This is a genomic window from Trichococcus paludicola (genome assembly GCF_003052295.1).
Lineage (GTDB): Bacteria > Bacillota > Bacilli > Lactobacillales > Aerococcaceae > Trichococcus > Trichococcus paludicola.
The window spans coordinates 288,358-403,700 of sequence record NZ_QBLC01000002.1 but is presented as its reverse complement, the minus strand read 5'-3'; the positions used below and the strand labels follow the sequence as shown (position 1 = coordinate 403,700).

The following is a 115,343-nucleotide window of genomic DNA, read 5'->3' as shown; positions in this document are numbered from 1 at the left end:
TCCGTCAGTGTCGCCCAGATGCTGCCTGAATTGCCGAAAATCGTATTGTTGCCCTTATGCATTTTGGCGGGTGTTGCGGCCGGAGCTCTGTGGGCGGGTATCGCTGGAGTCTTACGTGCCTATTTCAATACAAGTGAAGTGATTGTCACCATTATGTTGAATCACACAGCCTTATACATCAACAACCACATCGTCAGGAATGTTTTGACGGATTCCGGGGACTCTACGGCCAGAATCACAGAAAATGCCAGTTTAAGGGTGCCCTTTTTATCGGAAGTGACACGCAATTCGACACTGCATGCCGGTATCTTCATTTCCCTCATCATGATTGCGGTAGTGTGGGTGCTGATGAAAAAAACAACATACGGTTTTGAATTCCGTTCTGTGGGATTGAATCCTGACGCAGCGGATTACGCAGGGATGAACGCCAAAAAGAACATCATTTTGGCCATGTTGATCAGCGGTGGGTTGGCCGGTTTGGGAGGTGCAATGGAAGGCTTGGGGAATTTCCAAAATATGTTTGTTCAAGGTGCGATGCCTGCAGTCGGATTCGATGGCATGGCAGTAGCCTTGTTGGGCATTGGGAGTCCTATAGGCATCCTGTTTGCTGCACTTCTGTTCAGTACGCTGAAAATTGGCGGAACGAGTATGCCGCTTATGTCAGGCGTACCGGTCGAAATCGTCGATATCGTGATTGCATCAATCATCTTCTTCGTTGGCGCGAGCTATATTATCCGACTTTTAATCAATAAACTGTCCAAAGTCAATAAAAAGGAGGTGGCGTGAGATGGACATGCTAGCGATTCTATCGATTATCGTATCCTCGGCTTTGATTTATTCTGCGCCGTTGATCTTCACAGGCCTTGGCGGAACATTCTCGGAACGGAGCGGTATCGTCAACGTGGGCTTGGAAGGAACAATGGTCATGGGAGCCTTCTCAGCAATAGTCTTTAATCTGAACTATGCCGACAATCTGGGCAAAATGACTCCTTGGGTGGCGTTGTTGGTGGCTGGGGCAGTCGGCATCTTCTTCTCGACTATCCATGCCGTTGCCACCATCAATCTAAGGGCGAACCATATCGTTTCCGGAACGGTCATCAATATGCTTGCCCCTGCGCTTGCGGTATTTTTGACTAAGGTTCTTTATGAAGGGAAAGGCCAGACCGCCTTCATCATCCAGAACTTCGGGAAAACCAGTTTCCCTATCTTGAAGGATATCCCGATCATCGGTGAGATATTTTTCACGAATACATCAGCTCCAGCCTATGCAGCAATCGCAACAGCGCTTGTCTGCTACTTCATCATCTTCAAGACGACTTTCGGTTTGCGACTGCGTTCAGTCGGGGAGCACCCGCAAGCGGCAGATACGTTGGGGATCAACGTCTACGTGATGCGGTACGCGGGCGTTTTGATTTCCGGCTTTTTAGGCGGTGTAGGCGGTGCTATCGTCTCTCAGTCGATCAGCTTGAATTTTTCCGGATCAACGATTGCCGGTCAAGGATTCATCGCCATGGCTGCCATGATTTTCGGTAAGTGGAATCCGATCGGAGTGATGGGCGCGGCAATTTTCTTCGGTTTCGCCCAGAGTTTGGGGGTCATCGGCAGCTATATTCCGGTCATCCAGAATATCCCTTCCGTCTACCTTCAAATTGCACCATACGTCATTACGATCATTGTGCTTGTAGGCTTTATCGGTAAATCGAGAGGCCCAGCCGCCAACGGTACAACTTACATCAAATCAAAGTAATCTCTGACAGTGAGAAGGGTTGGCTCAACACGAGTCAGCCTTTTCTTTTTGCGCTAGGCAGGGGAGCGGAGTGGACAAGGAATGGCTTAATTGAAAAAAAGCCGGAACTAGAGTATAGTTTTCCCTATCGACAAATAAAATAGCTTACAGGACGTGAAATGGATGGAATATAAATTAAAGCAAGGCGTTACGGCCTATATCGAGCCTTCCGACAAATACAAAACCGTATTGATCCAGTACAAATTCAGGACGAGTTTCGGCGGCAAAACTGCAACGGAACGTTCTTTAGTGAAGAACATGCTTGAAACGAACAGCAAACAGTATCCCAGCCAAAACGAGATGGATCTGAAAATGGCCAGCCTCTACGGTGCGACGCTGCATACGCAATCCCAACGTTTCGGCAAGCAGCATGTCGTGACGATGAGTCTATCCGTCGTCAATGATAAATTCATCGGAGGCGACGATACACTTCTTGAGGAGGCGTTCGCTTTTCTGGAAGAAATCATCTTCAGGCCCAATGCCGAAGACGGCAAGTTCCACGAGAAGACGTTTCTGAGGGAAAAGGAAAATCTGAACAATTATTTCGAATCTCTGATCGAAGACAAATCAGCCTATGCGCGCACGCGCTTGAACCAAGTACTGTTCGAGGGGACGGATCAAGCCTATCAAGGCATCGGTGATGCCGGTTTCCTCGAGGATATCACCTCAGGCAACCTGTTTGAATGCTATGAAGAGATGATCGGGTCGAATCAGCTTGATATACTCGTTTCAGGTGATGTAGCGCCGGAACGGATATTGAATATATTGGCTGCCCAGAAGCTTTCGGACAGGAAAGAAACCGAAAAGGAAGTATTCTATTTCCGCGCAAAGAACACGGAACCCGTCACTTCAAGCGAAGCCCAGGACATCAATCAAGGCAAGCTGTTTTTCGGTTTTTCTTCACCCGTCTATTACATGAATGACCATTATTTTGCCGGCTTGGTTTTTGATGGACTCTTTGGGGGCTTCCCTCATTCGAAACTCTTCCAGAATGTCCGTGAAAAAGAGAGTTTGGCTTACTCGGCTTCGAGCGGGTTGGACTTTCTGCGCGGAGTCATGACTGTCGGCACCGGCATCGAATTCGATAAGCGCGAGCAAGTCGAGAAGATCGTTTTGGAACAACTGCAGGATATGCAAGCGGGTGATTTCTCGGATGACTTGATCGCTCAAACAAAAAGTATGTTGATCAACCACTATAAACAAAATGATGATTATCAAGGCAGAAGCTTGGCGAAACAGTACCAGGATATCCTGATCATAGAAAACCCTCTTTCGCAGGAACAATGGATCGCCGGCTTGAATGCGGTGACGAAGGAACAGATCGTTGCAGTTGCGGAAAAAATGACTTTGCAGGCGATATTTTTCTTGAAAGGCGAGGCTACAGATGAATAAAGTACACTATGAGGCACTTAACGAAACAGTCTATACGGAAGTACTGGACAACGGATTGCAAGTAGTATTGATTCCAAAATATAAGTATTCAAAAACCTATGGCATCTTCACCACCGATTTCGGCTCGATCGACAACCAGTTTGTTCCGATAAACGGAGACAAGGAAATCAAAATTCCAGACGGCATCGCACATTTCCTTGAACATAAATTATTTGAAGGCGAAGACCATGATGCTTTTGAAGACTTTGCGAAATACGGTGCTTCAGCGAATGCTTTCACTTCCTTCACGCGGACAAGCTATCTCTTTTCAGCAACGGACAGCATCTCGGAAAACACGAACAGCCTGCTTGACTTCGTTCAAGACCCGCATTTCACGGCAGAAGGCACTGAAAAGGAAAAAGGGATCATCGCGCAAGAAATCCGCATGTATGAAGATAACCCGGGATGGCAACTCTTTTACGGGTTGCTGCGTAACCTTTATCCCGAACATCCGCTTTCCGTCGATATAGCCGGAACGGTGGACAGCATCCAAGCAATCTCGCCGGAATTGCTGCAAATCTGTTATGACACATTCTACCATCCGTCCAACATGAACTTATTGATGATCGGCAATTTCGTTCCCGAAGAAATGATGGAAACTATCAAACAAAACCAAGAAGACAAGACGTTTCTTCCGGCCAAACCGATCCAGCGCACTTTGCCGCCGGCCTCGATTCAGGACATCATTCCATACAAAGAAATCGAAATGGATGTGCAGCGCCCGAAAGTGATGATTGGTGTGAAAGGTTTGGATGCGGACGTGACCGGAAACCAAGCCGAAAAATACAAAATCTATGGATCGCTGTTGCTGGAATTGCTTTTCGGCCGGAGCTCCACGCATTTCATCGATCTCTATGACATTGGTTTGATCGATGACAGCTTTGGCTACTCCTTCAATCTGGATCGTTCCTTCCATTTTATGGCTATCGAATCGGATACGGAAGAACCGAAACTGCTGGAAGAAAAGCTGAAACAGATTCTGTTAGATTGGGAAACGGATGCAAATCTGACGAATGAGAAATTTGATTTGCTGAAGAAGAGCATGATCGGAGAACAATTGCAGGCTTTCAATTCCCTGGAATACATCGCAAATCACTACAGCACTTTGCTGTTTTCTGGTGCCGAACTTTTTGAAGTCGTTCCGTTGATCGAAGAAACCAGTCTGGAGGACATCCGTAAATTTGCCGAGGGGTATCTCAAAGAACAAAGCATGAGCACCTATGTGATCCTCCAGAAGGGAGCAAAACAGCAATGAAAGCTGCTTTGGTGACGGGGGCCTCCGGTGACATCGGGACCGCCATCGCAAGGGATTTAGCCCGCTCTGGCTGGTCGCTTTACCTGCATTACCATTCCAATCAAGAAAAAATCAATCTGCTGCTGGCAGAACTGCAATCGGCCTATCCCGAACAGGAATTTTATCCGATTTGTCTGGATTTTACCGATGAAGCGGGTGTTGCGACACTTGCTGACCATATTTTCTCACTCCAAGCGATTGTTTTTGCGCACGGCAAGACCGAATATGGCTTACTTCAGGATATGACGCCCTTGCAAATGGATGCCTTGTGGGAAATGCACGTCAAAATGCCTATCCTGATCATCCAAGCGCTACAGGACAAAATCGCCCGCTCACGCGAGGGCCGCATCATCTTCATCAGCTCTGTCTATGGGGAAGTCGGCAGCGGGCTCGAAGTGCTCTACAGTACCGTCAAAGGGGCGCAGATTGCCTTCGTGAAAGCCTACAGCAAGGAAGTAGCTTCACTGGGAGTAACAGTCAATGCCATTTGCCCAGGAGCAATCGATACGCAAATGAACGCTCATCTGGATAATGATGAAAAAGAGGCTCTTCTTGAGGAAATCCCTTTAGGGAGAATGGGGAAACCGGATGAAATCAGTTTCTGGGTATCCCAACTTCTGAAGGAAGACAGTCGCTATATGACGGGACAAGCTATTTATGTATCCGGTGGATGGCTCAGGTAAAACAGTATTGGAACTCCTGATGAAAGAATTTTATGGTATAATATCCATGGTAACTTCGGGATTTGCAAGTGAAGGCAGGTGAATAAATGGTTCAAATTGGGGAAATACTAAAAAGTGCCAGACTTTCCAAAGGATACACATTGGATGATCTGCAACAGATGACTAAAATACAGAAGCGGTATTTGATTGCGATAGAAGAAGGCGATTTTGAGATTATGCCGGGCAATTTCTATGTGCGTGCCTTCATCAAGCAGTATGCGGATATTGTGGGCTTGGATGGCGATCGCTTGTTGGGGGATCATGCAAGTGTGATCCCGGAAATACATGGGAGCAATCAAGTGGAAGAATCCGGTTCTTTTTCTCCCAGTCGCTCCGAGTCCAAAAGAGCTTCAAAAAAGACGAATTTTAATTATGGCGGCTCCGTCCAGAGTCAGTTGCCTACTTTTCTGTTGGCTGTGTCGGTAATTGCCATCGTACTTGTGGTCTGGAAGGCCACATTGAACGATGACGATGAGCAGGTTCAGATCGAAGTGGCATCGAACATCAGCCAAACAACTATGGCATCGCAAGCGACAGTTACCAGTGGCACAGATCAGATAGACAGTGCCGTTGTCGCAGAACAAACAGCGCAAGTGACCTTGGTCTCGTCTGCCGATGGTTATGCGGAATATGACGTCACCAGTTTGTCGTTACCATCAGAGTTGAAAATCTCGGCGGTGGCAGGAGGCAGTTCTTGGATCAGCGTAAGCGTGAACGGGATTGTCCAAGAACCTTCCGGGATCGTAGGTAGCGAAAATCCGTTGACGGTCACTCTGCCGTTGAACACAAGTGAAATCGAAGTGATAGTCGGCGTCATGCCGGCAACGATCATCGAACTGGATGGGACAGTTGTTGCGATGCCAGCCGATCATCAAGAGATTCAGACCCAAACCTTATCCTTTACCGTCAAAGGTGTGGAATAAGGCAGGGTACATTAAAGGAGTTGCAGAAGTTGAATTTACCTAATAAATTGACAGCGTTGCGGATTATGATGATTCCCTTGTTCATGATTATCACCTTGGTTCCTTTCGATTGGGGAACGCTTGAGGTTGCCCAATCAGAGATTGCCGTCAATCAACTGGTCGGAGCCATCATTTTTGCCATCGCCAGTTTTACGGATTGGTTGGATGGTTACATCGCCAGAAGGGACGGGTTGGTCACCAACTTCGGGAAATTTGCTGATCCCTTGGCGGACAAGATGCTTGTTGCCACCGCCTTGATCGTACTGGTCGGCCAAGGTCTGGCTCCGTCGTGGGTCGTCAGCATCATCATCAGCCGGGAGTTGGCAGTCACAGGCTTGCGCCTGTTGCTTGTGAAAGAAGGCGAAGTCATGGCAGCGGCGTGGCCAGGGAAAATCAAAACGGCGACGCAAATGGTAGCCATCATTTTGTTGTTCGTGGATAATTTTCCTTTTCAGGCAACCGGTATTCCGGTTGCGGACATCATGTTGTATCTTTGCTTAGTTTTCACCATCTACTCAGGGGTGGATTATTTCGTCAAGAATAAACATGTTTTTGTCGGATCCATGTAGTTTTTATAAATAAGAAGGGCTGGGTTGCATCAGGTTGCAACTCGAACAAAAGGAAACGCGATTCTTTTGTGCCCTTCTTTTTCTTTATCTTTTTTATGCAATTGGAGTTTTTGTTTTATTTGAGCGAATACTATGGATGTGAGGGATTAAATATGAATGCAGAAATCATTTCAGTCGGCACGGAATTGTTGATGGGGCAAATAGTGAATTCGGATGCGGCATTCATCGCCAAGGAACTGACAGGTTTGGGCATAGACTCGTATTTCCAGACGGTTGTCGGCGATAATCCGGGGAAAATAAAAGAAGTGATCAAAATAGCTGAATCACGAAGCGACCTGTTGATTTTCACAGGAGGGCTCGGACCCACCCGGGATGATTTGACCAAACAGACCGTGGCGGAGCACCTTGAGGAAGAGCTCGTCATGGATGAAGCAGGATTGACGCATATCCGGCAATGGTTTGAACGTTCGGGAAGGAACATGACGGGAAACAATGAGCTTCAAGCTTTAGTGTTCAGGAGCGGTATTGTTTTCCCGAACCCGATCGGACAAGCGCTCGGCACCTATACCGAAAAGGATGGGAAAGGTTATTTGCTGCTGCCGGGCCCGCCAAGAGAACTTGAGCAGATGTTTCTGCAATTTGTGAAGCCGTTCCTTTCCAGCAAGTATGAAGATCAGCAAGTCATCTCATCGAAGACGCTCCGCTTTTTCGGAATCGGCGAATCTACCTTGACCACGGTGTTGGATGAACTGATCCGCAATCAGACCAATCCAACGATCGCCCCATATGCCGGAAAATACGAAGTGACCTTGAGACTCACCGCAAACGCTGCAACAGAAGCGATCTGCGGTGAGCTATTGGATGAAAAAAGAGCGGAAATATTGGCGCTTGTCGGGGAATATCATTACGGTGACGGCGACGAGTCCAGCCTTGCCGAAGTTGTAGGCAAGAAATTGTTGATGGACAAAAAATCGATCTGTGCAGCTGAAAGCTTGACTGGAGGGCTTTTTCAAGCTGAGATTGTCAAGGTTCCCGGCATCAGCGAGGTGTTCGCGGGGGGCATCGTTTCTTACCAAGAAAGGGCTAAACAACAGGTACTCGGCGTTCCGGAAAACATTCTTGAGACATACGGAATGGTCAGCCCGGAGTGCGCGGTTGCGATGGCTGAGCGTGCGCGCAAACTGTTTGATACTGAGTTGGCTATTTCTTTCACAGGCGTTGCCGGGCCTGATCAACTGGAGAACAAGCCGGCCGGGACGGTATGGATTGCCTTAAGCCAAAAAAATGGACCGACAGCCGTCCAAGGCTTCCGATTCTCCCGTGATCGCCTCGGAAACAGGGAACAGGCAGTGATGCAGGGATTTGATATGATTCGGCGGAATTTGTCGGATTCTGGTTTTGAATAATTAAAAAACGAACATCTGTTCACTTTATTCTTGCTTTTTTGTCCGGAACAGGATAGTATTACGTTGTGGTGTTAATGCATGCAAATGAAAGCTTGGAGGAAATAATAGATGGCTAATTTAAATGAAAATAGACAAAAAGCCTTGGATGAGGCTCTGAAAAAGATAGAAAGAAATTTTGGTAAAGGTTCCGTTATGAAGCTTGGCGAAAAAGTGGACACACAAATATCCACTGTACCGAGTGGTTCGTTGGCTCTGGATGTTGCGTTGGGCGTAGGCGGCTATCCGAGAGGACGTATCATCGAAGTGTACGGTCCTGAATCTTCAGGTAAAACAACCGTTGCGCTCCATGCGATTGCTGAAGTGCAAAAGAAAGGCGGCGTTGCTGCCTTCATCGATGCTGAGCATGCTTTGGATCCAAAATATGCTGCAGCTTTGGGTGTGGATATCGATGAATTGTTGCTTTCCCAACCGGATACAGGCGAGCAAGGGCTGGAAATCGCTGACGCTTTGGTTTCATCCGGTGCCGTCGATATTGTGGTCATCGACTCGGTTGCTGCCTTGGTTCCGCGTGCTGAAATAGAAGGCGAAATGGGAGACTCTCACATGGGTCTGCAAGCGCGTCTGATGTCTCAAGCTTTACGGAAACTGTCCGGATCGATCAACAAAACAAAAACGATCGCAATCTTCATCAACCAAGTCCGTGAGAAAATCGGTATCATGTTCGGAAATCCGGAAACGACGCCAGGAGGAAGAGCGCTTAAATTTTACGCTACTATCCGTCTGGAAGTCAGAAGAGCTGAACAGATCAAGAGCGGAACAGAGATTATGGGTAACCGCACAAAAATCAAAGTGGTCAAAAATAAAGTTGCACCCCCATTCAGGACAGCTGAAGTGGACATCATGTACGGGGAAGGCATTTCCCAAGTCGGCGAAATCATCGATATGGCTTCAGAGAAGGATATCGTCAACAAGAGTGGCGCTTGGTATGCCTACAAAGGGGAACGCATCGGCCAAGGCCGCGAAAATGCAAAAAAATTCCTGACTGAGCATCCAGAGATGAGAGCTGAAATCGAGAAGCTTGTCCGTGATGAATATGGCATAGGCGATAAAAAAGTGGTAGAGGCAAAAACAAAAAGTAAAGACGAGCCGGTTGAATCGGTCGATCTGTTGGACGAGTAAACAATTTTTTTCAAGAGGCCGGGACCAAAATCCGGGCCTCTTTCTTTTTTCAAAATCGGAAAAAAGGGCAATATCGAAACAGGTTTAAATGTATTTTGGTTATGTTACCGTTTTATCGTTGACATGTCAGTATTCTACGTTTAGAATGAATTTATGTGTATCTCTTCATTCTGCACATTGTAAAACTAATTTTTATTCATTTTTTTTGACAACAAAATTAAATAGATACGGAGGTGAAACTATGGATATATGGACTTTAGCCTTCGCTATCATAGCTTTAATTTTTGGTGTCGTTGTCGGATATTTATATCGAAAATCGAATCACGAAAAAGAAATAGCTGGTGCCAAAAATACCGCTTCCCTAATTCTTGAAGATGCTCGTAAAGAAGCAGAAACAACAAAAAGAGAAGCTATGTTAGAGGCGAAGGATGAGAACCACAAATACCGCTCGGAAATAGAAGATGAATTGCGCGAACGACGCGGTGAGGTTCAAAAACAAGAAAATCGATTGATCCAAAGAGAAGAAAATTTGGATAGAAAAGATACCAGTCTTTCGAAACGTGAGCAATCTATCGAGTCAAAAGAGGATAATCTTGTCAAAAGACAAAACGCTTTAGTTTCTGAGGAAAATCGCATTCAAGCATTGGTGGAAGAGCAACAACATGAACTGGAAAGAATCGCTACCTTATCCCGTGAAGATGCAAGAAACATCATCATGAAGGAAACGGAAAATCAACTTTCGCATGAAATTGCGGTCATGATCAGAGAATCCGACCAAAAAGCGAAAGATGAAGCAGATCGTAATGCGAAAAACATTATCCTGCAGGCGATTCAAAGAAGTGCAGCCGATCTGGTTTCGGAAGCAACCGTTTCAGTTGTTACATTGCCTAACGATGACATGAAAGGCCGTATCATTGGCCGCGAAGGAAGAAACATTCGGACTTTGGAGACATTGACAGGTATTGACCTGATCATCGATGATACGCCAGAAGCTGTCGTGTTAAGTGGATTTGATCCTATCCGAAGAGAAATTGCGAAAATGGCTTTGGAGAAATTAATTCAAGATGGACGTATCCATCCTGCAAGAATTGAGGAAGCAGTTGAGAAAGCCCGTAAGGATATGGATGAACGCATAAGAGAAATCGGCGAACAAGCAACTTTTGAAGTTGGCATCCATTCTTTGCATCCTGATCTGATTAAAATTTTGGGACGTCTGCATTTCCGCACTAGTTATGGACAAAATGTCCTGAACCACAGCATCGAAGTCGCAAAACTTTGCGGCGTAATGGCTGGGGAACTAGGCGAAGACATCAATCTGGCCAAACGTGCAGGTCTGCTGCATGACATCGGAAAAGCTCTCGATCATGAAATAGAGGGTTCACACGTTGAAATCGGCGCAGAAATCGCCCAGAAATACAAAGAAAATCCGGTTGTCATCAATGCAATTGCTTCACATCATGGTGATGTTGAAGCAAACTCAATCATATCAGTATTGGTCGCATCTGCTGACGCTTTATCTGCTGCTCGTCCGGGCGCAAGAAGTGAATCTCTGGAAAACTACATTCGTCGTTTGGAGAAACTGGAAGGAATTGCGAACAGTTTTGAAGGCGTAGCAAGCAGTTTTGCTATCCAAGCAGGAAGAGAGATCCGCGTCATGGTCAAGCCAGACCAACTTGACGATTCTCAAGCTATTCGTGTAGCTCGTGAGATTAGAAAGAAAATCGAAGAAGAACTAGATTATCCGGGACACATCAAGGTTACGGTTATACGCGAAACAAGAGTAATTGAATATGCCAAATAATGAAATACCAAACGGGACATGCTTTTGTCCCGTTTTTTGCTTTTTATGGATATCCCAGTTGATGGGCAAGGGTGCAACGGCTTATCTAAACAGATAAAATATGTTACTATAAAAAGACTAGAATTTAGAGAAGAGGCTGAAGATGAAAGTATTATTTATTGGGGATGTCGTAGGTTCAATCGGCAGACAGATGCTGCAGGATACACTCCCACAACTGAAGAAACATTACCGTCCGCAAGTGACTATCGTGAACGGGGAGAATGCGGCTGGCGGCAGAGGCATAACGGAAAAAATTTACAAAGAATTTTTGCAGACCGGTGTTGATGTCATCACCATGGGGAACCATACGTGGGATAACCGTGACATATTCGAATTCATCGGAACAGCCAATAAAATGATCCGTCCGGCTAATTTCCCGGAAGGGACTCCCGGCATCGGCTTTACGATCATAAAAGTGAACCAACTGAAATTGGCTGTGGTGAACCTGCACGGACGTGTCTTCATGAACAGTCTGGATGACCCTTTCCGCAAAGCGGATGAAATCCTGGAGCAGGTACGGAAAGAAACGAATTGCATCTTTGTCGATTTCCATGCCGAAACGACCAGCGAAAAACAAGCGATGGGCTGGTATTTGGATGGGCGCGTTTCTGCTGTGGTCGGTACGCATACGCATGTGCAGACAAATGATGCGCGTATCTTGCCGGACGGGACAGGCTATTTGACGGATGCCGGAATGACCGGGGCTTACGACAGCATTTTAGGCGTCGAAAAAGAAATCATCATCCAAAAATTTCTGACGCAAATGCCGATTCGGCATGAAGTGCCCGAAAAAGGCAGGAAATTGCTTTCCGGGTGCTATATTGAAATCAATGATCAGACCGGTAAGTGCGTAAAAATCGAGAACATCGTGATTAATGAAGATCGCCCATTTGGAGGGGAATTCTATTGACCCAAGAACTGCCTATCGAAGGCCCGGCAGAAGCAGAATTGAACAGCCTGATCGAAATTTTGAAAAAAAATGAAGTGATCGTCCACTATCAAGAGGCCGAAGAAAACACAAAAGACAATCGGGCGCTGGAACAATTGGTTGAAACCATCAAAAGCAAGCAGAAAGAAGCCGCGGCTTTTGAACATTATGCTAAGCCGGCAGCGGCAGAAAAAACAGCCACTGAATTAGCGGAGCTGAACAAGCAATTGAAGGACAGCATAGCTGTCCAACAATACCGCGAAGCTTTATGGGATGCCAACGAACTATTGGAAAATGTCATCAGCATCATCCAACGCGGCGTCGATGACGCTATCGAAAAAGATAAAGCATGAGGATTGAAGAGATATATTAATTGAGGTGAAAGAATGCCACAGAAGACTAAAAACACGCCCATGATGGAGCAATACTTATCCATAAAAGAACAGTATCCGGATGCGTTTTTGTTCTACCGCTTGGGCGATTTCTATGAATTGTTCCATGATGATGCCATGAAGGCCGCAAAATTACTGGAAATCACGCTGACAAGCCGCAATAAAAATGCCGATGAACCGATTCCCATGTGCGGGGTTCCTTATCATGCGGCGGCGGAATACATCCGCAGACTCGTGGAAATGGGGCACAAAGTCGCCGTTTGCGAACAGATGGAAGATGCCAAACTGACAAAAGGCATGGTACGGCGGGAAGTCGTGCGGGTCATTACGCCCGGGACATTCCTGAATGAGAACGGCAGCGAAAGCAAGACGAATAATTACTTAGCCAGCGTCATCAAAAACGAAGCAGGCGGTTATGGGCTGGGATATGTCGATATCGGAACGGGGGAACTGAAAGTCACCCTTCTGACCAATGAAGACGCCGTATTCAATGAGCTCCAGACATTGCCGTTCAAAGAGATCGTCCTGGACACAAAAACAGCCGAAGAGCTTGAAGAGAAGTTGGAAAAACACTTCGGTATCCTGGTTTCCATCCAGGCGAAGCTGATTCCGGAAACGGACTTCCACGATCTGGTTGCGGAATTGCCGCAACAGTCGGAAAAAGATGTGCTTGTCCTGTTATTGAGCTATCTTTCGGATACCCAAAAGCGCAGCCTGTCCCACCTCCAAAAAGCCGTCGCCTATCAAACGGACGCTTTCCTGAAGATGGATACCTATGCGCGGCGCAACCTCGAGCTGGCCGCATCCATCCGGACGCAGCAGAAGAAAGGCAGCCTGTTGTGGACGCTGGATGAAACCAAAACGGCTATGGGCGGACGAATGCTAAAACAATGGCTGGAAAAGCCGTTGATCAACCTGAGCGACATACTCAAAAGACAACGGAAAGTAGAGTCGCTAGTCAATCACTACTTTGAACGAATGGACATCAATGACGCCTTGACATCGGTGTATGATCTGGAACGTTTGGTCGCCCGAGTGTCATTGGGCAATATCAACGGCCGAGATCTGATCCAGCTGAAAACCTCGTTGCAGCAGATTCCAGGATTGGTCCAAGCCATCGCTGCAATCGATGAACCGGATGTTTGGCAGGCTGTCATCGACAAATTGGAAGCTTACCCAGAAGTCATCGAACTGATTGAGCGGGCGATTACGGATAATCCGCCAATCCAGATCACGGAAGGCAATATTATCCGCGACGGCTACCATGAACAATTGGATCGCTACCGCGATGCGATGAACAACGGGAAACTTTGGATAGCGATGCTGCAAAAAGAGGAAAGAGAAAAAACCGGCATCAAAACGCTGAAAATCGGCTACAACCGTATTTTTGGCTATTACATAGAGGTGACGAAGGCGAACCTTGCGGCGCTGCCTGAAGGCACGTATGAGCGCAAACAGACGCTCGCCAATGCAGAACGTTTCGTCACGCCTGCATTGAAGGAGAAAGAAACGCTTATTTTGGAGGCGGAAGAAAAGTCTGTCGAATTGGAGCATGAGCTGTTCGTAGCACTGCGGGAAGAGATAAAAGGATACAGCCGACAGTTGCAGGCACTGGCCAAACTGGTCGCAGAAATCGATGTACTTCAATCGTTCGCCCACGTCAGCGAAGCCTATCATTTTTCCAAGCCGGAATTGAGCAACAGCGACCGGAACCTGTCCATCAAAGAAGGCCGGCATCCGGTTGTGGAACGTGTCATCGGCAAAGATAAATTTGTGCCCAACAGTATTTCCATGGATAAGGACAATCATATCTTGCTCATTACCGGACCGAATATGTCAGGTAAGAGCACCTACATGCGTCAGGTTGCGCTGATTGTCATCCTGGCCCAAATGGGTTGTTTTGTGCCGGCCGAAAAGGCCCATTTACCTATCTTTGACCAAATATTTACCCGCATAGGTGCGGCGGATGACCTCTATTCCGGGCAGAGCACATTCATGGTCGAAATGGTCGAAACGAACCAAGCGCTTCGATTCGCGACCGATAAGAGTCTGATTTTATTCGACGAAATCGGCAGAGGGACTGCCACGTATGACGGCATGGCCTTGGCGGAAGCGATTCTGCGTTACATCGATCGCACCATCAAAGGCAAAACGCTATTTTCGACGCATTACCATGAATTGACCCAACTTGAAGCCGATTTGGCGGGGACAAAGAATGTTCATGTCGGGGCAATTGAAAAAGACGGAGAATTGGTGTTTCTGCATAAACTGATGCAGGGACCAGCAGACAAAAGTTATGGCCTACATGTAGCCAAGCTGGCTGGTATGCCGAATGATTTGATTTCAGAGGCGCAAGTCATCCTCAATTCATTGAATGAACAGCACATGCTGCATTCAGGATCGGACGTGCCTGTTCCGGATGATACGATCGAACAATTGGCGCTGTTCCAAGAGAGCGCGATGCATCCGAACGAGAAGCACATTCTCGATGAATTGTCGGAATTGGCTCTGGAGGATTGCACACCGATGCAAGCCATGCTGATGATAGACAGTTGGAAAAAATTGCTGAAATCGCAAAAAAAGTAGGTGAGAACGATGGCCAAAATCAGGGAGCTTTCCCAAATATTGACAAACCAAATCGCTGCCGGGGAAGTGATCGAACGCCCGGCGTCGGTCGTTAAGGAATTGGTGGAGAATGCGATCGATGCCAACAGTACGCAGATCGATGTTTTCATCGAAGAGGCAGGATTAAAAAAGGTGCAGGTCACCGACAATGGCGACGGCATCGCGGCGGACGAGGTGAAACTTGCCTTTACGCGGCACGCGACCAGCAAAATCTATACGCAGGATGATCTTTTCCGCATCCACTCGCTGGGATTTCGGGGTGAAGCTTTGCCCAGTATCGCTTCGGTTGCCAAAGTTTCGATCGAAACGGCTGTCGCCGATCAAAGCGGCACTTACTTGTCCATAAGGGGCGGTGTCATCGGAGAGGAAAGGCCCAACAAATCGCGTAAAGGAACCACGATCATCGTTGAAGACCTGTTTTACAACACACCAGCCCGTTTGAAATACATCCGGTCCCTCCAGGCTGAGTTGTCGAACATCACAGACATCATGAACCGGATCGCCTTGAGTCATCCGGAAATCGCTTTCCGTTTGCATCATGAGGGGAACCAACTCTTGCATACGGCAGGCAATGGCGATCTGCGCCAGACCATCGCGGGCGTCTATGGGACTATGACGGCCAAGAAGATGAAATTGATCGAGGGCGAAAATCTGGACTTCAAAGTGAAGGGCTACATCAGCTTGCCGGACACGACGCGGGCAAGCCGCAACTATATAACCTTGATACTGAACGGGCGTTTCATAAAAAATTACGCTTTGAATAAAGCCATCATCGATGGCTATGGTTCCAAGTTGATGGTCGGAAGGTATCCGCTCGCTGTCATTGTGATGGATGCGGATTCCCTGCTGTTGGATGTGAACGTCCACCCTTCAAAAAAAGAAGTCAGGATCAGCAAAGAAAAAGAGCTCGGGGAATTGATCCAAAACGCAATCGCTGCTGTTTTGCGGACCGAAGAACGCATCCCGAGCGGCATCGAAAATCTGAAATTCAAACGTCAGAGTCCTGTTGAATCGGTCCGGACCGAGCAATTGAGCGTCTCTTTCCGGTCATTCGACCAAGAGTTCGTGCAAGAAACGGAAACGAAGCTGCCGGCGACAAGTGAAAATGAGGATTTCCGCTCTTTGGAGACATCATGGGACAACGCGCCGCTTCAAAAGGAAAATGACGAATCCATAAAGTCCTTTACAGATTCTGCAGAAGCTGAAACTCGTGAAGAACAGCCACTTTCAAGTGAAGAACAAGAAACTTACGTTGTGCCGTTCAGTGACCAGCCAAAGCTGGACCGCACCGAACCGAGCGCACCTTATCTATTTTCCGAGCCAAAAAATCCGGCTGCCCATGAAGAACCAATCATGAAAACCGTTCAGAAAGTCGAAGCCGAGACGGAGAAGGGACCGGTGAGCAAGCGGCCGTTCCCAGATTTGCACTTTTTTGGCCAGATGCACGGCACTTACCTGTTCGCGCAGAACGAAAATGGCCTTTATATCATCGATCAGCACGCTGCCCAAGAACGCATCAAATATGAATATTACCGCGAGGAGATAGGCAAGGTTTCTACCGACCTCCAAGGTTTGTTGATACCGATCATGTTGGATTATCCGGTGAATGAATTTCATCTGATCCAGGAAAGCCGCGAGGTATTGGAAGAAATGGGCCTGTTCCTGGAACCGTTCGGCCAAAACAGTTTTATCGTCGAAAAACATCCTGCCTGGTTTACACCGGGTGAGGAGGAAGAAATTTTGAAGGAACTGGTGGAGATGTTTTTGACTGAAGGAGATATCTCCATCAAGAAACTTCGCGAAGCCACTGCCATCATGATGAGCTGCAAGCGCTCGATCAAGGCGAATCATTTCATCAGCGACAATGAAGCACGACAATTATTGATTGATCTTGCAAAAACGGATAACCCATACAATTGTCCGCACGGCCGGCCGGTGCTGATCCAATTCTCCAATCAGGATATGGAGAAGATGTTCAAACGGATTCAGGACCCGCACTAAAAGCGTATCATTTCTTATTTCTGCTTATTTATTGTAAAATCAGGATAGTTAAATAAGAGATAGGAGTGGAAAAAATGGTGCAAATCAATGATATTTCCGAAATGATGGGGGAACTGAACAAAGAAAGTTCGATCCAGGCTCTGGGCAGCAAAACGGGCGTTGATGCAAGCATTTTGCCGAAATTGGCTGTTGTGGCAATTCCCTTGATCCTTCGGGCATTAAGCAAAAACGCAGAGTCAAAATCCGGAAAAGATTCCTTATCAAATGCATTGGAAAAACACAAAGGTCAGACGAAAGACGTATCCTCTATCGAAGATGTTGTCAAGAAAGCCGATACGGATGATGGCGATAAAATATTGGATCATGCCTTTGGGGATAAGGATAAAGTCGTGGATCAGATTGCTGCCCAAACAGGCATCAGCAAATCCGAAGTTTCCAAGGTTTTGGCTTCCATGGCGCCGATGATCCTGGGCATGCTGGCTGACAAAAAGGATGCTGATGGATTGGATTCCGACGGTGTTGCTAAACAGACCGACATCTTCTCCAAACAAGCTGAGGAAGCAGCCACGAAAAATTTCGACATCACCGATCTCTTCCCTAAACAATCCGGAACAACAACGCCAGCTGCAACCGGCGGATTGGGAGGCATTCTGGGAAGCATTTTGGGGAATCTATTCTAATCCAAACCTGTTGAAGTACGTGCGAAGCAGAACAAGACTTTTTTGTTCTGCTTTTTTGTATTTTTTGATATACTGGAGCAATGAAAAGAAAGGGGTCTGATATGACGATGGACAATAAAGAGGAACAATTGAAGCGCTTGACGCCTTTACAATATGAAGTGACCCAGAACGAAGCTACGGAAAGACCTTTTTCCGGCGAATATGATGATTTTTATGAAAAAGGGATCTATGTGGATGTCGTGAGCGGCGAGCCTTTATTCAGTTCTGCCGACAAGTATGATGCCGGCTGCGGTTGGCCTTCTTTTGCAAAACCGATTTCTACTCTGAAGGAGCTGGAAGACCGAAAATTGATGCGCAAACGTACAGAAGTCCGCAGCGCTCAAGCTGATTCCCACCTGGGGCATGTTTTTGAGGATGGCCCTGCAGAATTGGGCGGACTGCGCTATTGCATCAATTCAGCAGCGATGCGCTTTGTTCCTTATAATCAATTGGATGCAGAAGGGTACTCTGAATATAAACAATTATTCGAATAGGCAGCAAAGACACGTCCCATGGCTACCGGTCCTGGGACTTTTTTTAGCTCATACAGACCAAACGAATGTTCCCGCATATAAGATGGCCGAGTGGCTGTCATTTCCGTTCCGTTTTATGTTATGATAGAAAATGAATGACAATCAGGAAATGAAGAGTAGGAGTCAGATGATGTACGAATACATAAAAGGTAAATTAGTCTATGTGGGGCCGCTTTATGTGGTTCTGGAGAACGGTGGCATCGGCTACCAATTGCAGGTGGCGAATCCTTTCCGGTTCTCCGGAAGCCTGAACCAAGAGATAACGTTTTACATCTATCAGGCAGTCCGCGAGGATGCAATCACACTTTTTGGTTTCAAGGATTATACGGAAAAGCAGTTGTACTTGAAACTGATCAGCGTCTCCGGAATCGGACCGAAGAGTGGCTTGTCCATATTGGCGAGCGATGATCATCTGGGGCTGATTCAAGCGATCGAAACGGATAATGTGGGTTATTTGGTGAAATTCCCGGGTGTAGGCAAAAAGACAGCCTCGCAGATCATCTTGGACTTGAAAGGCAAACTCGGCGAATTGCTCCCCGATACGTATTGGATGGAAGAGCATCCGGTCCATGAAACTGCTGGCGCACAGTCGGCTGTGTTGACGGAAGCTTTGGAGGCTTTGGCCGGTTTAGGATATTCGGACCGTGAAGTGAAGAAAATACTGCCGCTGTTGGAAAAAGAAAACTATTCCAGCGCCGAAGAAGTGCTTCGTACGGCATTCAAGCTACTTTTAAAAGGGTGATATAGATGACAGCTGAAAACAGAATCGTTTCCGGGAATACGGAAGACCTAACAGAAGATTTGATCGAAAAAACATTGCGGCCGCAAATGATGGCGCAATACATCGGCCAAGACAAAGTGAAAAATGAACTGAAAGTGTACATCCAGGCCGCGAAAGCGCGTAGTGAAGCCTTGGATCATGTGTTGTTGTACGGGCCGCCCGGGTTGGGTAAAACGACACTGGCGATGGTCATCGCCAACGAATTGGATGTCCGCATCCACAGCACGAGCGGGCCCGCAATCGAACGGCCGGGCGACCTGATGGTATTGCTCAATGAGCTGGAAGCGGGGGATGTCCTCTTCATCGATGAAATCCATCGCTTGCCGCGGATCGTGGAGGAAGTGCTGTACTCTGCCATGGAGGATTATTATGTGGACATCATCATCGGGCAAGGGCCGACAGCCCATCCGGTCCACTTTACCTTGCCGCCGTTCACGCTGGTTGGTGCCACGACCAAAGCCGGCAGTCTTTCGGCTCCCTTGCGTGACCGGTTCGGGATCGTTTCGCGGATGGAATATTACAGCCTCGAGGATCTCCGACAGATCGTCCATCGCTCTTCGGATGTTTTGTCAACGAAAATCGATGAGTCAGGCGCTGTCGAAATCGCCTTGAGATCCAGAGGCACCCCGCGTGTTGCCAACAGGCTGCTCCGCCGTGTGCGCGATTTCGCCCAAGTCTATCGCGACGGCCTGATCACGAAGGAAATCGCCGACAAGGCTTTGTCCATTTTGAGCGTGGACAACAAAGGCCTTGATGACTTGGATCGGCAAATATTGACGACGATGATCCGGTTCTATAACGGCGGCCCCGTCGGTCTTTCGACGATAGCCGCCAACATCGGCGAAGAAATGGAAACGATAGAGGACATGTACGAACCCTATCTGCTCCAATTGGGCTTCCTGCAGCGCACCCCGCGCGGCAGGGTAGCGACCCCTATGGCCTATGACCATTTGGGGATCACGTATGATACAGAAAAATAAGTGAGGTATTTTATCAATGAGGACAAGTGATTTTGATTTTAATTTACCGGAAGAGTTGATTGCGCAGACACCGCTGCTGGATCGTTCGTCATCCCGGCTTCTTGCCCTGGACTCCAAGACTGGAGAAATCACGGACAAACATTTCACCGACATGGTGGAGGAACTTCAAGAAGGCGATGCGCTGGTGCTGAACAATACACGTGTGCTGCCTGCACGACTGCATGGCGTCAAACCGGACACGGGCGGGCATATCGAAGTCCTGCTTTTGAACAATATCCAAGGGGATGAGTGGGAGACCCTCGTCAAACCAGGCAAACGGGTCAAAGTCGGGACAGTCATCTCTTTCGGGGATGGACGCTTGACGGCCGAAGTGACCCAATCGTTGGATCACGGTGGCCGCATTTTGGATTTCAAATATGACGGCGTATTTTTGGAAATACTGGAATCGCTGGGCGAAATGCCGTTGCCGCCATACATCAAGGAGACGCTGGACGATCAGGAACGTTATCAGACGGTTTACGCCAAAGAAGTCGGCTCCGCAGCGGCACCGACAGCAGGGCTCCATTTCACGTCCGAACTGCTTGAGGAAGTAGCCAATAAAGGCGTCAAGATCGTCTATCTGACATTGCATGTGGGCTTGGGGACTTTCCGCCCGGTATCGGTCGATGACATCGCCAGCCACGAAATGCATTCGGAATTCTACCAACTGACGGACGAGGCAGCGCAAACGCTGAATGAGGTCCGTTCCAACGGAGGCAAAATAGTGGCTGTGGGCACGACTTCCGTGCGGACACTGGAAACGATCGGCACGAAATTTGATGGGGAAATCAAGGCGGATAGCGGATGGACCAAAATTTTCATTTCGCCCGGCTATTCATTCAAGGTTGTCCAAGGCATCATCACCAATTTCCATCTGCCGAAATCGACCTTGGTCATGCTGGTCAGTGCTTTTGCCGGCAGAGACAACGTCTTGTCTGCTTACGAGCACGCAGTCAAAGAAAAGTACCGATTCTTCAGTTTCGGCGATGCTATGTTCATCAAATAAATGGAAAAAACCTTCAGGAAATTTATCCCTGAAGGTTTTTTCGTTTTCTCTGCCGTGTCTAAAGCGAACTATCGGTTATTTATGGGAGGCCGTCTTCGGCATCAACGCAGAAACAAGAACTACGATCAGCGCGGTAAAGATACCCGTCATGGTTGCGATCATAAAGTCATAGCTGCCGCCGGATAAGGCGCTGCCCAGATAAACAGATACTTGCCCTAAGATAAATCCCCAAAAAATGATTGCAATATATTTCATGTCGTTTACACCTCTTCTCGAAATTCATTTTATCACTTTTTTTGGAGATGACAAGCATTACTTGCCCAACGACTTTTTCGCTTCTTGGATTAGGACGGGTACGCTATAATGATAGTATTGATTAGAAAAAGGAGGTCTCAGACATGTCTTTTGTGCATTTGCAGGTCATCAGTGCCTATTCTCTTTTGCAGACGACTAGCCGAATAGACGATTTGGTGCGCAGCGCCAAGGCAAAAGGCTATCAGGCCATCGCATTGACGGACCAAAATGTCCTTTATGGTCAAGTCGACTTCTTCAAACTTTGCAAAAAATATGCTATCCAACCCATTCTGGGAATCCAACTGGATTTGCCCGGAATCATCAGTAAAGATCGCACCTTTCCTTTGGTCCTATTGGCAAAGGATTTTGAAGGCTACAAAAAGTTGATGGCTTTGTCGACGGTCAGGAATCAGGATGTTCCGGATAAGGAATTACTTTCCCTTTTGGAGGATGATTCAAGCCGCATCATCGCGATCACGCCCGGAGAAAAGGGTGAAATCGAAAGTTTTTTGAACGGAAATGATCAGGAAAACGCCAAAGCAGCCAGTTTGGCATGGAAAAAAATCTTCACCCACGGCAATTTTTATTTAGGTGTTCAGCTCCACGAGAAAATGAAACCGATCATTCCGCAATTGAAGCGTTTATCGCAGGCAACAAATATTCCGACTACAGCTATGCATGATGTCAGATACTTGGAACCGAGCGACAATTTTAGTTGTCGTGTCCTGAAGGCGATTGAAGCGAATGAGAAAGTGGATCTGCAATCGGAAGCTTTGGATGGCACGTATTACTTGCCGTCCTGCGAAGAAATCGAAAGGAAGTTTCGGGAAGCTGGCTTGCTGGAATCGGCTGAAACAACCCAGAAAATTGCGGACGAAATTGAAATCGATTTGCCGTTGCATCAGTCGCTGTTGCCGCGTTATCCGCTGCCTGCCGGGACGACACCGCAGGCATACCTCAGAAGGCTGTGTGAAGAAGGGCTGCGTCAGCGGGTCACCACTCCTGAAGCAGAGTATGAAAAACGCTTGGCGTACGAATTGGAAGTCATCCACGAAATGGGCTTTGATGATTACTTCCTTATCGTTTGGGATGTGATGGCGTATGCCCGAAAAGCGAAGATCATGCCGGGAGCCGGTCGGGGATCTGCCGCCGGTTCACTCGTGTCATACGTCCTACGCATCACCCATGTCGATCCCATCAAATACAATCTTTTGTTTGAGCGTTTTTTGAACAAGGAACGCTACAACCTGCCGGATATTGATTTGGATTTCCCGGACAACCGAAGGGACGACATTCTGCATTATGTCAGGGACAAATACGGTTCGGACCATGTCGCCCAGATAGCCACATTTGGGACGCTGGCCGCCAAAATGTCTTTGCGGGATACTGCCAGAGTATTCGGCCTTACTGTAGCGGAGGCGCAAGCCTGGTCGAATGCGATTCCGAATCAATTAGGCATCAGTCTGGCAGAGGCAAAGCAGAAATCAAAAGAATTGCAGAAACTGATCAGTACGAACGATGTGAATCGTCTTTTGTATGAGACTGCCGAAAAAATCGAAGGCGTTCCCCGGCATGTTTCCACTCATGCGGCGGGCGTCGTCATCAGCGACAATCCGTTAAGGGACATTGTGCCGTTGCAGAAGAAAAACAGCGATCTGTATCTGACGCAGTACACGATGGGGAACATCGAAGAAATCGGCCTGCTCAAAATGGACTTCCTGGGGCTGAAAAATCTGACGATACTGAACGATGCGGTGCAGTTGGCCAGCGATGACCACAAAGAGAGCATCAACATTTGGGAAATACCGATGGATGATGATCGGACGCTCGATATATTCCGAAGAGCGGACACGAATGGGGTGTTCCAGTTTGAATCCCCTGGTATAAAAAATGTATTGCGCAAGCTCGGTCCGGAATCGATCGAAGATATTGCCGCCGTCAACGCGCTTTACCGACCGGGTCCGATGGAACAGATAGACCTCTTCATTTCGCGGAAAAAAGGGTTGGCCGAAATCGATTATCTCCATCCCGATCTGAAATCGATCCTTGAGGTAACCTACGGGGTAATGGTCTATCAGGAACAGGTCATGCAGGTGGCTTCCCGGATGGCTGGCTTCAGCCTGGGGGAAGCGGATATCCTCAGAAGAGCGATAGGCAAAAAACAAAAATCCGCCATCGATGAAGAAAGAAAACACTTTATTGAAGGCTCGCTGCAACAAGGCTATTCCAATCAGACGGCCGAGCAAGTCTATGACTATATCGAGCGCTTCGCCAATTACGGTTTCAACCGTTCGCATTCGGTAGCCTATTCTTTCATAGCCTACCAACTTGCCTACATGAAGGCGCACTTTCCAGAAGCATTTTTCGCCGCGTTGCTGAATTCCGTCAACCAGCACTCGGATAAAATGAGGGAGTATTTCATCGAACTGAAAAGGCGCAACATCAGCATTTCCTATCCGGACATCAACACAAGCAACTGGAGGTTTGCGCTGCAACAGCAGACGATCCAATTCGGCTTGGGCGGGATCAAAGGCCTCAGACGCGATTTCATCCAGGAGATCATCAAAGAACGCCAAGGTCACGGGCACTACAAGGATTTCGTTCAATTTTTGAGAAGGATCCATCCGAAGTGGCTGAAGAACGAAAACATCGCACCGCTCATCTATAGCGGAGCGTTCGACAGTTTCGGGCATTCGCGCGCGACGCTGTTGGAGTCGCTGCCGGGTATGCTGAACAGCATCGATTACAGCGGAAACAACGTCGATCTCTTTTCGATACTGGAACCGAAATATGTCGAAACGGAAGAACTTCCCTTGTTGGAACTGCTGGATTTGGAGGAAGCGGCACTGGGCCATTCTTTGAAAGGGCATCCGATCGACCAATTCGGCAAATTGTACAATAATGGTGCAGTTGTGTACGTCACCGAGCTTGTCTACGACAAAAAAATGCGCACGATGGGATTGATCAAAGATATCCGAAGAATCCAGACAAAGAAGGGTGACCCAATGGCATTCGCAAACATGACAGACAGTACCGGCGAAATCAGTGTCACGATTTTCCCCGAGTACTATATCCGGTTCATGAAACTGCTGAAGGCAAACCAGTTGCTTGTTGTTGAAGGCAAGCTGGAGCGATCAAAACAAGCCGAAAAAACGAATTTTTTGGTCACGCACATCTGGGATGCCGAAGCCTATCAGGAAATGATGGGTCAAAAAAAGGAGAATGTCTTCATCCGTTTGACGGCGGAAAACAACACGCCTGAATTGTTCGCGCAAATGTATCGGATACTGAACAATCAAGCGGGGGACCATCCTGTGATCCTTTACAACGAAGCCACAAAACAAACGATGCGCTTAACAGCTGAAAACTGGGTGGCGATTTCTCCAGATCTGCTGGAAGCACTGCAGGCTATTTTTGGAAATGGAAACATTGCCGTCAAATGAAAGCTAAAAGTTGATATCCGGATACTGTTTTCATAAAAGCAAAAGCTTCCTAGACTTGTTCTGCCGTTTGGTTTGAGCTTCCCCGGAACAATTCCCCCAGAGCGAGGCAGTAGTAATAACAATTTGTCCGAATGTGGCGATATTCCGGACAAGAAGCCATTATTTTTCATTGTTTCCTTTTTAACAATCAAAAAAACGTGAAATTAAAAGACATTTTCATAAAAAGATGATAAGATAGTGAAGGACAAATTCAAAAAATATTTAACACATGATTTTTTTTGGAAATTGAGAGTTTTTAACTTTATTGATGAGGTGAAGTCTAATGAAACGTATTGCAGTATTAACTAGTGGTGGAGATGCACCAGGAATGAATGCAGCCATTCGCGCCGTTGTGCGCAAAGGCATTTATGACGGTTTGGAAGTATATGGTATTAATTATGGTTATGCAGGTATGGTAGCCGGAGATTTCCGTCGTCTGACGATTGATGACGTTGGAGACACAATCAGCCGTGGGGGCACAATTTTATATTCTGCCCGCTATCCGGAGTTCGCAAAAGTCGAAGGACAGCTTAAAGGGATCGAGCAGTTGAAAAAATTCGGCATCGATGGCCTGATCGTAATCGGGGGAGATGGATCCTACCGTGGAGGAGCTGCGCTTACTAAATTAGGCTTCCCGACAATCGGTATCCCAGGAACAATCGATAACGATATTCCAGGAACTGATTACACGCTTGGTTTTGATACTGCGATCAATACAGTATTGGAATCTGTGGACAAAATCAGAGATACGGCAACAAGCCATATCCGTACATTCGTTGTTGAAGTAATGGGCAGAAATGCCGGCGACATCGCTTTATGGACTGGTATCGGCAGTGGCGCGGAATCCATCGTCATTCCCGAAAAAGAATTTACAATGGAAGAAGTAGTTGCTGAAATTCAAGAAGGCAGAGCGCGCGGCAAAAAACATACGATCATCATGTTGGCTGAAGGCGTAATGTCAGGGAATGAATTCGCAGAGAAACTTTCCAAATTCGAAGAATTCCACACACGTGTCACTGTTCTGGGCCACGTGCAACGCGGCGGATCTCCGTCAGCGAAGGACCGCGTATTGGGAAGCATCTTCGGTTACAATGCCGTTAAAATGTTGGAAGAAGGCAAAGGCGGAATCTGTGTAGGCGTCAAGGGCGATGAAGTTGTTTTCAACGACATCATCGACACACTTGAAAACCAAAAACACTTGCCGTTATTGTCGCTTTACCAAATCAACAAAGAAATTTCTTTCTAACGAAAAGTTGACTTACGTTTTACAAAATATAAAATGAGGTGCTTATTTTCTATGAAAAAGACAAAAATTGTATGTACGATCGGGCCTGCAAGTGAATCTGTAGAAACACTTGTTAAATTGATGAATGCCGGTATGAACGTTGCCCGCTTGAACTTCTCACACGGAGACTTTGAAGAGCATGGCGCTCGTATCGTCAACATCCGCGAAGCATCAAAAATCACAGGCAAAATGTGCGCCATCTTATTGGATACAAAAGGTCCGGAAATCCGTACTAACAACATGAGAGACGGCATCGTGTCGTTGATCACCGGCGAAACAGTAAGAATCTCTATGACAGAAGTTGAAGGCACGAAGGATAAATTCTCTATCACTTATCCAGAATTGATCAACGATGTTGTTGTCGGAAACCACATCCTATTGGATGACGGCTTGATTGACCTTGAAGTGACTGAACTTGACAAAGAGAACAATGAAATTGTAACTTTGATCAAAAACTCAGGCATCTTGAAAAACAAAAAAGGCGTTAATCTACCTGGTATCAAAACAAACTTCCCTGGTCTTACACAGAAAGATGCTGACGATATCATCTTCGGTATCGAAAATGACGTCGATTTCATCGCAGCAAGCTTCGTGCGTCGCGCAAGTGATGTATTGGCTATCACGGAAATTTTGGAAAAACATAACGCAACCCACATCCAAATCATCCCTAAAATCGAGAACCAAGAAGGTCTTGATAACATCGATGAAATCTTGAAAGTTTCTCAAGGTTTGATGGTTGCCCGTGGTGACTTAGGAGTAGAAATCCCTACTGAAGAAGTTCCTATCGCACAAAAAATGTTGATCAAAAAATGTAACGCTTTAGGCAAACCAGTCATTACAGCAACTCAAATGCTGGATTCTATGCAACGCAACCCACGTCCTACACGTGCTGAAGCAGGAGACGTTGCCAACGCTATCTTCGACGGAACGGATGCAGTTATGCTATCCGGAGAAACAGCTGCTGGTGATTACCCGGTTGAAGCAGTTACGACAATGGCTACAATCGCTATCCGCACGGAAGAAGCGATCGTTGGACAAGATGCATTTGCTTTGAAAGCATACAGCAACACGGATATGGCTGAAGCAATCGGTCAATCAGTTGGGCATACTGCACGCAACCTTAACATTCAAACTATCGTTGCCGCTACCGAGTCTGGACATACAGCGCGCATGATCTCTAAATACCGTCCGAAATCACACATCGTTGCAATCACTTTCTCGGAACGTCAAAGACGTGGATTGGCCCTTTCATGGGGTGTGTATCCGTTCGTTACCGAAAAACCGGATTCAACTGATGAAATGATGGAATTGGCTGCAAAAGTTGCCAAAGAAGAAAACTTCGCTAAAGAAGGCGACTTGATCATCATCACTGCCGGCGTACCAGTAGGCGAACGTGGTACTACCAACTTGATGAAGATTCAATTGATCGGAACAAAATTGACTTCCGGCCAAGGTATCGGCGACAAATCTGTCATCGGTAAAGCTGTTGTGGCTCTTTCAGCTGAAGAAGCAATCGCTAAAGTGACACAGGACTGCATCTTAGTGTTGAAGAACTCTGATAAAGACTACACGCCTGCATTTGAGAAAGCTGCAGCAGTAATCGTTGAAGCTGGCGGCTTGACTAGTCATGCTGCTGTTGTCGGAATCGCAAGCGGCATTCCAGTAATCGTAGGAGCAGAAAATGCGACTACATTAGTGCAAGACAACGAATTGATCACAATCGATTCACGTCGCGGCATCATCTACCGTGGTGCAACAACTACCATCTAAGCTTAACTAAATTAGAAAGCATCTGTGGGTCTGGGACGAGAGTCTCGGACCCATTTGCTTTGCTTAATAACAGAAATATCACAAATATAACAAGCGCATAACAACGACGCTTTGGAAATCATTTTGTGATATGATAAAATGGAAGAAATACAGCGACGGAAAGACCGTCTGGAGGAAAAATATGAGTAAAGTACTGGGTACAATCATTACAGGTGTGATCGTGGACGAGAACGAGAAAAGTGTCTTCGTTCAGAAAGACGGCATCACCTACAGATTGGATAAAGAAGAGTCAGAAACGGCATTGCAATTAGGTGACACTGTCAAAGGATTTGTCTACGAAGGAATGAACAAGCAACTACGCATGACCTTAAAGGAACCGGCTAGCCAAGTAGGACAGTATGGTTGGGGAACAGTTGTAGCTGTCCGGAAAGATTTGGGCGTATTTGTGGACATTGGTCTAGATGACAAAGAAATTGTAGTTTCTTTGGATAATTTGCCCGATATCAAATCGCTATGGCCGAAAAAGGGAGACCGACTTCTGATCGCCCTTGAACAGGACAGCAAAGATCGTCTGTGGGGCATCATCGCCGACGAACCGGTATTCCGTTCCATTTCCCGTACTCCGGGGGAAGAATTGAAAAACAAAGACATTACCGGAACCGTCTTCCGTTTGAAATTAGTGGGAACGTTTATTTTAACGGATGATGATTATATCGGATTCATTCACCCATCCGAGCGGGAGATTGAACCGCGCTTGGGCGAAGTCGTCAGCGGGCGAGTCGTCGGCATCAGTCAACACGGCATGCTGAATCTATCCCTGAAACCGCGTGCGCATGAAGCTATCAGTGAAGATGCAGCCATGATTTTGGTATTGTTGGAGCAGAGTCCCACGCACAGTTTGCCTTATTGGGACAAGAGTGATCCTGAAGCAATCAAAGAATACTTTGGCATCAGCAAAGCGCAGTTCAAAAGAGCGTTGGGCCATTTGTTGAAAGCCAGATTGATCATCCAAGAAGATGGACACACAAAATTAATCAAAAAGGATTAGGTATTCAGCCTGTCCTCAAAGGAGCCGACAGCAGTGACGGAATTGTCATTAAACACCATCAAAAAACAATTGCAAGAGGCAGGATTCAAGCTCACTCCACAACGGGAAGCGACTGTCGGCGTGCTGCTGGAAAAGGAAAAAGAGCATCTCAGTGCGGAGGAAATTTTCCTGCTGTTGCGGCTTAAACATCCTGATATCGGCCTTGCGACGGTCTATCGTACATTGGAAATCTTGACCGAATTGAACATCACGTACAAAGTAGTCTTTGAAGATGGGTTATCTCGATACGATTTAAGAAGAACCAGCAATGAGCATTTCCATCATCATCTTTTGTGCATCGAATGCGGCAACATTGAGGAAATACACGAAGATTTGTTAGGTGAGGTCGAAAAAGATGTCGAATCCCGCTATCAATTCGTGGTAAAAGACCATCGCTTGACTTTTCATGGCATCTGCCGCGAATGCCAACAAAAACTGAGGAATAAATAGCCTCAAAAGGATGAAATGGGTTACCGACATGGAAGAAGAAATCAATGAATATGGGCGTTATTTGAGGATCGAGCGAGGGTTGTCCGATAACACAATCATCAGTTATCTGCGAGACCTCAGAAAATACAGTCAATTTCTGGAAAAGAATGCTATTCATGCATTCGGGGATGCGACCAAACCGGACGTGCTTTTGTATCTTCAATTTTTGAATGAAGAAAAATTAGCGACAGCCTCAATCGGAAGGATGATCACCAGTCTCCGGAGATTCCATCAATACTTAAAGCAAGAAGGATTGATCGAAAATGATCCGATGGTCACCATTCAGCTGCCAAAAAAACAACAAAAGTTGCCGAAAGTGCTTTCGATGGCTGAAATTGAACGCTTGATGGCTGCACCGGATGTCAAAACTGTCCTGGGACTAAGGGATCGCGCCATATTAGAATTGTTGTATGCCACCGGTCTTCGCGTCAGTGAACTCATCCACATCACGATGAGTGAAATCCATCTGGATATCGGGTTCATCCAAACAATCGGTAAAGGCGATAAAGAAAGAATCGTGCCTTTGGGGGAGGAAGCCGCCTTCTGGATTTCGGAATACTTGTCGGACAGTCGGCCAGCTTTGGCGCATGGGAGGAAAGAAACGGCCTTCCTGTTCCTGAATTTCCATGGCAATGGGTTCACCCGCCAAGGGATCTGGAAAAATCTGAAGCAAACTGTGCGGGATGCCGGCATTCAAAAAAATGTATCGCCGCATATGTTGCGCCATTCCTTTGCAACGCATATTCTTGAAAACGGAGCGGATCTGCGGATTGTGCAGGAACTGTTGGGGCATGCTGATATTTCAACAACTCAGATTTATACGCACATCACAACAGAAAGAATGGCAGAAATCTATCAAAAGTATCATCCGCGCGCTTGAAGCGCAACAGCTCAAGTCCGCTGAGGATAAGGGAGGAATAGAATCATGAAATTTAATCGCATCCATTTGATCGTGATGGATTCAGTCGGCATTGGCGAAGCAGCTGATGCAGACAAATTCGGAGATGTCGGCTCGGATACGCTTGGGCATATCGCTGAAGTCGCCGGGCTGAACATTCCTAATCTGGAAAAGTTGGGTTTGGGCAATATCCGCGAATTGAGCGGCGTCAAGCCGGACAGCGCATCCATCGGCTACTACACGAAACTCGAGGAGCAGTCCGTCGGGAAAGATACGATGACAGGCCATTGGGAAATCATGGGGCTGAACATCCAATCGCCATTCCGCGTTTTTCCTGAAGGTTTCCCGCAGGATTTGATTGAAAAAATCGAAAATCATACAGGCCGCAAAATTATCGGAAACAAGCCGGCAAGCGGGACTGAAATCCTGGATGAGTTCGGTGAGCACCAAATGAAGACCGGTGATCTGATCGTCTACACATCGGCGGATCCGGTGCTGCAGATTGCTGCGCACGAAGAGATCATTCCGCTTGAAGAATTGTACGCGATCTGCGAATATGTCAGGGAAATCACTTTGGAGGACCCCTATATGATTGGGCGGATCATCGCCAGACCGTATCTCGGGACTCCGGGCCATTTTACCCGCACAAGCAATCGGCACGATTACGCCTTGGACCCATTCGGGCAAACAACGTTGGATCATCTGAAGGAAGGCGGCTACGCTGTCATCGCAATCGGCAAAATCAATGACATCTATAATGGCCAGGGCATAACGGAATATGTGCGCACTAAGAGCAATATGGACGGTGTCGACCAGTTGTTGACTATCATGGAAAAAGATTTTCGGGGTTTAAGCTTCTTGAACTTGGTCGATTTCGATGCGCTGTTCGGACACCGCCGGGATGTGAAAGGGTATGCTGAGGCAATCGAAGACTTTGATGCGCGCATCCCTGAAATATTGGCTGCTCTAGCGGATGATGATTTGTTGTTGATCACTGCAGATCACGGGAATGATCCAACTTTCCCGGGGACAGATCATACGCGTGAATATGTTCCATTATTGGCCTATTCGAAAAAAATGGCGGGCCGCGGTAAGATGGATCAGGGCAAGTTTGCGGATATCGGCGCAACTGTATCCGATAATTTTCGAGTGGCCGCTACTCAAAACGGCCGCAGCTTTTTGGATGAATTGGACTAGCGAGGTGTGGGAATATGACAAATGATCAAAATAATGTGCGGATAGCTGCCAAATATTTGGAAGAAAAAGGTTTATTGGAACCTGAATTTGGATTGATTTTGGGTTCAGGCTTGGGCGAATTGGCTGATGAGATAACGGACGCGATTGCGATCCCATATGAGGAAATCCCTTACTTCCCTGTATCGACGGTTGAAGGTCACAAAGGCCAACTCGTATACGGGAACCTGAGTGGGAAAAAAGTCATCGCCATGCAAGGCCGCTTTCATTTCTATGAGGGCTACGGGCTCGAAGCGGTTACTTTTCCGATCAGGGTAATGAAGTATCTGGGTATCCATTCCTTGGCGCTGACAAATGCGGCCGGAGGCATCAGTTATGCATTTACACCGGGGGATTTGATGCTGATTACGGATCACATCAATCTGACGGGTCAAAATCCATTGATCGGTCCGAACGATCCTGAGCAGGGGCCACGCTTTACGGATATGAGCCAAGCCTACGATGGCGAATACCAAGAGAAAATAAAACAAGTCGCTTCCGAGATGGGATTGGATCTGAAGGAAGGTGTATATCTTGGACTGACAGGTCCCACTTATGAAACGCCAGCAGAAATCCGTATGTGCCGGGTGCTGGGTGCTGACGCTGTCGGCATGTCCACAGTGCCGGAAGCCATAGTAGCGCGTCATGCGGGTTTGCGCATTTTCGGTGTTTCCTGTATAACTAATTTAGCTTCAGGAATGCAAGCGACCCTAAATCATGAAGAAGTCGTTGAAACGACAACTCGAGTCAAGGAAACATTCAAAGCCTTATTGAAGAATGTATTGGCTACCCTGTAACAAACAGGTCATGAAAACAACTCTCTCGTACAACGTTGCTGCGCAGAGCTGCAGCCGTTCAGAATGGTGCATCCCAGAACGGCTGTCAGGGTAAATACAAAGTGAGAAGGAGATCGAAGTGTTCATTTCTTATAATCAATCATATGAAAAAATAGCTATGGGTCTGCTTTCTTATGTGACAGATCTAAAAAATGTAGCGAGGCTGAAGCCGGAAATGGAAAGCTACATTGATAATGTCGATAGGAAACTATTCTTGTGGAAAGATGAAGAGACAGAGAATATCGTTGCTTTGATAGGTGTGCAAATACATGAAGCAATGGTGTTGGTTCGTCATATCGCTGTCTCACCTTCGTTTCGGAAGGAAGGCATCGTGCATCGGTTGTTGGATGGCTTGCAGCAACACTATCCAACAAGCGCGATCAACGGGACTCTGGAAACCGCGCCGTTCATCGCCAAATGGAACCAGAAACAGCCGAACCGAAGCGATGAGGAAACGAGTGGATCATTGTGAGCGAACAAAATGAACTCACCCTCATATTGCCGGATTTTGAGGGACCATTGGATCTTCTCCTGCACTTGATCAAAGAGTTGAAAGTCGATATTTTCGATATTCCGATTGCAGAAGTGACTTTTCAATATCTGCGTTACTTGGACACGATGCAGGAGATGAAATTGGATATCGCCGGCGATTATCTGCTGATGGCTGCGACGTTGTTGGAGATAAAAAGCCGCATGTTGCTTCCGAAAAAAGAAGTGACCTTCGAAGAGGATTTTTATGAAGACGGCGAGGATCCGAGGGAGAGCTTGATTCAACAATTGGTGGAATACAAGCAATTCCAGGAAGCAGCCAAGGCATTGAAAACCATGGAACAAGAACGCGGCTTGTATTTCACGAAGCCGGCAACGGATTTTGAGGACCTCCAACAAGCGGTCCCTCTTGCTCCAGGCGAAGTTTCTGCGGCGGATCTGATTGCCGCGCTTCAGAAAATGTATCAAAAACTGCAGAAAAAGAAGCCACTTCAGGCCAGAATGGAACAGGATCAATATACGGTGGATCAGACGATGACTTGGATCATGGAGAAGTTGGAAAACCTGCCTTATGATTCTGACCCAAGGCTTCCCTTTACGGCCTTCTTTGAAGTGCAAACCAAATCGCAGATTGTGAATACATTTTTGGCAATGCTGGAATTGGTAAAAGAAAGAAAAATCAATTTTTCACAAGAGAACACATTCGGAGATATTTATATACTACGCAATATGGGAGTTTTAATAAATGAATAAAAAAGGGGCACTGGAGAGTCTGCTGTTTGTGGCAGGCGATGATGGCTTGAGTATGGATGAAATCACCTCTTTATTGGAGACCACACCACTGGAAGCACAAAATTTGTTGACCGAAATGCGTGCGAGTCATAACGACAATATCCACTCCGGTTTGACGCTTCTCGAAACCCGCAAAAGATACCAACTAGCCACAAAGAGAGAGTATGCAGAACTAATTAAAATGTACGCTGTGTCGCCATTCGCGACCCATTTATCACAAGCTGCCCTGGAAACACTGGCGATCATCGCATACAAGCAGCCCTTGACGCGGATGGAAATCGATCAGATCCGCGGCGTCCAGTCAGCAGGCTTGGTCCAAAGATTGTTGCTGAGAGGGTTGGTAAAGGAAATCGGCCGTTCGGAAACACCAGGAAGACCGATCATTTACGGCACAACCGATTATTTCATGAATTATTTCGGATTGACCACAATAGAGGATCTGCCGAATGTGGACGAATTATTCCAGATGCAGGATAATGAATCCTTCGATCTTTTTGATTTTCCCGCGGACGAAGATACAGATAACCAACTTGCTTTTTTTAAGAATGATTCCATCATATCGGAACAAGAATGACAGACAAAAACAAATAAGAATAATAGGTGAATAAATGGAAAGATTACAGAAAGTCATTGCACATGCAGGAATAGCTTCACGGAGGAAAGCCGAAGAACTGATCACTTCTGGTGCAGTCAGCGTTAACGGAAACAAGGTAACGGAATTAGGAGTCAAAGTTTCAAAAAATGATAGAGTGGAAGTGAACGGCTTACCGATTTATCGCGAACAGCCGGTTTACTATTTGTTCTACAAACCAAAGAATACCCTCTCATCTGTGAAAGATGATAAAGATCGGACTGTCGTCACTGATTTCTTCAATGTAAAAGAGCGGATTTATCCGATCGGCAGATTGGACTATGATACGACCGGGTTGCTCCTTTTGACCAATGATGGTGAATTTGCGAATCTGTTGACCCACCCGAAATACCACATCGATAAAACCTATGTTGCTAAGGTTGGTTGTATCCCTACGCGCTCCGATCTGAACAAATTGGAAAACGGAATCGTGATTGACGGCAAAAAAACTGCGAAAGCGCGAGCTAAGTTGATTTCTGCCAATTCCCAAAAAAATACAGCGATCATTGAGTTGACCATCCATGAAGGTTGGAACCATCAAGTCAAAAAAATGTTCGAAAAAATTGATTGTCCCGTCGAAAAACTGAAAAGAGAATCGTTTGGGTTCCTTACGCTCGGTGATCTGAAGCCAGGGCAACACCGAGAGCTGAAGGCGTTTGAAATCGATAAGCTGAAAAACATGGCTCTTGCGAACGAAAAAACATCAAAAAGGTAGTTTTCTTATCTAATCGGAGAGGATGATCACGATGACAAATTCCAGCGGGAAAATATTGATTGTGGATGACGAGGAGCGTATCCGAAGATTATTGAAACTCTATCTGGAAAAGGATGGTTATGAAACAGCCGAAGCAGAGGATGGAACAACAGCGGTGGAAATGATTTTGAACAACCATTACGATTTGGTGTTGTTGGATATCATGCTTCCTGGAATGACTGGCATTGAAGTAGCCAAAATTGTCCGCAAGGAAAAAGAAATACCGATCATGATGATCACTGCCCGCGGCGAAGAGAACAATCGCGTAGAGGGATTCTTGTCAGGAGCGGACGACTACATCGTGAAGCCTTTCAGTCCAAGAGAAGTCATGTTGCGGGTCGCAGCCATCCTGAAGCGGACAAAGCCATCAGAAACGGAATCGAGCACAATCGAATATCCGCTGCTGAAGATTTTTCCGGATGCAAGGAAAGTGCTGGTTGACGAGGTGGCGATCAATTTGACGCCTAAAGAATTTGAATTGCTTCTTTATCTTTCGAAGTCCCCGGAGAAAATCTTTACGAGGGAAGTTCTTTTGAAAGAAGTCTGGAAATACGAATTTTTCGGAGACTTGCGCACAGTCGACACGCACGTCAAGCGGTTGCGAGAAAAATTGTTGAAGCAATCGAAACCAGTTTCAAAAATGATAGTGACCGTTTGGGGGATGGGTTATAAATTTTCCCCGAATGATGACCAAGCAGCAGACGACAAACAATGAAAAGGACGAGCATATTCCTCAAATCATGGGTTCTATTGACTTTTTTGACTGTAGCCATCATGACTTTGATGTATATCGGCCACGCAATCATCAGTGTGAACTCGATCGAAGATACTTATAATAAACTGCTGCAGGAGAAAATCACTGCGTATAAGGATACGATTATGACCGATCCCGAAGATTATCTCGCCCAAACAGGGGTTGTGCAATCGCTGGATCCTGAATTATCCTATTACATCAAAATAGCGGATCAGAGCCGTTTCGTCGTACAAAAACCGGATCTTCAAGAGCAGTCTGAACTGCTTCTTGAGAACATTCTGGCGAATGATGAAATTCTGGATGCAATCGATGGTAAAGTAGATGATTTCAGCCGGATCACCATAGAGGACGAGGAAAATAATCCCTTGCTTTTGATGGTTTTTGTTCATACTTTTGAATTGCAGGGACAAGCCGGAATGCTCGTCATTAGTTATGAGCTGGACGAATTTCAGGCTTATGAACTGAACGCAAAAAGCATTACTTTGTTGTTGTTGACAGTCTATCTAATGGGGACGATCATCTATTATCAGTACCTGATAAGGAATGTTGCCGAACCGTTGGAGGTTATGAAGGATATCGCCTTCAAATACTCCCGGAATGATTTTTCCAAGCGGATTACGTTCGAATCCTATGATGAAATATCCGGATTGGGCACCGCCATGAATAAGCTGGGAAAGACTCTCCAAGCCACGACGCTGATGAACAGGGAAGAGCGGGAACTGTTGAATCATCTGTTTGATTCTTTGCCGGCAGGAATCCTTTACTTTGACCAAAATTTTCATTTGAAATTAGTGAATGGACCTGGCCAAGAATTTTTGGATTTTTGGCGAAGGGTGGATCCGAATGCAGAAGCTAAAGCAATACCGCACCAGTTCAAGGAAATGGTCCAACATGCCTTCAACACAACATCCGGATCGGAAGTGGAGCTCAGTTGGTCCCAGCGGCATTATAACGTTAAAGTGACGCCGGTCATCCAAACAGATCTGCAAAAAACTGCCGGGGTTCTGATTGTGTTGCAGGATGTGACGAACGAAAGGCAATTGGATATTATCCGCGGTGATTTCATCACGAATGTATCCCATGACTTGCGGACGCCGTTGCAGATGATAAAAGGGTACAGCGAAGCCATTATCGATAACATCGCTGAAAGCAATGACGAGAAAATCGAAATGGCCCAAATCATTTTGGATGAAACGTCCGAGATGAACAAAATGGTGAACAACCTTCTGGATTTGTCGCGAATGCAAGCGGGTTACATAGAATTGAACCGGCAAAATGTCGATCTCGATGCCTTCTTCAAACATTTGGCGGGCAGGTTCGAAAACAGTTTTAAAGAAGCGGCCATCCAATTTTCTTATGAACTGGCGGATGGCATCAAAGTCTATTCTTTTGACGAAGAGAAAATGAATCAGGTGTTTTACAATCTGATCGACAATGCGGTACGTTATTCAGCCGAAATCGGTACGCGGAGACAAAAATTCATCCATATCACGGTCCGGTTGGATGATATGTTGGATAAAGTTGTCTTTGAAATCAGCGATAACGGCATCGGTATCCAGGCTGAAAGTTTACCGTTCATTTTCGAGCGTTTTTATAAAAATGATAAATCGCGGACATACTCGAAACAAAAGGGAACCGGCATCGGGCTTTCGATTGTGAAGACAATCGTGGAAGCGCATGACGGGGAAATAGAAGTCCATAGCGAACCGGGTGTCGGGACGACTTTCTTGGTCCGTTTTCCATTTCACGCAAGTTGAGAAAAGCGATCGGAAAATAGTCTGAAAATATTTATCTCGAAACTGTGATATTATCCTTGACAATCGTGTGTGCATCGCTTATAGTTTGTGTATAACAAAATATAAATAAGATTCGTCTTCAGGGCAGGGTGAAATTCCCGACCGGTGGTAAAAGTCCACGACCTCGCAATGGTTCATTGCGGGCTGAACTGGTGTAATTCCAGTACCGACAGTACAGTCTGGATGGGAGAAGATGGGGTTTCTTTGAATTGCAATTTCAAAGGCTCTATTTTTATGTGTCCATTTGAGGATGATAAGAATAGGGTCTTTTTGGATTTGGAGAAACCCATCTCTGAGACAGTCAACAGGGAGGATTCATTAACATGCAACAAAACAAAACAAAAAGATTGGTCGGTATTTCACTATTTGGGGCATTGGCATTTGTGCTGATGTTCATCGCTTTCCCGGTAATTCCAGCATTTTCTTATCTGAAGATCGACTTCAGTGATTTACCGATTCTGCTTTCATTTTTCCTTTACGGTCCAGCCGGCGGAATCATCTCTGCTGTCATCCGCTCCATTTTGCACTACCTTCAGACGGGCGGGGATATGGGCTATCCGATCGGGGACTTCGCAAGTCTCTTGGCGACGCTCTCTTACACGTTGCCTGTCTACTACCTATTGAAAAAAGCAAAAACAAAAACAGCCGTTATCTTGGCGCTGTTGACGGGTACTTTGGTTTTGACGGTTGTCTTATCCGTAGCCAATTGGTTCATCATCACCCCGTTGTACATGTATCTTTTGAATTTTGAAATGGGTTCTGTCAAAGAATTGGTATTGGCTGGCATAGTGCCTTTCAATATCATCAAAGGACTTGTCGTCAGTGCGGTCATCCTCTTGGTGATGCCGAAGCTGAAACCTTGGCTGGCGCATAACAAAGTTCCTTTTGCCCAGTAATCATTAGGGACTGATATTTTAATTGTTTCAAGAACAAGAGGCTGCACCCGAATCAGTGATGATTCAGAGTGCAGCCTCTTTTGCGTTGTCCCCTCCGTATGGAAGTCTCGGAATCACTGTTCCACAGGAGGAAACGGAGATTCTGAGCGCAAGATGGCGCCAGTGGGGCATTTTCGGTAGGCATCCAGAAACGCATCAAAATGTTCGGTGGGTATCGGTGCTTTGCCCGTATTCGAATCCATTATGGAGAAAGCAATCCCTTCGGAAGTATAGTCGAAGAGAGCCGGTGAAATTATTTGGCAAAGTCCACAAGCGATGCAGTTATCTTGATTTACTTTGGTATAATACATAGAGTAACCTTCTTTACAAAAATTTGGTGGTGATAACATGAAAAGTTTGACATACATAGAGTATCTTTTTTTGGATTGCATTTCAACCGAACGCCCCATCAAGGAAGCGACTCTTTTTTATAACCTGATTGGCAAACGGACTGTGTCCACCATGCTCCAGTGCCGTCAATATGATCTGGAAGCCTATTTCACTGTCATGCCGGGCATGAAACCGATCGTGTTGAAAAAAGGCCTCGAGCGATTGCTTTCGGATGGTCTGATCAGCGGCAACGATGGCGAGGGCTATCTTCTGACCAAAGCGGGAAGCGAGATACAAGCTGATTTTTTCAGCAGTCACGCGCATTTTTCTTTGCCAAACCAAATGGGATTTGCCCTCGTTCAGAGTGTTTTGCGCCGGCGGATGCTTTTTCTGATCCAAATCCTTTCCGAAATGCTGCATAAAAATAAGCATTACTATCCCATTGAGAGGGAAGCGAAAGAGCAGCTTTGGATGAAGCGCTTGTTGACGCAGCATGCCGGAGATAAAGCCACTTTTGCGCGCGCCTGTGGAGAAGAATGGCATACTTACCTGTCACGGCTGCCTGAAAGGGATGCAGGGCTTTTTGCACTGCAATTTGAAGGCACGGACCACCTGAGGAAAACAACCGGTCAGATGGCCGGCCTGTTCTCGTTGGATGAAGCCGAAGTGAAAATACTGCTTCACCAAAATTGGCTGAGTTTGTATGCTGCATTGGAAAAAGAACCAGAAAAGTTCCCTGTCCTTGCTTCGGTCATGCTTATGACGATAAAGGAAAACGGCTTGGCTTCCGCCAGTGCTGAAACGACTATGCGTTATTTCATGAACGGGCATAGCATAAATGAAATCATCTCGATGCGTGGATTGAAACAGAGCACAATCCAAGATCATTTTGCTGAAATTGCCTTGATCTATCGGGAATTCCCAACGCAAGAATTTTTGGATAAGGAAAAATTGCACTATCTGAAACAACTCGTGGAACGAAAAGAACGTGTCGATTATCGGGAAATCCAAAAAGTATTTTCCGAAATCAACTTTTTCGAGTCCCGGTTGATACAAATAAGAAGTGAGGTTGCGGCTAAATATGGATGAAGCACAATTGAAATCAGAACTTCAGAAATACTTCGGCTACACGGCATTCAAGGACGGGCAATTGGAGCCCATCCAATCCGTTTTGGCGGGCAAGCACACGCTGGCAACTTTACCCACGGGAACCGGGAAATCCTTGATATATCAGTTGAGCGGATACCTTTTGGAGGGGATTGTCGTTATCGTTTCGCCTCTTTTATCTTTGATGGAAGATCAAGTGGCCCAACTGAAATTCATGGGTGAAAAAAAGACGGCCTCATTGAACAGCATGCTGCAGTTCGAAGAAAGGCAAAGATTATTAAGCAACCTGAATCAAATCAAGTTTTTGTTCCTTTCTCCCGAGATGCTGCAGAACCAAGTTGTGTTGAACAAACTCAAGCAGATCCCGCTCGCTTTGTTTGTGGTCGATGAAGCGCATTGCATTTCCCAGTGGGGCTTGGATTTCCGTTCCGATTATCTATTTTTGGGCGCTGCAAGGAAAGAATTGGGCAACCCTTTGACGTTGGCGCTCACTGCGACAGCGACGCCTACCGTGATGGAGGATATCATCGGTTCCCTGCATATTGATGGAAGTGAATTGAACGTATTTGAGGGCCCGGTTGACCGTGCCAATATTTATTACAAAGTCGTTGCAGTGCCTCCAGTGGGAAAGCAGGAGTACCTCCTGGAGCTTCTGGAGAAATATCCATCTCCGGGCATCATTTACTTCTCCAGCAAGGCACAAGCTGATGCGGTCGCATTCATGATCCGGAAAAAAACAAATTTGCGCGCAGAAGCCTATCATGCCGACCGGACAAATGAAGATAGGATCACTATCCAGCATCAATTTCTTCAGGATGAGTTGGACGTCATTTGTGCCACCAGTGCTTTCGGAATGGGGATCAATAAGCCGAACATTCGCTATGTGATCCATTACCACATGCCGAATTCCCTTGAGGAATATGTGCAGGAGATAGGGAGAGCGGGGCGTGACGGGCAACAGAGCACGGCGGTCCTATTGTATTCAGAACCGGACTTCAACTTTAAAGTGAAGATGCTGCAAAGTGATTTTCCGAACGATCATGCAATTGAAAGTGTCATCAAAAATAAGACGATCAATCCAGAGCATGGGAGTTCGACTGAGCAAACCTTGTTGTCGCATATCTTGCGCCAGCGATTCACAAAAGAGGAAGCGAAGCATTTTATCGCAGCCCGCCACGATCTGAAGAAAAACTTACTGAAGGGCATGAAGGGATTTGCCGAAACAGACACATGCAAACGAGACTTTATTTCCGCCTATTTCGGGAAAAGCAGTCTCGTCAAACCTGAATACTGCTGTGATAGCTGCGGGACCGAAGACCCGCCTTTAGTGGGGGAATTCAGGACCAGGAATACGGTCCCAATGACAGAAACACCGCATTGGGAAAAAATCCTGTCAGACCTTTTTCTTTTATAAAATTTAACCCAAAAATTACGAAAATGTGCTACAATTAGCATGAATCACTTATAGGAGGAACCCGAATGGATAAAAAGAATCGCAATCGCAATAATGGAGAGCCTTGGTCACGTAAATTCGGCGAAGATGAAAATCTGAAGAGCCGGCAGTATTCACGTTCGGCCAGAAATACAAAAAACAAAGAAGTAGCACCTCTATTAAAAGTATTGCTGTTTCTCTTTTTGGCTATTCTGATTATTCCATTTGCAACCATCTATTTTAACAAACAGAATCAAAATACTCCCGCACCTAAGAGTGCTGAACAAGTGATGATCAACAAGCGAGTGGCCAGTTCCAGTGTCGAAAGCAGTGAGAAAACGTCTTCCGAAGAGGCTTCCGAAGAGGTTTCCAGCGAAGTGGTCGAGAGCGCAGAGGAGCCCAAAGCTTCGATTGCGGAAACGCCAAGTTCGAGTGCCGCGCCTGCAGTGGTCGAAACACCTGTTGAAACAGTTAAAGAACCGGAAACGACTACTGGGGTATACAGTAATTCATACACCATCCAAGCGGGTGACAATCTTTACCGGATTGCTATTAACCACGGGATGACATTGGATGAATTGATGCAGGCCAACGGGTTGAGCAGCACAGAAGCACAAATCGGTATGGCATTGAAAGTTAAATAGTGAAAGCCGTCTGTCAAGGCGGCTTTTTCAATGAAATCGAACAGAATGAAGTCGGAGGTTTATTGTGAAAAAAATGAATATTGCCATCGATGGTCCAGCATCAGCAGGGAAAAGCACCATCGCGAAAAAAGTTGCGGAAAAGTTGGGATACATCTATTTGGACACAGGCGCGATGTACCGAACGTTGACTTATGCAGCTTTATCCAACGGAAGTGATCTGCATGATGAAGACGTCTTGCATACATTGCTGCAAGGAATCAGGATAACCTTTTCGACTGCCGAAAACGAAATGCAGCGTGTTTTTCTGAATGAGGAGGACGTGACCGAATCGATCAGGTCGGAGCAAGTGACCCAAAACGTCTCCCTGGTTTCGTCGTTCGCGAAAGTGCGTGAAGAGATGGTTGCCCGCCAGAAAAGCATCGCACGGTCCGGCGGCGTCGTTATGGACGGCAGGGACATCGGTACGGTCGTGTTACCTGATGCTGAGGTCAAGATATTCATGACAGCCACAGCCGAAGAAAGAGCGCTGCGCCGCTACAAAGAAAACATGGCGAAGGGTATGACCACTTCCTTGGAAGAGCTGACGGAAGACATGAAGCGCCGCGACCATTTGGACAGCACCCGGACGATATCCCCGTTGAAAAAAGCCGATGATGCCATCGTTTTGGACTCAACGCATCTGGAGATCGACGAAGTGGTGAAGCGGATTCTTGGCATTATCGAAGCGAACCTAAAACCCTTACAAACATTGGATTAACAATACTAGACGATTTTAAGCAAAGATGTTAGAATGATTGTATGCAGTATTACGCTTTCAAAAATATAGAGTCAAGGATTAATTTCTTAGCCGAAAGGCGGGGGGTTAAGGGAACTAGCCAATCGGTTGCCGCAGACTTTTAGGAGGAATAGTTACATGTCAGATTACATTGAAAACCCAGAGTTAAATGAAGAAGAGTCCAATAAAGTTGAGCAAACTATGCAAGATGTGTTGGATGAAGCATTATCCATTGAGGTGGGCGATACTGTCAAGGGGGAAGTTTTAAGTATCCAAGATAGACAAGCCATCGTAGGAATCATTGGGGGCGGGGTAGAAGGGGTTATTCCTTACAACGAATTATCTGCAAAACCATTCGATGAAGTTACAGAAATCCTAAACGTAGGTGACGTTGTGGATTTGGTTGTCATAAAACAAATCAAAGATAAAGAAAATGGAAGCTTCTTACTTTCGAAGCGTCGCGTTGATGCTAAAATCGTTTGGAAAGATATCCAAGATAAATTCGAAAACAACGAAATCATCGAAGCGCCCGTCAAAGACGTCGTTAAAGGCGGATTGGTCGTTGATGTCGGCGTGAGAGGTTTTGTTCCGGCTTCAATGGTAGAAGACCATTTTGTGGAAGATTTCAGTTCTTATAAAGGCAAAGTGATGACCTTCAAGATTGTTGAACTTGAACCTAGCGAAAACCGTCTGATTTTATCGCATAAAGCGGTTGTGGAAACAGAAAAAGAAGCCAATAAAGGCAAATTGATGGACGAATTGGTAGCCGGAGACGTTGTCGAAGGAACGGTTGCTCGTCTGACCAACTTCGGTGCATTCGTTGATTTGGGCGGCGTGGATGGTTTGGTCCACATTTCACAAATTGCCCACGAGCACGTGAAAAATCCGGGTGATGTTTTGGCGATCGGGCAATCCGTCAAAGTCAAAATTTTATCCATCGACAAAGAAAATGGCCGTGTTTCCTTAAGCATCAAAGACACATTGGCTGGTCCTTGGAATGCGATCGCTGAAAAAGCACCAATCGGAGCTGTATTGACTGGTGTTGTCAAACGTTTGACAAGCTTCGGCGCATTTGTGGAAGTTTTCCCTGGGGTTGAAGGTTTGGTTCACATTTCCCAAATTTCCCATCAACACATCGCGACTCCGCATGAAGTGCTACAAGAAGGCCAAGAAATTCAAGTCAAAGTGTTGGATGCCAAAGAAGATGAGCAACGCCTATCTCTAAGCATCAAGGCTTTGGAAGAAAAAGCTGTGACTGAAGCACCCGCAGCTGATGAGAAAAGAGAGAAAAAAGAGAAAAAAACCGAAGAATATGTTGCTGACGATTCAGACGGAAACTTCACATTAGCAGATTTATTAGGCGACAAACTTTCAGGTTTGAAAGACGATTCTGAAGCCTAATCAGCAAGGAAAATGAACATGTGAGGGCATGGAATTCCATCCATGCCCTTTTTTTGTTGTTATTATTGACGGATGTGTGTTATAACTGACATGGACGAAAACATTGAGAAAACCATACACAGTGAGCAAATACCCAAAAAGATTTGTGTTGTAGAGGAAAAGAAAGGCGGAGGTTAGATGCCAAATCCAGTAGTAGCCATAGTAGGCAGACCAAACGTAGGAAAATCAACAATATTCAATAGACTGGCAGGAGAGAGAATTTCCATAGTCGATGACGTCTCAGGTGTCACACGTGACAGAATTTATGCAAAAGGAGAATGGTTGGGCAAAACATTCAATATCATCGATACAGGTGGGATCGATATCACGGATGAGCCTTTTATGAGCCAAATCAAATTGCAGGCGCAAGTGGCGATCGAGGAAGCCGACGTCATCATCTTTTTGACATGCGTCAGAGAAGGTGTGACGGATGCAGATGAAAACGTCGCAAGAATCCTGTACCAATCCGATAAACCTGTCATATTGGCGGTAAACAAAGTGGATAACCCGGAAATGCGCGCCGAAATATTCGATTTTTACAGTCTGGGATTAGGCGAACCCTATCCTGTTTCAGGAAGCCACGGCTTAGGTCTTGGAGATCTGCTTGATGCGGTTGTAGCGAATTTCCCAACAGAAGAAGAGAATGCGGAAGAAGAAGGCATCATCAACTTCAGCTTTATCGGCCGTCCGAACGTAGGCAAATCTTCCTTGGTGAATGCCATTTTGGGAGAAGAACGCGTAATCGTATCGGATATTGCAGGCACAACCCGTGACGCTATCGATACGATGTTCGTTGATGATGAGGGTGCCAAATTCCGGATGATCGATACAGCCGGAATACGGAAAAAAGGCAAAGTCTACGAATCAACGGAAAAATACAGCGTCATGCGTGCCATCCGTGCCATCGAGCGTTCGGATATCGTTATGGTCGTGCTGAATGCGGAAGAGGGCATCCAGGAGCAGGATAAAAAGGTTGCCGGATATGCGCATGAAGCAGGCAAAGGGATCATCATTCTCGTGAACAAATGGGACACCTTGGAAAAAGACAATCATACAATGAAGGAATTCGAGGACAAAATCCGCAAAGAATTCCAGTATCTTTCTTATGCGCCAATCATGTATGTTTCAGCGGTAACGAAACAGCGATTGTCCAATATTCCTGCTAAAATCAAGGAGATTAGCGAAAATCAAAATCGCCGTATCTCTTCATCCTTGTTGAATGATGTCCTGATGGATGCTGTCGCGCACAATCCGACGCCGTCCGACAAAGGACGTCGTCTGAAGATTTACTACATGACGCAAGTGGCCGTAAAACCGCCGACATTTGTTGTTTTTGTCAACGACCCAGAATTGCTGCATTTCTCTTATGAGCGTTTCCTTGAAAACAGAATTCGAGATTCGTTTGATTTCGAAGGGACACCATTCCATTTGATTGCCCGTCAAAAAAAATAAATTACCTTCCCGAAGGCATTAAATCCACTATAATCGTTGCAGTAGCACGGTTTGTGTGATATTCTTTATTAGAAATATCTTTTCAACTTGACTGCGGTATTTCATAACTGTTTTTGGACCACTCAAAAATAGTTTTTCCATGTTTTGTTGTGTTATCAAAGAAAGCATGTATTCTTCTTCTTTAAAGGAGGTGAAAGGACAACATGGCAAACAAAGCTGAATTAATCGAAAGAGTTGCTGGAAAAACAAACTTGACTAAAAAGGATGTTACAGCAAGCGTTGATGCATTATTTGAAGTGATTCAAGAAGCATTAAAAGACGGTGAAAAAGTTCAAGTCATCGGTTTTGGTAATTTTGAAGTTCGTGATCGTGCAGCTCGTAAAGGACGCAATCCTCAAACTGGGGAAGAAATCCAAATCGAAGCAAGCAAAATCCCTGCATTCAAACCAGGTAAAGCATTGAAAGATGCAGTTAAATAATTAATGAAAATGAAGTTGGGGCCTTACGGGGCTTCGGCTTTATTTTTTTTGCCAAAATTCTGAGGAAGCCTCTAAAGGGGATTCAATGTGTTTTTGACGGAGAAAAGCCTGAGGAACAAATAGATACAGATGCTGAACTTTATGATAAAATATAAAGGAAGAGCACCAGCAAGCAGAGTGTATTTGAAGGAGCAGTAGACGAATGAATAATGAAGCACATGCAATGATAGAAGCCATTCAAAAGAATGATTTGGATGCGGCTGTTCAACTGTTCAAACAATCAGTTGAGCAATCCGTCCTGGAGAACAACAACGCTGATTTGGCCGAATTGGCAGAAACGATGCATGCCTTGGGCTTCTTGAGCGAAGCAAAAGAGGCATATGGAGCATTGAACTACCTGTCCCCGCATATACAGGAGTGGAATATCGCTTTGGCAGAAATCGCCATCGACGAAGACGATTACGATCAAGCTTTGGATATCCTCCTAACAATCGATAAAGAAAGTGACGTTTACCCGCAGGCTTTGTTGACGATGGCTGATGCTTATCAAGTTCAAGGCTTGTACGAAGTCAGCGAAAAGAAAATTTTTGAAGCAATGACGCTGTTGCCGGATGAACCTATATTGGATTATGCGTTGGCGCAGCTTTACCATTCGATCGGGGAGTACAAGAAGGCCATCCCGATCTACGAGGAACTTTCATACGGAAACGGCGAAATCGCATCCGCAACGCAACTGAATTTTTTCCTGGGCGACTGCCACAATGCTATCGGTGCGTTCGAGACAGCCCTGCAGTATCTGGAAAAAATCCCGGCTGACGAACATTTCCCGGACAGTTATTTCCAACTCGGCTTCACCTATTTCCAACTTAAGGAATATGCGCGCGCCATCACCATTTTTAATAAATTGCTCGAAGTGGACAATGCTTACCTGAGCGCATATTTGTATTTGGCGAATGCGCTTGAGGCTGAACTGGAGTTGGAAGAAGCGCTTGCCGTGATGGAACAGGCCATCCTGCGGAATCCTTATCAGCATGAATTTTACACGACAGCGGCCAAACTGCAATTGAAGTTGAACAGGGAGCAGGATGCGGAACAAAATTTGCGTGAAGCGGCAGCGCTTGAACCGGACCTTTCCAGTATCCATTTAGCCCTGGGCAACTTGTTGCTGAAGCAAGAAAGATTCGAGGAATTGGTCACTTATATCGCAGACCGCGCAGAGCAGGAAGACAACGATCCGCAATACAATTGGTTGCTCGCATCCAGCCATAATGCCTTGGAGGACTACGATTCGGCAAACAAAGAATACACGGCGGCTTATCCGCATTTTGCCGACAACGAGGCATTTTTACTGGAGTATGCAGCATTCTTGAGAGAAGAAGGCAATCGCGAAAAGTTGAGTGAGGTCATTCACCAAGGCTTGGCTCTTTATCCGGCCAACACTGAATTGCTTCAACTCCATGATGATCTGCACGATTCAGATCAATAAGTCATCATCCCATCGGATAGGAGGTTTTAAAATGATGAATCCTACTTTGGAGGAGAAAAAAAATTTTATTTCTTGGTTTATTCAGAATTATCAATTGAAGCGCAGAGAGTCCCTTTGGATACTCAATTATCTGCTCAATCATGAGATTTTGTTGAAGAATATCCATCTGATTGAGGAAGTTCATACAACGAACAGAGGAATGGGGTTTGCCGTAGTCGGAAATCCGAAAGATGCCTTCATGTACTACAAAGATGGGAAGACATTTGAAGATCCCGAGCAGGCATTCCATGATCTGCGCTTGAATTGGAAAGAGGATTTTTATCTGGAGTTGTTCTTTGATCAATCCTACCAAGTCCTTTCATTTTTTGGTGTTCTGGAGGACAATCCGTACCTCCAAGACTCTGAAATTTTCGATAAAGATCTGGAAGAAATTGTAGAAAAATCATTGGAAAAGTTGGCGGTGAAGGATCGCATCCATTATCTGAAAAAACAGATTGACATTGCGCTAATCCAATACGATGAAACAAGCTTCAGGAAGTTCACGAAAGAATTAAAAGAGTTGGAAGAAAAAAATATGATCTGATAAAACGCGGATATGGTGCGGAACATGTGTGCCAACAGCGTTAAACGGAAGGGAACGTGTGGAATGAAAATAGTAGTTTCTGGATTTAAAGGCAAAATGGGAACCGCCTGCACAAATATGGTCTTGCGTCAGGAAGACTTTACTTTGGCGGCTGTATACGATCCTTTCGCAAAAGAGAAGCAGCTCGATGAATTGCCGCAATATGCCGGCAATCCTGTGAGAGTGTACAGTGATAAAGCGGCCCTCGTCAAGGAAGTTGACGCTGATGTTTGGATTGATTTTTCAAGACCGGATGCGGCCTATGACAATACACGTTTCGCCCTTGAAAACGGTATGCGTCCTGTAATCGGCACTACCGGATTTTCCAGCGAACAACTTGAAGAATTGACCAACTACTCAAAAGAGTTGGGTCTGGGAGGCTTGATTGCGCCTAATTTTGCGATTGGTGCCGTGTTGATGATGGAATTCGCCGCAAAAGCAGCAAAATATTTCCCGAACGTGGAAATCATGGAATTGCATCATGACAACAAGTTGGATGCGCCAAGCGGTACTGCCATAAAAACAGCCGAATTGATTTATGAAGTGAGAGGCGACCATCCACAAGGGCATCCGGAAGAGAAAGAATTGATCGAAGGCGCAAGAGGGGCTGATTACCATGGTATGAAAATCCATAGTGTCCGCTTACCAGGCCTAGTTGCGCATCAGCAAGTGCAATTCGGAAGCGCAGGAGAAGGCTTGATCATCCGCCACGATTCATATGACCGCGACTCTTTCATGAACGGTGTAGCCCTTTCCTGCAGAAAAGTAATGGAAATCGATCGCCTGATCTATGGATTGGAAAACTTCCTATGATCATAAACGCACCGGAATTTCAAAAAGCGATACCCATCATCGAAGCCATCGAACAGGCCGGATATGAGGCCTACTTTGTTGGGGGAAGTGTGCGCGACACGCTGCTTCATCTGGATATTTCGGATGTAGACATCGCCTCGAGCGCTATGCCTGAAGAAATTCAGCGGATCTTCCCGATCACCTTCGATGTAGGCATCCAACATGGAACGGTGATGGTTTTACATGAGCGTGAGACTTACGAAATAACAACTTTCCGGACAGAATCAAAGTATGAGAAGTTCCGCAGACCAGAGAAAGTCCAGTATGTGCGCAGTCTGCAGGATGATTTGAAAAGGCGCGACTTTACGATCAATGCAATTGCAATCGACCGCCATGGGAATATCAAAGACTACTTCAACGGGCAGGAGGACTTGGCGAACAAATTGATTCGGGCAGTAGGCAACCCGGAAGAACGCTTCAGGGAAGATGCTTTGCGCATGATGCGCGCAGCCAGGTTTGTGAGTCAGTTGGATTTTGAAATCGAAAAAGCAACGAAGGAAGCCATCGTCGAGTACCATCCGCTCCTTTCAAAAATCGCGGTAGAGCGCGTGCGCGAAGAGTGGAATAAGCTTCTGATCGGAAGAAACCGCAAGGGCGGAATCAAATTTTTTGTCGAAACACGTTTATTCCAGATGTGTCCCGGTTTCCAAAATCGGGAAAAGGCATTGATCGACTTGGCCCTTTTTCCGCTGCAATTCAAAGGGACAACGATTGCTTGGACTGTATTGATCCATTTCCTTGATCTGAAGAACGATGCGATCGAACCATTTTTGCGCCAATGGAAGTGTTCCCGCAAGGAAATCATGGATATACGCATAGGCGTGCAGGCACTCAACAAACGCCTGCAACAATTCTGGGACTATCCACTCCTGTTCGAAACAGGGATCGAAATAGCCATGCAGATAGAAGCCATCATCGAAGGGTTCGGTTTGCCGAACCAGAGCGAAAACTTGATCGAATTAAACGAATCCATGCCGATCCATACGCTGAAAGATTTGGCCTTGGACGGAAAAGAATTGCTGTCCTTGCTGGGCATCAAACGTGGCGGTCCTTTTGTGGGCGAGATATTCGAAGAACTAAAAACCTTGGTGTTGGCAAACAAACTGGAGAATAGTCATCTCGCACTAAGGGATTTCATTATGAAAAGAAGGATGATTTATTTGGATGAGACATTCGTAGCCTCCTATACCGTCGGACAAAAGGATTTGGCTTCCGAAATCGGTTCGGGCACATTGCCGGTTCTGGCAACGCCGGCATTGTTGGCCATGATCGAAAATGCCTGTATGGGAATCGTCAAGGAACATCTTTCCGAAGGCGATACGACAGTCGGGATACACTGTGATCTGCATCACAAAAAAGCTTCTCCCATCCACTCAGAAATAACGGTGACGGTCAGAGTGACGGAACACAGAGGAAATAAATATTTCTTCGAATGCGCGGCCCATTCACAAGGCCATGAAATCGCATCGGCGAAGCACACAAGGGCAGTCGTCAACGCAAATGAATTCATGGATAGTCTATAGCAACTTAACTTACTTTTTTTCTCATCATCGGAAGTGTATGGGTACCCACTTGATAAAAAATATGATAAAATAGTTACATATTCAAAAAGTAAATATATCAGGAGTGATTTCGATGAAAAAAGTAATGACAGGTTTGAGATTTATTTTTAGAAACGGCGAAACATGGACGATCAAGCGTGAATATATCGGAGATCTATGGATCAAACAAGTCACAACGAGCTACGGCCGAATCGGAAACAGTGATTTCCAAGAAATCCACCCTTGCGAATCTTTGCGTATCGAAATTAACCAAGAAGCAGATCACGTCAATACGAGCGATATCAACTTGGGCGGGCTTGAACAAGGCATGTTCGAGCGCGTTGCGAGCCATCAGGACATCGAAAAAATGGATATCCTGTACCAAGATGAGGATCATCCAAAATCCGACGTCATTGTAGAAGTGGACCGCATCTACTTCCCTTACAAAGCATTGGATACCGATGGATTCGACAATGAACATCAATCTTCATTCGTTTCATCAGAAAACCAATTATATATTGTAATCGATCCAGAAAAAAATGTGAAAGATATTTATTCTGAAATCGTTTAATAGATCAAAAAATGGACCCTTGCTGCTAAAGCGAGGGTCCATTTTTGTGATGTCGGGTAGGCAACCTGTTCATGCAAGCCATCAAAAAAATCCGATAATTATCGATTTTACGGTAACAATAGCCACGACATAGGATATAATGAGGTGAGTTGCATGCAATGCACAGTTTGATCGGAGAGGCTCCTGTTTTTATAAGATACCTTCAGGGAAAGTCTTGCAGAAAGAAATACCGGAACAGGAGAAGCTTCTGTTTATTTAGGAGATTGTTTTTATGAAGAAAACCTACGCCATTGTCGATCTTGAGACAACGGGATCCAGCTTTAAACGAGGGGATCGGATCATTCAATTCGGGTGTACCTTGCTTCAGGCCGGCAAAATAGTTCAGGAAATCAATATAACCATCAATCCCGGCAGAAAAATACCGGATGTCATCGAGAAGCTGACGGGAATCAAGAATAAAGATGTCAAAGAGGCTCCCTATTTTGAAGACGTATGTGATTTCATCTACAACACGTTAGAAGGGTGCGTTTTTGTAGCGCATAACGTACATTTCGATTACCATTTTTTGGACTATTCATTCCAAGAAGTCGGCATGCCGCCGCTTTCGCTGCGCGCGATGGACACGGTGGAGTTGACGAAAATACTGTATCCGACCTTATCCAGTTATCGGTTGGGCGATCTATCAAACCACTTCGTTCTGACGCATGATAGTGCCCATGATGCCGCAAGCGATGCGCGTGCAACTGCAGAACTTTTCCTCCAGTTGAAGGAGAAAGCCAACAACTTACCGTTGGTCACGCTGGAAAAGTTGAATTTCTTGTCGGCGCATTGTCAGGTGGACAACGATTCCTTTTTTTATGAGAGCTATGAAACCGCCAAAGAGATGCGCTCCCCCCTTCCGCAGAAAATCTACGTCAAAAATGGGTTGGCGCTGAAGGAAAAAGACATACTCTCGGAACAGACGGCTTATAGAGAAAAAGAAATTTCCGATTTTTCGGAAGTGGCCAAAAGCCTGATGGGAAATCACGGCTTGGAAATCCGTGCAGAGCAGATTGAGATGATGCAATCACTTTTCGACTTCCACCAAGCCGAAAATTCTGAAAATTTGGCAATTGAAGCTGCGCCGGGCATCGGGAAGACTTTGGCCTATCTGCTGCCTGCAGCTTATCAGGCAACGCCGAAAAACAAAGTCCTTATCAGCACTTCCACGCTGCTTTTGCAGGAACAGATCATGGATAACGAGATGACCCGGTTACGCAAAATGCTGCCATTTGAGCTGCAGATAAGTTCATTGAAAGGGAAGACGAACATCGTCCACCTGGAGAAATTGGCCGCATTGACCTTGGAAGCCCTCACCAAAAAAGAATCCTTGATCATGATGAGCATCTATGTCTGGCTGACCGAGACGGAAACCGGGGATATCAGCGAATTGAGCCAAGCGCAGAACTTTGATTTTCTCTGGGATAAGCTGACCTTTGAAAGCCACGAAGCCCCTTTAAAAGGGAAGTGGGCCGAGGATGATTTCTTTGCCTTCAATAACAAGAAAGCAGAACAATCCAGCCTGATCGTCACAAACCATTCTTTTTTGAGTCATCACATCGATGATTTGGCAATTTTTGACCATTGCGACTCCATCAACTTGATCCTCGATGAGGCACATCAGTTCCCGCGCGTCTATCAGGATGCGCACAAGAAAAGTGTAGCCCTATCCATCCTGAAACGGCGTTTGAAGCGCTTCGGCTACTTCCTCCGAGATTATCGCGAGGCAATAGAAAAGGATCCAAATGGCGATTCCCTGGACTATGATTTATTCAACCTCGAATTCGCGATCGATCAACTACAGCAGGAATGTGCCCATTCCGAAGAAGTATTGGTGCGTTCCCTTATCCATGAGGTGGGGGAAAAAGGTGAAGTTTTTCTTGATGAAAATTTTTTGGTTGAGAATGGAATGAAAAAAATATTCAAGAAAATGCACCAGTATATAGAGGAGACAAGGCTTGCCGCCATGCGTTGCCTGGATAAAGCCGACCTGAGGAATGATCCGGTTATGGGTCCCCGCGCAAAGGCAATTTTGGAGGACTTGGGGGCAGTCCAAGTCAATCTGCACTATTTTTCTGAAGACCGCCTAGGTACGTATCATGTGCTGCAATACAATTGGGATAATGACTTGCTTTCGCTGGCAATCGAAATAAACCAAATTGATCTCTCGGAGGAAATCCATTCAAAAATAGAAGAGCGATTCAGCAGAACCGTTTATTTAAGTTCGACTCTCAAAGTGGATGACTCGCTGGACTATTTCAAAAATAAAATCGGCGAAGCCGAATTGCAGGAAGCGTATTTTGCTTCTCCATACAAGTTGAGCGAACGGTTGCGGATTTTCCTTCCGACAGATATCACTGCCATCACCTCTTTGGACGACAAACAGGCGGCGAAACAGATTGTTTCGACTTTGCAAGAAATCGTGCTGCCGCAACAAGGCAAAGCATTGGTTTTATTCACATCCAACCGCTTGCTGGAGGAAGTTCATAGCCAACTCAAAAACGCTGTTTCTTCCGGATTCCCAGGAACGGAAATACTCGCTCAAGGTTTCTCCGGCAGTCGGAGAAGGATGCACAATCGGTTCATGTCGGCCAATGCGGCCATTTTGCTGGGTTCTGCTTCTTACTGGGAAGGGATCGATTTTTCTGATCAAGCCGTTGAAATTCTGGTGATAACCAGGCTGCCGTTCGATCCGCCGCATCGTCCGGAAAATGCCGCCTTCCAAGCGTTTCACCACGACAAAGGCAAGAAGGCGTTCTACGAAGAGTTTCTTCCGCGAGCGATGATCCGTCTGAAACAGGGGATAGGCAGACTCGTCCGCTCCAGAAATACGAAAGGCGTCGTCATTTGCCTGGATGACAGATTGATCAAAAGCACTTATTCCAAACGGATGCAACAGATGCTTCCGGAGGGCGTAGGGATAAAAGTAGCCGATCAAGCGGAAATAAATGCCGAAATTCAAGAATTTCTGAAAAAATAATGCAGTGGGATATTCCATCAGCATGAAGTTTAAGGTATCATTAACAATTAGGTGAGATTGCGATTAAGTTTCAACCAAAGATAAGGAAGTGGAAGATGTGAAGAAGAATATCATTGTGGGGACGATTGTGCTTCTTTTCCTGATGATCGTCAGCTCTTACACGATATTTTACCGAAGCCAGCAGCCGATCCTGCAAGCTCAAAAAGAAGCAACTGCCATCGCGGAAGCGAACGCCAATATCCAAAAAGTCCAGGATTTTTACTGGTACAACGGATCTGAAACGTATTTTACACTGGCTGGTACCGATGACAAGAACGAAGAATTATATGTCATCATTAAGAAAGACGGCGGTGAAACCACTATCCTGAATACGGCGGAAGTCATCACCGAAAGTGAAGCTAAATCAATCACTCAGGCGGATAAGAACCCTGAACGGATTCTGGAGGCAAGACTGGGGATAGAGAACGAAGAACCTGTTTGGGAAGTCACCTATAAAAACGCAAATAATACGATTGGTTACTACTTGATATCCGCTATTTCTGGTAAATGGCTCAAAGATATAGAAAACATATAAATTGGAGTGATTGAGATGGTAAAAATTTCTGAGAGAATGAAAAAAATAAGCGAATCCCCGACATTGGCGACGTCAGCTAAAGTCAACGTCATGAAAGCGCAAGGGAAGGATATCCTGAACTTGACCGTAGGGGAACCGGACTTCGATACGCACGTTTCCATTCTGAATGCTGCAGTAGAGGCGATCCAATCAAACAAAGCGAATCACTACACACCGACTGCCGGTATCCTGCCATTGCGCCAAGCGATTGTGGATTATCATCAGAAATATGACGGCGTCACTTTCGCCGTCAATCAGGTCATTGTGACTGAAGGTGCTAAAAATGCTTTGTTTGCGCTATTCCAAGTCATTCTTAATCCCGGAGATGAAGTCATCGTCCCTGCGCCGTACTGGGTAAGCTATACCGAACAGATCAAACTGGCGGGTGGCGTCAACGTACTGGTCGAAACAGCGCCTGAAAAAGGCTTTAAACTGACTGTGGAAGACCTGGAAAAACATCGCACCGAAAAAACGGTTGCTTTGCTTTTGAATTCGCCGTCGAACCCGACCGGAATGATCTATACGCCTGAAGAATTGAAGGCGATTGGCGAGTGGGCGGTTGAACACGATGTCTTGATCATTGCTGATGAAATTTACTACCGACTGACCTATAACGGGAATGAAGCCATCTCAATCGCTTCACTTTCAGAAGAAATCAAGAACCAGACTATCATCATCAATGGAATCTCCAAAACGTACGCAATGACAGGCTGGAGAATCGGATATGCAATCGGAAATGCGGAAATCATCAATAAAATGATCGAACTGTCCAGTCATTCGACAAGTAATCCTGCCGGACCAAGCCAATATGGCGCACTGGCTGCTTTGACCGGACCGCAAGATTTTGTTGAAGAAATGCGCGCAGCATTCGAAGCGCGACTGAACTTTTTCTATCCGCTTGTTGCCAGCATTCCTGGTTTCAAGGTAACAAAACCTCAAGGAGCTTTCTACTTGTTCCCGAATGTCAAAGAAGCCGCCGAGATGTGCGGCTTTGAAGAAGTAAAAGACTTTACGCTGGCTCTGATCGAAGAGGCAAATGTCGCTTTGGTTTCAGGCGATGGTTTTGGATACCCTGATTACGCCAGAATAAGTTATACTGTCAGAGAAGAACTACTTGCAGAAGCAGTAGATCGCATCAAAAAATTTATCGAAACCCATAAAAAATGATCCGATTTTTATGGAAAAAGGGGTAGAATAGATTGACACTTATCACAATGGACCACGCGAAAGAATATTTAGGGCAAGAGATTTCCATTGGTGCTTGGGTAACCAACAAAAGAAGCAGCGGAAAAATCGCCTTTCTGCAATTACGTGACGGCGCCCATTATTTCCAAGGCATCGTTATGAAAAATGATGTCGGCGAAGAATTGTTTGACGTCGCAAAATCGCTGACGCAAGAAACTTCATTGATCGTCAAAGGAATCATCCAAGAAGATCCGCGTTCGAGGCTTGGCTATGAATTGCTCGTAACCGGTATCGAAGTGCTGGGAGAAAGCCAAGACTATCCGATTACGCCTAAAGAGCATGGAACAGATTTCCTGATGGATCATCGTCATCTATGGCTGCGTTCATCCAGACAGCACGCCATCATGAAAATCCGCAACGAAATTATCCGCGCTACTTATGAATTCTTCAATCAAGAAGGCTTCATCAAGGTCGATCCGCCGATTCTGACCGGCAGCGCGCCGGAAGGGACAACGGAGCTGTTCCACACCAAGTATTTTGATGAGGAAGCTTACCTGTCCCAGAGTGGACAATTGTACATGGAAGCGGCAGCGATGGCCTTCGGAAAAGTATTTTCATTCGGTCCGACTTTCCGTGCCGAAAAATCGAAGACGCGTCGCCATCTGATCGAATTTTGGATGATGGAGCCGGAAATGGCCTTCATGCATCAGGACCAGAGTCTGGAAGTACAAGAAAGATATGTTGCTTATCTGGTCCAATCGGTCCTGGATAACTGTGATATCTACTTGGATACGTTGGAGCGCGACAAAGAATTACTGAAAAAATACACGCAATTGCCGTATGATCGCATCAGCTATGATGATGCCGTAGCTTTGTTGAACGCAAACGGATTTGACGATATCGTCTGGGGCGATGATTTCGGGTCGCCTCATGAAACCTTTATCGCGAATCAATCGGAAAGACCGGTATTTATCCTTAATTACCCGAAGGCAATCAAGCCTTTTTACATGAAAGAGCATCCGGATCGTCCGGAAGTCGTTTTGTGCGCGGATATGATTGCTCCCGAAGGATACGGAGAAATAATCGGCGGCAGTGAACGTGAAGTGGACTACCAACGCTTAAGCGAACAGATCGAAAAATTCGGACTGAGCAAGGAAGACTATTCGTGGTATTTGGATTTACGCAAATACGGTTCAGTGCCTCATTCCGGTTTTGGGCTGGGACTTGAAAGAATGGTGACTTGGATCTCCGGCACCGAACACATCCGTGAGTCGATTCCGTTCCCGCGTCTTCTGAACAGAATTTACCCGTAACCAAGATGTTTTGCGAATCTGAATTGAATCATAACAGAATGGGAGTGGAACAAATAGAAGCTATTTGTTCCACTTCCTTTTACTCTAAAGGGGTTTTTAGATAAGATGTCATACAATGAATTAACCAAATGGATCGAATCAGGGCAGACTCTGATTCCAAATTTATTGCTGCAGAACTACAAAAGGATTGGGCTTGCGGATAACGAATTTATCTTTGTGCTGCAGCTGAAAGCTTACATCGATAAGAATATACCTTTTCCGAATCTGGCACTGATCGCCGAAAATATGGGCATTGCCGAAAAGGATGTCTTTTCCTTGCTGCATAATCTGATGCAAAAGCAAATGATTTTGATGGAGACGAAAAATGATCTCGCGGGAAAAGTGGAGGATTCCTATTCCTTGGATCCGATTTATCAACGGCTTTTCCAATTGATGGAACGATCCGAGAAAAAACAGCCCATCCAGCAACAAGGAAAGAATATCATGACCATGTTCGAGCAAGAATTCGGGAGGAACTTATCGCCCATCGAAATGCAGACCATTGCGAGTTGGATCGATATGGACCACTATCCGCTCGAATTGATCGAATCAGCTTTGAAAGAAGCGGTATTGAATCGCGTCTACAGCCTTAAATACATCGACCGCATCCTGTTGGCCTGGGAGAAGAAAAATATCAAAAACGTCAAAGATCTGATCCAGCAGCAATCGACGCGGCCCCAAACCAATCAGGACAAATTCGATGAAAAGACAGGAACGGATGCGCCGATGGAAGTTCCACTATACAACTGGCTGGACACTGAGGCGGACGCATAGGTGGGGTGAAGAATAATGCTATCGAAAAAAAAGACTATAGAAGCACTGGATGAGATGGCGGCGCTATTCCCGAATGCGGAGTGCGAACTGCTGCATCAGAACGTATTTCAGCTATTGATTGCGACGCTCCTCAGCGCCCAAGCAACGGATGTTTCCGTCAACAAAGTGACGCCAGGCCTGTTCAGGCGATTCGCTACGCCCGAAGCTTTCCTTGCAGCCCCACTTGAGGCGATCATGCAAGAAATCAAGACGATTGGCTTGTATAGGAACAAAGCCGCGAACATCCAAAAATGCTGCAAAATGCTGCTGGAGGACTTTGGCGGCGAAGTGCCGCGCACACTTGAAGAACTGACCAAGTTGCCCGGAGTGGGGCGCAAAACAGCAAATGTGGTCATGAGTGTCGGTTTCCAAATCCCAGCGATTGCGGTGGATACCCATGTGGAACGGATATCCAAACGTCTGCGCATCGCTCCCCAGAAAGCATCAGTGCTGGAAGTGGAAGAGTTGCTGATGAAAAAAATTCCGAAGGAGCGCTGGTCCGATGCGCATCACCAGATGATTTTCTTCGGCAGGTATCATTGCACAGCCAGGAATCCCAAATGCGACGTTTGCCCATTGCTTTCGATGTGCCAGGAAGGGCAGAAACGGTTGGGTTTGAAATGAAGTGGACGAGTGCAGTCTGCGGGATCCGGAACAAAAAAACAGCCAGCTCCTTTGAATCGGGAGCTGGCTGTTTTTTATGGATTCTGAGTTGATTCTTCGTCGTCCTGCACAGCGGAGGATGATTCATCGCTTTCCGCTGATGAGCTGGATGAAGATGATGAGGATTCGCTTGATGCCTTTTCCTTATCTTTCTCCTCCGCTTTGGAGGATTCCTGAGCCGGGTCGGCGATGGTCAACTGGATTGTTGCAGCAGGTGATGTGCTTGAGCTGACTTTGACGAGCAAGGAAATCGTGATTGTGCCTTTATCAGGATTATCAATGACGACTTTGGTATCTGTTGTCGTTTCAGAGGCGCCACCTGCTGTCACCGTGTATTGCGCTTGTGCATTTGAATCGGTGCCGCTGGCTGAATATTTGTCCCATTCGATGGTCAATTCGTCCTTATCGGTGTTGTAGCTAGCCTTCAAACCGGAAGGCGCCAACAGAGTCACGCCGTATTTTTTGGAGGTGGAAGTGGGTTCCGTTCCTTTGACAAAAAGTTCTGTGGCGATCAGACTGCTTGGCGTATTTGGGCCGGGCTTCATGATCGGATCAGTGTACTTTTCCATCGATACTTGGCTGACCGATGCAGGCAGCGTCCAATCGGCATAATCGGTATCCTCGGAAACGTAGGACATCAACTCACGATAGATATCGCGCGTTAGACTTTGTGTCTGGTAATCCAAAAAGTTTCCGTATTCCTTAGAATTGTCATAGCCGACCCATACCGAAATGGAATAGCTTGTCGAATATCCGGCAAACCAGGCATCAGGAGCGGCATAAGGTACGTTTGTACCGCCGACTGCGGCCAATTCATCATCTGTATAGTTGGTAGTACCGGTTTTGCCGGCCTGCGGCAAGCCGGATATCTGGGCATTCGTAGCCGTTCCCTCGGTGATGACGTCCTTCAGCATATCGGTGATCATATAGGCTGTGGATTCCTTCATCGCTTCGGTTCCCGTCGGTTCGAAGGTGAATTCTTCACCTTCAGAAGTCGTCACGGATTGGACCGTATAAGGCTCGTAATAAGTGCCCCCGTTGGCGAAGGCAGCATAAGCTGCAGAAAGCTCAATTGGTGTCGCTTCGCCACCAATCGCATTGGATTCAACCAAATATTCCTGGTCATCGTTCGTAATCGTGATGCCTAATTTTTGCAGGAATGAAAAGGCGTTATCCGCACCGACTTCCTGGAAAGTCTTCAATGCCGGAATGTTGCGCGAATCGACCAACGCTTCACGGACGGTCTGATCGCCTTTATACTTGTTGTCGTAGTTGTTGATTTCGCTGCCGTCGGAGTAACTGTATTCCTCGTCGACGACCAACGTGCCTGTTGAGTAATCCAAGTATTCGATGGCAGGTCCGTAGACCGCCAATGGTTTCATGGTCGAACCAATGCTGCGTTCCAGTGTGGAGGCGCGATTGAGCCCAAGTTGGACATTCTGGTTGCGCCCGCCGATGACTGCCTCTATGGCGCCGGTATTGACGTCGACCATGGAAACACCTGTCTGCAGCAGATCATCCGGGAATTCGATATAATCGTAAGTATTCACGATATCGTACAGACGTTGCTGTGCATCCATATCGATGTTGGTCGTAATCGTCAGTCCGCCTTCGTAGACGTCCAAGCCGGTTTTTTCAGTGACTTCGTCGATGACGAGTTGGATGTAAGGATCGATCACCAATGATGTGTTGACATCACCAGAGTGATCAATGATGCTGCCTTGTATTTGAACCGTTTTTGCCTCAGCACTTTCTTCGGCAGTGATCTTTTCGTTCTCGACCATCATGTCCAGAACAAGGTCGCGCCTAGCCTGAGTGTCCACCGCGTTAGTGATTGGGTCATACAAGGAAGGGGCTTGCGGCATGCCCGCTAAAGTGGCTGCTTCAGCGATTGTCACATCGGTGATGGATTTGCCGTAAAAGTATTCAGCGGCCGTTCCCATACCGTAGACATTGTTGGACATGTAGACTTTATTAATGTAAAATGCCAAAATCTCATCTTTCGTATATTCCCGTTCCAGTTGCATAGACATCCAGGCTTCCTGAGCTTTTCGTTCCAAGGTCTGGTCTTCGGAACTGGTTGAAAAATAGGATAATTTAATCAATTGCTGAGTGATGGTGCTTCCGCCTTGCGAGATACCGCCTTGCTGGAGATTCGCGAACAAGGCGCCGATGATCCGGATCGGATCGACGCCGTTATGATCGTAAAAACGTTGGTCCTCTATAGATACGATAGCGTCCTTCAAGACTTGCGGGATTTCTTCAGGGGTGACCAATGTCCGGTTCTGATCGTTTCCGCCAATCTCCTTGATTTCGTTTCCGTCGGCATCCAAAATGGTCGATGCCACCGTTCCGACCAATTTTTCCTCGGTCAATTCGGGAGCGGAGGAAACATAGTAGAAGAAGAGTCCTGCTCCGGAAGCGAGTCCAATCATCCCCAGGGCCAAAACACCGAAGATTATTTTCTTCCAGAGCGGCATCCCGGTTTTTTTCGTATTCGCTTTCGTTTTCGCTTTCAAGGCCGTTTTGCGTGGGCCTTTTGTATTTCCGTTGTTCTTTCTGTTGGTTGCGCGTGATCGTGTATTATTGCCTTCATTCGGCATGTGGTTCACCTCTTAATTATTTGATAGTGCATTCAAGCATTTTATCCACTGCATCCAGATAATCCAATCGGGGATTGAATCCGTATGCCACTTCGAACCCATTATCCTCTATAAATGCCAATGGGATCGATTTACGGCCATTATTCAATGTATTCTCCCAAAAGTCAATCAAATAGGAACTGTTCAGCAAGAAAACGCGGTTAAAGCAGGAAAAACGGATCAGTACGAACGTGATTCCTTGCTGTTGGATACACCTTTTCATGTGGATGATCTGGTGCTCGTGGAAGTTGCTCAAGGGTATGGCTGTCTTGTTTTTTGTTTCTTTGGCCTCAAAGTCCAGATAAAGACCTTTATAAACGCCGTTGTAGTCGGTAGTGGAGGATTGCCGATAATAAGCTTCTTTGATGACGGCTGCGCTTCTTTTGGGGTAATCCACTTTAACGACTTGGATAGGCGTCGGTTTTTTATGGATGACGGCTTTTCCTGATGAAAGGTAATGCTCATTGCTGCTGTTGATCTCTTCTTCAAGCGTCATTCCGCGGTTGCTGTATACGAAGTCTTTCCTCTTTGCAGTTTTCGGTATATGCGACTCGGCATGGAACTTTTTGCCGTTCGGATAATTTACGGCCACTGACGATCACCCCCATTGAATGATTATACCAAAAACATATGATGAAAGAAATCTAAGAAAGCATTAAAATCGAAGGCTAAAGCATTGATAACGGGCACATTTTTTACACGAATACGGAATAATGAAGCACTTTTTGTTTACAACACCGCTTTTCTAGTGTAGTATTGGAGAGTGTGCAATATCAAATTAATTGCAATAAAATCAAGATTTTTGGAGGAAAGTAAATGACTGCAAACTGGGAAAAAACAGGCACTAACGATGGTGTCTTAACATTTGAAATTTCAGAAGAAATCATCAAACAAGAAATGGATAAGGTCTTCAACAAAGTGAAAAAGAACGTTTCCGTTCCTGGATTCCGTAAAGGTAAAGTTCCTCGTCACGTATTCAACAATATCTATGGTGAAGAGTCTTTATTCGAAGACGCATTGAATGGCGCTTTGCCTGATGCTTATTCAAAAGCTATCGAAGAAGCTGGATTGGATCCTGTTTCTCAACCAAAAATTGACATCAAGAGCATGGAAAAAGGCCAACCTTGGGTCATCGCTGCTGAAGTAACAGTGAAACCTGAAGTGAAGCTTGGAGAATACAAAAATCTTAAAGTTGAAAAACAAGACCGCATCGTTACAGATGAGGATGTAGAAAACAACTTGAAAGAAAAACAAGAGCGTCAAGCTGAATTAGTCCTTAAAGAAGAAGGCGCAGAACTTGGCGACACAGCTGTAATCGACTACGAAGGATTCGTTGACGGTGTGGCTTTTGAAGGCGGCAAAGATCAAAACCATTCTTTGGAGTTGGGATCTAATCAATTCATCCCAGGTTTCGAAGAACAATTGGTCGGCGTTAAAGCTGGAGAAGAAAAAGAAGTTGTCGTGACTTTCCCTGAAGACTATCAAGCTGAAGATCTTAAAGGAAAAGAAGCTACCTTCAAAGTAATCGTACACGAAATCAAAACAAAGCAATTACCTGCTTTGGATGACGAATTCGCAAAAGATATCGACGAAGAAGTAGCATCATTGGACGAATTGAAAGCTAAAATCCGCAAGGAATTGGAAGAAAGCAGAACTGCTGCAGCTGACGAAGCTGTTCAGGATTTAGCTTTGAGACAAGCCGTTGCCAATGCTGAAATCGTTGAATTGCCGCACGTAATGGTTCACGATGAAGTGCACCGTCAAATGGATCTTTTCCTGAATGATATGCAACGTCAAGGAATCTCTCCTGAATTGTACTACCAAATCACAGGTACTACTGAAAAAGACTTGCACGTCCAAATGGAATCTGATGCTGATGAACGCACGAAAACATCACTAGTATTGGAACAAATCATCAAAGATGAAAACATCGTCGTTTCTGAAGAAGAAGTCGCTGCAGAAATCGAAGAACTAGCAAAACAATATAACATGGATGCAGACCGTGTTCGTGGATTGGTCAGCCCTGATATGTTGACTAACGATATCCAAATGAAGAAAGCGATGAGCATCATCACTGATTCAGCAATCGAAGCATAAGAAAAGTTGAAACAGAATACAGAGATCGGGACATTGTCTTCCATAGTCAGTGTCCCATCTGTTTATACTCAGGGATATATTCGGACTTTAACCCCACTAGGTAAACGGATCATATTCTTTTTCAATTTTTCCTTTCTGTGTTAAGATGTAAACCGTTCGTAAGCGGTCAGGGTCAATGTGCCACAGCAGTTGGCCTATCCTGGCAAGTTATACTGGATCGGAAAGTAAGTATATAGAGAGGAGAATGATTGTGTTCCATGATGAAAGTATCGGGACAATACATTGTTCATTCTGCGGAAAATCTCAGGACCAAGTGAAAAAGATCATTGCGGGGCCGGATGTATATATTTGTAATGAGTGTGTAGATTTATGCAAAGAAATCATCGAAGAAGAAATCTATGCACCAAGCGAAGCGGTATTCACCGAGGTGCCAAAACCGCAGGAAATCCAAAAGATTTTGAGCGAATATGTGATTGGTCAAGAAAAAGCCAAACGGACGCTGTCTGTAGCGGTCTATAATCACTACAAGCGTATCGGTCAAATGAGCATGATGTCAGAAGACGATAATGTAGAGTTACAAAAAAGTAATATTTGTTTGATAGGCCCGACTGGTTCGGGTAAAACCTTCCTTGGCCAAACATTGGCGCGTATCCTGGATGTCCCATTTGCGATTGCTGATGCGACAAGTTTGACGGAGGCCGGATATGTTGGTGAGGATGTCGAGAATATCCTATTGAAGTTGCTTCAAGCTGCCGATTTTGATGTCGAGCGGGCTGAACGCGGAATCATCTACATCGACGAGATTGATAAAATCGCCCGTAAAGGTGAAAATGTATCGATCACGAGAGACGTAAGTGGTGAAGGGGTTCAACAAGCGCTGCTTAAAATTTTGGAAGGCACTGTTGCGAACGTTCCACCGCAAGGCGGCAGAAAACACCCGCAGCAAGAGTTCATCCAAATCGACACGACGAACATTTTATTCATCGTTGGTGGTGCCTTTGATGGCATCGAAACGATCGTGAAAGAGCGTCTTGGCGAGAAAGTCATCGGCTTTGGCTCTCCGCAAGCCAAACATTTGGAAGACAAGAGCATCATGCAGCAGATCATACCGGAAGATTTGTTGAAATTCGGGTTGATCCCGGAATTTATCGGTCGTTTACCGATTATGGCTGCGTTGGAAAAGTTGACAGAAGACGATTTAGTTCATATTCTGACACAACCAAAAAATGCCTTGGTAAAACAATACAAAAAATTACTTGAGTTGGATGGCGTCGAATTGGTATTCGAAGATGACGCATTACGCTCCATCGCCAAAAAGGCACTGGAAAGAAACACAGGTGCTCGTGGATTGCGCTCCATCATCGAAAACATCATGCTGGACATCATGTTTGATATCCCAAGCAGAGATGAAATCGTGAAGTGCGTCATAACCGATAACATAGTGAATGGCATCGGTGCGCCGTTGCTGTTCGATGAAGACGGTAAACAGATCAACTAAACATGAGCTTGCGTTTGAAGTCCGGCGAATCAGACAATTTCCAATCTGATTTCCGGATTTTTTCGCATAATCATGACAGTCGGTTGCAGAAATAGTATTAAGCGTCGTTTCAATTGCAGACGGCTTTGAAAAGGAGTGGAAATAAATGCACGTAAAAGATGCGGAAATCGTAATGAGCGCGGTCGATCCCAAACAATACCCGGCCACTGGCTTTGCAGAAATCGCTTTGGCGGGGCGGTCCAATGTGGGCAAGTCATCGTTCATCAATAAACTGATCAATCGCAAAGCGTTGGCGCGGACATCAAGCAAACCGGGAAAGACCCAGACTTTGAACTTCTATCTGATCAATAATTCATTTTATTTTGTGGATGTTCCGGGTTATGGTTACGCAAAAGTTTCAAAAACGGAACGGGCAAAATGGGGCCAAATGTTAGAGACGTACTTCACACAACGGGATACGTTACAACATGTCTTTTTGATTGTCGATTTTCGTCACGAGCCTACCGAAGACGATATTCAAATGAAGGATTTCATTGAATATTACAATCTTCCGTATTCGGTCATCGCCACCAAATGCGATAAAATTCCGCGCGGGAAATGGAATCAACATTTCTACCGCATCAAAAAAGCTTTGAATCTTCCGAGTGATGAGTCCTTGATCATGTTCTCGAAAGAAACGGGTGAGGGTATGGAAAAAGCCTGGACCTTGATTGAGGGAATATTGGCTGAGTATGATGAAGCAGCACAAGAATAAAATAATTGAAAAACAATGGGCAACATCCTACTATTGGGTGTTGCCCATTCTTTGTCCATTCGTTATGATGGGTTAGACAAGGTGTTTCTCGTCGAACGAAAAGAACAGGGGAGGGTAATATGGGAACTGAGAAAAAGCTAAGCCGTTATACCACCGAAGAAAAAAGTTGGATCATGCAGGACTGGGCGAATTCGGCCTACTCCATCATGATCACAACGGCGGCATTCCCTTTGTATTTCAAGTCGATCGCGGAAAGCGGCGGATTGACGGATGCTGACTCGACAGCCTATTGGGGATATGCGAATGCGGCCGCCACTTTGGTTGTGTCGCTGCTTGCTCCTGTGTTGGGAGCCGTCGCGGATTACAAAGGCTTCCGCAATCCTTTATTTACAGGCTTTACATTGGCCGGTATTTTCGCAACAATCGGGTTCGTATTTGTGCCTGCTGCAAATTGGCTGTTTCTGTTGGGATTGTACATGTTTTCGGTTATCGGTTTTTCTGGAGCGAATATCTTCTATGACGGCTCCTTGATGGACGTGACGACCGATGAACGGATGGACCGCATTTCCTCTGCAGGCTTCGGCTGGGGTTATATCGGCAGTTCCATCCCGTTCGTCATTTTTATTTTTTTCCAATTGACCGGCATTTTGCCAGTGAGCACCAATGGCATTGTGAAAGGCGGCTTCATCCTTACTGCGATTTGGTGGTTCGTCTTCACCATCCCTTATTGGAAGAATGTCAAGCAGAACTATTACATCGAAAAAGAACCGCACGTGATCCGCAAGAGTTTCCTCAGATTATGGGAAACGCTGAAGAACATCAAGGAATACAGACAAGCCTTTTTGTTTTTGCTGGCTTATTTCTTTTACATCGACGGGGTTGGGACCATCTTCAAAATGGCGACTGCGGTCGGATCGGATATCGGCCTCTCTTCGAATGAACTGATTGTAGTCATGCTAGTTGTCCAGTTCGTGGCTTTCCCATTCTCCATCCTGTACGGGCGTGCATCCAAACGGTTCGGCAACAAGAACATGATTTTTGTGGGTATTGTAACGTATATTTTCATTTGCATCTATGCATTGCAGTTGGACTCCTTGCTGACATTCATTATTTTGGCGCTTCTTGTAGGTACAGCCCAAGGAGGCGTGCAGGCGTTGAGCCGATCCTTATTCGGCCAACTGATTCCCAAAGAGCAAGCGAACGAATTCTTCGGATTCTATAACATCTTCGGGAAATTTGCGGCAGTGGTCGGTCCGCTGCTTGTCGGGGTCATCTCGCAGCTGACAGGAAACTCGTTGGATGGGGTTTTTGCCCTGATCATCCTGTTCGTGATCGGCGGGATCCTGTTGTTTTTTGTGAAAGTTCCAGATCTGAAGGAAGAACAGCAAAGATCACCGCTTTGATGCCCGTCTGAGTAAATATTTGCATGTGTTGTGCAGATGTGGTAAAATTTATTTTGCATCTTTATGCGCGTTTTTATAAAATGAAGACATTTCTTCAAGGTGGGAGACATTTGGCAGAACGTATTTCAGAAGAAAAATTAGCGCAGATCAGAACCGAAACAAATATTGTTGATGTCGTCAGCCAATATGTACAACTCAAAAAAAGAGGCAAGAATCATTTCGGATTTTGCCCGTTCCATGACGAGAAGACCCCCTCATTTTCTGTAGCAGAAGAAAAACAGATTTTTCACTGTTTCAGCTGCGGAAGAGGAGGGAATGTTTTTACTTTTTTGATGGATGTCGAGGGTATTTCATTCGTTGAAGCAGTCATTAAGACAGCCGAATTAAGCAACATTGAATTGGATTTCTCGTACGAAAACCATGCGCAAGATAATCCGCTTCAGTCAAAAAAAGAAAAATTGATCCAAATCCATGAGGAAGCTGCGGCTTTTTACCATCAGGTGCTCATGAACACCGTTACGGGGCAAGCTGCGCTGGATTACATGATCCAACGCGGCTTCACGCCGGAGACACTAAAAGAATATCAAATAGGTTTCTCTCCATCCAATCGGACAGCACTCTTTCAAATGCTGAAAGCGAAGGCATTCGATGAAGGACTCCTTCAGGAAAGTGGTATTTTCACGGATAGGCAAGGCCAAAACGAACTTTTCGATCGGTTCTCAGCCCGGATCATTTTCCCGTTGCGGAACGCTAAAGGAAAGACGGTCGCTTTTTCCGGCCGAATTCTGCATGCAACCCCAGCGGATGAAACAGGTTACCATGAAGCAAAATATCTGAACAGCCCCGAAACACTGTTGTTCAACAAACGGGATTTCCTTTTCAACTTCGACAAAGCCCGCAGTGAAATCCGGAGAAATTCAGAAGTAATCCTATTTGAAGGGTATATGGATGTCATATCCGCTTGGCAAGCGGGTGTTAAAAATGGCGTCGCCTCCATGGGGACCAGTCTGACGGATGAACAGAACCGAATACTGACGAAGACAGCCGACAAAATTGTCATTGCCTATGACGGCGATCGTCCCGGTGTCGAAGCGACCAAGCGCGCCATAGAAATACTGGAACGCAACAAGCACTTCGATATTTCGATTTTCCCGCTGGAAGCGGGTATGGATCCGGATGAATACATCCAAGAGAAAGGCCCCGAGGCGTTCGCCAAGGCACTGAAAAACAACCGGGAAACGGTCATTCAGTTCTATTCACGCTACCTCAAGATGAATCTGAATCTGGATTCCGAAAAAAATCGCATCACCTATATCGAAACCATGCTTAAGGCATTGGCCCCCCTAGAGTCTTTGATCGAAAGAGAGCTTTACATGAAGGATATCGCGGATGAATTCAGTATTCCGGTAGATATCCTGCAGAAGCAATTGAAGGGGTATCAACAAGAGGTGCTGCAGCAACGGCCTGAACGCGAGCCGGTCAGGCGAACCATGTCGCCTGATGCAGCCTCTCATGCGGTGTATCCAAGCACGAACAAACGCAAAGTGACCCAGGCAGAGCAAAGTGAAAAACAACTGCTTTACCGTCTGTTTCATTTCGAAGAAGTCTGGTCGTATCTGAACGAAATTGATGCAGATTTCAATTTCATCCACGATGATTATCAAACAATCTACATTTTGTATGAAGAGTTTTTCAGGCAGACGGGGTTGGTCGGGAATATCGACCACTTTTTGGACCGCATCAACAATCAAGCACTTCAAAATGTTATTACGGAGATCGAATGGTTCCAATTGGATTCGGAAGTCACCTATCAAGAAATTCAAGATCTCGTCCATATCATCCGGGACAAGTCGTCCCTTCAGGACCAACTGACCAAGAAACAGGCAGAAATGAAGGAAGCCCGAAAGAAAAATGACAATGAGCGTCTGAAGACAATCATGTTGGAAATCGTTTCCCTCTCAAAAGAATTAAAAGCAACAAAGAAATAGCCCGCATCGAATGGAGGAATCATTTTATGGCAATCGAAAAAAATGATCAAGGTTTCACGTTAGAACAGGTAACCAAAAAGCTGATCGCAGAACACAAATTATTGGGGTCCGTCTTCTACGACGAATTGGCCGACAAGATAGCTACACCTTTCCAATTGGACGCGGATGCAATGGATAAGCTCATACAAAAAATGGAAGACGGCGGTGTCAGTGTCGTAGACGCAGACGGAGGTCCGACTGCTCGTCAACTTGCCAAAGAAATAGTGAAGCCTGAAAAACCAGCAGCAGCCAAAAAAGATGAAGAAGAAGACCCGATGGCTGTGCCTCCCGGAGTGAAAATCAACGACCCGGTCCGCATGTACCTGAAGGAAATCGGCCGTGTGCCTTTGTTGAATGCAGAGGAAGAAGTCAATTTGGCTCTCCGCATCAAAGAAGGCGATCAGGAAGCGAAACAACAATTGGCTGAAGCCAACTTGCGTCTGGTTGTTTCCATCGCAAAACGTTATGTGGGCCGTGGGATGCAATTCTTGGATCTGATCCAGGAAGGGAACATGGGTCTGATGAAAGCTGTCGAAAAATTTGACCACACCAAAGGGTTCAAATTTTCCACCTACGCAACTTGGTGGATCCGTCAAGCCATCACCCGTGCCATCGCTGACCAAGCCAGAACAATCCGTATCCCTGTGCATATGGTTGAAACAATCAATAAATTGGTCCGTATCCAACGTCAATTGCTCCAGGATCTAGGACGCGAACCGACACCGGAAGAAATCGGTGCCGAAATGGACCTTCCGACTGAAAAAGTCAGAGAAATCCTGAAAATCGCCCAAGAACCGGTTTCTTTGGAAACGCCTATCGGAGAAGAAGATGATTCCCATTTAGGCGATTTCATCGAAGATCAGGAAGTCCTGAGTCCGGCTGACCATACTGCCCAAACACTCCTGAAGGAACAACTTGAGGAAGTGTTGGACACTTTGACCGACCGCGAGGAAAACGTTTTGCGTCTGCGTTTCGGACTTGATGATGGCAATGTACGGACATTGGAGCAAGTTGGGAAAGTATTCGGCGTCACCCGCGAGCGGATTCGTCAAATCGAAGCGAAAGCTTTGCGCAAACTGCGTCATCCGAGCCGTTCGAAACAATTAAAAGATTTTCTTGAGTAATAAGCACCCCAACCCGAGGTATTGCACTCGGGTTTTTCTTATGCCATTTTCTGACTGATATGAGGATTAATGGGATATATGAAATAGAATTATGCTAAAATAGAGCTATCAGCAAAAATGGAAATGGAGGGATAAGGTTGAACAATCAACAATTATCCGTAAGACTCGAGACAGTCGCAGGTTTTGTGCCTGAAAATGCCAGACTGGCCGATATAGGCTCGGATCACGCTTATTTGCCCTGTGTTTTGGCAGCGCGCGACGTCATTAATTACGCATTGGCAGGGGAAGTTGTGAAAGGGCCCTTCGAATCGGCAACGGAACAGATCAGAACATCAGGAGTTGGCGATCGTGTCAGTGCCAGACTTGGCGACGGCATGGATGTGATCGAGCCGATGGATCATATAAATGTCGTCACCATCTGCGGAATGGGTGGGGACTTGATTTCCAAAATTCTGGAAAAAGGCAGACTAAAAGATAAATTGGTTGGTGTGGAACGGTTGATCCTTCAGCCCAATAATGGGGAAAAGAAACTGCGTGAATGGTTGATTCCCCATCAATACAAAATCATCGATGAAACGATATTGGAAGAAAACGGAAAGATTTATGAAATCATCGTTGCCGAAAATGCAGGGACGATAGAAAACTACACGGAGTTGGAATACAGCTTCGGCCGTTTCCTGCTTCAGACAAAAAATGAAACGTTCCGCAAAAAGTGGTTATCCGAAATCGACAAATGCCAATACATATTGGACAGCATGCAAAAAGCAAGCAACAATCTGAACGAAAAAGAACAGCAAGTGATCAATAAAATCAATGAAATTAAAGAGGTGCTGGGATGAAAAGCATTACTGGTTATGAATTCATCGAGTTATTCGAATCGCATGTTCCGACTTGGCTGGCAGAGGAAGGGGATCCGGTGGGACTCCATTTGGGAGACTTGAGCCGTCCAGTCCACCGTATTTTGGTGACGCTCGATGTCCGTCCGGAAGTTGTTCAGGAGGCCATCGAAAAGCAAGTCGATTTTATCTTCTCCCATCATCCCCCGATTTACAGACCGCTAAAAAATCTGGACGTTTCAGACAAACAAACAAAGATGTATGTGGATCTGCTGAAACATGACATCAGCGTCTATGCGGCCCATACCAATCTGGACAACGCGAATAACGGGATGAACGATTGGCTCTCTGAGGCGTTGGGGCTGTTGGATGTTGAAATTATGGACGTCACGAAGCGCGTTCCTGTGAAAAAAATATCCGTATGCGTGCCGAATGCGGAATGCAATCGTGTCCGTATCGCTATGACAGATGCTGGCGCGGGGAACATTTCCGACGAATACACTCACTGCTCCTATGAAGCGCAAGGGGTGGGTCGCTTCACTCCGCTAGAAGGCGCAAAACCTGCCATCGGCCACATCAACGAACCCGAAGCGGTGCAAGAAAAGAAAATTGAGATGATCGTCGAAGACAAGTATTTGGCGGAAGTATTGGAGGCGCTGTATGAATCGCATCCTTACGAAGAACCCATCTATGAAATCTATACAATCAATAATTTCCAGCGTGAATATGGTTTGGGAAGGGTCGGCAATCTGGCATTGCCGATGTCGTTGCGTTCCTTTATCCAGTACGTGAAGGATGTTTTTCAGATCGAAGGCATGCGCTTTATCGCAGCCGATTTGGATCAGACGATCACTCGTGTTGCCATCTGCGGCGGGGATGCCGGCAAATATTATCGGAAAGCAATCAAAAAGGGTGCAGATGTTTATATCACGGGTGACGTCTACTATCACACGGCCCACGATATGCAGGCTGATGGATTGACCGTCATAGATCCGGGCCATCACATCGAACAGATCTGCAAACCGAAATTATTGGAATTATTCAATACATGGAAAAAAGAGAATGAGTGGGATCTGGAAGTCATCGCTTCCGAAATCAATACGGATCCTTTCATTTTCGACAGTCAATTGTGAGAGGATGTCAATAAATGCAAGAAAAATTAGTGGACCGTTTTCTGAAATACATTAAATTCGAGACAAGATCGGATGAAGAAAGCCTGACCGTGCCTTCTACCCAAAATCAGGTGGACTTCGCAAAAAATATTTTAATGCCGGAACTGGAAGCCATCGGACTTTCGGATATCCAATATAATGAGGGAAATGGTTTCGTGACGGCTCTTTTGCCACGCAATTCCCAAAAAGAATTTCCTGCAATCGGGTTCATCGCCCACATGGACACAGCTGATTTTGAAGCGGCGAATGTAAATCCGCTTATTTGGGATCACTATGCGGGAAACGATTTGATTTTGGATGCGCAAGCACAGGTGCTTCTTTCACCTAAGGATTTCCCCTCTTTGAAGAACTACATCGGCCAGACTTTGATCACTACTGACGGAAAAACGTTGTTGGGTGCGGACGACAAAGCCGGCATCGCCGAAATCATCACAGCGTTGGAAGCGATAAAAGCAGCGGATGACATCGAACACGGGGACATAAAAGTCGCTTTCGGACCGGATGAAGAAATCGGCCGTGGAGCTGATCTTTTTGATGTGGCTGCTTTCGGCTGCGACTTTGCTTACACGATGGACGGCGGCCCATTGGGAGAACTTGAATTTGAAAGCTTCAATGCTGCGCAAGCTATCGTAACGATCCATGGCAAAAATGTGCATCCAGGCACTGCCAAGGACACAATGGTGAATGCAATCAAGTTGGCCATCGCTTACGACAGCGCTTTGCCGCAAAATGAAGTACCTGAGCAAACAGAAAAGCGCGAAGGATTTTATCATTTGTTGGGCATCGAAGGCAATGTGGAAGAAAGTAAAATGACCTACATCATCAGAGATCATGACAAGGATCTTTTTGAGAACAGGAAAACGACTATGCTTTCGCTTGCGGAGCGCATGAACAAGGAATGGACTGAAGAACGCATCACAATCGAAATGCACGATCAGTACTACAACATGGGGGAAGTGCTGAAAGAGGATATGCGTCCAGTCGATCTGGCTGAAACGGCGATGAAGTCACTGGGGATCACCCCGATCATCGAACCGATCCGCGGCGGCACAGACGGATCCAAGTTGTCCTTCATGGGCCTGCCCACTCCGAATATTTTTGCCGGGGGAGAAAACTTCCACGGACGCTATGAATTCGTGTCTGTCCAATCAATGGAGAAGGCCGTTGCGGTTATCGTGGAAATCATCAGACAGAGCCAAGGTTACGGAAAACAATGAGAGATCCAGTGCTTGTATATTTCATCCTAGCGAACGTGTTTCTTTTCATCTTGATGGGCGTCGATAAAAAGAAAGCGCGGCAAAAAGCCTGGCGCATACCGGAACGAAACCTGCTTCTGCTTGGATTTTTTGGTGGTGGCCTAGGCGGACTGCTGGGGATGCATCATTTCCGCCATAAAACGAAACACCTGAGTTTCAAGGTAGTCTTCACTTTGGGGACACTCTTGACCGGGATAACATCCTATTTCTTATTCATATGAAAATAAAATGCCGCTATTACCCATTTTCGGGAGATAGCGGCATTTTTTATTTGTTTTTCATTAAGAATTGGAGGGATACGGCTTCGGGGCCGGCGTGGGTCATGACGCTGGCGCTGGCGTAGGACGTGTACAGCTGGGCGTTGGGGAACGCAGCCTTCAGCATGCCGACGATTTGATTTGAATATTCCGATAAGCCGACATGCGTGATGCCGATCGCTTCAACATCCAGGTATTTCTGTTTCAGCTCTTCGATAATCTCTTCGTAGCGTTTTACGATTGCTTTCGTGCCGCGGCCTTTGATATCGGTAGTCAATGCGCCGTCGATCATTTTCAGGTTGGCTTTGATGTTCAATAAGGTTGTGATGCGTCCCATCGTTTTTCCAATGCGTCCCCCCTTGACCATATTTTCCAGGTTGACGATGCAGATGTAAAGCAGGGTGCGCTCCTTAACGGCAGCGATTCGAGGCAATGCGTCCGCCACTGTCAATCCTTCAGCGGCACATTTGGCTGCTTCCAATACTTGGAAAGCAGCGGCTCTTGCACAAAACTTCGAATCGATGACAGTGACTTTACCGTGGGCGAGTTTAGCTGCCTGGTGAGCAGAATTAACGGTTCCGCTCAGTGTTTCGGTGACATGGATGGACAGAATTTCGCTGCCATCAGCTGTCAATTCATTGTATTTATCCAAAAAAGTGCCCATTGCAGGTTGAGATGATTTTGGCAACTCTTTGCTGTTCATCATTTTTTCGAGAAACTCAGGTTTGGTTATGGTGACGCCGTCGTGATACAGCACGTTATTTATCATGGATGAAAGCGGGATTACGGTGATTCCGTATCTGTCAATTTCTTCTGCGGACAATTCCGTTGTGGAATCGGTCACAATTTTGAAGTTTGGCATGTTGATTCTCCTCAAGTACAGTCTTATTTCCTTTAGCATAGCAGATTTTACAGAAAAAGTAACGCAGTTATCATTATGATTGTAAGCATATTCTTCTAATGTTGATGTTTTTTCCTGTAGAATAGATTATGCTATAATAGGTTAGTTGTAGAAGAAAGTAGGTTACAGACATATGGACGGAATATTACCTTTATGGAAAGAACGCGGCATGACAAGTCACGACTGCGTATTCAAACTTAGAAAAATACTGAAAACTAAAAAAGTGGGGCATACCGGTACACTGGATCCGGAAGTTGATGGCGTTTTGCCGATCTGCATCGGAAAAGCCACAAAAGTCGTCGAATTTTTGACTGACACGGACAAAGCTTACGAAGGGGAAATCACTATCGGAGTCGCCACAACGACTGAGGACAGCCAAGGCGAAACGATTGCGAAGGCGCCGGTTGCGCAAGACTTGTCTTTGGCTGAGATCGATGCAGCGATGGAAGCCATGGTAGGCGAAAGCATCCAAGTTCCGCCGATGTATTCCGCGGTCAAGGTGAACGGAAAAAGGCTGTACGAATACGCCCGCCAAGGGTTGACCGTCGAAAGGCCGCAAAGAACCATCCACGTCATGAGTTTCGTGCGGATTTCAGAACCCGTCTACCATGCGGAAGAACAAACGATGTCCTGGAGCTTCCGGGTCACTTGCGGCAAAGGGACCTATGTGCGGACTTTGGCCGTCGATCTGGGTGCATCTTTGGGTTATCCGGCGTACATGTCAAACCTGACGCGCACGATGAGCGGATCCTTCACAAAAGAGGATTGCTTGACGCTGCAGCAAGTGGCTGAAGCAATGGCGAACAACGACATTGACGCGCGGCTGAAACCAATCGACTTGGTATTCGGAACGTATCATCAGGTTGCGCTTGACGATGAACTGTGGGATAAGGTCAAAAATGGCGCTGTTCTGCCGAAAGAGGGGCCATTCGAAACAATGGACGCGCCCGTTTTATTCACCTATCAGGACAAAATTGTGGCGATGTACGAACCGCATCCAACCAAATCCGGTTTCATCAAACCCAGAAAAATGTTCCTATCATAAACAGCAAGGAGTTGCCTTAGCAATGGAAATAATGCATATACATCATCCCTATGACCAAAAACTGATACCCGATGAGCAAGTGGTATTGGCATTGGGATACTTTGACGGCGTTCACAGAGGGCATCAAGAAGTGATCAAACGCGCAAAGGAAGTTGCCGAAAAGAAGAACCTCAAACTTGCCGTCATGAGCTTCAATCATCACCCGAGCATCGTTTTCCAGAAGATGAACCCAGAAACGATGCAATATTTATCGACCGTCAACCGCAAAGCCGAAATATTCGAGAACCTAGGCGTTGATTATTTCTTCGTCATCTCATTCACATCTGCGTTTGCCTCTTTGAGACCGCAGGAATTTGTCGACCAATACATCAGCGGCCTACATGCTGTTGCAGTCGTTGCCGGCTTCGATTATACCTATGGACCCAGAGAAATTGCGGATATGAAGCAATTAGTGAACTATGCCAAAGGTCGTTTCGAAGTCATCGAAGTCGCCGAATTGAAGGACGAAGCCGAAAAAATCAGTTCCACGCACATCCGGGAAGCATTAGCTGAAGGAAACATGAAAAAAGCGAATGCTTATTTAGGCTATATCTATCAGATTGACGGCACGGTCATTCATGGCGATGCGCGGGGCAGGCTACTTGGTTTCCCGACTGCTAATATCCAAACCGAAAAACACACACGCTTGCCAAGGAATGGCGTTTACATCGTAAGCATCAGAGTGAACGGAATCTGGCATCGCGGCACGGCTTCGATCGGGCACAACATCACTTTTGAAGCTGGACGCGACAAAACCGTGGAAGTATATATACTGGACTTCGACAAAATGATTTACGGTGAAGAAGTAACCGTCAGATGGCACCATTTTATCCGCAGCGAGATAAAATTTTCCGGCGTCGACCAGCTGATTGCGCAACTTAAAAGTGATGAAGCGGATACGATTGCCTATTTTCAGGATCACCCATTGAACGAGGTGACCCTCTAAATGGCAGCGGCTTATTTGCACATCCCTTTCTGCGAACATATCTGCTTCTATTGCGATTTCAATAAGGTGTTCTTGGAAGGACAGCCGGTTGACGAATACGTGGATGCATTGATCAAGGAGATGCAGTTATCGAAGAAACTGCATCCTCAAGAAGAGATCAGCACTTTCTATATCGGCGGCGGCACACCAACGACTCTGAACGAGCGCCAACTGGAGAAGCTTTTGAACGGAATCCGCAGCACCTATTCCTTGCCGAAGGGCGCCGAGTTTACGATGGAAGCCAATCCGGAAAGTATTTCGTTCGAAAAGTTGAAGATCATGCGCGATTATGGGGTCAACCGTTTGAGCATGGGGGTCCAATCGTTCAATAACAATATCCTGAAAAAAATCGGCCGCATCCACACTGCCGAGCAGGTATACACTTCTGTGGCCGATGCCCGCAGAGCCGGATTCGAAAACATGACCATTGATCTGATCTTCCGCCTGCCAAACCAAACGATGGCCGATTTTGAAGATAGTCTGAAAAAAGCCTTGGAATTGGATCTGCCGCATTACTCCATCTATGCCTTGATCCTTGAGAACAAGACGGTGTTTTATAACTTGATGCGTCAAGGGAAATTGCCGTTGCCTTCGGAGGACACAGAGGCCGATATGTATGCTTTGGCTATCGAGACGATGTCAAAAAACGGAAGAAATCAATATGAAATCTCCAACTTTGCATTGCCGGGTTATGAATCCCAACATAATCTCACTTATTGGAAAAATGAATCCTATTTCGGTTTTGGGGCTGGAGCGCATGGCTATATCGATGGTATCCGTTACCACAATCATGGACCGATCCAGCAGTATCTGGCGCCTTTGCGCGAAAATAGCTTGCCAATCATCCGTCAGCAGCAGTTGTCGAAACAGGAACAGATGGAAGAAGAAATGATTCTGGGACTGCGCACGATGGTGGGCGTCAGCCAAAAACATTTTGCAGATAAATTCCAAACCCCGCTGTTGGATCAGTATGCTGCTGTCGTTTCTGATTTGGTTGCGGATGGCCTGCTTCGGGTCGATGGCGACAGGATCCGATTGACCCAAAGAGGTGTTTTCCTCGGCAACGAAGTATTCCGTTCTTTCTTGATGTGAAATGCGTTCGATCCGAGTGGGATGCCCAGAATGTTATGAAAAATGATTGTATTCCGTTGACAAAGCCTGTAACCCGTGATAAATTTATTTATGGTTAGCACTCATTGTAGTCAAGTGCTAAAGTGAGGTGAAAATCTTGTTAACAGAAAGACAGTTGCTAATTTTGGATTTAATTGTCAGGCATTACATCGAATTCGAGGAGCCAATCGGTTCGAAGACGCTTCTTAAGGAATCTGCTTTGTCCTTGAGTTCCGCCACCATCCGTAACGAAATGATGCGGATCGAAGAACTGGGCTTCTTGGAAAAAATGCATTCTTCATCCGGCAGGATACCGTCCATCCAAGGCTACCGTTACTATGTCGATCAACTATTGGGAAAAGAAAGCGAAGAAGTCGCTGACGACGTCAAACAGACGATTAAGCATGGTTTTCAGAATCCTTACCAGGAAGTGCAGCAGGTTGTCGAAAAATCAGCTGAAATGCTGTCTTTTTTGACGAACTACACTGCTTTGGCAATCGGGCCTGAAACAAAGGACAGCCGATTGACGGGGTTCCGATTGGTCGCACTCAATGAAGGGCATGTGATGGCCATATTGGTGACTGATAAAGGACATGTGGAAAATCAGATTTTTTCTGTTTCGCCGGGCTTCTCAGCCTCTGAGATAGAAAAAATCGTCAACATCTTCAATCAGGAACTGGTAGGCCGCACACTGCAGGAAGTATTCATTAAACTGCAAACGGACATTCCGGTGATTATCCGGAAGTACGTCGATGCAAAAATCGATTTCACAGCGATCTTCAATGACATCGTTGCGAAGTTGGAGCATGACCGCTTCCATGTAGGCGGCAGCATGAATCTTCTGAACCATTTGGATGCGACGATGGACAAGAATAAAGTCAAAGCCATTTTAAGTATGCTGAATGGGTCTCCGGACATCCATGCGCTTTTTTCAAACCCCAATGATGGCGTCGGCGTCAAGATTGGAACGGAATTGAACAATGAGCTGCTGCATAATTTTAGCTTGATTACGGCTACTTATGACACGGCCGGCAACGGTAAGGGCCTTATTGCATTACTGGGGCCAACCAATATGCCTTATCAAAAAATGATCAGTATCATGAAATTTATGCGTTACGAACTTTCTGATAGCTTGAATGATCTGAACAAATAAGCACGACAAAGGAGATTTTGAAGTGGATAATAACGAAGAATTAGTGGACCAGGAACAAGCGACCGTTGAAACAACGGTTGTTGAAGGTCAAGAGACGGTTACGGAAGCAAGTGAGGTTGAAGCCTTGAAAGCAACCTTGTCCGAAACGGAGGATCGCTTGTTGCGCCTACAGGCTGAACTTGCCAATATTCAGAAGCGCAACGCAAAAGAAAGACAGGATGCGGCGAAATTCCGTTCCCAGTCTTTGGCACAGGAATTGTTGCCGGTGATGGACAGTTTGGAACGCGCATTAGCGATTGAAGTGGAAGATGAAAAATCTTTGAACCTGAAAAAAGGTTTGGAAATGGTCATGAACTTATTCACGGAAGCTTTCGCCAAAGAGGGGATTTCTCCGATCGATCCGATCGACCAGCCTTTCGATCCAAATTTCCATCAATCCATTCAAATGCAGCCGGCTGCTGAAGGTCAAGCGCCTGATACAGTCGTCGCGGTAGTCCAAAAAGGCTACACCTTGAAAGAACGCGTTTTAAGACCCGCAATGGTTATTGTGGCAGAATAGTTTTATTGATAAACACAAAAAAATTTCATATAGAGGGGAATAACATCATGAGCAAAATTATCGGTATTGACTTAGGAACAACAAACTCAGCTGTCGCTGTATTAGAAGGCGGAGAAGCTAAAATCATCCCAAATCCAGAGGGAAATCGCACGACACCATCTGTCGTTTCATTCAAAAATGGCGAAATCCAAGTGGGCGAGGTCGCTAAACGCCAAGCAGTGACAAACCCGAACACAATCAGCTCGATCAAACGCCACATGGGCGATGCTGGCTACAAAGTGGAAGTGGAAGGCAAAAGCTACACACCACAAGAAGTTTCAGCGATGATCCTTCAATATCTGAAAGGCTACGCAGAAGACTATCTGGGCGAAAAAGTTGATAAAGCCGTTATTACAGTTCCAGCTTACTTCAACGATGCACAGCGTCAAGCGACTAAAGATGCCGGAAGAATTGCCGGTCTGGAAGTAGAGCGTATCGTCAACGAGCCGACTGCTGCAGCTTTGGCATACGGTTTGGACAAAACGGACAAAGACGAAAAAATCCTTGTATTCGACTTGGGTGGCGGAACATTCGACGTTTCCATCCTTGAATTGGGCGATGGCGTATTCGATGTGTTGAGTACAGCCGGCGACAACAAATTAGGCGGAGATGACTTCGACAACAAAATCATCGACTACTTGGTTGCAGAATTCAAGAAAGAAAACGGAATCGACCTTTCAAACGACAAAATGGCGAAACAACGTCTGAAGGACGCTGCTGAAAAAGCCAAAAAAGATCTTTCCGGCGTAACTTCAACCCAAATCAGCCTGCCGTTCATCACTGCCGGCGATGCAGGTCCCTTGCACATGGAATTGACGCTTACCCGCGCTAAATTCGATGAAATCACTTATGACTTGGTTGAACGTACAAAAGGTCCTGTACGCCAAGCATTGAAGGATGCAGGTCTATCCACTTCCGAAATCGATGAAATCATCCTTGTCGGTGGTTCAACACGTATCCCAGCAGTCATCGAAGCAGTCCGTAAAGAAGCAGGCAAAGAACCGAACAAATCCGTTAACCCGGATGAAGTTGTTGCAATGGGCGCTGCTATCCAGGGCGGAGTCATCTCCGGTGATGTAAAAGATATCGTATTATTGGACGTTACACCTTTATCATTGGGTATCGAAACAATGGGTGGCGTGTTCACTAAATTGATCGACCGCAATACGACAATCCCGACAAGCAAATCACAAGTGTTCTCGACTGCAGCCGACAACCAGCCAGCTGTTGATGTACATGTCCTGCAAGGTGAGCGTCCGATGGCAAACGACAACAAAACATTGGGTCGTTTCCAATTGACGGATATTCCATCAGCACCTCGTGGTGTTCCGCAAATCGAAGTATCATTCGATATCGACAAAAATGGTATCGTCAATGTTCGCGCTAAAGACTTGGGCACTCAAAAAGAACAAACAATCACCATCAAATCTTCTTCCGGTCTGACTGACGAAGAAATCGAAAAAATGGTGAAAGATGCAGAAGCGAACGCTGAAGCAGACAAATTGCGCAAAGAAGAAGTTGAACTGCGCAACGAAGTGGATCAATTGATCTTCCAAACCGACAAAACTTTGAAAGAGCTAGACGGAAAAGTCGACGCTGATGAAGTGAAGAAGGCTGAAGAAGCTAGAGACGAACTGAAAGCAGCAGTCGAAGCAAACGATTTGGAACAAATGAAAACGAAGCGTGATGCTTTGAATGAGCTTGTCCAAAATCTGACTGTCAAACTTTATGAGCAAGCTGCTCAAGCGCAACAACAAGAAGGCGCACATGAGTCAACGACTGACGACGGTGTCGTTGATGCGGATTTTGAAGAAGTAGACGACAAATAGTCAACTCTAACGAGAGGAAGCCAACGCATAACTGCATTGGCTTCTCTCACTGTATAGAGACAAAATGTTCAGATGAAGCCAATCAATGGAGGCGAAACAATGGCGAAAAGAGATTATTACGATGTCTTGGGTGTGTCGAAGGATGCCACAGACGATGAGATAAAAAAAGCTTACCGGAAACTTTCCAAGAAGTTCCACCCGGATATCAACAAAGAAGCGGGCGCAGAAGACAAATTCAAGGAGCTTGCAGAGGCGTATGAAGTCTTGAGCGACGGCAACAAACGCGCAGCCTATGACCAATACGGCCATGCCAGCACCGATCCCAATTTTGGCGCAGGCGGCGGTTATGGTGGCGGTGGCTTCGGCGGCTTCTCGGGCGGTTTTGAAGATATCTTTGATTCCTTTTTCGGAGGCGGAGGCGGTGGTCGCGGCAGAAATCCGAATGCCCCCCGTCAAGGCTCTGATCTACAGTACCGTATCCACCTCACATTTGAAGAAGCGATTTTCGGGAAGAAAGAAACCATCCGTTACAAACGTGATGAAGAATGTAAAACCTGTAGTGGTTCCGGCGCAAAACCGGGCACGCAACCGAAAACGTGTTCGAAATGTCATGGTTCAGGAGCTGTCGGTGTCGAAAGGAATACGCCTTTTGGCCGCGTAATGACGCAAGCAGTCTGTGATGTCTGCAGCGGAACAGGTAAGGAAATCACGGATAAATGTACTACGTGTTACGGACGTGGGCATGTCGAAACTGATCACTCTGTGGCAGTGACAATCCCTCCAGGTGTCGACGATGGACAACAGATGCGCTTGAACGGCCAAGGCGAAGTCGGCAGCAATGGCGGCCCGTATGGTGACCTCTATGTCGTTTTCCAAGTGGAACCAAGCGATATTTTCGATCGCGAAGGGACCGAGATCCATTACACGCTTCCGATCAGCTTCGCCCAAGCAGCTTTGGGTGATGAGATTGAAGTGCCGACTGTGCATGGCAAAGTTAAGTTGAAGATTCCTGCCGGGACACAAACGGGCACGAATTTCCGTCTGAAAGGCAAAGGGGCGCCACGCTTGCGTGGAACCGGAAACGGTGATCAGCACGTCAAAGTTACTGTCGTCACACCGAAGAACCTTAGCGAGAAGCAAAGAGAGGCAATCCGCGCATTCGCAGCAGCAGGCGGCGATACGTTGGTGGAAGATGACGCCAATTTTTTTGATAAAGTGAAGGACGCCTTCAAAAATAAAAAATAAATAAGCCAAAAGAACCGGTGTGTTGGAAACAGCCAAGCACCGGTTCTTTTTTTGTCCCTGGACTATTCTGTTAGAGTTTTTGTAACGAACATGAGGATAAACAACACTTTTTTTATAGAAAAAGAATAAATATTCGCTAATTCCGGGATGTAAGGGGTTACATTTTACAAAAATAGGATTATAATGGAATTATCAAATAAAAGAGGTGACGTAAATGGCTACTATAGAATCGTTCAATAGATCCGAATTAAAGAAGTCCAACCCTTTACTTACGAAATTCCGGACAACGGTCGAAACAGCTTTTTATGGCAAAAACATGCAGGAAGTCACGGACATGACGGAAGCCTATGAACTCGCACTGAACGCTGAAGGTGTGGTCGTGACCGACTTGCCTGTGCTCCATGCAAAAGAATTGGGATTGCCGGAAGATGCCAAGATACTTGTCGAAAACGGCGGCAGAATCATCGGCCGTACTGCCCGCGCCAAACGGATCATCGGAGAGAACAAGGAAGAGGACGAAAAACTTCAAGCCATCATCATGGATGTCATTTATCAGAACAGACTGCGCCATTATTATAAAGCGACAGGGTATGTAGGTTTGGATAAAGATTTCATCATCAAGGCGCATATCGCTTTTCCCGAAGGAAACGAAAACAATCTTTACTCCTGGCTATTGAACTTCCAGTGGGACAGCCCGGAATATCAGGAAATGTATGCCCATTCGAAAGCATACAACGAAGGCGACATTTACATCTATACGGATCCCGACTGGCGCCATCCGGATTATCCGCTGGGTGTGGCTGTGTTCGAGCCTGATAAAAACGTGGCCTGCATCCTTGGAATGCAATATTTCGGAGAGTTTAAAAAAGGCACACTGACGCTGGCTTGGGGAACGGGTCATCGCAATGGCTACGTTGCTTGCCATGGCGGACAAAAACACTTCCGCTTGCATGATGGCGGTTCCTATGTCGCTTCCTTCTTCGGGCTTTCGGGGTCGGGCAAATCGACTCTGACCCATTCGAAGCACGACAACAAATATGAAGTCAAAGTGCTGCATGATGATGCCTTCCTGATCGATTTGACGGATGGCTCCTCCATCGCTTTGGAACCTTCCTATTACGATAAGACCCAGGATTACCCCGCTGATCATCCTGAACAGAACTATTTCGTGACTGTCCAGAATGTTGGCGTGACGAAGGATCATGACGGCAAAATTGTGCTGGTCACCGAGGATATCCGCAACGGCAACGGACGTACGGTAAAATCACGTTATTCCACTCCGAACCGCGTGGATAAGTTCGAAGAGCCGATCAATGCTGTCTACTGGATCATGAAGGACGATGCCTTGCCGCCTTTGGTCAAAGTGGACGAAGCGGTCTTGGCGGCAACATTCGGCACGACGTTGGCTACGAAACGCACGACTGCGGAAACGCTGAAGAAAGGCGAGTCGACCGATACACTGGTCATCGAACCATTCGCAAATCCGTTCCGGGTCTATCCGTTGGTTGAGGATTATGCCGGCTTCAAAGAATTGTTGGCTCACGAAGATGTCGACTGCTACATCATCAATACTGGATTTTTCATGGGTAAAAAAATACCGAAGGAAGTGTCTTTAGGCGTCATCGAAAGTGTCGTTGAAGGGACAGCATCATTCGTGCCATTCGGTGCTGCACCGCATCTCAGCTATCTGCCGGTGGAAGGCTTCAATCCCGATTTTGAAGACAAAGACTATACGAAGTTGGTGAGAAGACGCATGCAGCTGCGGGAAGATTTCTTGGAAGAATTCAATGCTGCCCATCCGAGTATGCCGCTGCCTGATGAATCCATCCAAGCATTGCAAAATATCATTGATGCTTTTTAAGTTTCAATAGGAAAGAATCCGGTGGGAAGCCTCCGGATTCTTTTTTCCGCTTATCAGCCAAACAAAAGCGAGAAAGGCTTGCTAATCTGAGGCGGCATCTTGTCAGAAAGGCTTTAGATTGGTATAATTTCCAAGTGAACGAATGGACGTCAGAGAAAGTGAGCAACGATAATGAACTTAGAAGAGATGAAGCAACGACAAAAGAGGATCAGAAATTTTTCCATCATTGCCCATATTGACCATGGGAAATCTACATTGGCGGATAGAATCCTCCAAATGACTGATACAGTCGCCGATCGTGACATGCAAGCACAATTATTGGATTCCATGGACCTCGAGAGAGAACGAGGCATCACCATAAAACTAAACGCCGTCGAATTGACTTACAGGGCCGAAGACGGAGAAGATTACATCTTCCATCTGATCGACACACCGGGACACGTCGACTTTACGTATGAAGTATCCCGCAGTTTGGCAGCCTGCGAAGGGGCCATTCTGGTAGTGGATGCGGCGCAAGGGGTCGAAGCCCAGACCCTCGCCAACGTTTATTTGGCTTTGGACAACAACCTGGAAATTGTGCCTGTCATCAACAAGATCGATTTGCCTGCCGCAGATCCTGAACGCGTCAGGGCTGAGGTTGAGGATGTCATCGGGATCGATGCCAGCGATGCGGTTTTGGCGAGCGCGAAAATCGGCTTGGGCATCCCTGAGCTGCTGGAACAGATCGTCGCAAAAATCCCGGCTCCGGAAGGTGATCTGGAAGCACCTTTGCAAGCCTTGGTTTTTGACTCGATCTATGACCCATACCGGGGAGTCGTACTGAATATCCGGATCAAAAATGGCGTTGTCCGCCCAGGCGACATGATCAGATTCATGGCTAACGGCAAAGAGTATGAAGTCATCGAAGTAGGGATTTTCTCTCCGAAACCGATCAAACGCGACTTTTTGATGGTCGGGGACGTCGGCTATTTGACTGCTGGCATCAAAACGATCCAAGATACACAGGTCGGCGACACGGTTACGTTGGCGAACAATCCTGCCAGCGAAGCTTTGGCCGGCTACCGCAAAATGAACCCGATGGTATACTGTGGTATTTACCCAGTTGATGCATCGGACTTCAATGACTTGCGCGAAGCTTTGGAAAAACTTCAATTGAACGATGCGTCCTTGCAGTTTGAGGCGGAATCTTCGCAAGCACTCGGCTTCGGTTTCCGTACCGGATTTTTGGGCATGCTGCACATGGACGTCATCCAGGAACGGATCGAACGCGAATTCGATTTGGATATCATCACGACGGCTCCATCTGTTATTTATCGCGTCAACAAAACCGATGGCGAATTTTTGGAAATCGACAACCCTTCGGAAATGCCCGATGCGACAACCATCGAAAGCATCGAAGAACCGTATGTCAAAGCAAGCATAATGGTGCCGAATGATTATGTCGGTGCCGTCATGGATATCGCTCAGAAGAAACGCGGCAATTTCATTACGATGGATTATTTGGATGATTTCCGCGTCAATGTCGTCTATGAAATGCCCCTGTCAGAAATCATCTTTGATTTCTTCGACAGATTAAAATCAAGCACGAAGGGTTACGCTTCCCTTGATTATGAATTGATCGGCTACCGCCCAAGCAAACTGGTCAAGATGGATATCCTCTTGAACGGGGAAGCCGTCGATGCCTTGAGTTTGATCGTGCATCGCGATTTCGCCTATGCGCGCGGAAAAATAATCACAGAAAAACTGCGCGGATTGATTCCACGCCAACAGTTCGAAGTTCCGATCCAAGCAACGATCGGCAACAAGATCCTAGCTCGAACTACCATCAAAGCTTTGCGCAAAAACGTACTGGCTAAATGTTACGGCGGGGATATTTCCCGTAAGCGTAAATTACTGGATAAACAAAAAGAAGGTAAGAAGCGCATGAAGCAAGTCGGATCCGTCGAAGTTCCACAAGAAGCCTTCATGGCCGTTCTGAAGATGGACGAGGATTAAAAATCTTCTCGCACAATCGTTTATAGGAATTAAAAATAGCAAAAAATAATAAAACTCTCTACCATTTGTCCCACCGCCGAAAAAAAGCGTTGGATTTGGTAGGGAGTTTTTTTGTTTAGGCTACTATCTGATTAAAGAGAACAATGATGAATTTTTTGAAAATTGTGTGGAAGAACCTGCGCAAATACATCTATCCTTTTATTCATACTGTACCCCTTACAAATTCAAATAAAAGGATAATGGTATACATATAGAATAATACCATTATCCTTTAGTTAATAGTTAGTTCATCTCTTTTTCCCATTCTCGTACAATTATAATACCTGAATTATCAGCAGCGTTTTCTAAAGTTCTGATTTCGTTTTCAGTCAATGAAATTTGACTTGCTTTAAATGCGTCGTCTACATGATTCACTTTAGTAACACCGATAATTGGAACTGTTCCTTTGGATATTGCCCAAGCTGCAGCAATTTCAGAAACGGTTGCATCATGAACAGAAGCAACTCCTTGTATAGTACTAATTAGTTCTTCTAATGATTCTAAATTATCATTATATATTTTTGCGCGTTCACTATGTTCTGGAAATGGTGTTTTTGTAGTATATTTTCCAGAAAGAGCTCCTTGTTCTAAGACCATGTAAGAGAAAAAAGTAATATCGTTTTCTTTGCAATAGTCGATTATTCCAGATGTTTCTGATGAACGATTCAGAAGGCTTAAGTGATTTTGAACGGCTGAAATTTTTAGATTGTGCTTATTCAAGATAGCTTGGGCTTGTTGAATTTCAGCTAAATTATGATTGGAAACTCCAATATATTTTACTTTTCCGCTCTCAACCAAGGATATTAGTTGAGGTGTCCATTTATCAACATTTGCCGGATTGTGAATCCAGTATATATCTACATAGCTTGTCTGCAATCTTTCTAGACTACCACTCAGCATCTGTTTCGCTGCCTCTGAAGTTTTTTCTGCGATTTGAGGTGTGAATTTTGTAGAAATTAAAAGGGCACTTCGATTTTCATTTTTGGAAAGATTTCCTAAAATTTGTTCTGAAGCACCCATTCCATAGACTGCTGCTGTGTCCCACAAATTTAATCCTCTGCTTAAAGCTGCCTTGAATACGGGCTCCAAATCAGATTCATCAAAATAATTTCCGAATACTTGATCACCACCTGCTGCACCTGAACCCCATGCCCAAGTTCCAAGAGCTATTTTAGGCATATTTAAATTTTTCAGTAAATTAGTAATAAAATTTCCTCCTTAATTTCCTTGGTACCAATTAAAATTCTCTGCTATTTTATTAGCCGTAAATTCATTTATTTGGTACTCTGCTAAGTCAGGGTAGTAGCTATCTTTTTTGAGAATATCTTCAAGTTCTTCTCGATTTTCTGCTTGAGCTATTATGATGCCTGATTTTTCAAATGAAATAGAAGGACCAATAAGCAAAAATTTTCCCTTGTCATAATACTCAGAAAACCAATTTCTGTGTGCGATTAATTGTTGCTCGGAAATTGATTCATCTTTAAAAATATTCTCTTTGATTGCAATAGTGATAAGATACATTGGGTCACATCCTTTATTCAAAAGTGTCTAAATGGTCTAAAGCCACTCTGCTAATATAATTAAGGTATTTTTCTGTTTGTTTGTCCAAATCTCCAGTGCTGATTGAAGAAGCACCGTAAGTTATAAACGGCTTGATGTATTTGGTTCCAATTAGATTACTTGTGGCTTGAAAAGGTCGCAACAAAACATTCATTGTATATTTAAAGGCTCCACTGTTTTGATAGTTATCTTCAGGTGCGCCTGGGGATACGACGAGCAATAACTCTTTCCCATGTAGTTTATTTCCACTGGAACCGAATGCCCAGCCATAGGATAAAACATCATCCTGCCACTGTTTTAATAATGAAGGACTACTATACCAATACACAGGGAATTGCAATACGATCCGATCTGCTTCTTCCAAAAATTCTTGTTCTTTCGTAACATTTATTTGCCCATCTGAGTATATGTCATATAAATAACGGACTAAAACGTCATCCAATTTTTCAACAGCCTTGGCTAATTTTTTATTAACTTTAGATTCATTAATATTTGGGTGGAATACTAAAACAATAGTTTTCAATTTTTTTGCTCCTCTAATTATTGCTGTTGTTTCTTTTTTGTATGATTTCTTCAGCAACGTTATATTCTTCAAAATAACTTTTTCCCTTCTTTATAATCCCAGTTTCATATAAAGAAATTTTGTGCCGGAGTCTGTCAATTGAGCGCTGTAAATCTTCTTGTTTTTTTACTAATAGCAGCTCCTGTTCTTTTAGAAGTTCTTTGCGAGTTTCTAAAGTGTCATCACCTTGGCGGACCATTTCAGCATAATCATATAATACTTCGATAGGAATCTCTGAATGGCGTAAACAAATAATCATTTCGATCCATTCTTGAATTTCATCGTCGTAATATCGATTTCCATTCTTTTGCCTTGGTACCGGAGGCAAAAGACCAACGCGTTCATAATAACGAATGGTTGCTGCTCTAATATTATACTTTTCACTTATTTCGGTAATTGATAAATCAGGCATAACAATCATCTCCCTTCTTGGCTTCAGTATATTGGTTGAAGTGAACTACAAGTCAAGTGTGAATTTATCACCAGAAATTCTGAGGAGTGCGACTTAATGATGTTACTTTGCCTCGTTCTTCTTTTTAAATGAGAATGGGGAAGTATAAATGAGAATGAAACGCACTTTAAATATATCGTTTTTACTGATGGTTATTCTGAACTTGTTCTCATGGTTACATCGAGATGAATCACAGCAAGATTATTGGCAGGACGCTGAATGGGGATTAACTTAATATCTAAAGGTTTCCGGAAGATAAAGTCCGCTCCTTTCAAAAATGAAAAAATAATTATAGTTCCCAGGTGTTAAAACTTGACCGTTTATGACGGATTCTATATAGTTATTGATAGGGATTATTCTAAAATAATTATTCTAATTGGAGGAATTGAAATGTCATTAATCGGAAAAGAAATAGTGGAATTTAAAGCGAATGCTTATCACAAAGGTGAATTTATTGAAGTTTCATCGGAAGACCTGAAAGGAAAATGGAACATCGTCTGTTTTTACCCTGCGGACTTCACTTTCGTTTGCCCGACTGAATTGGAAGATCTTCAAGACCAATACGCAACTTTGCAAGGCTTGGGCGTAGAGGTTTATTCCGTATCGACCGACACGCACTTCACGCATAAAGCATGGCACGACCATTCACCAGCCATCGGGAAAATCGAATACACCATGATTGGGGATCCATCGCATGCGATTTCGATTGGATTTGATGTCTTGGATGAAGAAGGCTTGGCTCAACGCGGAACGTTCATCATCGACCCGGACGGCATCGTGCAGGCAGTGGAAATCAATGCTGACGGCATCGGCCGTGACGCAAGCGGTTTGATCGACAAAGTCCGTGCAGGCCAATATGTCCGCACCCATCCAGGCGAAGTTTGCCCCGCGAAATGGAAAGAAGGCGCGGAAACGTTGAAACCTAGCTTGGACTTGGTAGGTAAAATTTAAGGAGGCTTCCCATGGCATTAGATACAGAAATTAAAGGGCAACTCGGCCAATATCTGGAACTGTTGGAATCGGATGTGGTTTTCAAAGCCAGTCTGGGCGAGGATGAAAATTCCAGCAAAGTCAGCGAATTTTTGCAGGAAATCGCCGGTATGTCCGAGAAGATCACCTTCGAAAAGGCAACCTTGACCCGTACGCCCAGTTTTACGATCACTCGTCCGGAAACGGAAAGCGGCATTACGTTTGCCGGTCTTCCGTTGGGCCATGAGTTCACTTCGTTTATCCTGGCTTTGCTGCAGGTGGGCGGAAGAGCCCCTAAAGTGGATGACAGCATCATCAAGCGCATCAAAGCGATCGACAAGGAGCTCCATTTCGAGACCTATGTCAGCTTGACTTGTCATAACTGCCCGGATGTTGTCCAAGCATTGAACATCATGTCGGTGCTGAACCCGAAAATCTCCCACGTTATGATCGAGGGCGGGATGTTCAAGGATGAAATCGAAGCGAAGAAAATCATGGCTGTCCCGACTGTTTTCCTTAATGGGGATGAGTTTGCCAGCGGCCGCATGACGATCGAGCAATTGATCGATAAGGCTGCCGGTCCGACAAGTGCGGATGAGTTCTCCGATAAGGATATCTTTGACGTCCTGGTTGTAGGCGGAGGCCCCGCAGGCAACAGTGCGGCCATCTATGCTGCCCGAAAAGGCATCAACACCGGCATGGTCGTCGAGACCTACGGCGGACAAGTCATGGATACTGTCGGCATCGAAAACATGATCGGGACGCCTTACACGGAAGGACCAAAGCTGATGGCGCAAGTGGAGGCACATGTGAATCAGTACAAGGTCGACATCATGAAAGGCCAACGCGCGAAAAGTATCCGCAAAAACGACCTGATCGAAGTCGAGCTGGAAAACGGGGCAGTGCTCAAAGCCAAGACCGCTATTCTTACAGTCGGCGCGCATTGGCGCAATGTCAACGTTCCCGGTGAGGAAGAGTTCCGCACGAAAGGCGTGACCAACTGTCCGCATTGCGACGGTCCGTTGTTTGCAGGCAAAGACGTCGCTGTCATCGGCGGCGGCAATTCCGGCATAGAAGCGGCGATCGATTTGGCCGGTTTGGCGAAACACGTATATGTGCTGGAGTTCTTGCCCGAATTGAAAGCTGATCAAGTATTGCAGGACCGTGTCCATGCTTTGAAGAACGTCACAGTTATAACGAATGTGGCAACGAAAGCGATCACCGGGACCGAGCAAGTGGAAGCCATCTCCTACGTGGACCGCGCTACGAATGAAGAGCACACCGTCGCACTTGAAGGTGTCTTCGTTCAGATTGGCTTGGTTCCGAACACGGCTTGGTTGAAGGATTCCGGCGTTGCGTTGAATGAACGTGGCGAAGTCATCGTCGACAACCATGGTTCAACCAATCTGGAAGGCGTATTCGCTGCCGGAGATTGCACAAACAGTGCTTACAAACAAATCATCATCTCGATGGGTGCCGGAGCGACTGCCGCTTTGGGCGCATTCGATTACCTGATCCGTCAATAAGCTATATTCCAGAAAGGGATTTCATCTTGAATTCCTTTTCTGGAATTTTTTGATTTGCGGTAAATGTAAGCAGTTTTATCAATCAAACGGCCATAAAACACGTTCTTTCTTCAGGTCTATGTGCTAAAATGTATGTAAACATGAAGAATTTGGAGTGATGGTTTTGAAGACGGATATCGAGATAGCTCAAGCAAATGAGATGCTTCCGATCAAAGAAGTAGCGGCAACCCTTTCCCTAACAGAAGATGATCTGAAACTGTACGGAAAATACAAGGCAAAAGTGGACATCAAGAAAATCAATTCCTTGAGTGAAGAAGCAGACGGCAAGTTGATCCTTGTCACCGCCATCAATCCTACCCCGGCTGGCGAAGGCAAATCAACCGTAACAGTCGGCTTGGGAGATGCGCTGACGCGTATCGGCAAGAAAGCGATGATCGCGATGCGCGAACCTTCATTAGGGCCGACGATGGGCGTCAAAGGCGGAGCGGCGGGCGGCGGTTATGCGCAAGTGCAACCGATGCAGGACATCAACCTGCATTTCACTGGCGATATGCATGCCATCACGGCGACGAACAATACCTTATCAGCTTTGATCGATAACCATATCCAACAAGGAAATGCCTTGAACATCGATCAACGCCGGATCACCTGGAAGCGCGTATTGGACATCAATGACCGCGCTTTACGCAACATCGTCATCGGGTTGGGCGGGCCGATCCAAGGTGTTCCCCGCCAGGACGGCTTCGATATTACTGTAGCTAGCGAAATCATGGCAATCCTATGCTTATCGACTTCGTTGACGGATCTGAAGAACCGGATCGGCAATATTGTTATCGGCTATACGTTTGATCGCCTGCCCGTCACTGTCAGAGACTTGAAAGTGGAAGGCGCATTGACCTTGTTGATGAAGGATGCATTGGAGCCAAATCTCGTCCAAACGTTGTATCATACGCCGGCATTTGTGCATGGCGGACCGTTCGCCAATATCGCGCACGGCTGCAACAGCGTATTGGCAACCAAAACAGCCTTGAAATTGGCCGATTACGTCATCACGGAAGCCGGTTTCGGAGCCGACTTGGGTGCTGAGAAGTTCATGGACATCAAAGTACCGCAACTAGGCAAGAGCCCGGATGCAGTCGTGATCGTGGCGACCGTGCGCTCGTTGAAGATGCACGGGGGCGTGTTGGTGAAAGACCTCAATAATGGCGAAAATGTCGAAGCGGTCAAAGCTGGCTTCGCTAATCTGCAGAAGCACATCGAAAACATGCAACAATATGGTGTACCTGTCGTTGTGGCGCTGAATGAATTCACGAACGACACCGAAGCGGAAATCGAAGCAGTCGTCAGCCTTTGCGCGGCTCAGGAAGTCGAATGTATCCAGACAGCGGTGTGGGCAAAAGGCGCTGAAGGCGGAGAAGCGTTGGCGAACGCCGTCGTTAAAGCAATAGACGAAAACACAAAGGCTTTCGTTCCGCTTTATGTGGCGGAAGACAGCAGTATCGAAGAAAAAATCGAAACGATTGTCACCAAAATCTATGGCGGCAAAAATGTCATCTATTCTAAAGAAGCCAAAAACCAACTGCGTCAGTACAAAAAGAATGGCTGGGATCGGTTGCCTGTATGTATGGCAAAAACACAGTATTCCTTGTCAGATGACCAGAAAGCGATCGGCCGTCCGGAAAACTTCGACATCACCATCCGCTCCTTTGTTCCGAAAATCGGAGCCGGGTTCGTCGTTGCGTTGACGGGGGATATCCTGACCATGCCGGGTCTGCCGAAAGAACCGGCTGCTCTGCGCATGGACGTCACCGAAGACGGAATCGTTACCGGGTTGTTCTAATTTCATAAAAAACGCAAAAATAGAGTGGGAAACCTCTCTATTTTTTTGACGAAAAGCGCTTCTGAAATAGGGCTTGATTTTTGGGCCTTGAATGTCCCGCAGCCCAGCCGGATATGTTACAATGTCAAGAGACTATCAAGATCCCTGAACATAAAACGACATGGATTGAAAACAAAGGATGATTGCGACATATGAAAGATTTTAATGCCATCGAGTTAGAAAAATCCTACGGGATGAAGACACTCTTCAATAAAATATCCTTCACGATTCGTGAAGGCGAACATATCGGCCTGATCGGTCAGAACGGAACCGGTAAGAGTTCCTTGCTGGAGATCATTGCGGGAATCGAAACACCGGATGCCGGCAACTTGGACGTGCCCAGCGATTATCGGGTCGGTTACTTGGCTCAAGAACCCCAACTGAACAAAGAATCGACTGTTTTTGAAGCGGTCTATGAAGGCGAAGCGCCCATCATCAAGACGGTCCGCGCCTACGAGGAAGCTTTGGAATTGCTGGTGAACGACAGTCTGAATACGGATTATCAGAACCGATACAGCAAAGCCGAAGCAGACATGAATACGCAAAATGCTTGGCAAACGGAAGTTCAAATCAAATCCATCCTGAACAGGTTGGGTTTGGATGACATCACGAAAAAAGTAGGCGAGCTATCCGGTGGACAACGGAAACGCGTCGGCTTGGCGCAGGTGCTGATCCAAGCGCCGGACCTTTTATTGTTGGATGAACCGACCAACCATCTTGACATGGATTCGATCACTTGGCTGGAAAACTATCTTGCCCAATACAAAGGCTCCGTCCTTTTGGTGACCCATGACCGCTACTTCCTCGAGAATGCCGTAACGAAAATCATCGAACTGAAGAACGGCGGAGTGGAAGTCTATACAGGAAACTACGAAGACTATTTGTTCCAAAAGAGCGAACGCGAAGCCATCCAGCAAAAAATGGACGAGAAGCAGCTGAAACTCTACAAGAGCGAACTGCAATGGATGCGCAAGGGCGCCAAAGCGAGGACGACCAAGCAACAGGCACGGATCCACCGATTTGAGGATTTGGAAAAGGTCACGCAACAAAGCACGACCGATGCCAAGCTCGAAATCCAGTTGGATGGGTCCCGCTTGGGCAAACGCGTCTTCAATCTGGAACATATTTCGCTTTTTGCGGGAGACAAACAAGTCCTCAACGATTTTTCCTATATATTCCAGTCGACCGATCGCATCGGCATCGTCGGCAAGAATGGGGCAGGCAAGACAACCTTGCTGAATATGTTGGCCGGCGAAACAGAGATTGCCGGCGGGAATCTGATCATCGGAGAGACCGTCAAAATAGCCTATTACAAACAACTTTCCGAAGTGCTCCCTGACGATAAGCGCGTCATCAACTATCTGCAGGAAATCGCGGAAGAGGTGAAATTAAGCGACGGCATCATTGTCAGCGTCAAGGAGATGCTGGAAACGTTTCTCTTCCCGCGCGAAACGCACGGCAGCCTAATCAGTTCGTTATCCGGAGGGGAAAAGCGCCGCCTTTACTTGTTGAAGTTGCTGATGACAAAACCGAATGTGCTGCTGATGGATGAGCCGACGAACGACTTGGATATCGATACGCTGACGGTATTGGAAGATTACTTGAACAGCTTCGGCGGAGCCGTCATCACCGTTTCACATGACCGCTATTTCTTGGATAAAGTGGCCGACAAGCTGTTGATCCTGAACGATGAAGGCAAACCGGGCGTATTCTTTGGGGACATGAGCGAATATTTGCTGGTATCCAGTCAAAAGGACAGCGAAACCGCTAAACAGGAAAATAAAAAAGCAGCAGCACCTGTCGCCTCTCAGGATGCGGTCACGGAAAAGACTAAATGGACCTACTTGGAGCAGAAGGAATGGGAAACAATCGAGGACGACATTGCCGCACTTGAGGAAAAAGGGCAGACATTGCAGAGCGCGATGGCCGAAAATGCTTCGAACTTTGAAAATTTGACCCAATTGCAACAGGACCTGGACAACACGGAAGCTGCGCTTGCCGAAAAATGGGAACGCTGGGAATATCTCAGCCAATTCGCCAAAGATTAATGTACATAGGAGAACAAAGATGACAAAACAATATTTGGATTTAGCAAGAACCGTCCTGGAAACAGGCGCGACGAAACACGACCGTACCGGAACCGGCACGAAAAGCATCTTTGGCCATCAAATGCGTTTCGACCTGGCGGAAGGCTTCCCGATTCTGACGACCAAAAAAGTCGCTTTCGGCCTCATCAAGAGCGAACTGCTGTGGTTCCTTAAGGGCGACACGAACATCAAATACTTGTTGGAAAACAACAACCACATCTGGGATGAGTGGGCATTCGAGCGCTATGTGAAATCAGCAGATTACACCGGGCCGGATATGGAAGACTTCGGCCATAGGGTCCTGAAGGAAGAAGGCTTCAAAGAAATCTATGCTGCCGAAATGGCCAAATTCCGGGAAGCGATTTTGACGGATACAGCCTTCGCAGCCAAACACGGCGAATTGGGCAACATTTATGGGTCCCAATGGCGCCGCTGGAAAACGACGCAAGGCGAATTCATCGATCAGATCAGCGATGTCATCGAAATGATCAAGACGAACCCTGATTCGAGAAGGCTGATGGTTTCGGCCTGGAATCCGGAAGACGTTCCTTCAATGGCGTTGCCGCCTTGCCACACCCTGTTCCAATTTTATGTGACGGATGGGAAACTAAGCTGCCAACTGTACCAAAGAAGCGCGGATATCTTTTTGGGGGTGCCATTCAACATAGCCAGCTACGCCTTGTTGACGCATTTGATTGCAAATGAAACGGGTCTTGAAGTCGGGGAATTCATCCACACATTCGGGGATGCCCATCTTTATCTGAATCATATCGAACAGATTGAGCTGCAGCTTTCCAGGGAGCCTTTCGCTTTGCCGAAGCTTGTGCTGAAGCATCCGGAGAAATCCATTTTTGAAATGGAAAAAGAAGATATCGTCCTAGAAGGCTACGTGAGTCACCCAGGCATCAAAGCACCAATCGCTGTATAAATTTTCATCATACTGAGGAAAAGGAGGTTGCCGCCATCAGGATCCATACAGGTTCCTGATCGATCCGGGCGTTGGCTCGGCTGCGCGGCAAAACATGAGATGATCGCATTATTATGGGCTGAAGACGACAACGGAATCATCGGAAAAGGCGGCACGTTGCCTTGGCACCTGCCGAATGATCTGAAGTATTTCAAAGAGAAAACACTGAACCACAAAATCGTGATGGGCAGAAAAACGTTCGAGGGGATGGGGTCACGCCCGCTGCCGAAAAGGGAAAGCATCATACTGACGAGGCAAACCGACTACACTCATCCGGGCGTTACTGTCCTGCATGACGTCAAAGAAGTATTGGCGCTGAATAATGCAGAGGACACGCTTTTCATCATCGGCGGCAGCGAGATTTTTGAGCTGTTCTTGCCTTTCGCGGATATCCTGTACCAGACCGTCATACATGCCGACTTTGACGGGGACACTTACTTTCCGACAACAGACTGGAACGAGTGGGAATTAGCCTCGTCAACCGCAGGCGTTGTCGATGACAAAAACCGCTATGAACATGAATTCAAAGTGTTCAAACGAGTGAAATAAGCAAAAAGGGCTGACTCCAATGTTTTTGGAGTCAGCCCACTTTTTGTGTTTTTTGATTTTTTAGACGTACAACAAGATGCCGAAGTACATGAAAGCGGCGCCTGCCAAAACGAAGAGGTGCCAAATGACATGCATAAAGCCATATTTTTTGTTCGAGTAAAAAATAGTCCCCAAACTGTAACTCAAACCGCCCAAACCGATGAGCACAATGCCGTTCAGGCCGAGTGTCTGGTACATCGGTTGAATGATGAACAGCGCCATCCATCCCATACCCAAGTATAAGAGAGTGGAAATTCCGTTGAATTTTCCGACGAAAAAGATCTTCAGGATAATGCCGATGATTGCGATTGCCCAAACGGCAATGAACAAGGCTCTGCTTTGGCCGTTACGGACCGCAATCAAACAAAACGGTGTATACGTCCCTGCAATCAACAAATATATGGCTGCGTGATCGATGTAGCGGAAAATTTTTTGAAACCGGGTCATACTGAAACTGTGATAGAGCGTCGACGACAGAAAAAGCAAAATCATCGAAGCACCATAAATGGCATAAGCAACGACCTCTGTAACGTTTCCTGATTGGGACCCCTTCAAAATGAGTAAGACGCATCCTGCGATGCTTAGCAAGGTTCCGATTCCATGTGTTACGGCATTCAACACTTCGTTTACGATGATTTTGCGTCTGCCTTCTGTTTGCGGAAAAGTAGTCACATTCATTCCTCCTTGTTGCCTGTCAGCAATTGTTTTTTGGCCAATTAAAAAAACAGTCTCCAACAACGTCCTTCTGAATGCATTATAGCACATTAAATGGTAAGATTTAAGAAAATAGCAGTATCTCTCCCACCTGAAAACGACAGAAGGTTTCACGGGAATATTTTGAAAGGGGCGAACAGAATGGGAACCAATCAACAAAGAAGTGCGAAAAAAAGCCCGAATCCATGGGAAATTGCTTTCGTCACATTGTCGCTCGTGCTAGTCATCGCGGTGGTTTGGCTATTCTCGAAAATCACGATGGATCAACCCGCTCAATCTGAAACTGACGCACAAGTCACGGCGCAATCGGAGGATCAGCTTTCGATCGGAGTTTCCCTGAGCAATACCGAATTGGCGGTCATCGCCAACGAATATATGAAATCCGAAGAGAGCCTGGCTGGCTATTCAGTGACAATGACAGATGTGGTGACTTTAAAAGGCGAAACGGTGCTGTTGGGTCTTTCAATCCCTTTTGCTTTGTCAGGGGAGCCGCATGCGACAACGGACGGCAATCTGCAAATGAAGGTGACGGATATTTCCCTGGGCGGGTTGTCTTTGCCTGAAAAAGAAGCCTTGAGTCTTTTGGCTCAATTTTTGACGCTGCCTGCATTCGTCAACTTGGATGCAGACTCGGAAACGGTGCTGATGAATTTGGCCAGCATGGACCTTCCGAAAGAAAGTACCATCCGTTTGCTTTCCATCGATAAAGAGACGAAAGAATATTCATTTGAAGTAACCATACCAACAGAAAATTTGATAGAATAGAAAGAGGCCTAATTTATGAGACAATCTTTTTACCTTTTCATTCTCACGTATAGAGACCCATATAAAAAAGACGACAAAACAGCATTCGCGAATCGGGTTTCCGAAGATATCGGTTTTCCGAAGCAAATGACCGATTACCACGAACTTGCCGATTACCTGGAGTTGAGCGGAGAGTACACGGAGTTCATGTCCGTCTTTGATGAGTTGTTTGACGTATACGTCGAGAGGAACAGAAATTAGATAAAGAAAGAAGGAAATGAAATGAGTACACACATCGCAGCAAAACCTGGGCAAATCGCGGATACAGTCTTGTTGCCGGGCGACCCATTAAGAGCGAAGTACATTGCGGAGACTTACCTGGAGGATGTCGAGCAGTACAATTCGGTCCGGAACATGTTTGGTTACACCGGGACATACAAAGGGAAACGCGTCTCTGTCCAAGGCACAGGCATGGGCTTGCCTTCCATCATGATCTACGCCAACGAACTAATCACTGAGTACAATGTGCAGAATCTGATCCGGGTCGGTTCGGCAGGGGCAATCCAAAAAGATATCCATGTGCGCGACATCGTCATTGCTCAAGGAGCGACAACAGATTCCAGCGTCGTAAGCAATACATTCAATGGCCAAGTCAACTTTGCGCCGATCTGCAACTTTGAACTGATGCACAATGCCTATATGGTCGCGAAGGAACGGAAATTATCCGTCCATGTCGGCAATGTCCTGTCCTCGGACCGCTTCTACAATGAAGAGTTGGATAAACAGAAATTGGCTGACTATGGTGTTCTGGCGGTAGAAATGGAAGCTGCGGGTCTGTACCTGCTGGCCGCCAAATACAACCGGAAAGCGTTGGCTTTATTGACGATCAGCGATCATATCCTGACCGGGGAAGAAACAACTGCCGAAGAGCGTGAGACAACGTTCGACGACATGATGCTCGTTGCTTTAGAATCTATCTTATAATCGTAAAGAGGAGTAGTGTGAATGGGCAACAACGGGCATAAACTAAAAAACGGCAAAAAACGCGGAATCAAACTCTCCTTCTATTTCCTTTCCTTGCTTATCGTCGCTGCTGCGGCAATAGGCGGGACGTATGCGTGGATCGGGAGAAGCGTCACGCTTCCATCCACTGAGGAGATCATTCAAGGGACAAACAGTTCGACATTGGATGCAGCTGCAGCGGACCGGATCGGAGCCGTCTATCAGACGCTGCTCAACAATTATGTCGAAGGTGTCGATGGAGAAGACCTGATTGAAGGCGCCTTGAGCGGCATGGTGGAAGCAGTCGGCGATCCTTACAGTCAATACTTGAATACAGAAGCGAGCGATAACTTGGATGAGACGATTTCCGCCTCATTTGAAGGTATCGGAGCTGAAATAATGTCCTTGAATCAGCAAATCGTCATTGTTTCTCCGATCAAAGGCTCTCCAGCCGAAAAAGCTGGACTATTGCCGAATGACATCATCCTTAGTGCGGATGGTCAGGCATTGCAAGGCCTGACAGCTAGTGAAGCAGTCGCTCTGATCCGGGGCGAAAAGGGCAGTGAAGTGGTTCTGGAAATAGTCCGAGGTGATCAGACCTTTAAGGTGAACATCGTCAGGGACACGATTCCGATCGAAACGGTGACATTTGAAATCGATGAAGAACATCCGGAAATCGGCATTGTCCATGTCTCCAGTTTCTCCACACCGACCTATGACGACATCGTCAGTGCTGTAACGGATTTGCGCACCCAGGGAGCCACATCCTTTGTGTTCGATTTCAGACAAAATCCGGGTGGCTTGTTGGATCAAGCTCTGAAAATCAGCAATATGTTCCTTAGCGACGGAGACGTCATCATGCAGACGCAAGAGAAAGATGCCGATCCAAATAAAATAGTGGCAAGCGCAAGCGAATTCGGAGATTTCAAGATAACCGAACCAACCGTCCTGCTTGTCGATGAAGGAAGCGCCAGCGCTTCGGAAATCGTCGCGGGGGCACTGCAGGAATCATCGGAAATCCCATTGATCGGGACAACGACCTTCGGTAAAGGGACTGTGCAGACAGTGTATCCTTTGACCGAAAGCAGCGAATTGAAATTGACGGTCGCGAAGTGGTTGACACCGAACGGCAACTGGATACACGAAAAAGGGATTGCAGTCGACTACGAAGTCGCGCTTCCGGAGTACGCTACATTGACAATCATCGATTCCACTGCGACCTATGAAGAAGGAACAGTTTCGGAAGAGGTCAAGAATGTCGAAGCGATGCTGAATGCTATCGGCTACGCTGTCGAAGCGGACGGTTATTACGATGAAGATACTGTCGAGCAAGTAGCGTCATTCCAAGCTGCGAATGAGCTGGAAACAACCGGTATCGTGACGGGTGACACTGCATTAGCGATAGTCGAACAATTGCGGGAAGTTCTTACGGAGAACGATACACAGTACGATAAGGCTGTAGAAATATTGATTGGGAACGAATAATCCGAAAGGTTTGGCAGCTCTTACGAAGTGCCAAACCTTTTTGGTGTTGCTTGTAATATTCGTCTTTGGACCGGTTGCGATTCTTTTTATGCGCAAAATGTGCTAAACTATGAGTGTTGTTTTAGCACATTCTATAACCAAAAAGGTTGATACCGATGAAAGTTGATAAAAAGATGCAGGATGGCATCTGGGATTGGATGAAGGCGATCATTTTTGCCATGCTATTGGTGATCATCATCCGTTTTTTTGTATTCATTCCACTGAAAGTGGAAGGCGATTCCATGAGTCCTACGCTGGCCCAGGGAAACTATCTCCTATATGAGACGTTTTCGCACATTGATCGCTTTGATATCATCATCTTCAGCAATGAAGAAGGGCAAACGCTCATTAAGCGGGTCATCGGATTGCCGGGCGATTCTTTAGCTTACAGCGAGGATCAACTGTACCTGAATGGCGAGCCTGTTGAAGAGTCTTTTCTGGGGACAGAGAAGCAGCAGGGGATGGATGTTTTCACTTCGGATTTTGATTTGCTGTCCTTGACAGGAATGGAGACGGTCCCGGAAGGCAGTTATTTTGTGTTGGGTGATAACCGTGTGCGCAGCAGGGACAGCCGGATATTCGGTTTTGTAGCGCAGGCTGATATAGCCGGAAAAGCGGCGATGGTGTACTATCCACTTGAAGATTTTGGATTTATTGAAAACTAAGTACCAGCTGGATTTATAAGAAAGGGTGATTCGATGTCATTTGGCAATAAAAATCATGACGACCAAGACTCTGGTTTTGTTTCAAGGAATGAAAGATTCGGGGTCGATCAAAAGAAAGAAATCCAACCAGAAAACCGAGGCAGTTTCTTGCGGGAAGCGCTGAATCTTATCCTTTCGGTGGTAATCGCCTTTGTGCTGTTCCTTGTCATCCGGACTTATTTGTTTTATCCGTTCCAAGTTGTCGGCGATTCGATGGTGCCGACTTTAGAAACCGGAGACCGGCTGATCCTGAACAAATTGGCGGAAATCAATCGTTTTGATATCGTGGTTTTCCCTGCTCCTGACGGGACCGATGAAGAATATGTGAAGCGCATCATCGGGCTACCCGGTGACGAAATCACTTATTTCCAGGATGAGCTTTACATCAACGGCAAAAAAATCGAGGAGCACTACCTTGAGGCGCTGAGAGAAGATTCAGATCAGGCTTTGACCGGGGATTTCACGCTCTTCAGCCTGACTGGGGAAGCAACCGTCCCGGAAGATATGTATTTCGTTCTGGGAGATAACCGCAACGTTTCCAAAGACAGTCGTGTTTTCGGGTTCATCCCGGCAGCACAGATCGAAGGAACGGCAGATTTAAGATTATGGCCGCTGAATAAAATAGGCATCATTGATGACAATGGTGCAGAAGAATAAAGGGACAACCGCACACAAGTGTATTTGCACTTGTGTTTTGTCTTGAATGGAAGCAAAAGGATTTACTCAGAAAAGGAAGTGTCAATATGTTAATACAATGGTTCCCAGGCCACATGGCAAAAGCGAAACGTGAAGCGTTGGAAAAATTAAAAATGGTCGATTTGGTGATTGAGTTGCTGGACGCGCGCCTGCCGGTATCAAGCCGTAACCCTTTGATAGATGACATCATCGGAAACAAACCAAGATTGATCGTCCTTAACAAAGCCGATCTTGCGGATAAGACAGCCACCAAAGACTGGGTTGAATACTTCAAGCAGGATAAGAAAGCGCAACGGGCCGTTTCGATGTCGACGCTGAACAATAAAGATGTAGAGAATATCAAAAGAGAACTGAAAGAGATGATGGCCCACAAAACGCAAGCGATGATCAATAAGGGCGTCAAACCCCGTGCTATCCGTTTGATGATCCTTGGTATCCCGAACGTCGGGAAATCAACCTTGATCAACAAACTGATGCAGAAGAACCGCGCGCAGACCGGCAATCGCCCCGGCGTAACCAAAGGCCAACAATGGTTGAAAATCGGCGGCGATTTCGAGTTGCTGGACACGCCAGGGATACTTTGGCCTAAGTTCGAGGACCAGCTGATCGGGCAAAAGCTTGCCCTGACCGGAGCGATCAAGGATACCGTTTTCCATAAGGATGACGTCGCATTATTTGCATTGCGTCATTTTATGCAGCATTATCCGGGCAGATTGCAGGCATTCTATAAGGTGGACGAAAAAGAATTCGAAGGAGAGGTTCCGGAATTGTTGATGGAATTGACCACGAAACTGCGTTTTGGAGAGGATTACAGCCGTGCAAGCGAAAAAATCATTTTTGATATTCGCGGCGGCAAACTTGGTCCGTATACGTTGGACCAAGTTCCCGTAAAGGCCGCGGAGGCTGAAGAGGGCTTAGCGGAATGAACAAACCAGTGAGCATCGCTGCCATCAAGGAGCAATTGCAGGGGATCGAATCTTTTGATGATCACCGTTGGGAAGCAATCCGAGCCGACTCCCGCAAAGGCGTCCAAGCTGCCGTCAAATCATGGGAACGGAATTATCAACTCGTCCTTGCCCTAAAAGAGCGGCAAGTCCAGATGATGTCCTTCGAAGAAGAACTGAAGTCAAAAGGCCGTCTCGCTATCGCAGGGATCGATGAAGTCGGCAGAGGTCCATTAGCCGGCCCTGTGGTCGCTGCAGCAGTCATTCTGCCTTCAGATCTCCCTTTCCTTCCGGTCAATGATTCGAAACAACTCTCAGCCAAAAAAAGGGAGCAACTTTACGAACAGATCATGGCCATTGCCGACGTCGGCATCGGATTGATTTCACCAGAAACGATCGATGCCGTGAATATTTATCAAGCCACCAAACTGGCGATGATGCAGGCAATCGCCAATTTGAAACAAGAGCCGGACAGCCTGCTCATCGACGCCATGAAGCTTCCGTTGCCTGTCGAACAGCAATCGATCATCAAAGGTGATGCCAAATCAGTCTCGATTGCAGCCGCCAGCATTGTCGCAAAAGTATACCGTGATCGCCTCATGTCCGAGTATGCTTTGCAATATCCACACTACGGATTTGAGAAGAATGCCGGGTATGGCACCCAGCTGCATTTATCTGGCCTGGATACTCATGGCATCACACCCATCCACCGGAAGACGTTTGATCCGATCAAAAGCATGTTGAGAGACCAATGAAGATTCCCGTTTGAGATTAGTTAGAAGGTGACTTCCCCGGATGACATTCTCTATTTCATCAAAATTTTACAATTCAAAAAGCAGAATCCAACTCCTTTCGTATTATCTTAACAGATGGTATGCAAAGGAGTTTTTTTATGGAAATGAACCGCGAGGATCTGACGATCCGGGATAAGTTGATTTATCATGCAATGACGGGCGTATGCACGCCGAATTTTATGAAGCATCTGCACTTGTCTTGGATGAGGGATCCTTTCTATTCAATAGAAGAAATCGTGAATAGCTATGTGCCGACAACCAATGAAACCAAACAACAGAAGTTGAAGCTGTCATTGGAGACTGCATACTTCAAGAGGCCTTTTGAAGAGCTGAAAGAGCTTTATCGGGTCAAAAATATCCAGATTTTGACAATTCTGGACAATGGTTATCCGGAGGGGTGGCTGAACAGCTATCTGCCGCCTATTGTTGTATTCTATGCTGGAAATATCCGTTTATTGGAGCAGCCTTGTTTGAGCATCGTCGGCAGCCGCAGTCCGACTGCATACGGAAAAGCAGTGATGGACGAAATGATCCCACCGTTGGTTGCGGAAGGCGTTACGCTGGTAAGTGGGCTCGCCAAAGGAATCGATCAAATGGTTCATTCCTGTACCATCGAATACGGCGGCGCCACAATCGGCATAATCGGGTCAGGTCTGGATGTCACTTACCCAAGGGAAAATGCTGCGCTGCAACGGCAAATGATGGAAAATCAGCTTGTCATCAGTGAATATCCTTTAGGCTCGAAACCGGAACGTTTTCATTTTCCGATGCGCAATCGTCTGATCGCCAACCTTTCGTTGGCGACGTTGGTCATCGAAGCGACGGAAAACAGCGGCAGCCTCATAACCGCGAATTTGGCGTTGCAGGAAAACAGGGATGTTTATGCGGTTCCCGGAAATATTACTAGCCGCCTCAGTGTCGGTACCAATCAATTGATAAAGGCCGGTGCAGCCTGCGTTTTGAACGCGAATGATGTGCTCGAAGAAATGAAAACCCAGTGGAACTGAAGCACCTAGGAAATAACTTCCATTTGACAAACACCTAGTTTATGGCATAAGATGAGAAACGATTTAAATGACAGAAATATACATACAAATATTTCGTTGAGAGGAGTCGTTTCTTTGGCTTATAAATATTTAGTCATCGTGGAATCACCTACCAAAGCCAAGACGATAGAAAAGTACCTTGGCAGAAACTATAAAGTGGTAGCAAGTAAAGGCCACTTGCGCGATTTACCAAAGAGTCGCATGGCAATCAATATCGAAAATGACTATCAGCCGGATTATATTTCCATTCGTGGTAAAGGCGACCTGATTAAAGAATTGAAAAAATATGGACATAAGGCAGAAAAAATTTATCTGGCTTCCGACCCGGATAGAGAAGGGGAAGCCATCTCGTGGCACCTCGCTCACTTGTTGGGCTTGGACCCCGCAGACAATATCCGCGTCGTTTATAATGAAGTAACCAAAGATGCAGTTAAAGAAGCATTAAAAAATCCGAGACCAATCAATATGGATCTTGTCTCAGCCCAGCAAGCCCGAAGGATATTGGATCGTCTGGTCGGCTACTCGATTTCACCCATACTATGGAAGAAAGTCAAAAAGGGTTTGAGTGCCGGACGGGTCCAATCCGTTGCCCTAAAACTGATCGTCAACCGCGAAGAAGAGATTGCCGGGTTCGAACCTGTGGAATCCTGGACGATCGATGGCACATTCCTGAAGGACAAACATGTTTTTCAGGCAGCCTTTTATGGCTTGGGCGGGAAAAAGCTGAAGCTGAAGACTAAAGAGGAAGCGGATGCGGTTTTCGAAAAGATCACTTCCAATGTTTTTGAGATTTCCGACGTAACGAAGAAACAGCAAAAACGCAACCCGGCTCAGCCGTTCACGACCTCCAGTCTTCAACAGGAAGCCGCCAACAAACTGAATTTCCGTACGCGGAAAACGATGATGATCGCACAGGAACTCTATGAAGGGATTCCACTCGGCAAAGAAGGCTCCGTAGGTTTGATCACCTACATGCGAACGGACTCGACACGTGTGTCGGCCGGTTCGATAGAGGAAGCGCATGAATACATCACGGGCACATACGGTCCGGAATATGCCATCGAAAAACAGCGCGAAAACAAAAAGGCTCCATCGGCCCAGGATGCGCATGAAGCCATCCGTCCTTCCAGCGTTTTAAGAGTGCCGAGCGAAATCGAAGCCTTTTTGACGAAGGACCAGTTCAAATTGTATCAATTGATCTGGGCGCGCTTTTTGGCGAGTCAGATGACGCCAGCGGTCTTCGATACGATGAAGGTGGACCTCAAGCACGAGGACGTCATGTTCCGGGCGACGGGTTCCAAAGAAAACTTTGCCGGTTACCGCAAAGTCTACGTTGAAGGCACCGCCAAAGAAAAAGACAACCTTCTGCCGGAAATGGCTGTCGGCGACACTGTCTTCTCGAAGGACATCGAACCGAATCAGCATTTCTCGCAACCGCCGGCCCGTTATTCGGAAGCGACGCTCATCAAGGCTCTGGAGGAGAATGGAGTCGGAAGACCTTCGACCTATGCGCCTACGATCGAAACGATCCAGAAACGCTATTACGTAAAAGTGACGGCAAAACGTTTCGAGCCAACCGAATTGGGTACGATCGTCAATGGTTTGATCTCCACCTATTTCCCGGACATCGTGAACATTTCCTTCACCGCCGGAATGGAGCAGGACCTGGACAGTGTCGAAGAGGGTAATATGGAATGGGTCAAAGTAGTTGATCGTTTTTACAAGCCCTTCGCCGAAGAATTGGCGAAAGCGGAAGTCGAGATTGAAAAAATTGAGATCAAAGATGAACCTGCCGGATTCGATTGCGAATTATGCGGACATCCGATGGTCATCAAAATCGGCAGATTCGGAAAGTTCTATGCGTGCAGCAATTTCCCGGAATGCCGGAACACGAAACCGATCGTGAAGAAAATCAACGTGACGTGCCCTGTGTGCCACAAAGGCGAGGTCATCGAACGGAAATCCAAGAAGAACCGGATATTCTATGGCTGCGATCAGTATCCAGAGTGCGAATTCATTTCGTGGGACAAACCGATCGGCCGCGATTGCCCGAAATGTCAACATTATCTGGTTGAGAAGAAGGTCAAGGGCGGCATCCAAGTGAAATGCAGTCATTGTGAATATGAGGAAGATGTACAGAAATAACGTTATGGAGGCATCCTATGACAGATAAATCAGTTACCGTAATCGGAGCCGGCTTAGCTGGAAGCGAAGCGGCTTTTCAAATAGCGGAGCAGGGCATCCAGGTCGATCTCTATGAGATGAGACCCAAAAAGATGACGCCTGCCCACCATACTTCAGGTTTCGCGGAATTGGTCTGCACCAATTCGCTGCGGGGGAACCAAGTCACGAACGCCGCGGGATTGATAAAGGAAGAAATGCGTCATCTGAATTCCCTGATCATCAAAGCGGCTGATGCGACAGCTCTGCCGGCAGGCGGAGCTTTGGCCGTTGATCGCGACAATTTTTCGGCCTACGTGACGCAAACATTGGAAGCTCATCCCAATATCACGATCCACCTGGATGAACTGACGGCATTGCCGGAAGGGATCACAGTGGTAGCGACAGGCCCGTTGACTTCTGAACCAATGAGCCAATCGATCCAAAGCTTTATTGAGATGGAAGGCTTGTACTTCTATGATGCCGCCGCACCGGTGTTGGAAAAAGACAGCATCAATATGGAAAAGGTATACTTGAAGTCGCGTTACGACAACGGCGAAGCCGCCTACCTGAACTGTCCGATGACAAAAGCGGAATTCGAATCGTTCTATCGCGAACTGATCGCTGCTGAAGTGGCCCCGCTGGAGGAATTCGAAAAGGAAAAATACTTCGATGGCTGCATGCCTTTCGAAGTGATGGCCTCAAAAGGCGAAAAAACGCTGCTGTTCGGTCCGATGAAGCCGGTAGGTCTTGAGGATCCAAAGACCGGAAAGATGCCTTACGCAGTTGTGCAGCTCCGTCAGGACAATGCTGCGGGCTCCTTGTACAACATCGTTGGTTTCCAGACGCACCTGAAATGGGGAGAGCAGAAGAGGATCCTGCAGATGATCCCGGGATTGGAGAATGCTGAAATCGTGCGTTATGGTGTCATGCACCGGAATACGTTCCTCAACTCTCCAAAAATTCTGCGCTCCACCTATCAGAGCCAAAAACGCGACGATCTGTTCTTCGCTGGCCAGATGACCGGCGTGGAAGGATATGTCGAGAGTGCCGCCAGCGGCTTGTTGGCGGGCCTTAATGCCGCCCGAATGGCGAACGGGCAGGAATGTGTCGTCTTCCCGAAAGAAACGATGATTGGTGCCATGTCGCACTACATAACGAATACGGACAGCAAACACTTCCAACCGATGAACGCCAACTTCGGCATCATCGAACCGTTGGGCGGCAAGAAAATCCGTGATAAACAAATCAAAAACCAAATGATAGCCGATAAAGCTTTGGCTGCCCTTGATGAATTCGTGCAAACGATTTAAGTTCGTCAGCTTACATTGAAATCTCTCCAACATTGTGATAAATTTAGTCATAAGATGTTGGAGGGATTTTTTTGTCTAATCAAGAATTAATTGATCGATTCATAAACTATTTGGCAATTGAACGGCGCTATTCCGACGAAACGGTCAAAGCCTATCTGTTTGACCTAAAAAAATTCGAATCCTTTCTCGAAGAAAGTGGAACCAGCGACTTAATGGCGGTACAATTGTATGATGTCCGTCTGTATCTGAGTTTTTTGGATGAACAAAAACTGAGCCGAAACACCATTTCGCGCACGTTGTCGAGCTTGAGGGGATTCTATCACTTCTTGATCCGCAATGACCTTCTGGATGAAAACCCTTTATCCTATATCACTTTCAAGAGAAAGCAGTTGCGTCTGCCGCAGTATCTGTACGAAGAAGAATTGGAAAAACTCTTGCGTGCAGCAGAAGGGACCGAAGTACTGGATTATCGGAACCGGGCATTGGTGGAGTTGTTGTATGCAACCGGAATCCGCGTCAGCGAATGCAAGAACATCAAGCTACAGGATATTTCCTTCGACTTGGGCGTCATTCTGATTTTCGGAAAAGGAAATAAAGAGCGCTATGTACCGTTCGGGCATTATGCTGCCGCAGCCATCCAAGAGTACCTGGAAATGACCCGGTCAGAATTGATGTCAAAGCACCAACGCAGCCATGATTATCTCTTTGTGAATCGATTGGGCGATCCGCTTACAGCAGGCGGCATTGAATACATACTGAAACAGATCATGAAAAAAACAGGTTTGACCGGGACGTTGCATCCGCATATGCTGCGGCATACCTTTGCGACCGATATGCTGAATAACGGGGCGGATATGCGGACCGTGCAGGAACTGCTGGGACACGCCAGCCTGTCATCCACTCAAATCTATACACATGTAACGAAAGACGCCTTGCAACGGAATTACAACCAATTCCATCCACGGGCGAAACGGGACAGCAAGAAATAGGGGGAATACCATATGACAACAATATGTGCAGTGCAGCACAACGGACGTTCAGCCATGGCGGGAGACGGTCAGGTGACGATGGGCGAATCCGTCATCATGAAAGGAACCGCCAAAAAAATCAGACGCATCTATCATGATGAAGTCATCGTCGGTTTCGCTGGCGGTGTAGCCGATGCTTTCACCCTAGAAGATAAATTTGAGGAGAAACTCAATCAATACAAAGGCAACCTGCTGCGTGCCTCCATCGAAGTGGCTAAAGAATGGCGTGGTGATCGTGCCCTTCAGAAGCTGGAAGCGTTGCTGATCGTCATGAACAAGGAGCAGATGCTGCTCGTTTCCGGAAGTGGGGAAGTCATTGAACCGGATGATGGGATCCTTACGATTGGCTCAGGCGGGAATTATGCTTTGGCTGCAGCAAGAGCCTTAAAGCGAAGGGGCTCCGAGCTTTCTGCAAAAGAAATCGCCTATGAAAGTCTCAAGATTGCCTCAGAAATCTGCGTATTTACTAACGACAACATTATTGTTGAAGAATTTTAGATAGGTGGCTAGTATAATGAAGGAACAGCACAACAGAACACCAAGAGAAATCGTCAAGGAGCTCGACCGCTATATCATTGGCCAAGATGCAGCCAAAAAAGCAATTGCTGTCGCTTTGCGGAATCGCTATCGGAGACAACAACTGGACACAGATATGCAAAAAGAGGTGACTCCGAAAAATATTCTGATGATTGGCCCGACTGGAGTAGGCAAGACGGAGTTGGCGAGACGCTTGGCGCTGTTGGTCGAAGCACCCTTCGTTAAGGTCGAGGCAACCAAATTCACGGAAGTCGGATATGTCGGCCGTGACGTCGAATCGATGGTCCGCGACCTTGTGGAGAACGCTATCCAGATCGTCGAAAAACAAAAACGCGGCGACGTGTATACCAAAGCCTATGAAGCGGCTTTGCAACGCCTGGCCAAAATCATGAAGCCGGGGATCAAAAAAGCCAAGCCCAAACAGGAAGGCATGAATGACTGGCAAAATATGTTCAAAAACCTGGGAATGCCTCTGCCGGAAAATCAGGAAGAGGAAACCGAAGATGTAACTGCGGAAATCGCCCAGAGCAGAGCGGAAATCATCGAACAATTGCGCAAAGGCTTGTTGAACAAACGTGAAGTCTCCATAAAAGTGGAGGAAAAACAAGCCAATCCACTAGGTGGCGGGAACAACGAACAAATGATGATGCTGCAGTCGGCATTCGAATCCATGACGCCGAAAAAGAAGACCCAGCGGACGCTTTTAGTCGAAGATGCCATCGAGGTGCTCGTGCAGGAAGAAACCGACAAATTGGTCAACAAGGATGATATTTCCCAGGAAGCTTTGAAGTTGGCCGAAACCAACGGCATCATTTTCATCGATGAAATCGACAAAATCACTTCCAAGTCACAAAACACCGGCGAAGTGTCGCGGGAAGGTGTGCAACGGGATATCCTTCCGATCGTCGAAGGCAGCCAAGTTTCCACCAAGTATGGGGCTATCCAAACGGACCACATCCTCTTCATCGCGTCAGGTGCGTTCCACGTCTCCAAGCCAAGCGATCTGATTCCCGAACTGCAAGGACGTTTCCCGATCCGGGTAGAATTGAACGACCTCACGGAAGATGATTTCGTCCGGATCCTTACCGAGCCCAACAATGCGATGCTGAAGCAATACATCGCTCTGTTGGCAACGGAGGACGTCAACATCACCTTCACCCAGGAAGCCATCCGGAAAATGGCCGTCATCGCGACAGAAGTCAACCAGGAAAACGATAATATCGGTGCCAGAAGGCTGCACACGATTATGGAAAAATTGCTGGAGGATCTGCTGTTTGAAGCTTCCGAAATTCCCGGGACAGACATCACGATAACAGAACATTATGTGGATGAGAAACTTGAGAAGATTGTAGAAAACAAAGATTTAAGAAGATATATCCTTTAAGCAAAAAAAAATCCCCTTTAGGTTGGATGAACCTTGCGGATATTTTCTGATGGATGATTGTAGGGGGGAAACATGGACGAATTATTAGAAAAGTTGAGAAGGATCAACTACATGCTGCAAAAAGAAGGGGGCTTTGTTGCTGTCAGCGACGAAGCGACGGCATTACCTTTTACGGAAATGGCGAGCGTGCTCGGCGACATACTAAGCGCCAACACGTATCTGATCGATCTGTCCGGCAATCTGTTGGGCTACAGCGAGGCGACCGATATCAACAATGCCCGCATCAAGCAAATGCTGGAGGACAAGAAATTTCCGGAGCAGTATGCCCACAATCTGTCTGCGTTGTTTCAGACGACCGCTAACATCGGCATCGAATCCGATTTTACGGCCTTTCCGATCGAGAGCAGGGACCTGTTCATTACGGGTGTCACAACGATCGTTCCGATTTTCGCTTCCGGCAAGCGCTTAGGGAGCTTGGTGTTGGCACGTTTGTTTCCCGTCTTTGACAGCAGCGATCTGATCCTTGCCGAACATGGTGCCACCGTTATCGGCATCGAATTGCTGCATGCCATCAATTTGCGCATGCAAGAAGCAACGCGCGTGACCACACTGATCCAGATCGCCATAAAATCGCTGTCCTTCAGTGAAATGGAGGCGGTCAAAGCGATCTTTGAGACTTTTCCATCCTTGGAGGAACGAATAACCGCATCAAAAATTGCGGCAGAAAAAAATATAACGCGTTCCGTGATTGTGAACGCCTTAAGAAAACTGGAATCAGCCGGCATTCTCGAGACGAGATCGCTCGGCATGAAGGGAACGTTCATCAGAGTCGGTTCTGCAGAATTGCTTGATGCTTTAAAAGGGGCTTTGTATCCAAAAAATGATCAGTAAGCAAAATGGTGTAAAGCCAAACTAGGGGGAAATGTCATGGAGTTTGTAATCGAAAACAAGCACCTTACGGTAACCGTAAAGGATAAAGGTGCAGAAATCACCAGTGTAATCGCAAAGAAAACCGGCATCGAATATATTTGGCAGGCTGATGAAAAAGTTTGGAACAGACATGCGCCGATCTTGTTCCCTTTTGTTGGACGCCTGAAGGATGATACTTTCCGACACAACGATAAAACGTATACAATGGGGCAACACGGATTTGCGCGCGATTCAAAATTTTCGGTGCATGAGCGTTTGACCGACAGCATTACCTTCATCCTTGCGCCGAATGGTGATTTCAAAGATGTTTATCCTTTTTCATTTGAACTGCAGTTGACTTATCAATTGTTCGAGAGTCAATTGTCGATCAGCTACAAAGTGAAGAACCTTGATGCCAACAAGATGTATTTCTCGATTGGAGGACACCCAGGCTTCAATGTGCCGTTGACGGAAGGGGAAACTTTCGAGGATTACTACATCAAGATGACTCCGGAAACTTCCCGCCAGCGCCTGTTCCTGGATGGCCCTTATCTTGCAGCAGACAAAACGGTTGAAGTGGAACAGAACACAATCCCATTACAAAGGGACCTCTTCCTGAATGATGCCATCATTTTCAAAACGCCGGAACCGACGACTGTGACGCTGGCTTCCAATAAAGGTGAGCATGGGGTCACGATGTCCTTTGAGGATTTCGAATACTTGGGCATCTGGACGAAGCCTCAGGAAGACGCCACTTATGTTTGTTTGGAACCTTGGTGCGGACTTGCTGACCGGTCGGATTCGGACGGGGAGCTGGAACGGAAAACAGCCATCCAATCGCTGGAGCCCGGGAATAAACGTTATTATGTCCATCGGGTCGATTTCTTTTAATTCATTCGTCAGCTAGTCCAGACAGCATTTGTCTTTGGGCCAGATAAAAGGCGGGGCAGTAAATCAACGATGATTTACTGCCCCGCCTTATTCTGTTATTTTTCTTTAGCGCTCTTCGATTTGTAGCCGAAAGGCACTTTGCTTTCCGTTCCATTTCTGATCCGGTAAATGTTGGAACGATGGCGATAGATGATGAAGATCGTCAAAAGGATCGTAACGAGCGTCAATGGCCAATCCTTAAAAAAGAAGGAAAGAGCGACCGCCGTAAAACAGACTAGGATGCTGGATAGGCTGACCATTCTGGAGAAGTACAGGTAGATGATGAAAGCGACGACGGCTTCCCCAAAGAAAAGCGGATTGTAGGCCAACAGGATACCCGCGCTGGTGGCAACGGCTTTGCCGCCTTTGAATCCGGCGAAAAGGGGATACGTATGCCCTAGGGCCGCAACAACCCCGGCCAATAGAGGATGGATATCGACTCCCAGCCAAATCGGCAAAAGGGTCGCTGCTGAACCTTTCAGCATGTCCATGACCAAAACGATGATGCCGGCTTTTTTTCCTAATACGCGGAAGGTATTGGTAGTTCCGCTGTTCCCGCTGCCGTATTTGCGGATGTCTGTTTGATAAAAATATTTTCCGATCCAAATGCCTGACGGGATGGAACCCAAAAGATAGGCCAGGACGATGACGATTGCTGTCATTCTCTCTTCACTCCTATGTTGATGCTCAGTTAATATACAATTGCAGTTCATTTTACCATTTTATCGGCTTTTTTCCTATAGGAGGCAGAATTCCGTCTTATTTTTTATACTTTCCAAAGTGAAAGTTATACAGTATGATAGAATAGATGTTCGGTTAGAACAGATACGAAGGAGTTTTTTTATGGCACAAAATAAAGAGAATAAATACAATGATGATTCCATCCAAGTGTTGGAAGGACTTGAAGCAGTCAGAAAACGGCCCGGGATGTATATCGGCTCGACTGATGCCCGCGGATTGCATCATTTAGTATATGAGATAGTCGATAATGCGGTAGATGAGGCCTTGTCAGGGTATGCGGATAAGATCGACATCACGATCCATGAAGACCAAAGCATCAGCGTCAAAGATAATGGCCGCGGCATGCCTACCGGTTTGCACGCTTCAGGGGTGCCAACCATCCAAGTCATTTTCACCGTGCTGCATGCTGGAGGGAAATTCGGCCAGGGCGGTTACAAAACTTCAGGAGGTCTTCACGGAGTGGGCGCGAGTGTCGTCAATGCTCTTTCCAAATGGCTGGAAGTATCGGTCATCCGCGAGAGCACACTCTATACAATGAAATTTAAGGATGGCGGAAAACCTGCCAGCAAATTGACCAAAGCAAAAACCACTGCAAAAGCATCCGGCTCGTTGATTCATTTTTTA

At 46.3% G+C, this 115,343-nt stretch carries 105 protein-coding genes and 1 riboswitch (2 of these 106 only partly in view); of the genes, 94 read left to right on the top strand and 11 right to left on the bottom strand.

Going from position 1 to position 115,343, the window contains the following annotated elements; genetic code table 11:
* The 19 genes from C7R56_RS04655 to queA all read left to right on the top strand — a co-directional run.
* Positions 1 to 786, top strand: partial view of an ABC transporter permease gene (locus tag C7R56_RS04655; protein WP_107995411.1) — the 3' portion only. The gene continues 288 nt to the left of window position 1, outside the view; 786 of the gene's 1,074 nt are visible here — the last part of the coding sequence; its start codon lies beyond the left edge, outside the window; the stop codon is at positions 784 to 786.
* A 1-nt stretch (position 787) separates the two neighbouring features.
* The gene (locus tag C7R56_RS04650; protein WP_086985205.1) at positions 788 to 1,747 is read left to right on the top strand and encodes an ABC transporter permease; all 960 of its coding nucleotides are present in this window, start codon (positions 788 to 790) and stop codon (positions 1,745 to 1,747) included.
* Between the two features lie 162 nt (positions 1,748 to 1,909).
* Positions 1,910 to 3,178 carry an EF-P 5-aminopentanol modification-associated protein YfmF gene (gene yfmF, locus C7R56_RS04645; RefSeq protein WP_107995410.1) on the top strand — a complete coding sequence of 423 codons (1,269 nt, stop codon included), beginning with the start codon at positions 1,910 to 1,912 and terminating at the stop codon, positions 3,176 to 3,178.
* A complete protein-coding gene (gene yfmH / locus C7R56_RS04640; protein ID WP_107995409.1) occupies positions 3,171 to 4,472 on the top strand; it encodes an EF-P 5-aminopentanol modification-associated protein YfmH in 1,302 nt (433 codons plus the stop codon). The genes yfmF and yfmH overlap by 8 nt, the downstream gene beginning before the upstream one ends.
* Positions 4,469 to 5,194 carry an elongation factor P 5-aminopentanone reductase gene (gene ymfI, locus C7R56_RS04635; RefSeq protein WP_107995408.1) on the top strand — a complete coding sequence of 242 codons (726 nt, stop codon included), beginning with the start codon at positions 4,469 to 4,471 and terminating at the stop codon, positions 5,192 to 5,194. Before yfmH ends, ymfI begins: the two co-directional genes overlap by 4 nt.
* 86 nt (positions 5,195 to 5,280) lie before the next feature.
* Complete coding sequence (locus tag C7R56_RS04630; protein WP_107995407.1) at positions 5,281 to 6,156, top strand: helix-turn-helix domain-containing protein; 876 nt, start codon at positions 5,281 to 5,283, stop codon at positions 6,154 to 6,156.
* Between the two features lie 29 nt (positions 6,157 to 6,185).
* Entirely contained in the window at positions 6,186 to 6,764 is a 579-nt protein-coding gene (gene pgsA / locus C7R56_RS04625) for a CDP-diacylglycerol--glycerol-3-phosphate 3-phosphatidyltransferase (RefSeq protein WP_107995406.1), read from the top strand.
* 152 nt (positions 6,765 to 6,916) lie between these two features.
* Entirely contained in the window at positions 6,917 to 8,170 is a 1,254-nt protein-coding gene (locus tag C7R56_RS04620) for a competence/damage-inducible protein A (RefSeq protein ID WP_107995405.1), read from the top strand.
* A gap of 108 nt (positions 8,171 to 8,278) precedes the next feature.
* Complete coding sequence (gene recA, locus C7R56_RS04615) at positions 8,279 to 9,349, top strand: recombinase RecA (protein ID WP_107995404.1); 1,071 nt, start codon at positions 8,279 to 8,281, stop codon at positions 9,347 to 9,349.
* A gap of 241 nt (positions 9,350 to 9,590) precedes the next feature.
* The gene (gene rny, locus C7R56_RS04610; RefSeq protein WP_107995403.1) at positions 9,591 to 11,150 is read left to right on the top strand and encodes a ribonuclease Y; all 1,560 of its coding nucleotides are present in this window, start codon (positions 9,591 to 9,593) and stop codon (positions 11,148 to 11,150) included.
* Positions 11,151 to 11,292: 142 nt separating this feature from the next.
* Entirely contained in the window at positions 11,293 to 12,099 is an 807-nt protein-coding gene (locus C7R56_RS04605; RefSeq protein WP_107995402.1) for a TIGR00282 family metallophosphoesterase, read from the top strand.
* Complete coding sequence (locus tag C7R56_RS04600; protein ID WP_159072156.1) at positions 12,096 to 12,470, top strand: YlbF family regulator; 375 nt, start codon at positions 12,096 to 12,098, stop codon at positions 12,468 to 12,470. Before C7R56_RS04605 ends, C7R56_RS04600 begins: the two co-directional genes overlap by 4 nt.
* Positions 12,471 to 12,503: 33 nt before the next feature.
* Positions 12,504 to 15,095 (top strand): DNA mismatch repair protein MutS, encoded by a 2,592-nt coding sequence (gene mutS, locus C7R56_RS04595; RefSeq protein WP_107995400.1) that lies wholly within the window; start codon positions 12,504 to 12,506, stop codon positions 15,093 to 15,095.
* 9 nt (positions 15,096 to 15,104) lie between these two features.
* Positions 15,105 to 17,135 carry a DNA mismatch repair endonuclease MutL gene (gene mutL, locus C7R56_RS04590; protein ID WP_107995399.1) on the top strand — a complete coding sequence of 677 codons (2,031 nt, stop codon included), beginning with the start codon at positions 15,105 to 15,107 and terminating at the stop codon, positions 17,133 to 17,135.
* Positions 17,136 to 17,209: 74 nt separating this feature from the next.
* Positions 17,210 to 17,815, top strand: a complete 606-nt coding sequence (locus tag C7R56_RS04585) for a DUF937 domain-containing protein (protein ID WP_107995398.1) — start codon at positions 17,210 to 17,212, stop codon at positions 17,813 to 17,815.
* A gap of 107 nt (positions 17,816 to 17,922) precedes the next feature.
* Entirely contained in the window at positions 17,923 to 18,348 is a 426-nt protein-coding gene (gene msrB / locus C7R56_RS04580) for a peptide-methionine (R)-S-oxide reductase MsrB (RefSeq protein ID WP_407701478.1), read from the top strand.
* Positions 18,349 to 18,517: 169 nt separating this feature from the next.
* Positions 18,518 to 19,129 carry a Holliday junction branch migration protein RuvA gene (gene ruvA / locus C7R56_RS04575; protein ID WP_107995396.1) on the top strand — a complete coding sequence of 204 codons (612 nt, stop codon included), beginning with the start codon at positions 18,518 to 18,520 and terminating at the stop codon, positions 19,127 to 19,129.
* Positions 19,130 to 19,134: 5 nt separating this feature from the next.
* Positions 19,135 to 20,148, top strand: a complete 1,014-nt coding sequence (ruvB, locus tag C7R56_RS04570; protein ID WP_107995395.1) for a Holliday junction branch migration DNA helicase RuvB — start codon at positions 19,135 to 19,137, stop codon at positions 20,146 to 20,148.
* A gap of 16 nt (positions 20,149 to 20,164) precedes the next feature.
* Positions 20,165 to 21,193: a tRNA preQ1(34) S-adenosylmethionine ribosyltransferase-isomerase QueA gene (queA, locus tag C7R56_RS04565; RefSeq protein ID WP_107995394.1), complete on the top strand. Its 1,029-nt coding sequence runs from the start codon at positions 20,165 to 20,167 to the stop codon at positions 21,191 to 21,193.
* Between the two features lie 75 nt (positions 21,194 to 21,268).
* Here queA and C7R56_RS04560 read toward each other — a convergent pair whose 3' ends face one another.
* Complete coding sequence (locus C7R56_RS04560; RefSeq protein ID WP_068560596.1) at positions 21,269 to 21,448, bottom strand: YjzD family protein; 180 nt, start codon at positions 21,446 to 21,448, stop codon at positions 21,269 to 21,271.
* Between the two features lie 143 nt (positions 21,449 to 21,591).
* Between C7R56_RS04560 and dnaE the strand changes: the two genes are divergently transcribed.
* The 15 genes from dnaE to C7R56_RS04485 all read left to right on the top strand — a co-directional run bounded on the left by dnaE (position 21,592) and on the right by C7R56_RS04485 (position 38,679).
* Positions 21,592 to 24,930 carry a DNA polymerase III subunit alpha gene (dnaE, locus tag C7R56_RS04555; protein WP_107995393.1) on the top strand — a complete coding sequence of 1,113 codons (3,339 nt, stop codon included), beginning with the start codon at positions 21,592 to 21,594 and terminating at the stop codon, positions 24,928 to 24,930.
* 322 nt (positions 24,931 to 25,252) lie between these two features.
* Positions 25,253 to 26,215, top strand: coding sequence for a 6-phosphofructokinase (gene pfkA / locus C7R56_RS04550; protein ID WP_107995392.1), 963 nt, complete (start codon positions 25,253 to 25,255; stop codon positions 26,213 to 26,215).
* A 51-nt stretch (positions 26,216 to 26,266) separates the two neighbouring features.
* On the top strand, positions 26,267 to 28,024 hold the full coding sequence (gene pyk, locus C7R56_RS04545; RefSeq protein ID WP_107995391.1) for a pyruvate kinase: 1,758 nt from the start codon (positions 26,267 to 26,269) through the stop codon (positions 28,022 to 28,024).
* A gap of 181 nt (positions 28,025 to 28,205) precedes the next feature.
* Positions 28,206 to 29,072 (top strand): CvfB family protein, encoded by an 867-nt coding sequence (locus C7R56_RS04540; RefSeq protein ID WP_107995390.1) that lies wholly within the window; start codon positions 28,206 to 28,208, stop codon positions 29,070 to 29,072.
* Positions 29,073 to 29,105: 33 nt separating this feature from the next.
* Complete coding sequence (gene fur, locus C7R56_RS04535) at positions 29,106 to 29,561, top strand: ferric iron uptake transcriptional regulator (protein WP_107995389.1); 456 nt, start codon at positions 29,106 to 29,108, stop codon at positions 29,559 to 29,561.
* Between the two features lie 28 nt (positions 29,562 to 29,589).
* Positions 29,590 to 30,480, top strand: coding sequence for a site-specific tyrosine recombinase XerD (gene xerD, locus C7R56_RS04530; protein ID WP_086985160.1), 891 nt, complete (start codon positions 29,590 to 29,592; stop codon positions 30,478 to 30,480).
* A 45-nt stretch (positions 30,481 to 30,525) separates the two neighbouring features.
* Positions 30,526 to 31,695 (top strand): phosphopentomutase, encoded by a 1,170-nt coding sequence (gene deoB / locus C7R56_RS04525; protein ID WP_107995388.1) that lies wholly within the window; start codon positions 30,526 to 30,528, stop codon positions 31,693 to 31,695.
* Between the two features lie 14 nt (positions 31,696 to 31,709).
* Positions 31,710 to 32,528: a purine-nucleoside phosphorylase gene (locus tag C7R56_RS04520; protein WP_107995387.1), complete on the top strand. Its 819-nt coding sequence runs from the start codon at positions 31,710 to 31,712 to the stop codon at positions 32,526 to 32,528.
* Positions 32,529 to 32,646: 118 nt separating this feature from the next.
* Entirely contained in the window at positions 32,647 to 33,039 is a 393-nt protein-coding gene (locus C7R56_RS04515) for a GNAT family N-acetyltransferase (RefSeq protein ID WP_107995386.1), read from the top strand.
* Positions 33,036 to 33,809: a segregation/condensation protein A gene (locus tag C7R56_RS04510; protein ID WP_107995385.1), complete on the top strand. Its 774-nt coding sequence runs from the start codon at positions 33,036 to 33,038 to the stop codon at positions 33,807 to 33,809. Before C7R56_RS04515 ends, C7R56_RS04510 begins: the two co-directional genes overlap by 4 nt.
* Positions 33,802 to 34,422: an SMC-Scp complex subunit ScpB gene (gene scpB / locus C7R56_RS04505; protein WP_107995384.1), complete on the top strand. Its 621-nt coding sequence runs from the start codon at positions 33,802 to 33,804 to the stop codon at positions 34,420 to 34,422. Before C7R56_RS04510 ends, scpB begins: the two co-directional genes overlap by 8 nt.
* Positions 34,423 to 34,456: 34 nt before the next feature.
* Positions 34,457 to 35,194 (top strand): pseudouridine synthase, encoded by a 738-nt coding sequence (locus tag C7R56_RS04500; protein WP_107995383.1) that lies wholly within the window; start codon positions 34,457 to 34,459, stop codon positions 35,192 to 35,194.
* A gap of 31 nt (positions 35,195 to 35,225) precedes the next feature.
* Positions 35,226 to 35,948 carry a response regulator transcription factor gene (locus C7R56_RS04495; protein WP_107995382.1) on the top strand — a complete coding sequence of 241 codons (723 nt, stop codon included), beginning with the start codon at positions 35,226 to 35,228 and terminating at the stop codon, positions 35,946 to 35,948.
* The gene (locus C7R56_RS04490) at positions 35,945 to 37,744 is read left to right on the top strand and encodes a sensor histidine kinase (RefSeq protein WP_107995381.1); all 1,800 of its coding nucleotides are present in this window, start codon (positions 35,945 to 35,947) and stop codon (positions 37,742 to 37,744) included. Before C7R56_RS04495 ends, C7R56_RS04490 begins: the two co-directional genes overlap by 4 nt.
* Before the next feature lie 110 nt (positions 37,745 to 37,854).
* Positions 37,855 to 37,982, top strand: a riboswitch (FMN riboswitch).
* Between the two features lie 124 nt (positions 37,983 to 38,106).
* Positions 38,107 to 38,679, top strand: coding sequence for an ECF transporter S component (locus tag C7R56_RS04485; RefSeq protein WP_107995380.1), 573 nt, complete (start codon positions 38,107 to 38,109; stop codon positions 38,677 to 38,679).
* Between the two features lie 113 nt (positions 38,680 to 38,792).
* Here the strand turns inward: C7R56_RS04485 and C7R56_RS04480 are convergent, their stop codons facing one another.
* Positions 38,793 to 39,029, bottom strand: coding sequence for a ferredoxin (locus C7R56_RS04480; RefSeq protein ID WP_107995379.1), 237 nt, complete (start codon positions 39,027 to 39,029; stop codon positions 38,793 to 38,795).
* Between the two features lie 37 nt (positions 39,030 to 39,066).
* Between C7R56_RS04480 and C7R56_RS04475 the strand changes: the two genes are divergently transcribed.
* The 18 genes from C7R56_RS04475 to nth all read left to right on the top strand — a co-directional run bounded on the left by C7R56_RS04475 (position 39,067) and on the right by nth (position 59,055).
* Positions 39,067 to 40,137: a helix-turn-helix domain-containing protein gene (locus tag C7R56_RS04475; protein ID WP_107995378.1), complete on the top strand. Its 1,071-nt coding sequence runs from the start codon at positions 39,067 to 39,069 to the stop codon at positions 40,135 to 40,137.
* The gene (locus tag C7R56_RS04470) at positions 40,130 to 41,569 is read left to right on the top strand and encodes a RecQ family ATP-dependent DNA helicase (protein WP_107995377.1); all 1,440 of its coding nucleotides are present in this window, start codon (positions 40,130 to 40,132) and stop codon (positions 41,567 to 41,569) included. The genes C7R56_RS04475 and C7R56_RS04470 overlap by 8 nt, the downstream gene beginning before the upstream one ends.
* 65 nt (positions 41,570 to 41,634) lie before the next feature.
* Positions 41,635 to 42,231: a LysM peptidoglycan-binding domain-containing protein gene (locus C7R56_RS04465; protein WP_107995376.1), complete on the top strand. Its 597-nt coding sequence runs from the start codon at positions 41,635 to 41,637 to the stop codon at positions 42,229 to 42,231.
* Between the two features lie 61 nt (positions 42,232 to 42,292).
* Positions 42,293 to 42,988 carry a (d)CMP kinase gene (gene cmk, locus C7R56_RS04460; RefSeq protein ID WP_107995375.1) on the top strand — a complete coding sequence of 232 codons (696 nt, stop codon included), beginning with the start codon at positions 42,293 to 42,295 and terminating at the stop codon, positions 42,986 to 42,988.
* A 156-nt stretch (positions 42,989 to 43,144) separates the two neighbouring features.
* Positions 43,145 to 44,407 (top strand): 30S ribosomal protein S1, encoded by a 1,263-nt coding sequence (gene rpsA, locus C7R56_RS04455; RefSeq protein WP_107995374.1) that lies wholly within the window; start codon positions 43,145 to 43,147, stop codon positions 44,405 to 44,407.
* Positions 44,408 to 44,584: 177 nt separating this feature from the next.
* A complete protein-coding gene (gene der / locus C7R56_RS04450) occupies positions 44,585 to 45,898 on the top strand; it encodes a ribosome biogenesis GTPase Der (RefSeq protein ID WP_107995373.1) in 1,314 nt (437 codons plus the stop codon).
* Positions 45,899 to 46,101: 203 nt separating this feature from the next.
* Positions 46,102 to 46,377 carry an HU family DNA-binding protein gene (locus C7R56_RS04445; protein ID WP_068560639.1) on the top strand — a complete coding sequence of 92 codons (276 nt, stop codon included), beginning with the start codon at positions 46,102 to 46,104 and terminating at the stop codon, positions 46,375 to 46,377.
* A 202-nt stretch (positions 46,378 to 46,579) separates the two neighbouring features.
* On the top strand, positions 46,580 to 47,863 hold the full coding sequence (locus tag C7R56_RS04440; RefSeq protein WP_107995372.1) for a tetratricopeptide repeat protein: 1,284 nt from the start codon (positions 46,580 to 46,582) through the stop codon (positions 47,861 to 47,863).
* 31 nt (positions 47,864 to 47,894) lie between these two features.
* The gene (locus C7R56_RS04435; protein WP_107995371.1) at positions 47,895 to 48,446 is read left to right on the top strand and encodes a YpiB family protein; all 552 of its coding nucleotides are present in this window, start codon (positions 47,895 to 47,897) and stop codon (positions 48,444 to 48,446) included.
* A gap of 63 nt (positions 48,447 to 48,509) precedes the next feature.
* Positions 48,510 to 49,298 carry a 4-hydroxy-tetrahydrodipicolinate reductase gene (gene dapB, locus C7R56_RS04430; protein ID WP_107995370.1) on the top strand — a complete coding sequence of 263 codons (789 nt, stop codon included), beginning with the start codon at positions 48,510 to 48,512 and terminating at the stop codon, positions 49,296 to 49,298.
* Positions 49,295 to 50,860: a CCA tRNA nucleotidyltransferase gene (locus C7R56_RS04425; protein ID WP_107995369.1), complete on the top strand. Its 1,566-nt coding sequence runs from the start codon at positions 49,295 to 49,297 to the stop codon at positions 50,858 to 50,860. Before dapB ends, C7R56_RS04425 begins: the two co-directional genes overlap by 4 nt.
* Before the next feature lie 112 nt (positions 50,861 to 50,972).
* Positions 50,973 to 51,449: a hypothetical protein gene (locus tag C7R56_RS04420; RefSeq protein WP_107995368.1), complete on the top strand. Its 477-nt coding sequence runs from the start codon at positions 50,973 to 50,975 to the stop codon at positions 51,447 to 51,449.
* 271 nt (positions 51,450 to 51,720) lie between these two features.
* Entirely contained in the window at positions 51,721 to 54,468 is a 2,748-nt protein-coding gene (locus C7R56_RS04415; RefSeq protein ID WP_107995367.1) for a helicase C-terminal domain-containing protein, read from the top strand.
* A 97-nt stretch (positions 54,469 to 54,565) separates the two neighbouring features.
* Complete coding sequence (locus tag C7R56_RS04410; RefSeq protein WP_107995366.1) at positions 54,566 to 55,042, top strand: cell wall elongation regulator TseB-like domain-containing protein; 477 nt, start codon at positions 54,566 to 54,568, stop codon at positions 55,040 to 55,042.
* Between the two features lie 15 nt (positions 55,043 to 55,057).
* A complete protein-coding gene (locus C7R56_RS04405; RefSeq protein ID WP_107995365.1) occupies positions 55,058 to 56,248 on the top strand; it encodes a pyridoxal phosphate-dependent aminotransferase in 1,191 nt (396 codons plus the stop codon).
* 47 nt (positions 56,249 to 56,295) lie between these two features.
* Positions 56,296 to 57,579: an asparagine--tRNA ligase gene (gene asnS, locus C7R56_RS04400; RefSeq protein ID WP_107995460.1), complete on the top strand. Its 1,284-nt coding sequence runs from the start codon at positions 56,296 to 56,298 to the stop codon at positions 57,577 to 57,579.
* Between the two features lie 105 nt (positions 57,580 to 57,684).
* Positions 57,685 to 58,392: a DnaD domain-containing protein gene (locus C7R56_RS04395; RefSeq protein ID WP_107995364.1), complete on the top strand. Its 708-nt coding sequence runs from the start codon at positions 57,685 to 57,687 to the stop codon at positions 58,390 to 58,392.
* Positions 58,393 to 58,407: 15 nt separating this feature from the next.
* Positions 58,408 to 59,055, top strand: a complete 648-nt coding sequence (gene nth, locus C7R56_RS04390) for an endonuclease III (RefSeq protein WP_107995363.1) — start codon at positions 58,408 to 58,410, stop codon at positions 59,053 to 59,055.
* Positions 59,056 to 59,129: 74 nt separating this feature from the next.
* On the opposite strand, the gene C7R56_RS04385 is transcribed toward nth, so the two are convergent.
* The gene (locus tag C7R56_RS04385) at positions 59,130 to 61,697 is read right to left on the bottom strand and encodes a PBP1A family penicillin-binding protein (RefSeq protein WP_107995362.1); all 2,568 of its coding nucleotides are present in this window, start codon (positions 61,695 to 61,697) and stop codon (positions 59,130 to 59,132) included.
* Between the two features lie 16 nt (positions 61,698 to 61,713).
* A complete protein-coding gene (gene recU / locus C7R56_RS04380) occupies positions 61,714 to 62,328 on the bottom strand; it encodes a Holliday junction resolvase RecU (RefSeq protein ID WP_107995361.1) in 615 nt (204 codons plus the stop codon).
* 224 nt (positions 62,329 to 62,552) lie between these two features.
* Between recU and tig the strand changes: the two genes are divergently transcribed.
* From tig to C7R56_RS04330, 10 genes are all read left to right on the top strand, one after another.
* Positions 62,553 to 63,833, top strand: a complete 1,281-nt coding sequence (gene tig / locus C7R56_RS04375; RefSeq protein WP_107995360.1) for a trigger factor — start codon at positions 62,553 to 62,555, stop codon at positions 63,831 to 63,833.
* A 244-nt stretch (positions 63,834 to 64,077) separates the two neighbouring features.
* Positions 64,078 to 65,331 carry an ATP-dependent Clp protease ATP-binding subunit ClpX gene (clpX, locus tag C7R56_RS04370; RefSeq protein ID WP_107995359.1) on the top strand — a complete coding sequence of 418 codons (1,254 nt, stop codon included), beginning with the start codon at positions 64,078 to 64,080 and terminating at the stop codon, positions 65,329 to 65,331.
* Positions 65,332 to 65,476: 145 nt separating this feature from the next.
* Complete coding sequence (gene yihA / locus C7R56_RS04365) at positions 65,477 to 66,085, top strand: ribosome biogenesis GTP-binding protein YihA/YsxC (protein ID WP_107995358.1); 609 nt, start codon at positions 65,477 to 65,479, stop codon at positions 66,083 to 66,085.
* Positions 66,086 to 66,204: 119 nt separating this feature from the next.
* Entirely contained in the window at positions 66,205 to 67,488 is a 1,284-nt protein-coding gene (locus tag C7R56_RS04360) for an MFS transporter (protein ID WP_107995357.1), read from the top strand.
* 110 nt (positions 67,489 to 67,598) lie between these two features.
* Positions 67,599 to 69,476: a DNA primase gene (gene dnaG / locus C7R56_RS04355; RefSeq protein WP_107995356.1), complete on the top strand. Its 1,878-nt coding sequence runs from the start codon at positions 67,599 to 67,601 to the stop codon at positions 69,474 to 69,476.
* Between the two features lie 26 nt (positions 69,477 to 69,502).
* Positions 69,503 to 70,639: an RNA polymerase sigma factor RpoD gene (gene rpoD, locus C7R56_RS04350; protein ID WP_107995355.1), complete on the top strand. Its 1,137-nt coding sequence runs from the start codon at positions 69,503 to 69,505 to the stop codon at positions 70,637 to 70,639.
* Positions 70,640 to 70,776: 137 nt separating this feature from the next.
* Positions 70,777 to 71,478 carry a tRNA (adenine(22)-N(1))-methyltransferase gene (locus tag C7R56_RS04345; RefSeq protein WP_107995354.1) on the top strand — a complete coding sequence of 234 codons (702 nt, stop codon included), beginning with the start codon at positions 70,777 to 70,779 and terminating at the stop codon, positions 71,476 to 71,478.
* Complete coding sequence (locus C7R56_RS04340; RefSeq protein ID WP_107995353.1) at positions 71,475 to 72,608, top strand: Nif3-like dinuclear metal center hexameric protein; 1,134 nt, start codon at positions 71,475 to 71,477, stop codon at positions 72,606 to 72,608. Before C7R56_RS04345 ends, C7R56_RS04340 begins: the two co-directional genes overlap by 4 nt.
* 14 nt (positions 72,609 to 72,622) lie before the next feature.
* Complete coding sequence (pepT, locus tag C7R56_RS04335) at positions 72,623 to 73,864, top strand: peptidase T (RefSeq protein ID WP_107995352.1); 1,242 nt, start codon at positions 72,623 to 72,625, stop codon at positions 73,862 to 73,864.
* The gene (locus tag C7R56_RS04330) at positions 73,861 to 74,124 is read left to right on the top strand and encodes a DUF1294 domain-containing protein (protein WP_107995351.1); all 264 of its coding nucleotides are present in this window, start codon (positions 73,861 to 73,863) and stop codon (positions 74,122 to 74,124) included. The genes pepT and C7R56_RS04330 overlap by 4 nt, the downstream gene beginning before the upstream one ends.
* A gap of 46 nt (positions 74,125 to 74,170) precedes the next feature.
* On the opposite strand, the gene C7R56_RS04325 is transcribed toward C7R56_RS04330, so the two are convergent.
* A complete protein-coding gene (locus tag C7R56_RS04325) occupies positions 74,171 to 75,022 on the bottom strand; it encodes a DegV family protein (RefSeq protein WP_107995350.1) in 852 nt (283 codons plus the stop codon).
* A gap of 172 nt (positions 75,023 to 75,194) precedes the next feature.
* On the opposite strand from C7R56_RS04325, the gene truB reads away from it, so the two are divergent.
* From truB to lepA, 9 genes are all read left to right on the top strand, one after another.
* Positions 75,195 to 76,106 (top strand): tRNA pseudouridine(55) synthase TruB, encoded by a 912-nt coding sequence (gene truB / locus C7R56_RS04320; RefSeq protein WP_107995349.1) that lies wholly within the window; start codon positions 75,195 to 75,197, stop codon positions 76,104 to 76,106.
* A gap of 22 nt (positions 76,107 to 76,128) precedes the next feature.
* The gene (gene ribF, locus C7R56_RS04315) at positions 76,129 to 77,091 is read left to right on the top strand and encodes a riboflavin biosynthesis protein RibF (RefSeq protein WP_107995348.1); all 963 of its coding nucleotides are present in this window, start codon (positions 76,129 to 76,131) and stop codon (positions 77,089 to 77,091) included.
* The gene (gene hemW, locus C7R56_RS04310) at positions 77,092 to 78,222 is read left to right on the top strand and encodes a radical SAM family heme chaperone HemW (protein WP_107995347.1); all 1,131 of its coding nucleotides are present in this window, start codon (positions 77,092 to 77,094) and stop codon (positions 78,220 to 78,222) included.
* A 136-nt stretch (positions 78,223 to 78,358) separates the two neighbouring features.
* Positions 78,359 to 79,393: a heat-inducible transcriptional repressor HrcA gene (hrcA, locus tag C7R56_RS04305; RefSeq protein ID WP_107995346.1), complete on the top strand. Its 1,035-nt coding sequence runs from the start codon at positions 78,359 to 78,361 to the stop codon at positions 79,391 to 79,393.
* Positions 79,394 to 79,415: 22 nt separating this feature from the next.
* On the top strand, positions 79,416 to 79,952 hold the full coding sequence (gene grpE, locus C7R56_RS04300) for a nucleotide exchange factor GrpE (protein WP_107995345.1): 537 nt from the start codon (positions 79,416 to 79,418) through the stop codon (positions 79,950 to 79,952).
* A 47-nt stretch (positions 79,953 to 79,999) separates the two neighbouring features.
* Complete coding sequence (gene dnaK, locus C7R56_RS04295; RefSeq protein WP_107995344.1) at positions 80,000 to 81,820, top strand: molecular chaperone DnaK; 1,821 nt, start codon at positions 80,000 to 80,002, stop codon at positions 81,818 to 81,820.
* 99 nt (positions 81,821 to 81,919) lie between these two features.
* Positions 81,920 to 83,065 carry a molecular chaperone DnaJ gene (gene dnaJ / locus C7R56_RS04290; protein WP_107995343.1) on the top strand — a complete coding sequence of 382 codons (1,146 nt, stop codon included), beginning with the start codon at positions 81,920 to 81,922 and terminating at the stop codon, positions 83,063 to 83,065.
* Between the two features lie 214 nt (positions 83,066 to 83,279).
* Positions 83,280 to 84,926: a phosphoenolpyruvate carboxykinase (ATP) gene (locus tag C7R56_RS04285; RefSeq protein WP_107995342.1), complete on the top strand. Its 1,647-nt coding sequence runs from the start codon at positions 83,280 to 83,282 to the stop codon at positions 84,924 to 84,926.
* A gap of 171 nt (positions 84,927 to 85,097) precedes the next feature.
* Positions 85,098 to 86,921: a translation elongation factor 4 gene (gene lepA, locus C7R56_RS04280; RefSeq protein WP_107995341.1), complete on the top strand. Its 1,824-nt coding sequence runs from the start codon at positions 85,098 to 85,100 to the stop codon at positions 86,919 to 86,921.
* Positions 86,922 to 87,203: 282 nt separating this feature from the next.
* Here lepA and C7R56_RS04275 read toward each other — a convergent pair whose 3' ends face one another.
* The 4 genes from C7R56_RS04275 to C7R56_RS04260 are packed head-to-tail and all read right to left on the bottom strand — an operon-like array spanning position 87,204 to position 89,494.
* The gene (locus tag C7R56_RS04275; protein ID WP_107995340.1) at positions 87,204 to 88,139 is read right to left on the bottom strand and encodes an aldo/keto reductase; all 936 of its coding nucleotides are present in this window, start codon (positions 88,137 to 88,139) and stop codon (positions 87,204 to 87,206) included.
* Positions 88,140 to 88,178: 39 nt separating this feature from the next.
* A complete protein-coding gene (locus tag C7R56_RS04270; RefSeq protein WP_107995339.1) occupies positions 88,179 to 88,481 on the bottom strand; it encodes a YciI family protein in 303 nt (100 codons plus the stop codon).
* 13 nt (positions 88,482 to 88,494) lie between these two features.
* Entirely contained in the window at positions 88,495 to 89,043 is a 549-nt protein-coding gene (locus C7R56_RS04265; RefSeq protein ID WP_107995338.1) for an NAD(P)H-dependent oxidoreductase, read from the bottom strand.
* A gap of 13 nt (positions 89,044 to 89,056) precedes the next feature.
* Positions 89,057 to 89,494: a MerR family transcriptional regulator gene (locus C7R56_RS04260; RefSeq protein WP_107995337.1), complete on the bottom strand. Its 438-nt coding sequence runs from the start codon at positions 89,492 to 89,494 to the stop codon at positions 89,057 to 89,059.
* Between the two features lie 429 nt (positions 89,495 to 89,923).
* Between C7R56_RS04260 and ahpC the strand changes: the two genes are divergently transcribed.
* The 6 genes from ahpC (at position 89,924) to C7R56_RS04230 (ending at position 97,510) form a co-directional block, all read left to right on the top strand.
* A complete protein-coding gene (gene ahpC, locus C7R56_RS04255; protein ID WP_107995336.1) occupies positions 89,924 to 90,484 on the top strand; it encodes an alkyl hydroperoxide reductase subunit C in 561 nt (186 codons plus the stop codon).
* Positions 90,485 to 90,495: 11 nt separating this feature from the next.
* Positions 90,496 to 92,028 (top strand): alkyl hydroperoxide reductase subunit F, encoded by a 1,533-nt coding sequence (gene ahpF / locus C7R56_RS04250; RefSeq protein ID WP_107995335.1) that lies wholly within the window; start codon positions 90,496 to 90,498, stop codon positions 92,026 to 92,028.
* A gap of 163 nt (positions 92,029 to 92,191) precedes the next feature.
* Positions 92,192 to 93,868, top strand: coding sequence for a formate--tetrahydrofolate ligase (locus tag C7R56_RS04245; protein ID WP_107995459.1), 1,677 nt, complete (start codon positions 92,192 to 92,194; stop codon positions 93,866 to 93,868).
* A gap of 191 nt (positions 93,869 to 94,059) precedes the next feature.
* A complete protein-coding gene (locus C7R56_RS04240; RefSeq protein WP_107995334.1) occupies positions 94,060 to 95,955 on the top strand; it encodes an ABC-F family ATP-binding cassette domain-containing protein in 1,896 nt (631 codons plus the stop codon).
* A gap of 19 nt (positions 95,956 to 95,974) precedes the next feature.
* Complete coding sequence (locus C7R56_RS04235) at positions 95,975 to 96,922, top strand: thymidylate synthase (protein WP_107995333.1); 948 nt, start codon at positions 95,975 to 95,977, stop codon at positions 96,920 to 96,922.
* A 99-nt stretch (positions 96,923 to 97,021) separates the two neighbouring features.
* Positions 97,022 to 97,510: a dihydrofolate reductase gene (locus C7R56_RS04230; protein WP_107995458.1), complete on the top strand. Its 489-nt coding sequence runs from the start codon at positions 97,022 to 97,024 to the stop codon at positions 97,508 to 97,510.
* Positions 97,511 to 97,570: 60 nt separating this feature from the next.
* Here the strand turns inward: C7R56_RS04230 and trhA are convergent, their stop codons facing one another.
* Positions 97,571 to 98,221: a PAQR family membrane homeostasis protein TrhA gene (trhA, locus tag C7R56_RS04225; protein ID WP_234402575.1), complete on the bottom strand. Its 651-nt coding sequence runs from the start codon at positions 98,219 to 98,221 to the stop codon at positions 97,571 to 97,573.
* A gap of 183 nt (positions 98,222 to 98,404) precedes the next feature.
* On the opposite strand from trhA, the gene C7R56_RS04220 reads away from it, so the two are divergent.
* The 16 genes from C7R56_RS04220 to C7R56_RS04145 all read left to right on the top strand — a co-directional run bounded on the left by C7R56_RS04220 (position 98,405) and on the right by C7R56_RS04145 (position 113,939).
* Complete coding sequence (locus tag C7R56_RS04220; protein ID WP_159072155.1) at positions 98,405 to 99,028, top strand: YpmS family protein; 624 nt, start codon at positions 98,405 to 98,407, stop codon at positions 99,026 to 99,028.
* A 15-nt stretch (positions 99,029 to 99,043) separates the two neighbouring features.
* On the top strand, positions 99,044 to 99,268 hold the full coding sequence (locus C7R56_RS04215) for a YozE family protein (RefSeq protein ID WP_086985045.1): 225 nt from the start codon (positions 99,044 to 99,046) through the stop codon (positions 99,266 to 99,268).
* Between the two features lie 21 nt (positions 99,269 to 99,289).
* The gene (gene deoD, locus C7R56_RS04210) at positions 99,290 to 99,991 is read left to right on the top strand and encodes a purine-nucleoside phosphorylase (RefSeq protein ID WP_107995331.1); all 702 of its coding nucleotides are present in this window, start codon (positions 99,290 to 99,292) and stop codon (positions 99,989 to 99,991) included.
* A gap of 21 nt (positions 99,992 to 100,012) precedes the next feature.
* Positions 100,013 to 101,494 carry a S41 family peptidase gene (locus tag C7R56_RS04205; protein ID WP_107995330.1) on the top strand — a complete coding sequence of 494 codons (1,482 nt, stop codon included), beginning with the start codon at positions 100,013 to 100,015 and terminating at the stop codon, positions 101,492 to 101,494.
* A gap of 155 nt (positions 101,495 to 101,649) precedes the next feature.
* Complete coding sequence (lepB, locus tag C7R56_RS04200) at positions 101,650 to 102,198, top strand: signal peptidase I (protein WP_107995329.1); 549 nt, start codon at positions 101,650 to 101,652, stop codon at positions 102,196 to 102,198.
* Positions 102,199 to 102,231: 33 nt separating this feature from the next.
* Complete coding sequence (gene lepB / locus C7R56_RS04195) at positions 102,232 to 102,894, top strand: signal peptidase I (RefSeq protein WP_107995328.1); 663 nt, start codon at positions 102,232 to 102,234, stop codon at positions 102,892 to 102,894.
* 86 nt (positions 102,895 to 102,980) lie between these two features.
* Complete coding sequence (ylqF, locus tag C7R56_RS04190) at positions 102,981 to 103,859, top strand: ribosome biogenesis GTPase YlqF (protein WP_107995327.1); 879 nt, start codon at positions 102,981 to 102,983, stop codon at positions 103,857 to 103,859.
* Positions 103,856 to 104,632 carry a ribonuclease HII gene (locus C7R56_RS04185; RefSeq protein WP_107995326.1) on the top strand — a complete coding sequence of 259 codons (777 nt, stop codon included), beginning with the start codon at positions 103,856 to 103,858 and terminating at the stop codon, positions 104,630 to 104,632. The genes ylqF and C7R56_RS04185 overlap by 4 nt, the downstream gene beginning before the upstream one ends.
* A 137-nt stretch (positions 104,633 to 104,769) precedes the next feature.
* Complete coding sequence (gene dprA, locus C7R56_RS04180) at positions 104,770 to 105,678, top strand: DNA-processing protein DprA (RefSeq protein WP_159072154.1); 909 nt, start codon at positions 104,770 to 104,772, stop codon at positions 105,676 to 105,678.
* Between the two features lie 114 nt (positions 105,679 to 105,792).
* On the top strand, positions 105,793 to 107,862 hold the full coding sequence (gene topA / locus C7R56_RS04175; RefSeq protein WP_107995324.1) for a type I DNA topoisomerase: 2,070 nt from the start codon (positions 105,793 to 105,795) through the stop codon (positions 107,860 to 107,862).
* Between the two features lie 17 nt (positions 107,863 to 107,879).
* Positions 107,880 to 109,190, top strand: coding sequence for a methylenetetrahydrofolate--tRNA-(uracil(54)-C(5))-methyltransferase (FADH(2)-oxidizing) TrmFO (gene trmFO, locus C7R56_RS04170; RefSeq protein WP_107995323.1), 1,311 nt, complete (start codon positions 107,880 to 107,882; stop codon positions 109,188 to 109,190).
* Between the two features lie 71 nt (positions 109,191 to 109,261).
* Entirely contained in the window at positions 109,262 to 110,179 is a 918-nt protein-coding gene (xerC, locus tag C7R56_RS04165; RefSeq protein ID WP_107995322.1) for a tyrosine recombinase XerC, read from the top strand.
* A gap of 12 nt (positions 110,180 to 110,191) precedes the next feature.
* On the top strand, positions 110,192 to 110,716 hold the full coding sequence (hslV, locus tag C7R56_RS04160) for an HslVU peptidase proteolytic subunit (protein WP_107995321.1): 525 nt from the start codon (positions 110,192 to 110,194) through the stop codon (positions 110,714 to 110,716).
* A 16-nt stretch (positions 110,717 to 110,732) separates the two neighbouring features.
* A complete protein-coding gene (gene hslU, locus C7R56_RS04155; RefSeq protein WP_107995320.1) occupies positions 110,733 to 112,139 on the top strand; it encodes an ATP-dependent protease ATPase subunit HslU in 1,407 nt (468 codons plus the stop codon).
* Positions 112,140 to 112,211: 72 nt separating this feature from the next.
* The gene (codY, locus tag C7R56_RS04150) at positions 112,212 to 113,030 is read left to right on the top strand and encodes a GTP-sensing pleiotropic transcriptional regulator CodY (RefSeq protein WP_107995319.1); all 819 of its coding nucleotides are present in this window, start codon (positions 112,212 to 112,214) and stop codon (positions 113,028 to 113,030) included.
* Positions 113,031 to 113,066: 36 nt separating this feature from the next.
* On the top strand, positions 113,067 to 113,939 hold the full coding sequence (locus C7R56_RS04145; protein WP_107995318.1) for an aldose 1-epimerase family protein: 873 nt from the start codon (positions 113,067 to 113,069) through the stop codon (positions 113,937 to 113,939).
* 95 nt (positions 113,940 to 114,034) lie between these two features.
* Here C7R56_RS04145 and plsY read toward each other — a convergent pair whose 3' ends face one another.
* Entirely contained in the window at positions 114,035 to 114,640 is a 606-nt protein-coding gene (gene plsY / locus C7R56_RS04140; RefSeq protein WP_107995317.1) for a glycerol-3-phosphate 1-O-acyltransferase PlsY, read from the bottom strand.
* Positions 114,641 to 114,821: 181 nt separating this feature from the next.
* On the opposite strand from plsY, the gene parE reads away from it, so the two are divergent.
* Positions 114,822 to 115,343, top strand: the start of a protein-coding gene (gene parE, locus C7R56_RS04135) for a DNA topoisomerase IV subunit B (protein WP_107995316.1). The gene runs 1,548 nt beyond the window's last position; 522 of the gene's 2,070 nt are visible here — the first part of the coding sequence; the start codon lies at positions 114,822 to 114,824; the stop codon falls past the right edge of the window.

Bases quoted from the DNA above. Each gene is read 5' to 3' on its own strand.
- hslU (WP_107995320.1), top strand. From the start codon at position 110,733: ATGAAGGAACAGCACAACAGAACACCAAGAGAAATCGTCAAGGAGCTC.
- deoD (WP_107995331.1), top strand. From the start codon at position 99,290: ATGAGTACACACATCGCAGCAAAACCTGGGCAAATCGCGGATACAGTC.
- codY (WP_107995319.1), top strand. From the start codon at position 112,212: ATGGACGAATTATTAGAAAAGTTGAGAAGGATCAACTACATGCTGCAA.
- yfmF (WP_107995410.1), top strand. From the start codon at position 1,910: ATGGAATATAAATTAAAGCAAGGCGTTACGGCCTATATCGAGCCTTCC.
- C7R56_RS04360 (WP_107995357.1), top strand. From the start codon at position 66,205: ATGGGAACTGAGAAAAAGCTAAGCCGTTATACCACCGAAGAAAAAAGT.
- C7R56_RS04330 (WP_107995351.1), top strand. From the start codon at position 73,861: ATGAGAGATCCAGTGCTTGTATATTTCATCCTAGCGAACGTGTTTCTT.
- C7R56_RS04650 (WP_086985205.1), top strand. From the start codon at position 788: ATGGACATGCTAGCGATTCTATCGATTATCGTATCCTCGGCTTTGATT.
- C7R56_RS04205 (WP_107995330.1), top strand. From the start codon at position 100,013: ATGGGCAACAACGGGCATAAACTAAAAAACGGCAAAAAACGCGGAATC.
- scpB (WP_107995384.1), top strand. From the start codon at position 33,802: ATGAATAAAAAAGGGGCACTGGAGAGTCTGCTGTTTGTGGCAGGCGAT.
- C7R56_RS04465 (WP_107995376.1), top strand. From the start codon at position 41,635: ATGGATAAAAAGAATCGCAATCGCAATAATGGAGAGCCTTGGTCACGT.
- C7R56_RS04630 (WP_107995407.1), top strand. From the start codon at position 5,281: ATGGTTCAAATTGGGGAAATACTAAAAAGTGCCAGACTTTCCAAAGGA.
- C7R56_RS04395 (WP_107995364.1), top strand. From the start codon at position 57,685: ATGTCATACAATGAATTAACCAAATGGATCGAATCAGGGCAGACTCTG.
- C7R56_RS04495 (WP_107995382.1), top strand. From the start codon at position 35,226: ATGACAAATTCCAGCGGGAAAATATTGATTGTGGATGACGAGGAGCGT.
- C7R56_RS04405 (WP_107995365.1), top strand. From the start codon at position 55,058: ATGGTAAAAATTTCTGAGAGAATGAAAAAAATAAGCGAATCCCCGACA.
- der (WP_107995373.1), top strand. From the start codon at position 44,585: ATGCCAAATCCAGTAGTAGCCATAGTAGGCAGACCAAACGTAGGAAAA.
- clpX (WP_107995359.1), top strand. From the start codon at position 64,078: ATGATTGTGTTCCATGATGAAAGTATCGGGACAATACATTGTTCATTC.
- ahpF (WP_107995335.1), top strand. From the start codon at position 90,496: ATGGCATTAGATACAGAAATTAAAGGGCAACTCGGCCAATATCTGGAA.
- ruvA (WP_107995396.1), top strand. From the start codon at position 18,518: ATGTACGAATACATAAAAGGTAAATTAGTCTATGTGGGGCCGCTTTAT.
- lepB (WP_107995328.1), top strand. From the start codon at position 102,232: ATGTCATTTGGCAATAAAAATCATGACGACCAAGACTCTGGTTTTGTT.
- C7R56_RS04585 (WP_107995398.1), top strand. From the start codon at position 17,210: ATGGTGCAAATCAATGATATTTCCGAAATGATGGGGGAACTGAACAAA.
- hemW (WP_107995347.1), top strand. From the start codon at position 77,092: ATGGCAGCGGCTTATTTGCACATCCCTTTCTGCGAACATATCTGCTTC.
- dprA (WP_159072154.1), top strand. From the start codon at position 104,770: ATGGAAATGAACCGCGAGGATCTGACGATCCGGGATAAGTTGATTTAT.
- pepT (WP_107995352.1), top strand. From the start codon at position 72,623: ATGCAAGAAAAATTAGTGGACCGTTTTCTGAAATACATTAAATTCGAG.
- dnaJ (WP_107995343.1), top strand. From the start codon at position 81,920: ATGGCGAAAAGAGATTATTACGATGTCTTGGGTGTGTCGAAGGATGCC.
- recA (WP_107995404.1), top strand. From the start codon at position 8,279: ATGGCTAATTTAAATGAAAATAGACAAAAAGCCTTGGATGAGGCTCTG.
- C7R56_RS04490 (WP_107995381.1), top strand. From the start codon at position 35,945: ATGAAAAGGACGAGCATATTCCTCAAATCATGGGTTCTATTGACTTTT.
- asnS (WP_107995460.1), top strand. From the start codon at position 56,296: ATGGACCACGCGAAAGAATATTTAGGGCAAGAGATTTCCATTGGTGCT.
- lepB (WP_107995329.1), top strand. From the start codon at position 101,650: ATGAAAGTTGATAAAAAGATGCAGGATGGCATCTGGGATTGGATGAAG.
- C7R56_RS04260 (WP_107995337.1), bottom strand. From the start codon at position 89,494: ATGCCTGATTTATCAATTACCGAAATAAGTGAAAAGTATAATATTAGA.
- C7R56_RS04500 (WP_107995383.1), top strand. From the start codon at position 34,457: ATGGAAAGATTACAGAAAGTCATTGCACATGCAGGAATAGCTTCACGG.
- trmFO (WP_107995323.1), top strand. From the start codon at position 107,880: ATGACAGATAAATCAGTTACCGTAATCGGAGCCGGCTTAGCTGGAAGC.
- C7R56_RS04270 (WP_107995339.1), bottom strand. From the start codon at position 88,481: ATGTATCTTATCACTATTGCAATCAAAGAGAATATTTTTAAAGATGAA.
- msrB (WP_407701478.1), top strand. From the start codon at position 17,923: ATGGACAATAAAGAGGAACAATTGAAGCGCTTGACGCCTTTACAATAT.
- C7R56_RS04215 (WP_086985045.1), top strand. From the start codon at position 99,044: ATGAGACAATCTTTTTACCTTTTCATTCTCACGTATAGAGACCCATAT.
- C7R56_RS04620 (WP_107995405.1), top strand. From the start codon at position 6,917: ATGAATGCAGAAATCATTTCAGTCGGCACGGAATTGTTGATGGGGCAA.
- C7R56_RS04220 (WP_159072155.1), top strand. From the start codon at position 98,405: ATGGGAACCAATCAACAAAGAAGTGCGAAAAAAAGCCCGAATCCATGG.
- mutL (WP_107995399.1), top strand. From the start codon at position 15,105: ATGGCCAAAATCAGGGAGCTTTCCCAAATATTGACAAACCAAATCGCT.
- C7R56_RS04520 (WP_107995387.1), top strand. From the start codon at position 31,710: ATGACAAATGATCAAAATAATGTGCGGATAGCTGCCAAATATTTGGAA.
- dnaK (WP_107995344.1), top strand. From the start codon at position 80,000: ATGAGCAAAATTATCGGTATTGACTTAGGAACAACAAACTCAGCTGTC.
- pfkA (WP_107995392.1), top strand. From the start codon at position 25,253: ATGAAACGTATTGCAGTATTAACTAGTGGTGGAGATGCACCAGGAATG.
- C7R56_RS04540 (WP_107995390.1), top strand. From the start codon at position 28,206: ATGAGTAAAGTACTGGGTACAATCATTACAGGTGTGATCGTGGACGAG.
- ylqF (WP_107995327.1), top strand. From the start codon at position 102,981: ATGTTAATACAATGGTTCCCAGGCCACATGGCAAAAGCGAAACGTGAA.
- tig (WP_107995360.1), top strand. From the start codon at position 62,553: ATGACTGCAAACTGGGAAAAAACAGGCACTAACGATGGTGTCTTAACA.
- lepA (WP_107995341.1), top strand. From the start codon at position 85,098: ATGAACTTAGAAGAGATGAAGCAACGACAAAAGAGGATCAGAAATTTT.
- C7R56_RS04230 (WP_107995458.1), top strand. From the start codon at position 97,022: ATGATCGCATTATTATGGGCTGAAGACGACAACGGAATCATCGGAAAA.
- yihA (WP_107995358.1), top strand. From the start codon at position 65,477: ATGCACGTAAAAGATGCGGAAATCGTAATGAGCGCGGTCGATCCCAAA.
- dapB (WP_107995370.1), top strand. From the start codon at position 48,510: ATGAAAATAGTAGTTTCTGGATTTAAAGGCAAAATGGGAACCGCCTGC.
- pyk (WP_107995391.1), top strand. From the start codon at position 26,267: ATGAAAAAGACAAAAATTGTATGTACGATCGGGCCTGCAAGTGAATCT.
- C7R56_RS04485 (WP_107995380.1), top strand. From the start codon at position 38,107: ATGCAACAAAACAAAACAAAAAGATTGGTCGGTATTTCACTATTTGGG.
- dnaE (WP_107995393.1), top strand. From the start codon at position 21,592: ATGTCTTTTGTGCATTTGCAGGTCATCAGTGCCTATTCTCTTTTGCAG.
- C7R56_RS04145 (WP_107995318.1), top strand. From the start codon at position 113,067: ATGGAGTTTGTAATCGAAAACAAGCACCTTACGGTAACCGTAAAGGAT.
- C7R56_RS04415 (WP_107995367.1), top strand. From the start codon at position 51,721: ATGAAGAAAACCTACGCCATTGTCGATCTTGAGACAACGGGATCCAGC.
- ruvB (WP_107995395.1), top strand. From the start codon at position 19,135: ATGACAGCTGAAAACAGAATCGTTTCCGGGAATACGGAAGACCTAACA.
- C7R56_RS04275 (WP_107995340.1), bottom strand. From the start codon at position 88,139: ATGCCTAAAATAGCTCTTGGAACTTGGGCATGGGGTTCAGGTGCAGCA.
- C7R56_RS04560 (WP_068560596.1), bottom strand. From the start codon at position 21,448: ATGAAATATATTGCAATCATTTTTTGGGGATTTATCTTAGGGCAAGTA.
- rpsA (WP_107995374.1), top strand. From the start codon at position 43,145: ATGTCAGATTACATTGAAAACCCAGAGTTAAATGAAGAAGAGTCCAAT.
- ymfI (WP_107995408.1), top strand. From the start codon at position 4,469: ATGAAAGCTGCTTTGGTGACGGGGGCCTCCGGTGACATCGGGACCGCC.
- ahpC (WP_107995336.1), top strand. From the start codon at position 89,924: ATGTCATTAATCGGAAAAGAAATAGTGGAATTTAAAGCGAATGCTTAT.
- yfmH (WP_107995409.1), top strand. From the start codon at position 3,171: ATGAATAAAGTACACTATGAGGCACTTAACGAAACAGTCTATACGGAA.
- C7R56_RS04475 (WP_107995378.1), top strand. From the start codon at position 39,067: ATGAAAAGTTTGACATACATAGAGTATCTTTTTTTGGATTGCATTTCA.
- mutS (WP_107995400.1), top strand. From the start codon at position 12,504: ATGCCACAGAAGACTAAAAACACGCCCATGATGGAGCAATACTTATCC.
- C7R56_RS04435 (WP_107995371.1), top strand. From the start codon at position 47,895: ATGATGAATCCTACTTTGGAGGAGAAAAAAAATTTTATTTCTTGGTTT.
- C7R56_RS04285 (WP_107995342.1), top strand. From the start codon at position 83,280: ATGGCTACTATAGAATCGTTCAATAGATCCGAATTAAAGAAGTCCAAC.
- C7R56_RS04470 (WP_107995377.1), top strand. From the start codon at position 40,130: ATGGATGAAGCACAATTGAAATCAGAACTTCAGAAATACTTCGGCTAC.
- xerD (WP_086985160.1), top strand. From the start codon at position 29,590: ATGGAAGAAGAAATCAATGAATATGGGCGTTATTTGAGGATCGAGCGA.
- C7R56_RS04385 (WP_107995362.1), bottom strand. From the start codon at position 61,697: ATGCCGAATGAAGGCAATAATACACGATCACGCGCAACCAACAGAAAG.
- ribF (WP_107995348.1), top strand. From the start codon at position 76,129: ATGGAAATAATGCATATACATCATCCCTATGACCAAAAACTGATACCC.
- rpoD (WP_107995355.1), top strand. From the start codon at position 69,503: ATGGCAATCGAAAAAAATGATCAAGGTTTCACGTTAGAACAGGTAACC.
- plsY (WP_107995317.1), bottom strand. From the start codon at position 114,640: ATGACAGCAATCGTCATCGTCCTGGCCTATCTTTTGGGTTCCATCCCG.
- deoB (WP_107995388.1), top strand. From the start codon at position 30,526: ATGAAATTTAATCGCATCCATTTGATCGTGATGGATTCAGTCGGCATT.
- C7R56_RS04235 (WP_107995333.1), top strand. From the start codon at position 95,975: ATGACAAAACAATATTTGGATTTAGCAAGAACCGTCCTGGAAACAGGC.
- truB (WP_107995349.1), top strand. From the start codon at position 75,195: ATGGACGGAATATTACCTTTATGGAAAGAACGCGGCATGACAAGTCAC.
- C7R56_RS04240 (WP_107995334.1), top strand. From the start codon at position 94,060: ATGAAAGATTTTAATGCCATCGAGTTAGAAAAATCCTACGGGATGAAG.
- C7R56_RS04605 (WP_107995402.1), top strand. From the start codon at position 11,293: ATGAAAGTATTATTTATTGGGGATGTCGTAGGTTCAATCGGCAGACAG.
- C7R56_RS04480 (WP_107995379.1), bottom strand. From the start codon at position 39,029: ATGTATTATACCAAAGTAAATCAAGATAACTGCATCGCTTGTGGACTT.
- hslV (WP_107995321.1), top strand. From the start codon at position 110,192: ATGACAACAATATGTGCAGTGCAGCACAACGGACGTTCAGCCATGGCG.
- rny (WP_107995403.1), top strand. From the start codon at position 9,591: ATGGATATATGGACTTTAGCCTTCGCTATCATAGCTTTAATTTTTGGT.
- C7R56_RS04440 (WP_107995372.1), top strand. From the start codon at position 46,580: ATGAATAATGAAGCACATGCAATGATAGAAGCCATTCAAAAGAATGAT.
- C7R56_RS04340 (WP_107995353.1), top strand. From the start codon at position 71,475: ATGAAAAGCATTACTGGTTATGAATTCATCGAGTTATTCGAATCGCAT.
- C7R56_RS04420 (WP_107995368.1), top strand. From the start codon at position 50,973: ATGAAAAAAGTAATGACAGGTTTGAGATTTATTTTTAGAAACGGCGAA.
- C7R56_RS04325 (WP_107995350.1), bottom strand. From the start codon at position 75,022: ATGCCAAACTTCAAAATTGTGACCGATTCCACAACGGAATTGTCCGCA.
- C7R56_RS04185 (WP_107995326.1), top strand. From the start codon at position 103,856: ATGAACAAACCAGTGAGCATCGCTGCCATCAAGGAGCAATTGCAGGGG.
- nth (WP_107995363.1), top strand. From the start codon at position 58,408: ATGCTATCGAAAAAAAAGACTATAGAAGCACTGGATGAGATGGCGGCG.
- C7R56_RS04445 (WP_068560639.1), top strand. From the start codon at position 46,102: ATGGCAAACAAAGCTGAATTAATCGAAAGAGTTGCTGGAAAAACAAAC.
- C7R56_RS04425 (WP_107995369.1), top strand. From the start codon at position 49,295: ATGATCATAAACGCACCGGAATTTCAAAAAGCGATACCCATCATCGAA.
- queA (WP_107995394.1), top strand. From the start codon at position 20,165: ATGAGGACAAGTGATTTTGATTTTAATTTACCGGAAGAGTTGATTGCG.